This is a genomic window from Xanthomonas sp. XNM01, from assembly GCF_014851915.1.
GTDB lineage: Bacteria > Pseudomonadota > Gammaproteobacteria > Xanthomonadales > Xanthomonadaceae > Pseudoxanthomonas.
Genome location: NZ_JACVAP010000001.1, coordinates 683,218 through 796,455 on the forward strand (window position 1 = coordinate 683,218; position 113,238 = coordinate 796,455).

The following is a 113,238-nucleotide window of genomic DNA, read 5'->3' on the forward strand; positions in this document are numbered from 1 at the left end:
CCTTGTCGATGAACAGCGCCATGCCACGGCGTTCGTCCGCATCCAGCGTGTCCTCACCGGCGAGGAAGCGGTCGAAGCGCGAGTCGGGCGTGGTCAGCGTCGCCTCGAACGCCTCGATCGCGCGCGCCATGTTGTCGAAGCTCACCGGCTGTGCCTCGCCCGGGAACGCACGCGAAAAGGCCTCCACGTAGCCCGGCATGCTGCGCAGCGTCGCCTCGACGCGTTCGGGCGTGTTGTTCATTTCCACGCTGGCCTGCACCGGGCCTTTCGCCTGCTCCTTCAGGTCGGCGGCGCGACCATCCCAGAACTGCGCGACGTTGAACACCGCGTTGAGCACGGTCGGCGAGTTGCGCGGCCCCTTCTGCCAGCCATGGCCGATCGAGACCGGCACGTTGTCGGCGCCGCCGGTGCCGACGTTGTGGCAGGTGTTGCAGCTGATGATGTGGCTGCGCGACAGGCGCGGATCGAAGAACAGCCAGCGGCCCAGCTCCACCTGCTCGGCGGTGATGGCCTGGCCGCGCACTTCGCTCACTTGCGCGGGAACGGGTTTGAACAGCGCATTGCCCATCTCGCGCAGTTCCTGCGCGGACGGCGTGGCCTGCTGTGCGAGCGCGACGGGCGCTGCGAGTGCGGCGATGCAGGCAAGGGCGAGCGTGCTGCGGAACATGGCGGGCCTCCCGGCTGGCTGGAGAGCCTCTTATCCGCCGCGCCCACCCGCCCGGCATTGATCGGGATCAATTGCACTCTCGCGGTGCGCGCGGTGCGTGCTCTGCTCCGGTGTGGTGCGTGCGATGCGGGCGAGTCTGAAAATCGCGGGAAATCTACGAAAAAAATGCGGTTTGAAATGAAGATCGGGAATCAGCTTGATGCAGACTGGAATGAGTCCATGCCGGCGTACCGGCGACGGTGCGTGTCAGCATGAACGACTGCCGGAAGGGGTCCGGCACAAGGGGAGATCTCACGACCTATGGGGGTAACGATGGCTTTGAACGAAACATATGCGCTGCGGCGCAGTGTCCTGGCGATGGCGCTTGCTTCCGCGATGCTGGCCGGTGGTGCCGCTTCCGCGCAGGAACAGCAGGGCGGGGAGGGCGCGCAGGCCACCACGCTCGATTCGGTCCAGGTGACGGCGCGCAAGCGCGCCGAATCGATCATCGAAGTGCCGATGAACATCACCGCCGTGTCCGCCCAGGAGCTGGAGGACCGCAACATCAGCACGGTGTCGGATCTGTACCGCACCCTGGCCGGTGCGGCCAGCCCCACCGGAGGGTTGATCCTGCGCGGTCTCAGCGGCGGCAACTCGGCGTCGCCCGGCACCACAAGCCAGTTCGTGGACGGCATTCCCTTCGCCTTCGGCGAGGTCTTCGACGTCGAGCAGGTCGAAGTGCTGCGTGGTCCGCAGGGCACCCTGTGGGGATCGAACGCGATCGGCGGCACCGTCCAGGTGGTGACCCGCAAGCCGCAGACCGACAATTTCGAGGTCTTCGCCTCGCTCAGCGGCACGGTCGAGGAGAACAACCCGTCCACCGCCACCCGCACCCAGGCCGGCATCAACGTGCCGCTGCTGCAGGACGTGCTGGCGCTGCGCGTCGCCGCGAGCACGGCCAGGACGCCGGGCAAGATCGTCAACGTCAAGACCGGCAACTACGGCGACGAGCAGGACGATTTCATCCGGACCCAGCTGCAGTGGGAGGTCAGCCCGGATCTGCGCTTCAATCTGGGCCATGTCTACGTGCGCGGTAACGATACGGGGACCCGCTTGGCGGACGCTTCGGTCGCGGGCTTCTACTACGTTCCCGAATTGACCCCGAACCCGGCAACGCCCACCGGATTCGACATCGACTACAGCGTGGTCGACTGCCCCGAGGGCGCCAGCCGCGCGCAGTGCCGCGCGCCCAACAGCCGGGTCAAGGTCGAGGACGACCGCTTCGCGATCTACGAGGCCTTCGATGGCTGGAACCGTTCGGCGACCAACCTGTTCTCGATCAATGTCGAGCACGACGACCTGTTCGGCATCGCCTCGGTGTCCTACGTCGGTTCGTTCCGCAAGAACACCGGCAGCTCGCTCGAGAACTGGACGCGCCTGGACATGGAGGACATGACCGAGACCTGGATGATCAACCAGGATTCGTCGCGCCGCCTGACCCAGGAGCTGCGCTTCCAGAACCTGGAGAACGACAGCGGCCTGAACTGGACCGTCGGCTTCTTCCAGGACAAGACCTGGCTGGGCGGCGAGTTCAACGGCCAGAACCAGTTCCACAACACCGATCCGCAGAGCCTGACCATCTTCTCCGACATGTCCGGCCTGACCGGAAGCAGCTACTGGGGCAGCGCCGGCTGGACCCACATCGGGGAGCTGGGCCAGGCGCTGTACGGCAACCCCGGCATCAACTACAACCTGACCTACAACACCGACACCCAGCGCGAGAGCGCCGCGTTCGGCGAGACCAGCTATCGGTTCGATACCGGCGCGGGGGCGTTCGAGGTGACGGCCGGCATCCGCTTCTACGAGCTGGAGGACACGCTGGACTTCACCAGCACCGGTATCTGGGTCGGTCTGGATCCGCGCTCGGTGGCCGAGGGCGGCCGTGAGTCGGGCAACCGCAAGAAGTTCAGCCTGGCCTACCTGCCCAGCGACAACCTCAACATCTATGCGCTGTACGCGGAAGGCTATCGTCCGGGCGGCAACAACGCGCCGCTGGCCAACAGCTGCGCCGGCGACGAGTACGCCTCGCAGCACAAGAACCGCTACACGTCCGACACGATCGACAACTACGAGCTGGGCGTGAAGGGTGCGTTCTTCGACCGCAGGCTGCGCATCTCGTCGGCGGCGTACAGGATCGACTGGAGCGACGTGCGTGCCAGCGTCTACATGCCGACCTGCGGCTTCAGCTTCATCGCCAACGCGGCCGAGGCCCGCTCGCAGGGCCTGGAGCTGGAAAGCGCGCTGACCCTGGGCAGCAACACCGTGCTGACCTTCAACGCCTCGTACACCAACACCGAGATCCTGACCGACGTGGCGGCGCTGGGTGCGCAGAAGGGCGACGAGTTCCCGCAGGTGCCCAAGTACAACGCCTACCTGGCCGTCGACCATGGCTTCCGCCTGTTCGAGCGCGATGCCTTCGTGCGTGCGGACATCGCGGCCTATGGCGAGTACAAGACCCACTTCAACACCCGCGACGAGGACGTGTCGCCGTCGTACGAGACGTTGAACCTGTCGGGCCGGATCCGCCTGAATCCGGAGTCCACGCTCAGCCTGCACGTCAACAACGTGACCAACGAGCAGTACTACGCCTACCGCAATGCCCGCTCGCGGGGGACCGGGACGCGCAATGCGCTGTATGAACTGTGGGGTGCCGAGCGCAACATCACCCTGCGCTTCGACTACAGCTTCCGCTGATCCCGCGCCACTGCGGAGGCGAAGGGCGGCAGTCGTCGGCTGCTGCCCTCTTTTCCGGGCCGTCCACAGAGGGTGCCGGGAACCGCCGCGGCGCCGTCCCGGCTCAGGCCAGCGCCTTGATCCGGTAAAGCGCCTCCAGCGCCTGCTTCGGGGTCAGCTCGTCCGGATCCAGCGCCGCCAGCGCGTCGAGCGCGGCCGACGGCGGTGCGGCGAACAGGCCGAACTGCTGCGGCGCGTCCAGCGCCTGCGGGGCCATCTGCGCAGCATGGCTCTCGCCGCCGCGCTGTTCCAGTTCCGCCAGGCGCCGGCGCGCTTGCGCCAGCGTGGTCCGCGGCAGGCCGGCCAGGGCGGCGACCTGCAAGCCGAAGCTGCGGTTGGCCGCGCCGTCCTTGACCGCATGCATGAAGACCAGGCTGTCGCCGTGCTCGACCGCGTCCAGATGCACGTTGGCGATGCCGCTGCCACCGCCTTCGACCGACTCGTCGGCCAGCGTGGTCAGCTCGAAGTAATGCGTGGCGAACAGCGTGTAGCAGCGGTTGCTGTGGGCCAGGTGGCGGGCGACCGCATCGGCCAGCGCCAGGCCGTCGTAGGTGGACGTGCCGCGCCCGATCTCGTCCATCAGCACCAGCGACTGCGCGGTGGCGTGGTGCAGGATGTAGCTGGTCTCGGCCATCTCGACCATGAAGGTCGACTGGCCCCTGGCCAGGTCGTCGCCGGCACCGATGCGGGTCAGGATCCGGTCGATCGGGCCGAGCACCGCGCGGCTGGCCGGCACGAAGCTGCCGATGTGGGCCAGCAGCACGATCAGTGCGTTCTGGCGCATGTAGGTCGATTTACCGCCCATGTTCGGGCCGGTGATCACCAGCATGCGGCGCGCGGCGCCGTCGCGGTCGGCGTACAGGTCCAGGTCGTTGGGATGGAACGGTTCCTCGCGCACCGCCTCGACCACCGGGTGGCGGCCGCGTTCGATGCACAGGCAGGGCGTGTCGGTCAGTTCCGGGCGGGCCCAGTCCAGCGCCTGCGCGCGGTCGGCGAAGGCGGCCAGCACGTCCAGTTCGCTGAGCGCGCCGGCGCAGCGCTTGAGCGGTTCGAGCAGGCCGTTGAGCGTGTCCAGCAGCGCCTCGTACAGGAACTTTTCGCGCGACAGCGAGCGCTCGCGCGCGGACAGCACCTTGTCCTCGAAGGCTTTGAGTTCCTCGGTGATGTAGCGCTCGGCATTGGTCAGGGTCTGGCGGCGGGTGTAATGCACCGGCGCCTTGTCGGCCTGGCCCTTGCTGATCTCGATGTAGTAGCCGTGCACGCGGTTGTAACCGACCTTCAGCGTGCCGATGCCGCTGGCCTCGCGCTCGCGCAGTTCCAGGTCGACCAGGAACTGGTCGGCATTGGTCGACAGCCGGCGCAGCTCGTCCAGCTCGGCGTCGTAGCCATCGGCCAGTACGCCGCCGTCGACCAGCTTCAGCGGCGGCTGCGTGGCGATCGCCGAGGCGAGCAGGGCGGCGCAGTCGGTGTGTTCGCCCAGTTCGGCGGCCAGCGCAGCCAGGCGCGGCGAATCCAGCGGTGCCAGCACCTCGCGGATCGGCGGCAGCAGGGCCAGGCCGTCGCGCAGCGTCGACATGTCGCGCGGACGCGCCGAACGTAATGCGATGCGGGTCAGGATGCGTTCGATGTCGCCCAGGCCGCGGAAGCGTTCGCGCAGGTCCGCATCGGCACCGCGGTCGATCAGCGTGGCCACCGCATGGTGGCGCTGTTCGAGCACGCGGCGCTCGCGCAGCGGCCGGTGCAGCCAGCGCCGCAGCAGGCGCCCGCCCATCGGGGTGATCGTCGCGTCCAGCACGCCGAGCAGGGTGTGGCGGGTGTCGCCGTCGACGCGCGAGTCCAGCTCCAGATGCCGGCGCGTGGCGGCGTTCATCGCGATCGCATCGCCGGCGGTCTCCACCGCGATCGAGGTCAGGTGCGGCAGCTGCTGCTTCTGGGTTTCCTCGACGTAGCCGAGCAGGGCGCCGGCGGCGGCCACGGCCAGTGGCTTGTCCTCGATGCCGAAGCCGGTGAGGTCGTGCAGGCCGAAGAAGCGCAGCAGCTGGCGGCGGCCGCTGTCCGGGTCGAACAGCCACGGCGCGCGCCGGCGCACCGCGCCGCGCGCGAGGGTGATCGGCGGCAGGCCTTCCTCGTCGGGCAGCAGCAGCTCGGCCGGTTCCAGCCGGGCCAGTTCGGCTTCCAGCGCATCGTCGCCGTCGACCTGGTTGACCAGGAAGCGGCCACCGGCGAGGTCGGCCCAGGCCAGGCCGTAGCCGCTCTTTCCGCGCGCGACCGCCATCAGCAGGGTGTCGCGGCGCTCGTCCAGCAGGGCCTCGTCGGTGACGGTGCCCGGGGTGACCACGCGCACCACCTTGCGTTCGACCAGGCCCTTGGCCAGCGCCGGGTCGCCGATCTGTTCGCAGATCGCCACCGATTCGCCCAGCGCGACCAGCCGCGCCAGATAGCCTTCGTAGGCATGCACCGGCACGCCGGCCATCGGGATCGGTGCGCCGCCGGAGCTGCCGCGCTGGGTCAGGGTGATGTCCAGCAGCCGCGCGGCCTTGCGTGCGTCGTCGTAGAACAGCTCGTAGAAGTCGCCCATGCGGAAGAACAGCAGCAGGTCCGGGTAGTCGGCCTTGGCTGCGAAGAACTGCTTCATCAGCGGGGTGTGTTCGGCGGTGGCGCTGGTCTTGGACATCGGCATGCGGGCGGTACGGGACCGGCGATTGTAATAGTCTCCGAGCCGGCGCCGTCGGATAGTGCCGGCCACGCACCGGAGCCGGCATGAGCCACCAGCACGACCACGCCCACGATCACGGGCATCCGCACGATCACGCCCATGACCATCACGGGCATGGTCATGCCGGCCACCAGCACGGACTGGGCGGTCACAGCCACGTCCCCACCGACATCCGCTTCGAGCGTCCGCTGTGGTGGGCGTTGGGCCTGACCGCCGCGGTCCTGGTGGCCGAGCTGATCGGCGCGTGGTGGACCAACAGTCTGGCGCTGCTGTCCGACGCGGCGCACATGGCCACCGACACGCTGGCGCTGGCGATCGCGCTGATCGCAGTGCGCCTGGCCAAGCGCCCGGCCGATGCGCGGCGCACGTATGGCTACGTGCGTTTCGAGGCGTTCGGTGCGCTGGTCAACGGCGGCCTGCTGTTCGTGCTGGCGGGCTACATCCTGTGGGAAGCCTGGCACCGCTTCCGCACGCCGCTGCCGGTGGCGAGCACGGGAATGCTGGCGGTGGCCGTGCTCGGCCTGGCCTGCAACCTGGTGGCGATGAAGCTGCTGCATGCCGGAAGCGGCCAGAGCCTGAACATGAAGGGCGCCTACCTCGAGGTCTGGAGCGACATGCTCGGCTCGCTGGCGGTGATCATCGCGGCCATCGTGATCCGCTTCACCGGCTGGCTGTGGGTGGATCCGCTGCTGGCGGTGCTGATCGGCCTGTGGGTGCTGCCGCGCACCGTGCTGCTGTTGCGCGAGGCGATCAACGTGCTGATGGAAGGCGTGCCGCGCGGCATCGATGTCGCGGCGATCAACACCGCGCTGCTGGCGCACCCGCAGGTGACCGGCGTGCACGACCTGCACGTCTGGGCGCTGGCGTCGCGGACCCCGGCGATGACCGCGCATGTGGTGGTCGCCGGCGATGCGGACCCGATCGCGGTGCGGGTGGCGCTGGCGCAACGGCTCGCAGGGCACTTCGGTATCGATCACGTCACCCTGCAGATGGAAGCGGGCGAGGGCGACTGCGTCGCCGGTGGCTGCGGCTCCGCTCCGCACTGAGTCGCGCCTCCATCCCAAAACGCAATGTGACGTATCGCCGCAGTGCAGAATGCGGTGTGACCGCATGCGGTTTAACTTCCCGTTTACGGACCGGACCAGGTCCAGAGGATGCAGCACAGCACGAGATCGACATCGCAGCAGTCAGGACCGGCCAACATCGACACCCTGGGGAGGGAGCAATGGCACGAGGCAACCTGCATCACACCGGATTGGCGATCGCCGTGATCGCCGCACTGTCCACCATGACGGCCACCGCGCATGCGCAGGAACAGGCGGCGGAGGCGGGACGGGAGCAGCCGGTCACGCTGTCTGGACTGACGGTCACCGCACAGAAACGCGAGCAGGCGCTGCAGGAAGTGCCGATCGTGGTCAACGTGCTCGGCGAACAGCTGCTGCAGGACACCGGCGTACGCGACATCAAGGATCTGCAGGTGCTGGTGCCGGGCCTGACCGTGACCAGCACCCAGAGCGCGGCGCAGACCACCGCCCGCATTCGCGGCATCGGCACCGTCGGCGACAACGCCGGCCTGGAATCGTCGGTCGGCGTGGTCATCGACGGCGTGTACCGGCCGCGCAACAGCGTCGGTTTCACCGACCTGGGCGAACTGGAACGGATCGAGGTGCTGAAGGGGCCGCAGGGCACGGTGTTCGGCAAGAACACGTCGGCCGGCGTGATCAACGTGGTCACCCGCCGGCCCAGCTACACGCAGAGCGCCGAGGGCGAGATCACCATCGGCAACTACGGGGCGATGGGCGTGTCCGGCGCCTACAACGATGCGCTCGGTGAACACGCCGCGATCCGCATCTACGCGGCCAAGCGCAAGCGCGACGGCGTCGACGAGGTGCGCACCGGCGCAGGTCCGCGGACCGAAACCGACGACGGCGATCAGAACTTCCATACCCTGCGCGGCCAGCTGCTGTTCGAGCCGACCGAGAACCTGGACATCAACATCGCGGCCGACTTCACCAGCCGCGAGGAGAACTGCTGCGCCACCGTGACCACCCACCGCGGCCCCGCGGCGGCGATCATCAATGCGTTGACGCCGGGCGGCGAGGGCGTGATCCCCGTGCCCGACCCGGAGCGCCGCCTGGCCTACAGCAACCGCAGCACCGAGCAGGACATCAAGGACAAGGGCATCTCGGCCGAGGTCAACTGGAACACGCCCTGGGCCAACGAGGCCACCTTCACCTCGATCACGGCCGTCCGCGACTGGCAGGCGATCAACGGGCTGGACTTCGACTACAGCGCCGCCGACATCCTCTACCGCGCGGCCGACGAGGACGAGTCGCTGACCCGGTTCAAGACCTTCACCCAGGAGTTCCGCCTGACCGGGTCCAGCGAGCGCGTGGACTGGATGGTCGGCGTGTTCTATTCGGACGAGCAGCTGGACCGCAACGAAACCTACCGGTACGGCAGCGCCTACGAGCCGTACCTGTCGAGCCTGGTCGGCAGCCAGGTGCTGTCCGGTGTGGCCGCGCAGCTGGCCGGGTTCGGCCTGACCGTGAACCAGGCCAACCCGGCGACCTTCCTGTCGCAGGTCAGCGGGCGCCCGTTCGGCACCAACTTCACCGGCCTGGGCACGCTGGACCGGCACGAGCAGCAGGCGCGCAGCGCGGCGATCTTCACCAACAACACCTTCCGCGTCACCGATGCCTTCGACGTGACCCTGGGCCTGCGCTACACCCGCGAGAAGAAGGACCTGCATTCGGTCTACACCAACCCGAACGGTGGCGCGGCCTGCGCCGCCACCCTGGCCAACCCGGGCGCGCGCGTCGGTGGTGCGCTGGCGCAGCGGATCAACGGGTTCGGCAGCCTGCCGCCGGCGCTGCAACAGCAGCTGCTCGGTGCACTGGTGCCGGCGCTGGCACCGACCATCGCCGGCTACATGTGTCTGCCATGGGCCAACGTGGCGCACAACGGGCGCGACGTCTCGCAGAGCAGGACCGAGAAGGAGTGGTCCGGCACGCTGAAGCTGGCCTACAACTGGTCCGACGACGTGATGACCTATGCGTCGGCGGCGCGCGGCTACAAGGCCGGCGGCTTCAACCTCGATCGCGTGCAGTCGTCCAACGGGCTGTCCAGCGGCACCCAGGGCATCACCCCGGTGGACGACACCTCGTTCGGCGGCGAGTTCGTCGACAGCTACGAGCTGGGCACCAAGACCACGTGGGCCGACGGCAACCTGCTGCTCAACGCCTCGCTCTTCTACCAGAAGTACGAGGACTTCCAGCTCAACAGCTTCCTCGGCACCAGTTTCGTGGTGCGCTCGATCCCCGAAGTGGTGTCCAAGGGCATCGACGCCGAGATCATGTGGCAGACCGGCGTGACCGGGCTGATGCTGCAGGGCGGCTTCACCTACGCACGGACCGAGTATGGCGACGACCTGCTCCCCGATCCGGACCTGGCCCTGCTGCCGGGCAGCCAGATGAGCTTCGCCCCGGAGTGGTCGGGCAACCTGTCGGCGACCTACGAGTGGGACTTCGGCAACAGCCTGATGGGCCGGTTCAACGTCGGCGCCAAGTACATGTCCGACTACAACACCGGCTCGGACCTGGACCCGCAGAAGGCCCAGGACGCCTACACCCTGGTCAATGCCCGGATCGGGTTCGGGGCCCAGGACCAGCGGTGGATGGTCGAATTCTGGGGCCAGAACCTCACCGACGAGACCTACAAGCAGGTCGGCATCGATGCGCCGATCCAGCCGGGCTCGTGGAACGCGTTCCTGGGTGCGCCGCGGACCTACGGGATGACCCTGCGCCTGCGCTACTGAGTAAAACCGCAGCAGTCACGCGACAGGCCCGCCATCGACGGGCCTGTCGCGTTCGGGGCGGGGCGGGCGGCGTCGGGCACCGTACGCGAGACATCGGTCGGCGTTTTGGGCTACAACGCCGATACCCCTCGCAGTGGAAGTCCCGATGTCCGATCCCGAAGACCGCGCGCTGCGCGAGCTGGCCCAGTCGCTGGGCGAGCGCCTGCGCACCTCGCGCGACCGCGTGGTCACCGCCGAAAGCTGCAGTGGCGGATGGATCGCCAAATGCCTCACCGACATCGCCGGCTCCTCGGACTGGTTCGACTGCGGCATGGTCGCCTACAGCTACGAAGCCAAGCAGGCGCTGCTGGGCGTACGCCCGCAGACGCTGGAGCACTATGGCGCGGTCAGTCGCGAGACCGCGATCGAGATGGTGTCCGGTGCGCTGGTCAATTCCGGCGCCAGCGTGGCGGTCGCGGTGACCGGCATCGCCGGGCCGGGCGGCGGCAGTGCGGACAAGCCGGTCGGCACCGTCTGGATCGGCTGGAAGCGTCGCGGCGGGTATGCCCGCGCCGAGGTGTTCCACTTCGATGGCGACCGCGATGCCGTGCGCCGGCAGACCGTCGAACGCGCGCTGCGGGGACTGGAAAGCCTGCTCGCGGCATGATGTGCGGCGTCGCCGCGCGAATGGAGAACACCGATGTGGGAGACGCTGGGCACCGTCCGTGATCTGGGGCGGCTGCAGGAAATCGCCTCCGTCCTGATCCGCCACGGATTCGGCGACCTGGTCCGCCGGATCGGCCTGGCCGGTGCGCTGGAGCGCGCCGGCCGGTTGCTGCACTGGCATGACGGCGAAGGCACCGCGCGGATGGCGCCGGCCGCGCGCGTGCGGCGCGCGCTGGAGGAACTGGGCCCGACCTTCGTCAAGTTCGGCCAGGTGCTGGCCACCCGCGTCGACCTGTTTCCTCCGGAGTGGATCGCCGAGCTGAGCAAGCTGCAGAACGCGGTGCCGGCGCTGCCGTTCGAGTCGATCCGCGGACAGCTGACCGAGGATCTGGGCGCGCCGCCCGAAACCGTCTTTGCCCGCCTGGACGAGATCCCGCTCGCGGCCGCCTCGCTCGCGCAGACCCATCGGGCCTGGCTGGAAGACGGCACCGCGGTGGTGCTCAAGGTGCGCCGTCCGGGTATCCGCGAGGTGATCGAGGCCGACCTGCGGCTGCTGGCGCGGCTGGCCGAGATCGTCGAAGCGCAGGCGCCGGACCTGCGCCGCTACCGGCCGGCGGAGGTGGTGCACGAATTCACCCTGTCGTTGCGGCGCGAGCTGGATTTCGCCGCCGAGTGCCGCAATGCCGAGCGCATCGCGGCCAATTTCGCCGGGCGCGAGGACATCGTGATCCCGAAGGTCCACTGGCAGTGGACCTGCGAACGCCTGAACGTGCAGGCGTTCGTCGTGGGCATCCGCGGTAGCGACCTGCCGGCGGTCGATGCGGCCGGCCTCGATCGCCGCGCGCTGGCCCGGACCGGTGCCGGAATCGTGCTGAAGATGGTGCTGGAGGACGGTTTCTTCCATGCCGATCCGCACCCGGGCAACATCTTCTATCTCAGTGGCGAGCGCATCGGCGTCATCGATTTCGGCATGGTCGGCCGCATCTCCGAGCAGCGCCGCTTCCAGGTCGTGCAACTGCTGCACGGTCTGGTCGAGCAGGACGCCCCAGGCGTCACCGAGATCCTGCTGGAGTGGGGCGAGGGCAGGGGCGAGATCGAGGAGCCGCGGCTGCAGGCCGACATCGGCGCCTTCGTCGACCAGTACCGGGGCGTGCCGCTGAAGGATCTGCGGATGGGCACGATGCTGGGCGACGTGACCACGATCCTGCGCGACCACGGGCTGAGCCTGCCGTCGGATCTGGCGTTGATGATCAAGGCCTTCCTGACCCTGGAAGGCGTCGGCCGGCAGCTCGATCCCGACTTCGACATGGCCAGCGCTGCCCGCCCCTACGTGGAGCGCGCGATGCTGGCGCGCTACTCGCCGCGCGCGCTGCTGCGTCGCGTGCGCGGCAGCACCCTGGATGCACTGGAACTGGCCGGCGACATGCCGCGCGAACTGCGCCGGCTGCTGCGTGCGGCACGGCGCGGACGCCTGCACCTGCAGGTCGAGGTGACCACGCTGAAGGCCTTCGGCGAACAGGTCGACCGCGCTGCCAACCGGCTGACGATGGGCGTGGTGACCGCCGCGCTGGTCATCGGTTCGTCGATCGTGATGCACAGCGCCGGCGGTGGCGTGCCGAGCCGCTGGCTGCTGGTGCTGGGCGTGCTCGGCTTCGTCGGCGCGGCGCTGTGCGGCGTCTGGATCCTGTTCTCGATCTGGCGCAGCGGGCGCGGCTGAGGCAGCGGCGCGTGCGGCAGGTCGCCCGGTGGATCAGACGTCCCGCCGATACTCCAGCAGATCGCCCGGCTGGCACTCCAGCACCTGGCAGATCGCTTCCAGCGTGCCGAAGCGCACGCCCTTGACGTGGCCCTGCTTGAGCAGCGACAGGTTGGTCTCGCTGATGCCGATGCGTTCGGCCAGATCCTTCGACCGCATCTTGCGACGTGCCAGCATCACGTCCAGGTTGACCACGATCGGCATCAGACGATGCTCCGCGCGTCGTCCGCGGTTTCGGCTGCCAGCCGCATGAGGTGCGCCACGCTGTACAGGCACAGGCAGGCGATGAGGAAGAGGTAGGTATCGCCGACATCCACACTGAGGTGGTAGTCGTCGCCACCGACTCCCACTGCAGCGCCTGCAAGCGCGTTGGCGACCAGACGCAGCCCGGCCATCAACGGCAGCGAATGGGCCAGCCACCGGAACGCGTCGGCCACCGGCCTGCCGAGCGCGTCGCCGTCACGCAAGCGTTGCCCCAGCTGGCGGAGGGCCAGCAGCGGCAGCAGGAAGGCCAGCGCGACCAGCAGGCAGGCCGCGGAAAGCAACATCCGCGCATCGTCCGGCAAGGCGGCCGCCTCGTGCGCTGGCATGCCGAACACCGACCAGGCGCTCGTCCTCAACGCCCACATGTCGATCCAGGGACTGGCCGCAGCGAGGCCACCGAGCGCGGCCACACCCGCCACGCCGATGCATGCCAACGACTTCAGGTGCCGGCCATGACGTTGAATCCGGTATTCGATCTTCATTTCATCCAGTCCTTTGGGTGATTGATCATCGTAAAACATAAATTAATTTCGAAAGCAGTCAAGCTGCTTGCCTTGGTTCATTGTTAGCGGTATTACTACTAACCATGGAGATCACCGACACCCAGCAGGCCATCCTGGCCCTGATCGCCGAGCGCATCGACGCCGAAGGCATGCCGCCGTCCCAGGCGGAGATCGCCCGTGCCTTCGGCTTCAAGGGCGTACGCGCCGCGCAGTACCACCTGGAGGCGCTGGAGGCCGCCGGGGCGATCGAGCGTGTGCCTGGTCGTGCCCGCGGCATCCGCGTGCTGGCGCCGCCGCCCGCGGCGCAGGTCGAACTGCCGCTGGCGGCCAATGACGACGCCCTGCGCCTGCCGGTACTGGGGCGCGTGGCCGCCGGCCTGCCGATCGGCGCCGATGCGCCGGCCGACCTGGCCGAACGCTTCCTGGTGCTGGATCGGGTGCTGTTCTCGCCGTCGCCCGATTACCTGCTGAAGGTCGAGGGCGACTCGATGCGCGACGAGGGCATCTTCGATGGCGACTTGATCGGCGTGCACCGCACGCGCGACGCGCGCTCCGGCCAGATCGTGGTCGCCCGCGTGGACGAGGAGATCACCGTCAAGCTGCTGAAGATCGGCAAGGACCGGATCCGGCTGCTGCCGCGCAATCCCGATTACGCACCGATCGAAGTGCTGCCCGACCAGGAGTTCGCGATCGAAGGCCTGTACTGCGGGCTGGTGCGGCCGAATCGCTGATGCCGTCGATGGCGATTCTCCCGTCCCGCGCACGGTGTTTTCCGACAGCCGCGTGCCACGCAGGGCGATGAAACCCGCTTCGCAGACGCACTAGTTTCGCTTCAAGGGTCGGCCGTCGCAGCCTGTGCGACGCGGCCTGCCCACAATCACCCTCACACACTGACACCGAGGATTTCCAGATGGACGAGAACAAGAAGCGCGCCCTCGCGGCGGCCCTGAGCCAGATCGACAAGCAGTTCGGCAAGGGTTCGGTCATGCGCATGGGCGACCGCGTCATCGAGGCCACCGAGGTCGTGCCGACCGGCTCGCTGATGCTGGACATCGCGCTGGGCATCGGCGGTCTGCCGAAGGGCCGCGTGGTCGAGATCTACGGGCCGGAATCCTCCGGCAAGACCACCCTGACCCTGCAGGCCATCGCACAGTGCCAGAAGCTGGGCGGCACCGCCGCCTTCATCGACGCCGAGCATGCGCTGGACCCGGTCTATGCGGCCAAGCTGGGCGTGAACGTCGACGACCTGCTGCTGTCGCAGCCGGATACCGGCGAGCAGGCGCTGGAAATCGCCGACATGCTGGTGCGCTCGGGCTCGGTCGACATCGTCGTCATCGACTCGGTCGCCGCACTGACTCCGAAGGCCGAAATCGAAGGCGAGATGGGCGACCAGCTGCCTGGCCTGCAGGCCCGCCTGATGAGCCAGGCGCTGCGCAAGCTGACCGGCAACATCAAGCGCTCCAATACCCTGGTGATCTTCATCAACCAGCTGCGCATGAAGATCGGCGTGATGATGCCGGGCCAGAGTCCGGAAACCACCACCGGTGGCAACGCACTGAAGTTCTATGCCTCGGTGCGCCTGGACATCCGCCGCATCGGCGCGATCAAGAAGGGCGACGAGATCATCGGCAACCAGACCAAGGTCAAGGTGGTCAAGAACAAGATGGCGCCGCCGTTCAAGCAGATCGTCACCGAGATCCTGTACGGCGAAGGCATCAGCCGCGAAGGCGAACTGATCGACATGGGCGTGGACGCCAAGCTGGTCGACAAGGCTGGTGCCTGGTACAGCTACGGCACCGAGCGGATCGGCCAGGGCAAGGACAACGCCCGTACCTACCTGCGCGAGAATCCGGCGGTGGCCGCCAAGCTCGAGGCGGAGCTGCGCGAGAAGTTCCAGCCGGCCGACGGCGGGCGCGAGGAAGGCGCCGACGAAGGCGACGACGAGTAATCAGGGCCGGCTCCGCCGGAGGTGCTGTCAGTGGCGCGGAAAGCGGGGACGGACCTTGTGCCAGGGAGGCATTGCGCCAGGGAAGGCGCACATCTTTTCGGTAACAGGGCAGGGCGATGAGCACTGACCAGCAGGATCCGCCGGCAGCGGGCCGGCGGCGCAAGCCCGAACAGACCCCGGTGCAGCGAGCCCTGGGGTTGCTGGTGCGGCGCGAGCATTCGCGTCGCGAACTGACCCGCAAACTGACCGCGCGCGGGGTCGAGGCCGAGGCCGCGACGGCCGCGGTCGAGCGACTGGCCGGGGAAGGCTGGCAGGACGACACCCGCTTCGCGGAATCGCTGCTGCGCAGCCGGGCCGGCAGTGGCTATGGTCCGCTGTACATCCGGGCCGAACTGGGCACCCATGGACTGGCCGGGGAACTGGTGGCGGCGACGCTTCAGGGCTACGACGGCGACTGGACCGAGAACGCCCGCGAGCTGCTGCGCCGCCGCTTCGGCGAGGACGGACCGGTCGATCTGGCGCAGCGGCGCAAGGCCGCCGACCTGCTGGCCCGGCGCGGTTTCGACGGCGACAGCATCCGACGGGCGAGCCGCTTCGATCCTGACGACTGAGCAGCGCCGGCCTGATACCCTTTAGCGGTTGCCTTCCCCGCCTCCGGGGCCGCAGCCGCGCCCGATTCCCGGCCGGCCCGCGGCACCCCTGCTGCCAGCCAGAGCCAGATGACCGCTTCCACGTCGACCTACACCACCGCCCGCATCCGCAGCGATTTCCTCGATTTCTTCCGCGACAAGGGCCACACCATCGTGCCGTCGGCGCCGCTGGTGCCGGGCAACGACCCGACCCTGCTGTTCACAAACTCGGGCATGGTCCAGTTCAAGGACGTATTCCTGGGTGCGGAGAAGCGCAGCTACGTGCGCGCGGCCGACGTCCAGCGCTGCCTGCGCGCAGGCGGCAAGCACAACGACCTCGATTCGGTCGGCTACACCGCGCGCCACCACACCTTCTTCGAGATGCTGGGCAACTGGTCGTTCGGCGACTACTTCAAGAAGGATGCCATCGCCTGGGCCTGGGAGCTGCTGACTCAAGTCTGGAAGCTGCCGGCCGAGCGCCTGCTGGTCACCGTCTACCACACCGACGACGAGGCCTACGCGCTGTGGCGCGACATGGTCGGCATTCCGGAAGAGCGCATCGTCCGCATCGGCGACAACAAGGGTGCGCCGTACGCCTCGGACAACTTCTGGCAGATGGCCGACACCGGCCCCTGCGGCCCGTGCACCGAGATCTTCTACGACCACGGCGACCACATCGCCGGCGGCCCCCCGGGTTCGCCGGACGAGGATGGCGACCGCTTCATCGAGATCTGGAATCTCGTGTTCATGCAGTTCGACAAGCAGCCCGACGGTACCCTGGTTCCGCTGCCGGCGCCCTGCGTCGATACCGGCATGGGCCTGGAGCGGCTGGCCGCGATCCTGCAGCACGTGCACACCAACTACGAGATCGACCTGTTCCAGGCCCTGATCCGCAAGGCCAGCGAGCTGACCGGCATGGCCGACCTGGAGAACAAGTCGCTGCGGGTGATCGCCGACCACATCCGTGCCTGCTCGTTCCTGATCGTCGACGGCGTGCTGCCGTCGAACGAGGGCCGTGGCTACGTGCTGCGGCGGATCATCCGCCGCGCGCTGCGCCATGGCTGGATGCTGGGCGTGCGCCAGCCGTTCTTCAGCGCGCTGGTGCCGACCCTGGTCGAACAGATGGGCGAGGCCTACCCGGAACTGCCGGCCGCACAGGACACGGTGACCCGCGCGCTGCGCGCCGAGGAAGAACGCTTCGCCGAGACGCTCGATGCCGGCATGAAGATCTTCGAGGACATCGCCGCCAGGGCCGCCGACAAGGTGATCCCGGGCGTTGACGCGTTCCGCCTGTACGACACCTACGGCTTCCCGCTGGACCTGACCGCCGACATCGCCCGCGAGCGCGGCTTCACCGTCGACAACGCCGGCTTCGATGCGGCGATGGAGCAGCAGCGCGAAACCGCGCGTGCCGCCGGCAAGTTCGGTGGCGGCGTGCAGCTGCCGGCCGATCTGGTCGCCACGCTGTCGCCGACCGCGTTTCTCGGTTACGACGCGCTGCAGGCCGATGGCCTGAAAGTCGTCGCCCTGCTGCGCGATGGCCGTCCGGTGCAGTCGGCCGAGGTTGGCGACGAGCTGATCGTGCTGACCGACCGTACCCCGTTCTACGCCGAGTCCGGCGGCCAGGTCGGCGATACCGGCCAGCTGACCGGCGCCGGCGCGCAGCTGGACGTACGCGACACGCAGAAGTTCGCCGGCCAGTTCCATGGTCACGTCGGCCGCCTCGTGCAGGGCGCGCTGAAGATCGGCGACACCCTGGCCGGCACGGTCGATGCGGCCCGCCGCGGCACCATCGTGCTGAACCACTCGGCCACCCACCTGCTTCACGGCGCGCTGCGTGGCCTGCTCGGCACTCATGTCGCGCAGAAGGGCTCGCTGGTCGCGCCGGAGCGTCTGCGCTTCGACTTCTCGCACTTCCAGCCGATCGCCGCGGGCGAACTGGCCGAGATCGAGCGTCTGGTCAACGACGAGGTGCGTGCCAACCATGCGGTCGTGATCCAGCAGATGGACATGCAGGCCGCGATCGATTCCGGCGCAATGGCGCTGTTCGGCGAGAAGTACGGCGAGCGCGTGCGCGTAGTCACGATGGGCGAGTCCGTCGAACTGTGCGGCGGCACCCATGTGGGCCGCACCGGCGACATTGGCCTGTTCAAGATCGTCTCCGAAGGTGGCGTGTCGGCCGGCGTGCGCCGGATCGAGGCGGTGACCGGGCAGGGGGCGCTGGACCATGTCGCAGCCGAAGGCCGCAGCCTGGACGAGGCGGCCTCCATCCTGGGTGGCAGCCGTGGCGACGTGGTCGACAAGGCGCGTTCGCTGGCCGAGCGGATCCGCCGGCTGGAGCGCGAGGTCGAGTCGTTCAAGGCCAAGGCCGCCAGCAGCGCGGCCTCGGATCTGGCCGCCTCGGCGGTCGAGGTCGGCGGGATCAAGGTGCTGGCCGCCCGCCTGGAAGGCATCGACGCCAAGGGCCTGCGCGAGGCGGTGGACCGGCTCAAGCAGCAGCTGGGCGACACGGTCGTGCTGCTGGCTGGCGCCCAGGACGGCAAGGCGGCCCTGGTCGCCGGGGTGAATGGTTCCGCAACAGGGCGGGTCAAGGCTGGCGAACTTCTGGCCCATGTCGCCGGTCAGATCGGTGGCAAGGGCGGCGGCCGCCCGGACCTCGCCCAGGGTGGTGGCGAGGACGGGCCCGCCCTTGCTCTGGCTCTGCAGCAGGTGCCGGCCTGGGTTGGACAGCGCCTGCACTGAGCTGAACTGTGCGGATGGCGGCCCGGGAGAAGCCCTTGCCGCTGTCCAGTAGGACAAGTAGGATCGCGTTTTTCCCGCGAATCGCCGAGTTGGATGCGCGTTCCCTGTCAACCTCCGGTTGGCGGAACGCAGCCGGCGCAGGTGTGCCGGCTTCATGGAGATTGACCCCAATGTTGATTCTGACCCGTCGCGTAGGTGAGACCCTGATGATCGGAGACTCGGTGACCGTCACCGTGCTCGGCGTCAAGGGCAACCAGGTACGCATCGGCATCACCGCGCCGAAGGATGTGGCGGTGCACCGTGAGGAAATCTATCAGCGCATCCAGCGCGGTGAATCCCCGGGAACGGGTGCCGAGCAGGAAAGCGGCAACTGAGCATCGAAAATGTTTGCCGTATGACGGCCCAGACGGTATCCTTTCACGGCTTCGTCGCCATGTAGGGACGGGTCGAAAACGGAGTGATGCCCGAGAGGCCGAAGGGGCTCCCCTGCTAAGGGAGTATAGGGTCAAAAGCTCTATCGAGGGTTCGAATCCCTCTCACTCCGCCAGTTACGCAAAAGCCCGGCAATGCCGGGCTTTTTCGTATCCGGCATATGGAATCTCACTCGAACGCCCAACTTGGGCTCATCTTCCCTTGGTGTCTTATGGACTTCGAGCAGCAGTCGGCATGCGCGGCGCCGACCGAGGCTGGTGTCGGGGATCTTCGTGAGTGCATGGATCCAAGCTCGACCTGGATTGGTCATCACGAAGCCGCGACACGCCACTGATCGGAAGCAGTTTTTCGCGCGACTCTTTCATCCGATATCCGCGTCGTCGCCTTGATGCCGTGACTTGCTCAAAGCAAGAATGCTTGCCATCCAGTTGGGGCAATGGGTGTGTTGCTCTTTGGTTGGTGCCTAGAAGTGAGGCAGGTAGCGATCGTGCCGGACTGGGTAGTGACTGCATGGTGGGGCCAGCCCCGCAAGCGGCCGGCCCCGGTTCGATCAGCGGATCGTGCAGGCTTCTGCGCGGCAGTTCTCGTAATTCAGGAGGCACCGCTCTTGAGGAATTACACCGTTGGTGAGGCAACGATGAAGTTGTGCGTCGCAGAAGGAGCACTGGCTCTGTTGAGCGGACGCCGCGCCGCAGAGCGCAGCACAGAGGAAGAGCGCGGACTTCAAGGTCTTCTTGAGCATCTCATCATTCCTTTGGTAGCCCGTAATCGGGCCAACTGAGCCTATCAGACGAGCCCGTCAGTTCTGGCGCACGATGCGCGGCCCTTGCGAGCTTGCCGACGGATGCAGCTCTCTGCTGCATTTCGTCGTGTGAGGGGTGTGCTGGCGCCGACCTGCCCGGAGAGCGCGGACAAGAAAAAAGGCCGGCAGTCTGTGACTGCCGGCCTCCGTAAAATGGCGCGCCCGGAGAGATTCGAACTCCCGACCGCCTGGTTCGTAGCCAGGTACTCTATCCAGCTGAGCTACGGGCGCGCTGAAGCAAGGAGCGAGATTATGGGGAGATGGGAAGGCTTCGTCAACAGGTTTGTGAAAAAAAAATTCTTCGACTGCATGTCAGGGCTGCCGCATGCCATCCAGCAATGCGTCGGCAACGGTGGCGGGTGCGCGCATCCACGCGAAATGATCGGCACGTGTGCCCAGTGCATGTGCGTCCAGTCGGAGGATGCCGGGTGTGCCGGTCCCCAGTCGCGCGACCAACCGCTGCAGCGACGATGCCGGTGCCATCCAGTCGTCGGCCAGCACGATGCCCTGCACCGGGACGTTGCAGTGGGCCATGTCCGCGTCCAGATCCTGCGCCATCCCGGATGCGACGTAGCGGTCGGTGAGGCCGACCCGGGCCCAGTCCGCGATCAGGTGCGGCGCCTCGTTGCCACCGAAGCCGAGCCTGCGGCCCGGCAGGACGCCCAGCCGTCGCGCGAGCCATGGCAGGAAGCGGTACACCAGCGGCAGCGCATGGCGCAGTGGGTGAGGGAAGCTGCGCCAGTAGGGCGTGCCGCTGGCGACCAGCCACAGCGCGGCGAAGCGCTGCGGATGCTGGCCGGCCAGGCAGCATGCAAGCTGGCCGCCCAGGCTGTGCCCGCCCAGCACGAGCGGGGCGGCGCCGCCCAGCGCGGCAATCGCGGCCAGGCTGGCGGGCAGGTCCTCGCTCAGCAGGGCGCGATAGCCCCAGTCGGCGCCGCGTCCGGCGCGCAGCGTGCTGCTGCCGCTTCCACGCCATTCGTGCAGGTGGACGTCGACGCCGCGCGCCGCCAGGGCCTCTGCGAACGGCAGGTAATGACGCGCGGCCACGCCCAGTGCGGGCAGCCACAGCAGGCGCAGCCGCGGCGATGTGGCACGCACATGAAGCAGGGTGAAGGCATGGCCGTCGCCGGCCTGCACGGGGTGTGCGGCCGGCGGGGGTGTCATCGCGTGGCGAAGTGGTCGAGCACGACGATGTCGCTGCGCCCGGGCCGATAGCCGCCGAGGAGTGCGGCATGCACGTAGTCGGCCGCCTCCGAGCAGGCCCGGGGCAGGGCGTTGCCGAGGCAGAGGTTGGCGGCGACGGCCGAGGCCAGGGTGCAGCCGGTGCCGTGGGCTTCCCCGCCCAGGCGCGGATGCGCGCTGCGGTGCTCGCCCTGGGCATCGACGAGGATGTCGACCACCTCGCCGGTGCCGGTCAGGTGCCCGCCCTTGAGCAGGACCGCGGGAGCGCCGAGTGCGCGCAGCGCCTGCGCCGCCTCGCGCATGGCATCCAGGCTGTCGATCTTCCGGCCGAGCAGCAGTTCGGCTTCGGGCAGGTTGGGCGTGATCACCGTGGCCAGCGGCAGCAGGCGCGTGCGAAGCGCGTCGAGCGCCTCCTCCTGCAGCAGGCGCGCGCCGCTGGTGGCGACCATCACCGGGTCGACCACCACGTGCACCGGCCGGTGCCGTTGCAGCGCCCGCACCACGGTGTCGATGACCTCGGCGCTGGCGAGCATGCCGAGTTTGACCGCGCCGATCCGGAAATCGTCGAAGCAGGTGTCGATCTGCGCTTCGAGAAACGCGGTGTCGGGCACATGGACGGCGGTGACGCCGCGGGTGTGCTGGGCGGTCAGCGCGGCGAACGCGGACAGGCCGTGCACGCGGTGGGCCGCGAAGGTCTTGAGGTCGGCCTGGATGCCGGCGCCGCCGCCGGAGTCGGAGCCGGCGATGGTCAGGGCGCAGAGAGGGCGTTGATCGGACATGCGGCTATTCTGCCGCAAGCCTCGGTGCGGTGCGCCTGGCCACGCCGGGGTGACGCGGGTGGAAGGATGCCCGGGCCGGTCGCGCCAGCGTGCGGCATTCGGAGGGGGCGCATGCCGGATGTGCCTGGTGCGGACGATGGGTGGCTGTCGCGAGTGGACTGTCTGGTCGGGACTGCAGCGTGACTGCCTGCCATGGACGCGTTGTCTCCTTGCGTGGAAGGAGATTCCGGGTGGCGACGTCGTCCAGTCAGGTGAGACGTGCGGTGACGCAACCGGCATGCCGGGCACGATGCTGCCCTTGATCGGAGGGCGCTGAATCGCCCCGCGAAAGGGCGATCGATGATGAGCGGCCTGGACGCCGCGGTCGCTCCCGGATCGCGATTGCCAGCCGTTTCGGTGCCTCGGTGGATGCACCCGAGACCGCCGCGACAGGCACGTCTCAGGGCGGCGGATCGGAGGGCGGAACAGCGCCTGGTGGCCGCATGCGATGCAGCACGTACTGGCGGTAGGTCACGTATCCGAGGCCGGTGGTGCCGGTCAGCACGGCCGGCACCAGCAGTGCGTGATAGCCGATCGCCCGGAACAGCCACGCGCCTGCCACGCCGCCGGCGAGGAAGCCGCTGATGATCAATCCACTGAGGGTCAGTCGCCGCATCGGCAGCGGCAGGCCGCGCAGCAGGTGGCCCAGGCCGATGCCGAGGTCGGTGAACATGCCGCTCAGGTGCGTGGTGCGCACGATCGCGCCGCTGTAGGTGGTCACCATCGCGTTCTGCAGGCCGCAGGCCATCGCCGCCAGCAGTGCGCCATTGAGCTGCTGGCGCAGGAACAGCGGCACCGAGATCGCCAGCAGCAGCGCCTCCAGCGCCAGCACCACGCCGTAGCGGCGGCCGAGCCGCAGCGCGCCATCCTGGATGATGAAGCCGCTGAGCGTGGCGCCCGCGCAGAATGCGAGAAGAATCGCCCACAGATGGCGCACCGCGCGCCAGTCGCCATCCGCCAGGGCCGCGCCGAGCAGGCTGGTGGTACCGGTGAGGTGGCTGACCGCCAGGTGCTCGAAGCCGAGATAGCCGATCACGTTGACCATGCCCGCGATGCAGGCCAGCGTCACCGCGCCGATCCAGACCCAGCGTGGCAGCTGCATGCCCATGCTCAGTGGGGGAGGGCGTCCGCGAAGCGAGGCCGCAGACGCATCACGACGACGCCTTCAGGCGTACGCCTCGGCCATCGCCGTGGCTTGGGCGGCCCGGCCCGATCAGCTCGACGCCAGCGTGTTCCAGTGCATCGACCACCTTGACCAGCGTGCCGACGACCCCGCGCACGGTGCCATCGCTGGCCTCCATGCGCTGGATGGTCGGCAGCGAAACCCCGGCCATCGCCGCCAGCTGGCGCTGGTCGATGCCGAGCAGGGCGCGCGCGGCGCGGAGTTGGGCGGCCGACAGCATGGGAGTGATCGGAAATCGGAGAGCGCGATTGTCGGCCTGCAGGCGGCAATAGACAAGGTGAATGCGTTGATGGTGATGTCCAGGACATCAATTCAGGGATTGGCAGGCGCCATGCGGCAGTCGACGTGACAGGCGGCACTGCATGGGGCGCGTCCATGCCGATGCAGCGTTCGCGCGACCCGCTCTGCCGCTGGCAGGCGATGTGGCCAGCGCGCGACGAAGGCGCGATGGAGCGCCGGGCACGGATGCGACGCGCATCGGTGATCGACCAGCCAGGCTCGCCTGCAGGTGCGGGGTGTCTGGGCCGGCGTGCCTCGGCGTCCTGCCCTGTCGTCATGCCCGAGGATTGTGGACCTCATGGAGGCGGCCGCGACGCCTGGGAGCGGCGGCATGCGACCGCGACTTCGTTACGTGGCGGCAGATGGCACGACGCGCATGTGGCGGGTCGACGGCGCTCCACGCCGCTGATGTCGACGCCGGTCGCCGTCCAGGGCGTATCGCCCCCTTTGCCCATGCCGGCAATCCGCGCCTGATCGTCCCGACTGCCAGCAGCGCAACGTCGTGCGTGGTGCGTCCCGGCAGCTCGCGTCATTACATGACCGGAGGAGGCGCGCGGCGTTGCCGGCATCTCTGGCACCCCAGCGCGGCGATCGCGTCGCGCCCCCTGACCTGCTGCTGCCAGACACGGACCGCCGCCGCTGGATTGCAACCGCAGCTGCGTCCAGCGGGCGCGGTGCTGCGACGCGTGCGGCCACCGTCACCACGCCCATCTGAAGGCGCATCGGACTGGCGGTTTGAAGACGGAGGCGGAGAGCGTGTGCTCCATCGTGGAGCAGCCCGCCATCGTGCAGCGACCTGTCCGGTCGCTGCGAGGGGAACGGATCGCAGGGGCGCGACCACGCTGCCGAAGAGGCCGAAGCGTGGCCGGTGCACCGGCGCTTCCGGTCGACGGCACGGCGCCCTGGCTGGACGCTGTGCCGCCCACCGCGCGTCAGAGCACTTCGGACGCGAAATCGGCCAGGCGCGAGCGCTCGCCGCGACGCAGGGTGATGTGCGCGCTGTGCGGCCAGTTCTTGAACCGGTCGACCGCGTAGGTCAGGCCCGAGGTCGTTTCGGTCAGGTACGGGGTGTCGATCTGTTCGACGTTGCCCAGGCAGACGATCTTGGTGCCGGGGCCGGCACGGGTGATCAGGGTCTTCATCTGCTTGGGCGTCAGGTTCTGCGCCTCGTCCAGGATCAGGTAGCGGCTGAGGAAGGTGCGGCCGCGCATGAAGTTCATCGAGCGGATCTTGATCCGCGAGGCGAGCAGGTCGTTGGTCGCCTGGCGACCCCAGGCGCCGCCTTCCTGGGTGTGGGTCAGCACTTCCAGGTTGTCGGTCAGCGCGCCCATCCATGGCGTCATCTTTTCCTCCTCGGTGCCGGGCAGGAAGCCGATGTCCTCGCCGACGCTGACCGTGGCGCGGGTCATGATGATCTCGCGGTAGCGCTGCTGGTCCATCGTCTGCGCCAGGCCGGCGGCCAGCGCCAGCAGGGTCTTGCCGGTGCCGGCCGTGCCGAGCAGGGTGACGAAGTCGATGTCCGGGTCCATCAGCGCGTTGAGCGCGAAGTTCTGCTCGCGGTTGCGCGCGCTGATGCCCCAGACCGCGTGCTGGCCGCTGCGGAAGTCGTCGACCAGGGTCAGGGTGGCGCGGCCGTCCTCGACCTTGACCACGCGCAGCTCGACCTCGTCCTCGCCCGGCAGGTACAGGTACTGGTTCGGGTGCCAGTCCTCGTCGTCGCGCAGCTGCACCTCGTAGCTGGTGCGGCCCCGGTCGCTCCAGCTGCGCAGGTCGGCGCCATGCCGCTTCCAGAAGTCCTCGGGCAGCTCGGTCGCGCCGGTGTAGAGCAGGCTGAAATCGTCGAGCGCGCGATCGTTCTCGTAGTCCTCGGACACGATGCCGGCGATCGCCGCCTTGATCCGCAGGTTGATGTCCTTGGAGACGAACACCACCGGCACGTCCGGGGTCTGCTCCTTCAGCGCCAGGATCGCGCCGAGGATCGCGTTGTCCGGGATCACCGCGCCGAAGCTCTTGCCGGCGTCGAAATGGCTGGTCTGGAAGCGCAGCTTGCCGGCGCTGTGCTTTCCGCGCAGCTGCAGGCCCTGCGGGCGCAGCAGCGGGATGCCGTCGGCCATGTTGTCCAGGCCGGAGGCCTGCACCAGCTCGTTGAGGAAGCGGCTGACCTGGCGCGCGTTGCGGCTCGCCTCGGAGGTGCCCTTCTTGCCGTTGTCCAGCTCCTCGATCACCTGCATCGGCAGGTAGACGTCGTGTTCCTCGAACTTGAACAGCGCGGTGGGATCGTGCATCAGCACGTTGGTGTCCAGCACGTAGATGCGCTTGCCTCGGGTCATCGTGGCTTCCTGATGGGGGTGAGACGGACAGAGGGGGTGCAGGGTGCGGCGGAGCGGGCCGCGATCGGGCGGCCTGTGGCGGGGAGGAGCGAAGTGGCCGGCATCCGCGCACGGACGAACCGCCGCGGCCTGCGGGGCAGGGCGGCGGTCGGCGTGGTGGAGGCGGTCGTCACTGGGTGCGGGCGGCGTTCAATGCGTCGAGCACGGCCTGCGCGTGGCCGGGGACCTTCACCTTGCGCCAGCTCTGCGCGACGCGGCCGTGAGGATCGATCAGGAAGGTGCTGCGCTCGATGCCGAGCACCGTGCGCCCGTACATGTTCTTCTCGCGGATCACGTCGAAGGCGCGGCACAGGGCCTCGTCGCCATCGCTGACCAGCGCGAACGCGAACCCCTGCTTGGCGCAGAAGTTGTCGTGCGACTTCACCGAGTCGCGCGACACGCCGAAGACCTCGGCGCCGGCGGCTTGGAACTGCGGCAGCAGCGCGTTGAATTCCAGGCCCTCGGTGGTGCAGCCGGGCGTGGAATCCTTCGGGTAGAAGTACAGCACCAGCCAGTGGCCGGCATGGGCGCGCAGCGTGGTGGTCCGGCCGCCGGACAGCGCCAGCGGCAGGTCGAGCGGGGCAGCGGGCAGGGGAGCGGTCTCAGTCATCGGTCTCGTCGGTCTCGGGATCGGTCGCCGGGCCGACATCCATGCCGTCGTAGGCGGCGACCTCGAAGGTCCTGGCCAGCGCCTCGAAGCTGCGGTTGCGCAGCTCCAGCGACCAGGTGGTGTGGGCCTCGATCCGCTCCACGTGCAGGAAGTACATCGCCTCGTCGCCGGCGTCCAGGGTCACCGCGCTGCCGTCGGACTCGATGGTGAAGATGTCGACCTGGCGGTAGCCGTCCTGCACCAGATGGTCGCCCAGGCGCTTGAGCCTGTGCGGGTCGGGGTCGGCGAAGAAGTAGCCCCAGCGCATGGGGCCGTCGATGTTCCAGTCGGTCTGGTCGCGGATGTCGGCGAACATCTGGTCCACGGAGGACATGTCGATGGCCATCGGTACCTCCGTCTTCAGAACTTCATCGGATCCATGATCGCGTCGAGGTTCAGGTGGTCGCAGAACTCGAGGAAGTCGTCGCGCAGTGCGGCGATGTGCATGTTGGCCGGCACGCCGATGGTGACCTGGGCCGAGAACATCTCCGCACCGGTCTGCATCGCGCGGTAGCGCGTGCTCTGCAGGTTCTCGATGGTGATGCCCTGGCGGTCGAAGAAGTCGGCCAGCTGGAACAGGATGCCCGGCTTGTCGGCGGCGATGACCTCGACGATGTAGGGCAGCAGGTTGGACTGGCTCTGCTTGGCGCCGGTGCGGTACCAGTTCAGCTTCAGGCCGTCCTCGCGCTCAAGCCGGCCCAGCATCGCTTCCAGCTTGGCCACCGCGTCCCAGGACCCCATCGCCAGCGCCGTCATCGACACGTCGCGGCCGACCGTGGCCAGCCGCGAGTCGACCAGATTGCAGCCGCTGTCTGCGATGCGCCGCGTCACCGCCAGCAGCGGCGACTCCGGATGCGTCGTATAGGCGTTGATCAGGAGGTGGTTTTCGTTCGGCGAAGGCCGGGACTGGGCGTCGGTCAAGGGAGCTTCCGGCATTGCGAGAGACTGAATGGCAGGCGGGCAAAGCCCACCGCTGCCGCGCAGCATACTTGCCCGTGCTTTCGGGCCGCAAGTATGATCGGGCGTCCCAGAAACCGGTCCGCGCCAGCCGCGGAGACCGCATAACCAGAGCGATCCGCTTTGCATCCGTCCGGCCTGATCACCGCACTCGCCACGCCGTTCGACGAGGCCGGCGACATCGACCTGAGCGCCTGGCGCCAGCTGCTGGAACGGCAGCTGGCCGCGGGCGTGCAGGGCGTGGTGGTGGCCGGCTCGACCGGCGAGGCGGCGATGCTGGACGACGCCGAGTACGAGCGTCTGCTGCGTGCCGCGGTGGATCTGGTCGCCGGACGCATCCCGGTCTGGGCCGGTACCGGCCTGTCCGGGACCGCACGCACCATCGCCCAGACCCGGCGGGCGGCCGAGGCCGGCGCCGATGCGGCGCTGGTGGTCACCCCGCCTTATGTCCGTCCCACCCAGGACGGCCTGCTGGCCCATTACCGGGCCGTGGCCGACCAGGGCGGGCTGCCGGTCGTGCTGTACAACGTGACCGGCCGGACCAGCTGCGACCTGCTGCCTGCGACCGTGGCGTCCCTGGCCGCGCATCCGCGGATCGTCGGCATCAAGGAGGCCAGCACCGCGCCCGAGCGGATGGCCGCGCTGCTGGCCCTGCGTGGCGAAGGCTTCGCGGTGCTCGGCGGCGATGACGCGACCGCGGCCCGGGCGATGCTGGCCGGCGCCGACGGCCTGGTCTCGGTCGGTGCCAACGCCGCCCCGGCCGCCTATCGCCGCCTCTGCGACCTGGCCCGCGGCGGACAGGCCGAGGCGGTCGCGCACTGGGATGCCGCGCTGGCGCCGTTGCATGCATTCTGCGGCGTCGAGCCCAACCCGATCCCGGTCAAGGCGCTGCTGCAGCAGCAGGGCATCGGCCAGGGGCTGCGCCTGCCGCTGCTGCCGCTGTCGGCCCATCATCATGGCGAGAGCGTGCGCATGTGCGCGCTGGCCGTCGAACTCGAAGCACTCTGCGGCCACGAACGGCTCGCGGCCTGATCCACACACCTACCGAATCCGGAGATTTGCCGATGTCCCTGTCCTCCCGCGCACCCCGCGCCATCGCGACCCTCGTGCTCGCCACCACCGTGGTCGCCGCGCTCGGTGGCTGTTCGTGGTTCCGCAAGGGCCCGAAGGGCGATTACGCGCTCGAGCAGCAGGCGCGCCCGCTGGAAGTGCCGCCGGATCTGAACCTGCCCGACACCACCGGCGCGATGCCGCTGCCGCAGGCCGGCGCCCAGGCGCCGCAGGTCGGCGCGGCGCCGGCTGCATCGCCGAGCGGATTCACCGTGGCCGGCACCCGCGACGCGGTGTTCGCCCAGGTCGGCGAGGCGCTGGAAGCGGTCGACGGCGTGGAGATCGCCAGCCGCGCCCAGCTGCTGGGCAGCTACGACGTGGCCTACGAAGGCAGCAACTTCCTGGTCCGCGTGACCGCCGTCGAGAGTGGCGTCTATGTGGCCGCGGTCGACCCGCGCGGCCTGCCGGCCACCGGCGCCGCACCGGTCAAGCTGATCGCCGCGTTGCAGGCCGCGCTGGCCAGCCGCTGAGGTCGATCCATCGCATGTGTGCTTGAAGAAGGCGCCCGCAGGGGCGCCTTCTTCGTTCGTCCCGACGGACCAGGCGGTTCCGGCAACGCGGCGACACGGGCGGGGCTGGCGGCTGCCGTGCGGCTGGGGCCCCGGCTCCAGCCAGCCTGGACGACCTTCCGGACACGAAAAAGGCGCCGATCGGCGCCTTTCGTTCGTCGGTCGACGCGGGCCCGCGTCAGCGCTGCAGGAAGGGCAGCTTGTCCGGCTTGCCGTCCCACTCGGCGGCGTCCGGCAGCGGCTCCTGGCGCACGGTGATCACCGGCCAGTCCCGCGACAGCTCGGCATTCAACGCGACGAACTGTTCCTGTCCGGCCGGCACGTCGTCCTCGGGGAAGATCGCGTTGGCGGGGCACTCGGGTTCGCACAGGGTGCAGTCGATGCACTCGTCCGGGTCGATCACCAGGAAGTTCGGCCCTTCGTGGAAACAGTCGACCGGGCACACCTCGACACAGTCGGTGTACTTGCACTTGATGCAGTTCTCGGTGACGACGAAGGGCATGGATGGTTCCGTGGGACCGCGACAACAGGGCCGGTATTCTAATCCCTGCGACCGGCGCGCGTCGCTGTTGCGACGCATGCGCAGATTGTCCCAGGGCGACGACGCCGGCCGATGGGACGGCTCCGGTGGTGATGCGGCAAGGCGGCGCGCGGTATCGCCGACGCCATGCGCGTGCGGGCCGCCCGCGCCCGGTGATCGTTGGCATGCGCGGGTACCAGCCGCGGACCGCCGGGCTCAGCCCAGGCCGCGGGCCCGCGCGAGCGCCTGCAGGCCATGGGCGGCCAGGTCCTCGTGGTGCCGCCGGGTCTGGACCTGGCGCCAGGCCAGCGCGTGCGCGTAGCGCCCGAGCAGGGCGTCGCCGCCGAGCAGGTGGACCGTCCCGCGCGCGTCGGACAGCGCATGCGCCAGCTCATGGCCGATCAGCAGCCCGGACAGGTAGGACGGGAGTGCGTCGGCGGCGAAACGGTCGAACAGCGCTGCGGTGCGCACCCCGAACAGCTGATGCGCCAGCCCGTCCTGCGCGTGGCCGCGTTCCAGCCCCGCCTCGAACGCGCCGGCATCGACGCGGCCGTCGTGCGCGGGCATCGTGCGGCCCAGGATGCTGTGGCCGCGCAGCAGCGCATACAGTTCGCCGGTCATCGCGGTGGCGACCTCGACGATGCGGCCATCGCGGACCCGCACCCATTTGCTGTGCGTGCCGGGCAGACAGACCTGGTGTTCGCCACCGTCCAGGTGGGCGAGCAGGCCGGCGATCTGGGTTTCCTCGCCGCGCATGACGTCGCTGGCGGCGCGGCCATGGTCGGCCACGCCCGGTGCGCACCACAGACGGCGTCCGCCGAGCGCGGCATCGGCGGTGTCCACGTCCAGCGGCACCAGCGCGGCGGCCAGTGCGTCCAGGCCGGCCGGGCAGTCCGCGTAGGGAACTTCCTGCCAGCCACCGCGGGCGCCGACCATGCCGCACATCAGCACCAGCGGGTCGTCCCAGTCGTGCAGGTGCGCGGCCAGCACCGCGCCGAAGCGGCCGGCGCAGGCCAGTGCGCCCTCTGCACTGCGGCGCTGGTCGACGATGGTGCCGGCGGCGTCGAGCCGGTACAGGCGCAGGCTGCTGCCGCCCCAGTCGACCGCGATCACGTGAGCTGGACCCGGCTTTCCGGCAGCCCGGCCGGCCCGTCCAGCGGCGCGGCGAACAGGCTGCCGGACTCCGGCGCACGTTCCAGCGCGTCCTGGTCCAGGCCCAGACGCGAGCTGATCACGTACAGCGTGTCCAGCGCCGCTCCGCCGATCGCGCAGCACGACGGCTGCGGCACCGGCACCGGCACGATCCGGTCCACCTGGCCCTGGGGCGTGTAGCGGACCACGCGCGCCGCGCCCCATTGCGCGTTCCACAGGTTGCCGTGCGCATCGATGATCGAGCCGTCCGGTTCGGCGCCTGCAACCTCGGCGAACGGCCGCGGTGCGGACACGGCCGCGCTGCCGGCGTCGTAGTCGCAGCACTGGATCGTCGCCTGCAGCGAATCGCAGAAGTACAGCGTACCTCCATCGGGCGAGAAGCAGATCGAGTTGGGGATGGTCGCGCCCGGCAGCGCCAGCGCGCGCAGTCCATGCCGGGCCGAGTACTGGTAGAAGCGGCCATCCGGCGCCCGCGACGGATGCTCGTTCATGGTCCCGAACACGAAGTTGCCGCCGCGGTCGGCGCGGCCGTCGTTGCTGCGCGTATGCGGGTTTTCCGGTTCGATCCGGGCCAGGTGGCGCAAGGGCAGCGGGACCAGCGGGTCGGCCAGCGCCGCGTCCAGGTCGGCCAGGTGGATGTCCTTGGCCAGTACCACCAGCAGCGCGCCGGTGTCGGTCAGGCCGATGCAGCCGGGGCGGTCCGGCAGCGCCCAGTTGCGGGTGGTGCCGTTGGCCGGGACATGCATCCACAGGCGCAGGCCGGCGATGTCGATCCACAGCAGGGCGGCGCGGCGGTCGCACCAGAGCACGCCCTCGCCATGCGCGCAGCGCGAGGGAACGGAGAGGGCGGCGGTGGGCAGCAGCACGGGCATCGCCTGCGTTTCTACCATTCGGCGACGCTGCCGTCCGCATGCCGCCAGACCGGGTTGCGCCAGTCCGGCGGATTCTCGTTGGCCGCGCGCAGGCGTTCCTCGTCGATCTCCACGCCCAGGCCGGGGCCGGGCAGGGCCGCGATGTCGCCATCGACGCAGGTGAAATCGTCCTTGTTGAGCACGTAGTCGAGCAGGTCGGCGCCCTGGTTGTAGTGGATGCCGATGCTCTGCTCCTGCAACACCGCGTTGTGCGACACGAAGTCCACCTGCAGGCAGGCGGCCAGCGCCACCGGGCCCAGCGGGCAGTGCGGCGCCAGCGCCACGTCGTAGGCTTCGGCCATCGATGCGATCTTCAGGCACTCGGTGATGCCGCCGGCATGCGACAGGTCGGGCTGCAGCATCGACAGGCCGCCGGCGGCCAGCACGTGCTTGAACTCGAAGCGCGAATACATGCGTTCGCCGGCCGCCAGCGGGATCGGGCTGGCCGCGGCCAGGCGCGGGTAGTACTCGGCCTGTTCGGGCAGCACCGGTTCCTCGACGAACAGCGGTTTGAACGGCTCCAGCTCGCGCAGCAGCACCCGCGCCATCGGCGCGCCGACCCGGCCGTGGAAGTCGATGCCGAAGTCCACGCTGTCGCCCAGCGCTTCGCGGATCGCGGCGACCTTGGCCACCGCGGCGTCGACCGCGCGCGGGCTGTCGACCAGGCGCATCTCTTCGGTGCCGTTGAACTTGAAGGTATCGAAGCCCAGCGCCTGGTAGCCGCGGATCTGGGCGACGATCTCGGCCGGCCGGTCGCCGCCGACCCAGCGGTAGGTCTTCATCCGGTCGCGGACCAGGCCGCCGAGCAGCTGGTAGACCGGCACGCCCAGGTCCTTGCCCTTGATGTCCCACAGCGCCTGGTCGATGCCGGCGATGGCGCTCATCAGGATCGCGCCGCCGCGGTAGAAACCGGCGCGGTACAGGGTCTGCCACAGGTCGTTGATCCGGCGCGGATCGCGGCCGACCAGGTAGTCGGCCAGTTCGTGCACGGCCGCTTCGACCGAACGCGCGCGGCCTTCGATCACCGGCTCGCCCCAGCCGGCGATGCCGGCGTCGGTCTCGACCTTGAGGAAGAGCCAGCGCGGCGCGGCGTGGAAGGTGGTCAGGCGGGTGATCTTCATGCGGCGTGGTCCATGAGGGCCTGCCGGAACGCCAGCGCGGCTTCGCGCGTGCGTTCGACCGGCTGGCCGGGTCTGTAGAGTTCGCCGCCGATGCCGGCGCCTGCGGCGCCGCTGGAGAGGTAGTCGGCGAGCGTGACCGGAGTGATGCCACCGACGACGAACACGGGCACCTCCGCCGGCAGGACCGCGCGCAGCGCGCGCAGGTGTCCCGGGCCGTAGCTGGAGGCGGGGAAGAGCTTGAGCATCTGCGCACCGGCATCGAGCGCGTCGAAGGCCTCGCTGGCGGTGGCGAAGCCGGCCACCACCTGCAGGCCGGCCGCGACCGCATGCCGGATCAGCGCCGGGCGTGTGTTCGGGGTGACGATGAAGCGCGCGCCCAGGCCGTGCAGTGCATCGACGTCCTGTTCGCGCAGCACGGTGCCGCCGCCGATCCAGGCGCTGGCGCCGTGGTCGCGGGTGAGCGCGCCGATGCTGGCCTGCCAGTCGGGCGAGTTCAGCGGCACCTCGACCGCGTCGTAACCGGTCTCCAGCAGCGCACGCACGTGGGCGTCGGCATCCGCCGGACCGATGCCGCGCAGGATCGCGATCAGGGGCAGGCGGAAGGGAGGGTGCGGGGCGTCAGTCATGGTAGACCTGCGAGCGGCCGCCATCGATCAGGATGTCGGTCGCGTTGATGAAGCGCGCTTCGTCGCTGGCGAGGAACAGCGCGGTGTGGGCGACCTCGTCGGGCTCGCCGAGGCGGCGGCAGGGCAGCAGCTGCTCCTGCGTGCGGCGGGTGGCGGCCGGGTCGGGCGTGGCATCGAACCAGGCCTGGATCCGCGGCACCATGATCAGCCCCGGCGAAATCGAGTTCACCCGGATGCCCTGCGCCGCGTACTGGATGCCCAGCGAGCGGGTCATGCCGATCAGCGCGTGCTTGGCGACCGGGTAAGGAAAGCTGTCGCGGATGATGCGATGCCCGTGCACCGACGCGATGTTGACGATCGACCCGGCCTGGCGTTCCAGCATCGACGGCAGCACCGCGCGGATCAGGTGCCACGCGCCCTTGAGGTTCAGCGACAGGCAGCGCTCCCAGTCGGCGTCCGACAGCTGCAGCGGGTCGGAGAACACATCGGCACCGGCGTTGTTGACCAGCACGTCGATGCGGCCGTGGCGGTCCAGCACCGCGGCGATCGCATCGGCCACGGCATCGGCGTCGGTGATGTCGACCTGGCGATGGGCGACCCCGTCGGCATCCGTGGCTGCGGCGCGATCCAGACCCACGACCTGCGCACCGTGGGTGGCGAACAGCCGCGCGGTCGCCGCGCCGATGCCGGATGCGGCGCCGGTGACGACGGCGGTCTTGCCTGCCAGCCGCCCGCTCATGGGCGCGCCTGCCTGCCGGTTGCTGTCATGAACTCCTCCCGGAACGCGAAACCATCCGCAGCGCCCCTTCCGGCGGCGCTGCGATGGCGTTGTCGTGGTCCGTCCCCGTCGGAACCGGTGCCGTGCGACAGGGCCAAGCGTGGCCGCTGGAGATATGTTGGACAAATGAAATTTTCGCCATAATCTATTCCGGCAGTGAATGGGTGGAGGGCCCATGAGCAAGCCGATCGGCAGTACGCACTGGATGAATCCGTCGCGTCTGAAAACGCGGCATCTGTTGTTGCTGATGCATCTCGACGAACAGGGCTCGGTGCTGCGCGCCGCCGAAGCCGCGCGCATGACCCAGCCGGCGGCGTCCAAGCTGCTGGCCGAGATGGAAGCGGTGCTGGGCGTGAGCCTGTTCGAGCGTCACGCCCGCGGCGTGCAGCCGACCTGGTACGGGCAGGCGCTGATCCGGCGCGCGCGCTCGGCCCTGCTGGAGATCGGGCGTGCGCAGGAGGAGATCGCGGCGATGCGCGACGGGCGCATGGGCCAGGCCTCGATCGGCACCGTGGTCAATCCGGGCACCAACCTGGTCCCGCAGGCGGTGGCCGCGGTCAAGCGCGAGTTCCCCGACATCCTGGTCCGGATCGAGATGGACTACAGCCGCCCGCTGGTGGCCAAGCTGCTGGACGGCCAGCTCGACCTGGTGGTCGGGCGGATCATGGGGCCGGAGGGCGGCGACGACCTCTCGTTCGAACCGCTCGCCGACGAGCCGCATGCGGTGATCGTGCGCGAAGGCCATCCGCTGAGCCGGCGCGGCCGCGTCTCGCACGAGGATCTGGCCCACTACGGCTGGGTCCTGCCGCCGGGCGAGAGCGTGCTGCGCTCGCGGCTGGAGGCGATGTTCCTCGAGCGCGGCATGGCCCGGCCATTGAACGTGATCGAGACCGCCGCGCTGCCGGTGGTCACCAACCTGCTGCGCAACAGCGACCTGCTGACCGCGCTGCCGGAGGATGCGGTCTCGCCCTACATCCAGGCCCGGCTGCTGACCGTGCTGCCGATCGACCTGGGAGTGCGCATGTCGTCGTTCGGCATCATCGTGCGCCGGCACCAGCGGCTGTCGCCGGGCGCCGAGCGGGTGCTGGCGGCGCTGCGCAGCACTGCGCGACGGCTGTACGGGGCGTCCGCGGCGGGGATCGTGGACGGATACGACTGATTCGCATGGTCTATTTCGCCAGGGAATAGACGAAGACGAAAATATTATTGGTAGGGAATGGGTCGGGCTCCTATGCTCCGGCACATCCACCGGAGCGTCTCGTGTCCGGTCGATGTCCGAGACGGGGCCACACGAAGACCCGCCGGACAAGTGCCTGACCGCGGGCCCGCCCGCACGACAACTCGAACGCACGTACATCTGTCCTGGGAGGGAACAGTCATGTCCAAGCAGCATCGCCAGGCCCCGGCAGGCCGGGGCGTGAGCGCGGCCGATCGCCAGCGCTTCCGCCGCTCCGCCATCGCCGTCAGCATCGCCGCCCTGCTCAGCGCGCCGGCCTTCGCCCAGGACACCGCGTCCGGCAGCGCGGCCAGCGCGGTCGACCTGGACCGCGTCCAGGTCACCGGCACCCGCGGCAGCCTGACCAAGGCGCAGATCATCAAGGAAACCAGCGACCAGATCGTCGATTCGATCGTGGCCGAGGACATCGGCAAGCTGCCGGACAACAACGTCGCCGAAGCGCTGCAGCGCATCACCGGCGTGCAGATCACCCGCAACAAGGGCGAAGGCAGCGACATCATGGTGCGCGGCCTGACCCAGGTCCGCAGCGAACTCAACGGGCGCGACATCTTCACCGCCAACGCCGGCCGTGCGCTGAGCTGGGAAGACGTGCCGGCCGAGCTGCTCGGCGGCGTCGACGTCTACAAGAACCCGAACGCCGAGCTGATCGAAGGCGGCCTGGGCGGCCTGGTCAACCTGCGCACGCGGATGCCGTTCGACCAGGCCGGGCAGAAGATCACCGGCAGCTTCACCGTCAACCGCTGGGACCTGCGCGGCTCCGAGCAGCCCTCGGCCTCGTTCCTGTTCAGCGACCGCTGGCAGACCGGCGCCGGCGAGTTCGGCCTGCTGTTCAACATCGCCCACCAGGAAACCCAGTACCGCGAGGACCGGATCAACTTCGGCTCCTACCTGGCGTTCGACGACGTGCCCGGCTACGAGGGGCGGAACGTGGTCGTGCCGAGCGAGGTCGGCATGTACAGCCACTTCGGCGACCGCGAGCGCGACGGCCAGTACGTGGCCCTGCAGTGGAAGCCCAACGACGACGTCGAGGTCTACGCCACCGCGCTGCGTTCGGACTACAAGTTCCGCAACCGCGAATACAGCGTGCGCACCGGCAACCTCAACAACAACGCCGACGACCTGGTGAACTGGTCGGGCAACGGCTGGGGATTCGTCTCGCCGTCGATCCCGGGCTATGCGGCCTTCACCGATCCGTTCGGTTTCGATGCCAATGGCGAGTTCCAGTACGGCACCTTCAACAACGCGCTGGTCACCACGACCTCGCGCATGGACTGGCGCAACTCGGTCACCAGCGACTACGCCATCGGCCTGAAGTGGCAGGTCAACGAGCGCCTGCACGTATCGACCGACCTGCAGTACATCGACGCGACCACCGAAGGCGTCAACTACTGGGTCGACCTGCTGGCCGGCCAGGTGGATCCGGACGACTGGCGCGGCTGGAACGGCCTGTTCGGCGTGCCGCCGGTGCGCGTGGACACCCGCGGAGGCTATCCGTCGGTGACCGTGCTCGACCCGAGTACCGGGCAGCCCATCCCCGGCTACATGAGCGATATCGCCAACTATTCCGGCTGGTACTCGCACCTGGACAAGCGCGACAACAACGACGGCGACCAGTTCGCCTGGCGTGCCGACCTGCGCCTGGACTTCACCGACAGCGACATCCTGCGCGACCTGCGCGTGGGCGTGCGCATGACCGACCGCGAGGCGATCACGCGCAGCTCGGGCTGGAACTGGCAGAAGATCGCGCCGGCCGGCAGCGACAACGCCTGGGGCAGTTTCGCCGCCGCGCCGTTCGCCGGTTACCCGGATGCCTGCTACCGGCTGTTCCCGTTCTCCGACCACTTCCGCGGCAAGAGCGGTCTGCCGACCGGCTACGTGGCCTGCGACGAGATGGTCGCCGACTACGAGAACACCGTGCGCATGTTCGGCCACGACCCGATCGACTACCGCGCTTCGAGCGACATCCGCCGCTACACCGAGGACACCTACGCGGCGTACGCGATGCTGCGCTTCGGTTCGGATGCGGGCCGCTTCCCGTGGGACGCCAACGCCGGCGTGCGCGTGGTGCGCACCGAGACCACGGTCAACGGCTGGGAGCGGAACGCGGACGTGCCGAGCCTGTCGTTGAGCGAGGTCAGCGTCAAGCACGCCTACACCGACGTGCTGCCGAGCGTGAACTTCCGCATGTTCCTGACCCCGCAGCTGCAGTGGCGCTTCGCGGCCTCGCGCGCGATGTCGCGTCCGGACTTCGACTACCTGGACCCGTACATCCACCTCAACAACACGTTCTTCGACTTCAACACCGGCGGCAAGTCGTACGCGATGCGCGGCAATCCCGAACTGGAGCCGATGTACGCGGATCAGTTCGACACCTCGCTGGAGTGGTACTTCGGCCAGGGCTCGATGCTGTACGGCACCGCGTTCTACAAGAAGGTCGACGGGTTCTACTACTACGACACGGTGTCCAACCAGCAGTACTGGGATCCCGATTACGTGGTCCGCGACGACCAGGGCAACCAGATCGCGCAGGGCGCCCTGCGTCCGTTCGAGCTGCAGACCCGTACCAACGGCGACGACGGCAAGATCAAGGGACTGGAAGTGGGCTACCGCCAGTTCTTCAGCTTCCTGCCTGCGCCGTTCGACGGCCTGGGCTTCGAGGCCAACTACACCTACGTCGACAGCAGCGCGCCGGCGCCGGATGCGATGAGCACCGACGGCATCGAGATCCGCCAGCTGCCGCTGGAAGGCCTGTCCAAGAACAGCTACAACGCCGTGGTGTTCTACGAAAAGGGCCGCGTGTCCTTCCGTGCGGCCTACAACTGGCGCGACACCTGGCTGGTCACCACCCGTCCGCCGAATGCCGGCCACGTGCCGCAGTACCACGACGAGACCGGCCAGCTGGACGCCTCGATCCGCTTCAACCTCAGCGACGTGTGGTCGATCTCGCTGGACGGCACCAACCTGCTGGACGAGACCCGGTTCGACTACTACGGCACCACCAGCCGCCCCAACGGCTGGTACATGAACGATCGCCGCTACGGTCTGTCCATCCGCGCCAATCTCGATCGGTAACGGCGTGCACGCACCCCGCCCGGGACGCACCGCGCGTCCCCGGACGGGCCACCCGGCAAGGGAGGGAAGCTGGTGTCGAAGCTGTACTGGAGGTCCGTCGGCGACGCGGTCGTCGCGGGCCGCACCATCGCGCGTGGCCTGGCCGCATCGCTGCTGATCGCGACCGCCGCGCTGGCGCCGTCCACCGTGCAGGCCGCGCCTGCGGCCGCGGCGGAGGCCTACACCTGGCGCAACGTCGCCATCGGCGGCGGCGGTTTCGTCACCGGCCTGGCCTTCCATCCGCGCGAACGCGGGCTGCTGTATGCACGCACCGACATCGGTGGCGCCTATCGCTGGCAGGCCGACGGACAGCGCTGGATCCCGCTGCTGGACTGGATGGGCCATGAGGACAGTGGCCGCTTCGGCGTCGAGAGCCTGGCCCTGGATCCGTCCGATCCCGATCGCCTCTACATGGCGGTCGGCACCTATCTGCACGCACGCGGCAGCACAGGCTCGATCCTGCGCTCGTCCGACCGCGGGGCCACGTTCCAGCGCAGCGAGCTGCCGTTCAAGCTCGGCGGCAACGCGCTGGGCCGCGCGAACGGCGAGCGCCTGGCGGTGGATCCCAACGACGGCCGCGTGCTGTTCTTCGGCACCCGTGCCGATGGCCTGTGGCGCAGCGACGACGCCGGCGCGCGCTGGTCGGCAGTGCCGGGTTTCCCGGCCGCCGCGCGTGGCGACGCGGCGACCGCGCCGGGCTGGAACGGCGCGCAGGCGATCGGCGTGGTGTTCGTGGTGTTCGACCCGGCCAGCGGCCGCGCCGGCGCCGGCTCGCGCACGCTCTACGCCGGCGTCTCGACCCGCGACACCAGCCTGTACCGCTCCGACGACGGCGGCGCGACCTGGCAGGCCGTGCCGGGGCAGCCGACCGGACTGCGACCGAACCACATGGTCCGCGATGCGCGCGGACATTACCTGATCAGCTACGGCGACGAGCCCGGCCCGAACCACATGGGCGACGGTGCGGTCTGGCGCTACGAACCGGCGGCCGGCCGCTGGACCGACATCACCCCGGCGCCGCAGTCGACCGACCTGCAGGGCGATGGCTTCGGCTGGGGCGCGGTGGCGGTGGACGCGCAGGATCCGGACCGGATCGTGGCGACCACGTTCAACCGCTTTGCCCCGCACGACGAGCTGTTCCGCAGCACCGACGGCGGCCGCAGCTGGACCGCGACCTTCCCGCGCTCGCGCTTCGACCACGGCAATGCGCCGTGGACAGAGGATGCGAAGCCGCACTGGATGGGCGTGGTCGAGATCGACCCGCACGATCCGGACCGTGTGCTGTTCGTCACCGGCTACGGGATCTGGGCCTCGCGCAACCTGCGCGGTTTCGACGGCGGCGCGACGCTGGAGTGGGAGTTTCCGATGCGCGGCTTCGAGGAGACCGTGCCGTTGGCGCTGGTCAGCCCGCCGCAGGGCGCGCACCTGGTCAGCGGCCTGGGCGACATCGACGGCTTCGTCCATGACGATCTCGACATCCCGCAGCAGCGCTTCTCCGGCCCGCGCTTCTCCAACACCGAAAGCCTGGCCTTCGCCGGGCAGGCGCCGCAGATCATGGTGCGCACCGCGCATTTCCATCGCCGGCCCGACGGGGCGATGCGCGCCGCGCAGTCGGCCGACGGCGGCCGCAGCTGGACCGCATTCGCCAGCGAGCCGCCGGACGGCGAGGGCGCCGGCCACATCACCATCGCCGCCGATGGCAGGCGCGTGATCTGGCGCACGAAGAACGGCGGCCACTGGCTCACCGCCGATTTCGGCGGGCGCTGGCAGCAGGTGCGCGGACTGCCGGCCAGCGCCGTGGTCGAGGCCGACCGGGTCGAGGCGGCGGTGTACTACGGGTTCGATCCGGTCGGTGGAAAGCTCTACGTCAGCGGCGATGGCGGGGTCGCGTTCAAGGCCGTCGACGGCGCCGCCGATGCCGGCGTCGGCGACTGGTACCGGGCCGAGATCCGGCCGCACCCGGCGCGGGCGGGCGAGGCCTGGGTGGCCGCATCGTGGCGTGGCCTGCTGCACTGGTCGCCCGGCCGCCTGCAGCGCGTGCCCGGCGTCGACAACGTGTATTCGGTCGGCCTGGGCCGCCCGGCCCGCGACGGCGGCCCGCCGGTGCTGTTCGTGTTCGGCGAGGTCGCCGGCACCCGCGGACTGTATCGTTCGGACGACAACGGCGGCCACTGGCGCAGGATCGACAACGACGCGCAGCGCTTCGGTGGCGTGATCCGCCATGTCACCGGCGATCCACGCATCGTCGGCCGGGTCTACGTCGGCACCGAAGGCCGCGGCATCTGGTACGGAGAATCGGAATGAGAGCACTGCTGCTCCCGCTGCTGCTGGCCTGCGCCGCCGGTGCCGAGGCGGTCGAACTGCCGCGCGTGTTCGGCGAGGGCATGGTCCTTCAGCGCGACCAGCCGCTGCCGGTCTGGGGCCGCGCCGACGCGGGCGTACAGGTGCGGGTCGAGATCGCAGGGCAGGCGGCGACGGCGCGTGCGGACGCGGAGGGGGCCTGGCGGGTCGTGCTGGCACCGCTGCCCGCGGGCGGTCCGCATGTGCTGCGGGTGGATGACGGACGCGCGCCGGTGGCGCTCGGCGACGTACTGGTCGGCGATGTCTGGCTGGCGTCGGGCCAGTCGAACATGGAATGGCCGATCGGGCAGTCCGCCGATGCGGATGCGCAGATCGCCAGCGCCACGGACCCGCGGATCCGTCATTTCAAGATTCCCAAATCCTGGTCCGGCGCGCCGCAGTGGCAGCTGGCGGGTGGCGTGTGGGAGAAGGCCTCGCCGCAGGTGGCCGGGCACTTCTCGGCGGTCGCGCACCAGTTCGCGCGCGAGCTGCGGCGCAGCACCGGCGTGCCGATCGGCATCGTCGACAGCACCTGGGGCGGCAGCAGCATCGAAGCCTGGACCGACGCCGCCACCCAGGGGCTGGACCCGGCCGCGCAGGCCGCACGCGCCGAAGCCCTGCAGCGCAGCGACGCGCAGGCGCTGGCGCAGACCCGGGGCAACCTGGCGCGCTGGCCGGAGCTGCCGGCCGACGACAGCGGCTGGCAGGCGGCGACGCTCGATGAAAGCGACTGGGTACCGATCCAGGTACCGGCGCTGTGGGAGACGGTCGGCTGGAACGGCATGGACGGCGTGGCCTGGTATCGCACCACGTTCACCCTGAGCGCCGCCGAGGCCAAGGCCGGCGTGCTGCTCGGCGTCGGCCGGATCGACGATTCCGATGTCACCTGGGTCAACGGCGTCGAGGTCGGGCAGACCCGGATGGCCTACGACACGCCGCGCCGCTACCCGGTGCCGGCCACAGCGCTGCGCGCCGGCCTGAACCATGTCGCGGTGCGGGTGACCGACACCGGTGGCGGCGGTGGCATCGATGGCAAGGCTGGCGAACTGTTCGTGCAGCCACTCGGTGCGGCGCCGCGGCCACTGGACGGTACGTGGAGGTTCCGGGTGGCGCAGGCGGCGACGGTGGCGCTGGTGGACGACAAGAACCAGCATCCGGCGTTGCTGTACAACGCGATGATCCACCCGCTGCAGGCCTACGGGATCCGCGGCGTGATCTGGTACCAGGGCGAGGCGAACGCCGGCACGGTGGCGCAGGCCACCGCGTATCGCAGTCAGTTCCCTGCGTTGATCCGGCAGTGGCGTGCGCAGTGGCACGCACCGGCGCTGCCGTTCCTGTGGGTGCAGCTGGCCAGTTTCTCCTCGGGCAGCGATGCCGGCGACACCAGCCCGTGGTCGCTGCTGCGGGAGGCGCAGACCGCGACCCTGGCGCTGCCGGCGACGGCGCAGGCGGTCACCCTCGACATCGGCGAGGCGCACGACATCCATCCGCGCAACAAGCGCGAGGTGGGACGCCGGCTGGCGCTGGGTGCGCGCGCGGTCGCCTACGGCGACCCGGTGGACTGGCGCGGGCCGGTCGTCCAGGAGGTTTCCTTCGCCGATCATGCCGCGCAGGTCAGATTCGACAGTGATGATGGGCTGGCGGTGCGCGGTGGCGGCCGCGAGGTGCACGGTTTCGCTGTCGCCGGTGCCGACCGGGTGTTCCATCCGGCGCAGGCGACCCTGGTCGGCGACACCGTCGTGGCCCGCAGCACGGCGGTGCCTGCGCCTGTTGCGGTGCGTTATGCGTGGCGCGACGAGGCAGGTGCCGCCGACCTGGTCGACGAGGCCGGCCTGCCGGCCGGGCCGTTCCGGAGCGATACGTGGTGATCGTCGCGCATCCGCACGACGTGCAGTGCAACGCTGTTGCTCCGGCTCCGGCTCCGGCTCCGGCTCCGGCTCCGGCTCCGGCTCCGGCTCCGGCTGTTGCTGTTGCTCCTACGCATTTGACCCACCCGAGCCTTAAAGCGGGCCGAGCATCGCAGGATGGCAGGGGCGCAGAGCCGCCCTTGTCTGAGCGCAGCGAGTTTGGGCGGCGTCCCCTGTCATCCGAGAAGCGCAGGGAACCGGCGCGCAGCGGCGGCCTGCGTTCTACGACCCCTTTTTCGGGGCAGGCGACGGCGGTTTTGCTTACCTTTGACCAGACAAAAGTAAGCCGCGCAGCAGCGCGGAAGCCGTTGCACTGGAATTTGATTTTGGCTTCTGCTGTTGCTGAAGCAGCTAAGCAAAAGCAACTGCACGAGCTTTCGCTCTCCCGCTGCGCGGGGGGGAGCGAGTCACTTTTCTTTGCTTGTGCAAAGAAAAGTAACCAAAAGAAAGCACAGCCGGACGCGAGCCGGCCGGCTGCGCCGACCGGTTCCCTGCGCTTCTCGCCTGCTGCGGCACGGCGCCCAAACTCGCTTCACTCAGACAAGGGCGCCTCTCCGGCCGCATCAGACTGCGATGCTCGGCTCGCTTTACGGCCGGGCAGGTCAACAGCGGAGCATCGACAGCAACAGCAACAGCAACAGCAACAGCAACAGCAACGGCAACGGCAACGGCAACGGCAACGGCAGGCGGGATGTGACTGCCGGACGAGGGAGGGCATGAGGGAATGGACGTGACGCGAATCGCACGGCTGGCGGTGCTGGCGGGATTGATGGCGCTGGCCGCATGCGGGCCTGCCACGGAGCCTGCATCGACGCCCGCCGCGAACGGGGCGGACCCGACAGCCTCGGCGCCAAAGCCGGCCTCGACGCTGGACAGCCAACCCGGTGAAGAGCGCCCGATCCCGCAGTTCGTCAGCCGCGACGGTCGGCATGCGCTGCTGGTCGATGGGGCCCCGTTCCTGATCCTCGGCGGCCAGGTCCACAACTCCAGCAATTACCCGGAGCCGCTGAAGCAGGTCTGGCCGGCGATCGAGGCGCTGGGCGCCAATACCGTGTCGGTGTCGGTGGCCTGGGAGCAGGTGGAGCCGGAGGAGGGCAGGTTCGACTTCTCCTTCGTCGACACCCTGCTGCAGCAGGCGCGCGACCACGACAAGCGCATCGTGCTGCTGTGGTTCGCGACCTGGAAGAACAACGGGCCGAACTACGCGCCGCGCTGGGTCAAGCTGGACAACACACGCTTCCCACGCGTGGTCACCCGCGACGGGCAGCTGCTGAACTCGCTGTCGCCGCATGCGCCGGCCACCCTGGACGCCGACCGCACCGCCTTCGCCGCGCTGATGCGTCACCTGAAGCAGGCCGATCCGCAGCGCACGGTGATCCTGGTGCAGCCGCAGAACGAGCCGGGCACCTATGGCAGCGTGCGCGATTTCTCGCCGCTCGCCCAGCAGGTGTTCGACGGGCAGGTGCCCGAGGCCCTGCTGAAGCATCTGGGCCGACAGCCCGGCAGCTGGGCGCAGGTGTTCGGCGCCGACGCCGACGAGACCTTCCACGCCTGGCACATCGCGCACTACATCGACCAGGTCGCGGCGGCCGGCAAGGCCGAGTATCCGCTGCCGATGTACGTCAACGCCGCGCTGCGCGGGCCGTTCAATCCGGGCCAGCCGGGCCAGTACGCCAGCGGCGGGCCGACCGACAACATGCTCGATGTGTACAAGGCCGCCGCGCCGCACATCGACCTCCTCGCGCCGGACATCTACATGCCCGAGTACCGCACCTACACCACGGTGCTGGAGCGCTACGCGCGGCCGGACAACGCGCTGTTCGTGGCCGAGACCGGCAACGCGCCCGAGTACGCGCGCTACCTGTTCGCGGCGCTCGGCCACGACGGCATCGGCTGGGTGCCGTTCGGCATGGACTACACGCCCTACGGCAACTATCCGCTGGGGGTGAAGCGGACCACGGCGGAGACCATCGCGCCGTTCGCGCTGGGTTTCGCGCTGGTCAACCAGGGCATGCGCGAGTTCGCGAAGGCGGCCTCCGAGGGGAAACTGCACGGCACCGCCGAACAGCCCGGGCAGGGCACCCAGCTGTTGAAGATCAACGACCGCTGGAACGCCACCATCACCTATGGCGTGCCGCAGTTCTGGTTCCAGGGCCAACCGCCGGGCAATGCCGAGCCGATCGGCGGCGCGCTGATCGCCGAGCTGGGCCCCGATGAGTTCCTGGTCACCGCGCACCACGCGCGGGTGACCCTGCACCCGGCTCATGAGGGTGTCGGCCGGATGATCTACGACCGGGTCGAGGAAGGCCGTTACGTCGATGGGCAGTGGGAGTTCCAGCGCAACTGGAACGGCGACCAGACCGACTACGGACTCAATTTCTCCGACGCCATCCAGCTGCTGCGGGTGACGCTGGCCACGTACTGACGAACGATCCACGGGCCGGCGCTGCCGGCCCCACAGACCGGGGCGCCGCCATCGGTGTCCGCAAGAAGGGAGAGGGCAATGGGGTATCTGAAGAGAGTGACGGTGCCGCTGCTGGTACTGGCCGCGGCCGGTGCGCAGGCGGCAGCGCCGGCAGTGGAGAAGACCGCGCACGGCGTGGTCGTGCGTCCGTCCGACGCGCAGGCCGCCGACGTCCGCGTCGAGGCGGTCGCACCGGGCATCCTGCGCGTCAGCGCCGATCCGGACGGCGATTTCGCACGCACGCCCAGCCTGATGCGTGCCGCGGCCGGCACGCCGCCGGCGGTGAAGGTCGAACAGGGCAGCGGCCAGGTCACGGTCTCCACCCAGGGCATCTCGGCGACCGTCGATGCACGCAGTGGCCGGGTCAGCTTCTTCGATGCCGCCGGCAAGCCGCTGCTCGAGGAGCACGCGCGCAGCTTTGCGCCGGTGACCTTCGAGGGGAAGGACTACTACGGCATCCGCCAGCGCTTCGCCTCGCCCGACGATGAGGCCTTCTACGGCACCGGCCTGCACCAGCAGGGCTGGATGAACCTGAAGGGCCGCGATGTCGAACTGCTCCAGCACAACATCGACAATGCGATTCCGTTCCTGCTGTCCAGCCGCAACTACGGCATCCTCTGGGACAACAACGCGATCACCCGCTACGGCGATCCGCGCGGCCTGCAGCAGCTCGATGCCTCGCTGGACCTGTACGACGCCGACGGCCGCCCCGGCGCGCTGACCGCGCGCTACACGGTGAACGGCAGGCAGACGGTCGAGCGCCGCGAGAGCCAGGTCGACTACCAGTTCATCAGCGGCCTGAAGAAGTTTCCCGAGGCCGGCAAGAACCTGGCCGAGCGCGGCCGCAGCGAGGTGGTGTGGGAAGGTCAGATCGCCGCGCGCAGCGATGGCCGCCATACCTTCTCGCTGTACAACAGCGAGTACGCCAGGCTCTACATCGACGGCAAGCTGGTGCTGGACCGCTGGCGCCAGAACTGGAACCCGTGGCACCACGAGTTCGCGCTGGAGATGAAGGCCGGCCAGCGGCACACGGTGAAGCTGGAGTGGGACCGGATCGAGCCGGCCTACATCGCCCTGCTGCACCGCGATCCGCTGCCCGCCGACGAGGCCCGCGACCTGTCGATCTGGTCCGAGGCCGCGCAGACCATCGACTACTACGTGGTCGCCGGCGACGATGCCGACGCGGTGCTGGCCGGCTACCGCACGCTCACCGGCAAGGCGGTGCTGCTGCCGAAGTGGTCGTACGGCTTCTGGCAGAGCCGCGAGCGCTACAAGACCCAGGCCGAGCTGACCGGCGCGCTGGACGAGTACCGTCGCCGCAAGCTGCCGATCGATGCGATCGTGCTCGACTGGTCGTACTGGCCCGAGGACGCCTGGGGCTCGCACGACTTCGACCCGGTCAACTTCCCCGATCCGGACGGCATGGTGAAGCACGTCCACGACCAGCACGCGCAGATCATGATTTCGGTCTGGCCGAAGTTCTATCCGACCACCGCCAACTACAAGGAGCTGGACGCGGCCGGCTACATGTACCGCCGCAACGTCGAGGTCGGCGAGCTGGACTGGATCGGCAAGGGCTACCTGAACTCCTTCTACGACCCGTACGCGAAGCAGGCCCAGGACATCTTCTGGCGCCAGGTCAACGAGAAGCTCAACAGCAAGGGCTTCGACGCCTGGTGGCTGGACGCGTCCGAGCCGGACCTGCACAGCAACATCGACATCGGTGAGCGCAAGGCGCGGACCACGCCGACCGCGCTGGGCCCGTCGGTGGAGTTCTTCAACTCCTATCCTCTGGTGCATTCGGAAGGCGTCTACCGCGGCTCGCGCGAGGTCGATCCGGACAAGCGCGTGTTCATCCTGTCGCGCGCCTACTTCGCGGGCCAGCAGCGGGCCGGCGCCGCGTTCTGGAGCGGCGACATCGTGCCGCGCTGGGACGACCTGCGCGAGCAGATCTCCGGCTTGGTCAACGCCTCGATGGCCGGCGCGCCGAACGTCAGCTTCGACATCGGCGGCTTCTCGCCGGAGCGGCGCTACGAGGAGAAGGATCCGGCGCACCTGGCCGAATGGCGCGAGCTGAGCCTGCGCTGGTTCCAGTACGGTGCGTTCGTGCCGGTGTTCCGCCTGCACGGCCAGTTTCCGTACCGCGAGATCTGGGAAATCGCGCCGGAAGGCACGCCGCACTACGACAGCTTCGTCCACTACCTGAAGCTGCGCTACGCGCTGCTGCCCTACATCTACACGCTGGCCGGCGACACCTGGCACCGCGACGGCACCATCCTGCGCGCGCTGGCGATGGACTTCCCGGCCGACGAGAAGGTGCGCGACATCGCCGACCAGTACCTGTTCGGCCCGGCCTTCCTGGTCAACCCGATCACCGAGTTCAAGGCCACCAGCCGCCAGGTCTACCTGCCGGCCGGCACCTCGTGGATCGACTTCGACAGCGGCCGCCGCTTCGAGGGCGGGCAGACCATCACCGCCCAGGCGCCGTTGTCGCGCACGCCCGTGTTCGTCCGCGCCGGCGCGATCGTGCCGCGTACCGTGGTCCAGCAGTACGTGGACGAGCAGCGCGATGCGCCGGTCACCCTCGAGGTCTACACCGGCGCCGACGGCAGCTTCGCCCTGTACGAGGACGACGGCCGCAGCTACGGCTACGAGCGTGGCCAGTCCAGCCGGATTCCGCTGCAGTGGAACGAGGCGAAGGGCGAGCTGACCATCGGCGCCCGCGAGGGCAGCTGGCCGGGCATGCAGTCCACCCGCAGCTTCCGCGTGCGCTGGGTCGACGGCCCGCGCGACGACGCCGGTGCGCTGGAACCCGCCTTCGACCAGACCGTCCAGTACAGCGGCCGCGCGCTGACCGTGCGCCGATCCCGCAGTGCACAATGACAGCGCCGGACTTCGGCCTGCACCATGACTGTCTATCGGTAGACAGTCGTGGGGTTGCAGGCGGGATGGCGAGGATGGCGCACAGCGGTCGCTGGGCCGGGCCGGGACGGCGGTGAGCGCCGGTTTCGATCCACGCCGCCGCGATGCGCTCAAGGCCGCCGCCAGCCTGGCGGTGGCTGGCGGCGCCGGTGCCGCCGGGCTCGGGATGGCGGCCGTACCGGTGCAGCCGGCGGCGGGCCGTACGGACCCCGCCGGTACCGCGCCCCCTGCCGGTCCGGCGCCGTCCGCGCCGGAGATGGCGTCGCGGCTGTGGTATCCGCGCCCGGCCACGCACTGGGTCGAGGCGCTGCCGCTGGGCAATGGCCGGCTTGGCGCGATGGTCTGGGGCGGCGGCAAGCACGAGCGCCTGCAGCTCAACGAGGACACCCTGTATGCGGGCGGCCCCTACCGGGCCGACTCGCCAGACGCGCTGGCCGCGCTGCCCGAGGTCCGCCGGCTGATCTTCGCCGGGCGTTACGCCGAGGCCGAGGCGCTGGCCGACCGCAGGATGATGGCGCGGCCGATCAAGCAGATGCCCTACCAGCCGCTGGCCGATCTGGTGCTGGACGTGCGCAACGTGGCCGAGCTGGACGACTACCGGCGCGAACTCGACCTGGACGGCGCGCTGGCCACCAGCCGCTTCCGCAGCCGCGGCGTGCCGCACGAACGTGACGCCTTCGTTTCGGCGGTCGACCAGTGCCTGGCCGTGCGCCTGCGCACCGGGCAGGCCGGCTTCCTCGGCCTGCGCGTCGGGCTGGACAGCGAACAGCGCGTCGAGGTCGACGCCCGCATGACCGGGCAGGGCGCCGAACTGCTGCTGCGCGGGCGCAACGCCGCCCGCCATGGCACCGACGGCGCGCTGCGCTTCGCCGCGCGCCTGCGGGTGCTGCCCGTCGGCGGCCGGGTTTCGCTGTCGGGCGACCGCATCGATGTGGATGGTGCCGACGAGGTCGTGCTGCTGCTGGTCGCGGCGACCAGCTTCATCCGCCACGACGACGTCTCCGGCGATCCGGAGGCGATCACCCGGCGCCAGCTCGATGCCGCGGCCGGCAAGGCCTGGCAGGCGCTGCTGGACGCGCACCAGGCCGAACACCGTTCGCTGCATCGCCGGGTGACGCTCGACCTGGGCAGCACCCCGGCCGCCGCGCGCCCGACCGACGAACGCGTGGCCCGCTTCGGCGAGGGCCGGGATCCGGCGCTGGCCGCGCTCTACCACCAGTACGGACGCTATCTGCTGATCGCCAGCTCCCGTCCCGGCACCCAGCCGGCCAACCTGCAGGGGATCTGGAACGATCTGATGGATCCCCCGTGGGAGAGCAAGTACACGATCAACATCAACACCGAGATGAACTACTGGCCCAGCGAGGCCAACGCGCTGCCGGAGTGCGTCGAGCCGCTGGAGCGGATGCTGTTCGAACTGGCCGAGACCGGCGCGCACACGGCGAAGACCATGTACGGCGCGCCGGGCTGGGTCACCCACAACAACACCGACCTGTGGCGGCAGAGTTCGCCGCCGGATGGCGCGAAGTGGGCGCTGTGGCCGCTCGGCGGCGTCTGGCTGCTGCAGCAGCTCTGGGACCGCTGGGACTACGGCCGCGACCTGGCCGACCTGCGCCGCGTGTATCCGCTGTTCAAGGGCGCGGCCGAGTTCTTCGTCGCGACCCTGGTCGAGGATCCGGGCACTGGCGCGCTGGTCACCGTGCCGTCGATCTCGCCGGAGAACGAACATCCGCACGGTGCCGCCGTCTGTGCCGGGCCGTCGATGGATGCGCAGCTGCTGCGCGACCTGTTCGGCCAGTGCATCGAGGCCGCCGCGCTGCTGGATGTCGATGCTGAATTTGCGGCACGCCTGCGTGGCCTGCGCGACCGCCTGCCGCCGCATCGCATCGGCGCGGCCGGGCAACTGCAGGAATGGCAGCAGGACTGGGACATGCAGGCACCGGAGATCCACCACCGGCACGTGTCGCACCTGTATGCGCTGCACCCGTCCAGCCAGATCAACGTACGCGATACGCCCGGGCTGGCCGCCGCCGCACGACGCTCGCTGGAGATCCGCGGCGACGAGGCCACCGGCTGGGGCATCGGCTGGCGGCTGAACCTGTGGGCGCGGATGCGCGCCCCGGCGCGGGCGTACAGCGTGCTGGAGAAGCTGCTGAGCCCGTCGCGCAGCTATCCCAACCTGTTCGACGCGCATCCGCCGTTCCAGATCGATGGCAATTTCGGCGGCACCGCCGGCATCACCGAGATGCTGCTGCAGAGCTGGGGCGGCACGATCTTCCTGCTGCCGGCCCTGCCGGCGGCCTGGCCGCAGGGCCGGGTGGCCGGCCTGCGCGTGCGCGGCGCGGCCACGCTGGAGGACATGCACTGGAAGGACGGCCTGCTGGTGCGGGCCACGCTGCGCAGCGTGCGCGGCGGACACTATCGGATCGACTATCGGGAGCAACAGGTGGAGCTGGAACTGGAAGCAGGGCAGATGGCGGCACTGGCATGGCGCGGCGGCAGGCTGGTGCGCGCATGAGCCTGGTGATCGGACTCGACGTCGGCACGCAGAGCGTCAAGCTGGTCGCCTACGACCCGCAGGCGCGCCAGGTGCTGGCCACCATCGGCCAGCCGCTGGAACTGATCAGCGGCGACGACGGCAGCCGCGAACAACACGCATCCTGGTGGACCGACGCGATCGCCAGCTGCTTCGCGCGGCTGGAGCCGACGCTGAAGGCGCGGGTGGGCGCGATCGGCGTGTCCGGGCAGCAGCACGGTTTCGTGCCGCTGGATGCCGACGGCAACGTGCTGGCGCCGGCCAAGCTGTGGTGCGACACCAGCTCCAGCGCGCAGTGCGGGCAGATCATGCAGGCGCTCGGCGGCGCGGAGGCGACGATCGCCGCGGCCGGCAATCCGATCCTGGCCGGCTACACCGCCTCCAAGCTGCCGTGGACCCGCGAGCACCGGCCCGAGGTCTACGCGAAGCTGGCGACGATCGCGCTGCCGCACGACTACATCAACTACTGGCTGACCGGCCAGCTGTGGATGGAACACGGCGACGCCTCGGGCACGGGCTGGCTGGACCTGCGCACCCGCACGTGGTCGCCGGCGCTGCTGCAGGCCACCGATGACGCACGCGACCTCGGCGGCTGTCTGCCGCCGCTGGTCGCCGCCGATGCGCTGTTCCCGCTGTCGTCCGCGCGTGCGGCCGAACTCGGCCTGCCGGCCGGTGTGCAGGTCTCGGCAGGCGGCGGCGACAACATGATGGCCGCCATCGGCACCGGCAATGTCGCGCCGGGCATACTCAGCATGAGCCTGGGCACCTCGGGCACGCTGTTCGCGTATGCCGATCATCCGGTGGTGGACGCTGCCGGTCGCTGGGCGGCGTTCTGCGATTCCACCGGCGGCTGGCTGCCGCTGATCTGCACGATGAACTGCACGGTCGCCACCGAGGCGGTGGCGAAGATGTTCGGCTTCAGCACCCGCGATGGCGATGCGCGCATCGCCGCGACCGCGCCCGGTGCCGACGGCCTGCTGATGCTGCCGTTCCTCAACGGCGAGCGCACCCCGGACCTGCCGCTGGGCAAGGGCGTGCTGGCCGGCATCGAGCCGCGCAACATGAGCGAGGCGCACGTCTACCGCGCGGCGATGGAAGGCGCGACCTACAGCCTGAAGTACGGTTTCGATGCGCTGGTCGATGCCGGCCTGCGCTTCGATGCGATCCGCCTGACCGGCGGCGGCAGCCACAGCGCGCAGTGGCGGCAGATGGTCGCCGACATCTTCGAACTGCCGGTCGGCGTGCCTGAGCAGGCCGAGGGTGCCGCCTTCGGTGCGGCGCTGCAGGCGTTGTGGGCGACCGTGCGTGCCGCCGATCCGTCCGTCGAACTGGCCACGCTGGCCGCCGAGCACGTGCGGCTGGATCCTGCCACCACCGTGCAGCCGGATCCGGCGACCTCGTCCGCCTATCGCGCGCAGTACGCGCGTTTCCTGAGCCATCTGGACGCGGTCCGGCCGCTGTACGCCTGACCGCGGTCCACCCGCGTTCCCCCTCACGTCACCAGAGAGACAGACAGCATGAGCAACGTATTGATTGGCGCCAAAGAGTATTACCCCGGCATCGGCCGGATCGCGTACGAAGGCCTCGGGTCGGACAACCCGCTGGCGTTCAAGCATTACGACGCCAAGAAGATCATCGGCGGCAAGACCATGGCCGAGCACCTGCGCTTCGCGGTGTGCTACTGGCACAGCTTCTGCGGCAACGGCGCCGACCCGTTCGGCCCGGGCACCCGCGCCTATGGCTGGGACGCCGGCACCGGCAGCGCGCTGGAGCGGGCCGAGGCCAAGCTCGATGCGGCCTTCGAGTTCTTCACCAAGCTCGGCGTGCCGTACTGGTGCTTCCACGACGTGGACCTGTCGCCGGACGCCGACGACATCGGCACCTACGAGAAGAACCTCAAGCACATGGTCGCGCTGGCCAAGCAGAAGCAGCAGGCTTCGGGCATGCAGCTGCTGTGGGGCACGGCCAACCTGTTCAGCCACCCGCGCTACATGAACGGCGCCTCGACCAACCCGGACTTCGCGGTGGTCGCGCGCGCCGCGGTGCAGGTCAAGGCGGCGATCGACGCGACGGTGGAGCTGGGCGGCGGCAACTACGTGTTCTGGGGCGGCCGCGAAGGCTACGCGACCCTGCACAACACCCAGATGAAGCGCGAGCAGGACAACATGGCGCGCTTCCTGACCGCCGCGCGCGACTACGCCCGCAGTATCGGCTTCACCGGCAACTTCCTGATCGAGCCCAAGCCGATGGAGCCGATGAAGCACCAGTACGACTTCGACAGCGCCACCTGCGTGGGCTTCCTGCGGTCGCACGGCCTGGACAAGGACTTCAAGCTCAACATCGAGGCCAACCACGCCACGCTGTCGGGCCACACCTTCGAGCACGACCTGCAGGTGGCCTCGGACGCGGGCATGCTGGGCAGCATCGACGCCAACCGCGGCAACGCGCAGAACGGCTGGGACACCGACCAGTTCCCGTCGGACCTGTACGACACGGTGGGCGCGATGCTGGTGGTGCTGCGTCAGGGCGGCCTGCAGCCGGGCGGCCTGAACTTCGACGCCAAGGTGCGTCGCGAGTCCTCGGACCCGCAGGACCTGTTCCTGGCCCACATCGGCGGCATGGACGCGTTCGCGCGCGGCCTGGAAGTGGCGCATGCGCTGCTGGAAAAGTCGCCGTGGGAGCGGTGGCGCGCCGAGCGCTACGCCAGCTTCGACGCCGGCGACGGCAAGGCCTTCGCCGACGGCAAGCTGGGCCTGGCCGACCTGCATGCGATCGCCAGCAAGTCCGGCGAACCGAAGCAGACCTCGGGCCGCCAGGAGCAGTACGAGAACCTGCTCAACCAGTACCTGCTGCGTTGAGGCTGTTCGTCCGGGACATTGTCCCGGACAATGCAGGAAAGCGCGTGCCGGTCCTGCGGGGCCGGCACTGGGGAAGCACGACACCAACCTAAGGTCCCGACATGAGCAGTCCATCCATCGCCGGCGGCAGTGCGGCGCAAGGCGCCGAGAACACCGGCTTCATCATCCTGATCAGCTGCGTCGCCACCATCGGCGGCTTCCTGTTCGGCTTCGACAGTGGCGTCATCAACGGCACCGTCGACGGCCTGCAGCAGGCGTTCAATTCGAGCAAGGCCGCGCTGGGCTTCGAGGTCGCCTCGATGCTGCTGGGCTGCGCGATCGGCGCGTTCTTCGCCGGCCGCCTGGCCGACCGCTGGGGTCGGCGCAGCGTGCTGATCATCTCGGCGGTGATGTTCCTGCTGTCGGCGATCGGCTCGGGTGCGGCGACCAGTTCGCTGGTCTTCATCGCCGCGCGCGTGCTCGGTGGTTTCGCGGTGGGCGCGGCCAGCGTGATGTCGCCGGCCTACATCGCCGAGGTCGCGCCGGCCCGCTACCGCGGCCGCCTGGCCACGGTGCAGCAGATCGCGATCATCTCCGGCCTGTTCGCCGCCTTCCTCAGCAACTACCTGCTGGCCAGGACCGCAGGCGCCTCGACCGAGGAACTGTGGATGGGCGCGCCGGCCTGGCGCTGGATGTTCTGGATGATGGCCTTCCCGTCGGTGCTGTTCCTGGTGCTGCTGCTGGTGATCCCGGAAAGCCCTCGCTACCTGGTGGTCAAGCGTCGCAAGGACGAGGCCCTGGCGGTGCTGAGCCGGCTGTACGGTCCGGCGCAGGCGCAGGTCACGCTGGGCGAGATCGAGGCCTCGCTGTCGGCCGACCAGCACCGTCCGCGTCTGTCCGACCTGATCAACAAGGCCACCGGCAAGATCCGTCCGATCGTCTGGGTCGGCGTCGGCCTGGCCGCGTTCCAGCAGCTGGTCGGCATCAACGTGGTGTTCTACTACGGCGCGGTGCTGTGGCAGGCGGTCGGCTTCTCCGAGAACGACGCGCTGCTGATCAACGTGCTGTCGGGCGGCCTGAGCATCGGCGCCTGCCTGATCACCGTGGTCCTGATCGACAAGGTCGGCCGCAAGCCGCTGCTGTGGGTCGGCTCGGTCGGCATGGCGATCTCGCTGGCGCTGGTGACCTGGGCGTTCGCCAGCGGCTCGCTGGTCGACGGCCACCTGCAGCTGGCCGATGGCATGGGCACCCTGGCGCTGGTCGCGGCCAACGTCTACGTGGTGTTCTTCAACATGTCCTGGGGGCCGGTGATGTGGGTGATGCTGGGCGAGATGTTCCCGAACCAGATCCGCGGCTCCGGCCTGGCGGTGGCCGGTGCGGTGCAGTGGACGTCCAACTTCGCCATCACCATGAGCTTCCCGGTGCTGCTGGCCGGCATCGGCCTGGCCGGCGCCTACAGCATCTACATGGTGGCGGCCTTCATCTCGGTGTTCTTCGTGCTGAAGTTCGTGCACGAGACCAAGGGCAAGGCCCTGGAGCAGATGGAAGGCTGAGCGTGATGCGCCGGGCCGCCCGCCGGGGCGGGCCGGTGGTTCCTGCGGGACCGGCCCGGTGCCGGTCCTGACAGGAGGGCGGGGAGCCCCCGTAGCGATGATTGCAGGCAACAAAAAACCCCGCTTGCGCGGGGTTTTTCTGTTCTCACCGCACCGGATGGCGCTCCCTAGGGGACTCGAACCCCTGTTTTAGCCTTGAGAGGGCCACGTCCTAACCACTAGACGAAGGGAGCGTTGATGGTGGTGCCGGTGTGAGCGCGCTAGTATAGTCGCGGTTTTCCCGGACCGCAATCGGTCCGATGCATTCGTTCACGGAAGTACGCCTATCAATCCGCTCAGCTCCCCGCAGCCCGTCCTTCGCGCCATCCCGCGAGAAGACCATGTCATCTCGCGCAAGGACATCAGCCCGAACGCCCTGCGCGTGCTCTACCGCCTGCGCGAGGCCGGTTTCGGTGCCTACCTGGTCGGAGGCGCGGTCCGCGACCTGCTGCTCGGCAAGCACCCCAAGGACTTCGACGTGGCCACCGACGCCACGCCCGAGCAGGTCAAGCAGCTGTTCCGCAACTGCCGCCTGATCGGCCGCCGCTTCCGGCTGGCGCACGTGGTGTTCGGCCGCGAGATCATCGAGGTCGCCACCTTCCGCGCCAACAGCGACGACGGCAGCGGCGACCGCGAGCTCGAGGATGGCCGCCTGGTCCGCGACAACGTCTACGGCACGATCGAGGACGACGCGGTCCGCCGCGACTTCACCGCCAATGCGCTGTACTACGCGATCGAGGACTTCTCGGTGCGCGACTACACCGGCGGCTACGAGGACGTGCAGGCGCGGGTGATGCGCCTGATCGGCGATCCCGAGACCCGCTACCGCGAGGACCCGGTGCGCATGCTGCGCGCGGTGCGCCTGGCGGCCAAGCTGGACTTCACCATCGAACCGGCCACCGCCGCGCCGATCGGCCCGCTGGCATCGCTGCTGGGCGAGGCCGCCCCGGCACGGCTGTTCGAGGAGATGCTCAAGCTGTTCCTGTCCGGGCATGCGGTCGCCAGCTTCGAAGGCCTGGAGCGGCACGGCCTGCTCGGTGCGCTGCTGCCGGAAACGGCCGCGGCGCTGCGCAGCAACCGCACCGGCGCGCTGCGGCGGATGCTGGTCGCCGGGCTGGCCAGCACCGATGCGCGCGTGGCCAACGACGAGCCGGTGTCGCCGGCGTTCCTGTTCGCGCTGCTGCTGTGGCCGGCCTATTGCCGGGCCCTGGCCGGGCTGCAGGCGCAGGGCATGCAGCCGGAGGAGGCGCAGCGTCGCGCGGCCGACCGGGTGACCATGCACCAGGTGCAGACGATCGCGCTGCCCAAGCGCTTCTCGCTGCCGATGCAGGAGATCTGGCTGCTGCAGGGGCGCTTCGCCTCGCGCCAGCGCAAGCGCGTGTTCCGCCTGCTGGCCCATCCGCGCTTCCGCGCTGCGTTCGATTTCCTGGTGCTGCGGCACACCGCCACCGACGGCCATGGCGCCGACGTCGCTTTCTGGCAGGAGGCCCAGCAGCAGTCCGGCGATGAACTGTCGGCCACGCTGCAGGGTGGGGGCGATGCCGCAGAGGCCGGTGCCGATCCGCTGGATCCGGGCCGCAAGCGTCGCCGTCGCCGCCGTCGCGCCCCTGGCGCCGCCGCCGGCGAATGACCGGCCCCGCAACGGGCGGCGCAGTGCGCGCCTGCGTCGGCCTGGGCGCGAACCTGGGCGATGCGGCTGACAGCGTGCGTGCCGCCGCCGCAGCGCTGGACGCGCTGCCGCGGACGCGGCTGCTGGCGCTCTCGCGGCTGTACCGCACCCCGGCCTGGGGCCGCGAGGACCAGCCCGACTTCATCAACGCCGCCGCCTGCGTGGAAACCACGCTGGCGCCGTCGGCCCTGCTGCAGGCCCTGCTGGAGATCGAACTGGCCTTCGGCCGGCAGCGCGATCCCGGCGACCGCTGGGGGCCGCGCACCCTCGACCTCGACCTGCTGCTGTACGGCGACCAGGTGCTGGACCTGCCGGGGCTCGAGGTCCCGCATCCGCGCCTGCACGAGCGCGCCTTCGCGCTGGTGCCGCTGGCGGAGATCGCCGCCGATGCGGTCGTTCCGGGGCATGGAACGGTGCATGACGTACTCGGGCGCATCGAAACCGGCGCGATCGTGCCGTTAGGGTAGATAATGGCCGGCTTATCGCCCCGGGTAATCAGCTGATGAGCGTGCATGCCGAACAGAAACCGTTGACCGTGCCGGCGCTGGCGCAGGCCAAGCGCGAGGGCCGGCGGCTGGTGATGCTCACCGCGTACGACGCCGGCTTCGCCCGCACCCTGGACCGCAACGGCGTCGACCTGATCCTGGTCGGCGACTCGCTGGGCATGGTGGTGCAGGGCCATGGCTCGACCCTGCCGGTGACCGTGGCCGACATGGCCTACCACACCGCCTGCGTGGCCCGTCCGCTGCAGACCGCGCTGCTGGTCAGCGACCTGCCGTTCCAGGCCGATGCCACGCCCGAGCGCGCGCTGGAAGCCTCGGTCGCGCTGCTGCAGGCCGGCGCGCAGATGGTCAAGATCGAAGGCGCCGGATCCAAGCTCGAGGTGATCCGCTTCTTGACCGGGCGCGACATCCCGGTCTGTTCGCACCTGGGCCTGACCCCGCAGTCGGTGCTCGCCCTGGGCGGTTACCGCGTGCAGGGCCGCGAGGACGCGGCTGCCGAAAAGCTGATCGCCGACGCGAAGGCCGTGGCCGAGGCCGGGGCGACCCTGATCGTGCTCGAGTGCATGCCGAGTGGCCTGGCCCAGCGGATCACCGCCGCGGTGCCGGTGCCGACCATCGGCATCGGTGCCGGCCCGCACTGCGACGGCCAGGTGCTGGTGCTGCACGACCTGCTGGGCCTGGACAGCGGCCATCGCCGTCCCCGCTTCGTCAAGGATTTCCTGGCCGAAGGCGGCTCGGTCGCGGGCGCCGTGCGCGCCTACGCCGACGCCGTGCGCGACGGCAGCTTCCCCGACGCCGACCACGCCTACGCCTGAGCCATCGCCAGGAGCGAGCGCACATGATCGAAACCATCACCGAACTCGATGCCCTGCGCGAACGCGTGCGCGGCTGGAAGCGCGACGGGCTGCGGGTCGGCTTCGTTCCGACCATGGGCAACCTGCACGCCGGCCATTACTCGCTGGTGATGCTGGCCCGCCAGTACGCCGACCGGGTGGTCTCCAGCGTGTTCGTCAACCCGACCCAGTTCGGGCCGAACGAGGACTTCACCCGCTATCCGCGCACGCCCGACGCCGACACCACCGGGCTGGAAGGCGCCGGCTGCGATGTACTGTGGCTGCCGACGGTCGAATCGATGTACCCGTTCGGCATCGAGCTGGCCGCCAACGTGCACGTGCCCGGCGTCAGCAGCGTGCTGGAGGGCGAGTGCCGCCCGGGCCACTTCGACGGCGTGTGCACCGTGGTCAGCCGCCTGTTCAACCAGGTGGTCCCGGATGTCGCCGCGTTCGGCAAGAAGGACTACCAGCAGCTGGCGGTGATCCGGCAGATGGTCCGCGATCTGCATTTCCCGGTGGAGATCCTCGGCGGCGGCATCGTCCGCGAGACCGACGGCCTGGCGATGAGCTCGCGCAACCAGTACCTCGGTGCCGAGGATCGGCCGCGCGCGGCCACCATCCATCGCGTGCTGCGCGCCATGCGCCAGGACCACCAGGACGGCGCCCCGCGTGCGCAGGTCGAATCCGCCGCGGCCGACGCGCTGGCCACGGCCGGCTTCGTCGTCGATTACGCCGCGCTGAGACGGCCGGACCTGAGCGAGCCGGTGGACGGCGAGGCCGGTCCGCGCGTGGCCCTGATCGCCGCACGCCTGGGCACGACCCGGCTGATCGACAACATCGAGTTCTGATCCGTCACGGCGCCACGCCGGCGGACCGCCGGTGCGCCGCGCCATGGACCGGCGCACCCTGCGGCCAGTCGCCGCAGCCCGAACCCGCACGCGCCCGCGCGCGTTGCTACCATCCGCTGCAAGAGTTGAACGCACCATGCACCTGACCCTGCTCAAGACCAAGATCCACCGCGCCACCGTCACCCATTCGGAACTGAACTACGAAGGGTCGGTCGCGATCGACGGGCTGCTGCTCGATGCCACCGGCATCCGCGAGTTCGAGCAGGTGCACGTGTGGGACGTCACCAACGGTGCGCGCTTCACCACCTATGCACTGCGCGCCGACGAGGGCAGCGGCATCATCTCGCTCAACGGCGGCGCCGCGCGCCACGTGCAGGTCGGCGACTTGGTGATCATCGCCGCGTTCGCCTCGATGGACGAGGCCGCCGCCGACGCCTTCCAGCCGACCCTGGTGTACGTGGACGGCGACAACCGCATCACCCATACCAACCACTCGATCCCCAAGCAGGCAGCCTGATGACACAGACCGGTTTCGACACGCTGACGTCCCACGCCGCGCGGTTGCGCGAAACCGGTATTCCCCATCTGCTCGCCAGCGAGCCGGGCCGCGTCGACGCGCACGCGTTGCGGGTCGGCCCGCTGTACGCCAACTTCGCCCGCCAGCGCTATGACGCGCAGGCCTGGCAGGCGCTGCTGGCGCTGGGCGCGCAGCGCGATCTGGCCGGCGCGTTCGCACGGCTGGCCGGCGGCGAGACGGTCAACGTGACCGAGGGCCGCGCCGCGCTGCACACCGCGCTGCGCGGCGAGCTGTCGCAGACCGCGGCCGCACGCGAGGCCTACGCCACCGCCGCACCGGTGCGTGAGCGCATGGCGGCACTGGTCGCCGCGCTGGAAGCCAGCGACGTCACCGACATCGTCAGCGTCGGCATCGGCGGTTCCGACCTGGGCCCGCGCCTGGTCGCCGACGCACTGCGCGGGCCGCTGCCGGGCCGCTTCCGCGTGCACTTCATCTCCAACGTCGATGGCGCCGCCGCGCAGCGCACGCTGGCGCCGCTGGACCCGAAGCGCACCGCGGCGATCTTCATCTCCAAGACCTTCGGCACCCAGGAAACCCTGCTCAACGGCACGATCGTGCGCGACTGGCTGGGTGGCAGCGAACGCATCTATGCGGTCAGCGCCAATCCCGAGCGCGCTGCGGCCAGCTTCGACATCGCCGCCGAGCGCGTGCTGCCGATGTGGGACTGGGTCGGCGGCCGCTATTCGCTGTGGTCGGCGGTCGGCTTTCCGATCGCGCTGGCGATCGGTGTCGAGCGCTTCGAACAGCTGCTGGCCGGTGCCGCGCAGTTCGACCGGCACGCGCTGGAGGCGCCGCTGGAGGCGAACCTGGCGGTGCGCCATGGCCTGACCGCGATCTGGAACCGCAACGCGCTGGGCCTGGCCTCGCATGCGGTGATGACCTACGACCAGCGCCTGGCGCTGCTGCCGGCCTACCTGCAGCAGCTGGTGATGGAGAGCCTGGGCAAGCGCGTGCGCCTGGACGGCAGCGACGTCGGCGTCGATACCGTGCCGGTGTGGTGGGGCGGAGCGGGCACCGACGTGCAGCACAGCTTCTTCCAGGCCCTGCATCAGGGCACCGGCATCGTGCCGGCCGACTTCATCGGCACCGTGCGCAACGACGATCCGTACGCGGACAACCACCAGGCGCTGATGGCCAACCTGCTGGCGCAGACCGAAGCGCTGGCCAACGGCCAGGCCAGCGACGATCCGCACCGTGCGTATCCGGGGGGCCGTCCGAGCACGACGATCCTGCTCGACGCGCTGACCCCGCAGTCGCTGGGTGCGCTGCTGGCGATGTACGAGCACAGCGTCTACGTGCAGTCGGTGGTCTGGGGCATCAACGCCTTCGACCAGTTCGGCGTCGAGCTGGGCAAGCAGGTCGCCAGCCAGCTGCTGCCGGCGCTGCGCGGCGAGTCGCCGGCCAGCGACCCGGTCACCGCCGCGCTGATCGCGCAGCTGCGCACCGGCTGAGCCGCGGCGCGCGGGATGTCGCGCACGCCAGCAGATGGCGCGCGCGGAGCGTCCCGGTGATGTCCGGGCATGCCGGATGGCGCACGTAGTGGCGGGCACACGCGGCGGTACATCGGGCGGATTTCCGTGACGCCCCCGCTCGCTTTTGAAACACCGAACGCCGGGCTTGCCCGGCGTTTTTCGTTGGTGACGATACCGATTCCCCTGGAAACGTGACCGGGCGTAGCGCGCCTGTTTCCGGGGCAAAACGTCACGTGTTGCCGCATGCGCTGGCGCAGGCAGCAGCCACGGCGGTGTCGCGCCAGCAGTCCGGACGCTGCCACGCGGCAGGCGCATCGCGCGAGGCAGGTCAGCCGTGGGGCAGTATTCCGTCGCGACGCCTGTCCGTCCGGGACGCGGCGCCATCGGCGCCACTCAGATCGGTGCGGCGAAGCGCGCGCCCGCCAGGCGAATGCTCCACAGCAGTTCGATCATCGCCAGGTTGTTGAGCAGCGGCTCGCCGGCCAGGATCAGCCAGTAGCCGCTGCCGTCCACCCAGAACGGCACGAACGACCAGTCCGGCAGCAGCAGGTTGGAATCGCCGAAGAACGAGACATGGCGTGCACCCTCCCAGCCGCGCGCACGCTGGCGCTCGGCGAAGCTGGCGTAGTCGGCCGCGGCCGCGCTGAGCGTCTCGGCCAGTTCCTGCGACAGCCCCGACTGGCCCAGGCAGAACCCGCTGTCGGAGGCGAGCACCGCACGGCGTTCGCCGGACAGCGGTGCGATCACGTGCTGGGCGAAATCGTCGAGCCGCACATCCGGTGCAGGCACCTCGCGGCGCAGGGTCTGGATCCACTGCCGCTCGCGCAGCTGTTCGAGCATCCGCCCGGAATGGTCGTGGCGCTGGCGCCAGTCGGCGACCGGCAGCGCGTGCGGGCCGGACAGCAGCGCCTGCATCGCCCGCTGCATCGGCGTCGGCTCGCTGGAGGAGAACGCGTGCAGCGCGCCTTCCGGCGTCGGCAGCAGCCAGGTCTGGTCGTGCGGGGTGTCGCTCATGGATTCCATCCGGCGGTCGCGGAAGCGGGGGCGGCATCGGTCTTCTGGCGGCTGCCGTGCATGCTGTGTCCCTCCAGCCAGGCCGCGACGCGCGCCCAGCGGTCGCCCAATGCGATCTCGTGCCGGCGCAGGTCGCGCGTGGCCAGCATGAAGGCCAGCTTGTCCTGGCAGGAAATGCAGTGGTCGAGGAAGTCGCCCTCGATCTTCGGCGCCAGCATCGGATCGCCGTCGAGCAGCGCGGCGACCACCGTCGCCGCCATGCGCCGGGAATGGTCGGGGCTTGCGCGGCGCATGCGGGCGGGGACATCGGAGGAGGGGTGCGCGAACACGCTCCAGCGGGTGGCCAGCGGCGTGATCGCCGGCAGGCCATGGCCCTGCGCGTTGCGCGCGAACGCATCGGCCATGTACGGATGCAGGCGCGCACCGGCCAGCTGCAGCGCGGCCTGGCGCATCGCGGTTTCCGCGCGTGGCAGGGCGACGAACAGGTCGGCCAGGGCTCCCTGGACCGGCTCCACGTCGCCCAGCTGCAGCGCCGCATGGATCCTGGCCAGATGCGCGCCCGGATCCTGTGGTGCGCGCAGCACCGCACCGGTGCGGGCGCGGAACGCGCGGCGCGCGTTCAACGGGTCCTGTGTGGTCGGCATGGTCAGTCCAGCAGGGTGTCCATCAGGTCGATCATGAAGTCGGCATCCTCCTGCGACATCGCCTCGAAGCCCTGCGGCAGGCCCAGCGCTTCCAGCACGTCAAGGTCGTTGCCGCTGCCCGGCCGGATGCCGAGCAGCGCGGCCTCGAGCGCGGGCAGGTCGCCGGCCACGCGCGGGTGCGCGAGCAGCACGTGGCTGATGTCGCGCAGCTGGCTTTCGACCAGCACCTTCATCCGCTCGCGGGTGATCCGCGCCAGCGCATGGAAGGCGGTGGCGAGGAAGAACCCGGCCTCGACCTGCCCATTGAGGGTCAGCCTGGCCGTGCTCTGGTAGCTGGTGGTCGGCATCCAGCGGATGTCGGCCTCGGCCAGGTCGGCCGGTTCCAGCAGGCGCAGGCCGATCAGCTTGACGTCGCGGTTGTCGGTCAGCGCGATGCGGCAGCCCGGCGCGAGGTCCTCGACGCAGCCCAGCGACGAGCCGGCGGCGGTGGCGATGACCATCTCGTTGGAATGCCCGCGTGGCCGGGCGAACGGCAGATAGCCGCGGTCGCGGATCAGCGCGCTGGCATCGAACGGGTTGGCGTAGATCAGGTCGACGCTGCCGGCCTCGAGCATCGCGGCCTGTTCGTCGGCGCTTGCCGGCATCAGCAGGTGCAGGCGCAGCCCCGAGCGCTGCTGCAGCGCGGTGCTGAGCATGTACCAGCCGGGAAAGTGTTCGGGGGCGAAGTCGGGGGCGACCAGGATGTTCAGGGTCATGCGCCGGCCTCGGCTTCGGCGTCCAGCCATTGCCGGTACAGCGGCAGCAGCGCCTCGATGCGCCGGCGCGAGGGCTTGCGCCGCACCGAGCTGTAGCCGACGACCTTGCCGTCGCGCACGTTCGGCAGCGCGGTCGCGTAGACCCAGTAGCAGGCGCCGTCCCTGCGCAGGTTCTTGACGTAGCCGTTCCACTTGCGCCCGGCCTGCAGCGTCTCCCACAGGTCCTTGAACGCGGCCCTGGGCATGTCCGGATGCCGGAGGATGCTGTGCGGCGCGCCGATCAGCTCTTCGCGGGAGTAGCCGCTGAGCTCGACGAAGGCATCGTTGGCATGGGTGATCACGCCGGCGAGGTCGGTGCGCGACACGATCAGGCGCCCGTCCGGATACGGTACCTCGCGGTCGCACCAGTACACGGTGCGCTGGCGGCCGTCGTGCAGGGCCAGCGTGGCGCTGCGGTGCGCCTCGGCTGGCGGCGTCATGTCGGTGAGTGCGGACATCGGCGCGTTCAGACGATGCGGCTCAGCGCCTGGGAGGCGCGCTTGATGTCCAGGAAGGCCAGGCCGAGTTTCACCTCGGCCTTGGTCAGCACGGTCAGCACCGCCTCGTCGCCGGCGGCGGTCATGATGACGTAACCGTGTTCGCCTTGAATGAGCACGCGCTCCAGCCGGCCGCGCCCGAGTTCGCGCGCGGTGCGCTCGCCCAGCGAGAGCAGGGCGGCGGACATCGCGCCGATCCTGTCCTCGTCCATGCCGGACGGCATCTCCGCGTCGATCAACAGGCCGTCGATCGAGATCAGTGCGGAAGCCTCGATGTCCGCGCTCGAGGCGTTGAGTCCCTGGAGTGCCTGGCGGATCTGCTGGGCGCGTTGTGAGATGGCGATCGGGATGGCGTTCATGGCGCGATTGCAGCACGCCCGATCCGCGCATTGTTTGATCTGGATCAATCGCATCCGGCGCCCGCCGTGCCTGTCCAGCGACGCGCGCCGCGGCCGTCACGCGGCGGCGCGGCGACGGCGTCGGTCTCAGCCGTGGCGCCCCGGAGCGCGGGGCTGGCACAGCCAGGCCAGCAGCGTGCCGGCGACGAACGCCGGTGCGCTCTGACCGGCGATGCCGAGGGTGCTGGCATCCGCTGGCAGCGTGCCGAGCGCCCGCAGCAGGGCGGCGTTGGCGAACATCGCCAGCAGGCCGATCGCCGGCCAGCTCTGCCAGCGCCACAGCGCGGGACGCCACCAGCCCGCGCAGGCGCCGGCGAGAAAGGCTGCCGGCGCGGTGGCGGGCAGGGCGTGGCCGATGATCGCGCCGGGCATCGCGGCCAGTGCCGCGCTGAGCGTCACGAACCATGGGCCGTCGCCGGTCAGCAGCAGGCTGGCCGATTCCAGCAGCCACAGGATCAGGCCGGCGACAGGCGGCATGCCCAGTGCGAACGCGCCGCCGAACAGCAGCGCGGAGCGCCAGCGTGGCGTCGCGCCGGGCAGCGGCGGTGGCACCGGGCGGCCAGGCATCAGGGCTGCAGGTCGACCCAGACCAGGCGGTGGTCGCTGCCTTCGGTGATCGCCGCGTGCGCGGTGTCGGCGGCGGGCCAGAACACGCCGCTGCCGGCCAGGGCGAAGCCGGTGGACGGCAGCACGTAGTCCAGGCGCATCGCGCCGGTGCGCGGTCCGAAGTCGCCGGTCACGTGCGCAGGCGCGCCGCGGCGTTCCATTCCCTTGGCCGCATAGGCGCGCGCGACCTGCTCGCCGCCCACCGAGGTCGGCGTCGGCATCCGCATCACCCGCGGGTGTTCGAGCAGCTCGACGATGGCCTCGTGCCGTCCATCGCCGTCGACCGGGTCGTTGTTGAGGTCGCCGGCGATGACGAAGCGCGCATCGGCCGCCAGGCCGCCGCAGCGTCCGGCGTCGTCGCACAGCCACGGCCTGGCCCCCGGCGAGAGGTACTCGCTCCACAGCCGGATCTCGTCGGCGTTGCGTGCGCCGTTGCGATCCTCCGGGCCGTCGAACACCGGCGGGGTCGGGTGCGAGACCAGGAAATGCAGGGTGCCGTGCGGCGTGGTCACCGGCACGTCCCAGTGCGATTTGGAGGACAGCCGCAGCTGCGCCCAGATCGCGTCCTCGTGCCAGAACCGGCCGGTGGCCGGATCGACCGGGCGCCGCGCGTCGGGCATCGCCGACCAGCGCAGCAGCTGGAAACTGCGCACCGTGGCCGTGTCGATCGGCCAGCGCGAGAGCACCAGCATGCCGTACTGGCCCGGGTGCAGGCCGTAGCCCCAGGCGTCGTTGCCGCGGTCGCGACCTTCGCCGCCGACCGTGCCGTTGCGGTCCAGGTCCAGGCCGCTGGGCACGCCGGTGTTGACCGGTGCGAGATAGCGGTACGGGTAATGCAGAGGCGCGCCGCCGGCCTGCGTGCGTTCCAGGTAGTCGCGCTGGAACAGGTCGGCGGCACGTCCGTCGGCGTCGTAATCGAACTCGTTGAGCAGGACCAGGTCCGGCCGCACCTGCTGCAGCACCGCGGCGATGTTGCGTGCGCCGGCGTCGCCGGCCTGCAGACGCTGGATCAACCCGCCGGCAGCGTCGTCGTACAGCGAGGTGTTGTAGGTGGCGACGCGGATCGTGGTCCGGTCAGAAGCAGCGGCCGACGCCGTCGGGGGCGTGCTGCAGGCGGTGGTCATGGCGGCGATGGCCGCGGCGAACAGGGAAACGAGCAGGCGGATAGGCATCGCATCATTCTGCCATGGCGTCGATGACCGGCCGGCTGCAACGCGCCGCGCTCAGTCGAAACGGCGCCAGTGGCGGCCGTTGAACGCCTCCAGCGGATGGAAGCGGCGCTTGTAGTCCATCTTGCCGTGACCATCGATCCAGTACCCCAGGTACAGGTGCGGCAGGCCCTCGCGCCTGGCCCATTCGATCTGCTGCAGGATGCCCAGCGTGCCCAGCCCGCGCGCGGCCTGGTCCGGATCGAAGAAGGTGTAGACCGCCGACAACCCATGCGGCACACGGTCGGTGACGGCCACGCCCAGCAGCGCGCCGGGCGCGCCATCGGCGGCGGTGGTGCGCATTTCCATGAAGCGCGTGTCCGACCAGCTGCCGACCAGGAACTGGTCGAACTCGGCCGGGCCATGGTCGTCCATGCCGCCGTCGCGGTGGCGCGCCTGCAGGTAGCGGCGATACAGCGCGAAGTGCTCGGCGCTGCGATGCGCCCTCACGATCCGCACCTGCACGTCGGTGTTGCGTGCGGCGCAGCGCCGCTGGCTGCGGTCGGGCCTGAAGTCCTGCACGGGGATGCGCACCGCCACGCAGGCGCGGCACTGCGCGCAGTGCGGCCGGTAGACCAGATCGCCGGAGCGGCGGAAGCCCCAGTCCAGCGCCTGCGCGTACATGGTGGCCAGGCGCGGATCGCGCGGATCGAGCACCAGGTCGCGTGCCTCGCGTTCGGGCCAGTAGCCACACGGATGGCTGCCGGTCTGGAACAGGCGCAGTTCGTCGTTGCCGGAGGTGGAGGAGTCGGTGCCCATCGTCGTGTCGTGACCGCAGGCGCCAGCATAGAACGAGCGCGGTGGTGACGGCGCACCGGCTGCCGCGTTGCCCGGCTGCCCGCTGAACCGGCGCGGCGCGGCGTCAACGGTGTCGACGGGCCGGCGTTTGTCTCCTGCAAGTGGCCGCACCGCGCCACAGCCCATGGAGATGCACCGATGAAGTCACCGACCCTGATCGTCCTGGCCGTGCTGGCCATCGCCTCTGCCGGCACCGTGCTGGCCGCCCCGCAGGACGGGGCCACGCCGGAACGCAGGACCCTCGATGCCAACGGCGATGGCGTCGTCGACCGCGCCGAGGCCGCCGCATCGCCGCGCCTGGCCGCGCGCTTCGACAGCCTCGACCGCAACGGCGACGGCCGCCTGGACAAGGATGAACTGCGGCAGGGACGCGACCGTGGTCACCGCGGCCGCGAGGGCCACGCGCGCCTGCAGGCCCTGGATGCCGACAAGGATGGCCGGATCAGCCGCGCCGAAGCCGCGGCCGATCCCGCATTCGCCGCGCGTTTCGAGCGGATGGACCTGAACGGCGATGGCTTCATCGACCGCGCCGACCGCGAACTGGCAGCGGCCCAGCGTCGCGATGCCTGGTTCAAGGCCGCCGATACCAATGGCGATGGCATGCTGAGCCGGGCCGAGTTCGACGCCGCCGACCGGATGCACGCGGGACGCCATGGACACCGGCATGGCCCGCACGCGACGCGCGGCGACCGGATGGCCACGCTGGACAAGGATGGCGATGGCCGCATCAGCCGCGCCGAGGCGGCCGACAGCCCGCTGGCCGCACGCTTCGACAGCCTGGATGCGAACAAGGACGGCTTCCTGGACCGCGACGAGCTGAAAGCCGCGCGCCCGCAGCGCCGCTGATCGACGCCGGGACTGGAGAGTGGCGGCTGCACCCGCTCCGGTGCAGTCGCCGCCTGCGTTCAACCAGAACCTGTCTGGGTCGCCTGCATGACGCGCATCGCCGCAGGCGCCAGCTCGGTATGCCGCGGATCCTGCGGCGCCGGCCGGGCGCGCGGTTCAGGGCGACGGTGCGGGCGGCGGTGTCGGGATCCGCACGCGGATCTCCTCTTCGCCCTGGTCCTGTTCCTGCACCGGGGGCGTGGCAGGCTGGGCCTGCTGCGGCACCTGTGGCGCAGGCTGCGGATGACGGCCCAGCCAGATGTAGACGGCCACACCGGCGATCACCACCAGCAGGCCGATCCGCAGCCGCCAGGCCCAGCGGTTGCCGCTGGATTCGTACGGCGAGACCAGCGTCTCGGTCGCGGCCGGGCGCTGCCCGGAATAGCTGCGCGTGGTCGCCAGCAGCCCGGCCTCGCGCAGCAGTTCGCGCGCGCGCATCTGGTCTTCGGGATCGCGGATCCACACCGCCGGCTGCTGCTTGGTCGAGACCGGCTCGGCATAGCTGAACTGGCCGCGGCGGCGGCTGTGGTACGAGCGCGGCTGGCTGATGTGGACGCCGATGCCGGCCTCCTCGAGCAGGCGGGCCACGCCCTCGACGGTTTCCAGGCGCTGGCTGGAGAAGATCTGGCGCATCGGTCAGCTCCGGGGGACACGGGCCGGCGCGCGCATCGGCAGATGCGGGCCGGTGATCGGGAACAGGGTGCTCATTCCTTCGCCGGCACCGCGCGTGCGCTGTCGGCGTCGGGCACCACACGGATCAGGCCTTCCTGCGCGGTGCTGGCCACCAGCCGGCCCTGGCGGTCGAAGATCTGGCCGCGGGCCAGGCCGCGTGCGCCCTGGCTGCTGGGGCTGTCGAGCGAGTACAGCAGCCAGTCGTCGGCACGGAACGGGCGGTGGAACCACAGCGCATGGTCGAGCGAGGCCATCTGCACGTTCGGCGTGTAGTAGCTCACCCCGTGCGGGAAGGTGGCGGTGCCCAGCAGGTGGAAATCCGAGGCATAGGCCAGCAGGGCCTGGTGCTGCGCCTGCGGGATCTCGCCGACCGGCTCGCGCAGCCGGAACCAGACCTGCTGGTAGGGCGGGCGCTTGGGCGGGTTGAGCTCGTCGCGCGGATACACGTGGCGGAACTCGAACGGGCCGCCGCGGGCCAGCCAGCGCTGCACCTTGGTCGGCAGCGTGGCCATCACGTCGGCCGGTACCGGCGGCGCCGGCGCGATGTCCTCGGGTCGCGGCACCTCGGGCATCGTCAACTGGTGCTCGGCGGCGGTCTCGTCCTGCTGGAACGAGGCGGCGCAGAAGAAGATCACCTTGCCATGCTGGATCGCGGTGACCCGGCGCACGGAAAAGCTGCCGCCGTCGCGGGTGCGGTCCACGTCGTAGACGATCGGATGCTCGATGTCGCCGGCGCGCAGGAAGTAGGCGTGCAGCGAATGCGCATGGCGGCCGTTCTCGATCGTCGCCTGCGCCGCCGCCAGGGCCTGGCCCAGCACCTGTCCGCCGAACACGTAGCGGGTGCCGATGTCGCGGCTTTCGCCGCGGAACAGGTTGTCCTCCAGCCGCTCCAGCGCCAGCAGGTCGATCAACTCAGAAACAACGGGGCCGAGGGCGGGGGACACGGGCGGACCGGAAGGCTGGGGAAGGGCGCGATTATAGCGGCCTGGCCCGGTGCTCCCCGCGGCATGGTGACGGCCTTCAGTCCGGGATCAGCCGCTGCAGCGGCACACGCTCCAGCACCGCGGGCCAGGGAAAGCGCGGACCGGGATCGCGCTTGCGCGGCACCTGCATGCCGGGGTCGTCGCTGGCCGGCACCTGCTCGCGGTCCAGGTCCTCGTGCCCGGCGATCCAGCGCAGCGCGGGCAGGCGTGCGCACAGCGCCTGCAGCAGCCCGACCAGTGCGTCGATCTGCGCATCCGGATAGGCCTCGTCCATCGCCTGGCAGCGCGAATCCAGCCAGTCCGGCCAGCGTCCGGTGTTGACCAGTTCGATCCCCAGCGAACGGGGGTTCCAGCCGCGCACGTGGTGGGCGACCCGCTCCAGTGGCGCATAGGCTTCGATCCGGCCGTCGCGGTCGACGTAGTAGTGGCCGCTATTGCCGGTGCCGCCTGGATACAGCACACGCTCGCCGTACGCGCGCGCGGTGGCCAGGTCGGGCAGCTCGGTGCAGTGGATCACGACCAGATCGATCTGTGCCGTCGCCCGTGCGTCGAGCAGCGACGCATACGGCAACGGTGCGTCGATGACGGGGGGAAAGGCAGGCAGGACGGACATCCGCGGATGCTAGCATCCGTGCCCATGCACCCACGCCCCGACAGCCCGCTTGGCCAGCTGATGGCCGCGCTTCCCCGTTCCGGCAAGGTCGAATGGATCGGCCTGCGTCCGGCCCGCGACACGCCGATGGTCGAGGTCGATGCGGTCGAGGCCGTCACCGGCGCGGGCCTGGTCGGCGACCGCTACCGCGGCAGCAACGGCAAGCGCGGCGTGACCCTGATCCAGGCCGAGCACCTGCCGGTGATCGCCGCGCTCGCCGGCCATGCGCAGGTCGCGCCGGCGGCGCTGCGGCGCAACCTGGTGGTGTCGGGAATTCCGCTGGTCGCGCTGAAAGGGCGCCGTTTCCGGATCGGCGGGGTGGTGCTGGAAGGCATCGCGCCCTGCGATCCGTGCTCGCGCATGGAGGAGGTGCTGGGCGAGGGCGGCTACAACGCGATGCGCGGCCACGGCGGCCTGTGCGCCCGCATCGTCGCCGGCGGCATGCTGCGCGTGGGCGACGGGGTGGAGGCGGAACGGGCATGACCGCGCGCGGACACTGCATCCTGTCGCACGGATTCGAAAGCGGCCCCGACGCGACCAAGGTCACCGCGCTGGCCGAGGTGGCGCAGCGCCTGGGCTGGACCCACGAGCGCCCGGATTACACCGACCTCGATGCGCGCCACACGGTCAGCCGGGTCGGCGACGTGCCGGCGCGGCTGCAGCGCCTGGTCGACATTGCCACCGCCGCGGCCGCACGCGGGCCGGTGGTGCTGGCCGGCTCCAGCCTGGGCTCGTACATCTCGGCCATCGCCTCGCTGCAGGTGCCGGTCCGTGGCCTGTTCCTGATGGTGCCGCCGATCACGATGGGGCCGATGCCGGCACTGGATGCCGCCGCCGTGCCGACCACGGTCATGCACGCCTGGCACGACGAGATCATCCCGGCCGCCCAGGTCGTCGCCTGGGCGCAGGCGCGTTCGGCCCGGCTGCTGATGGTGGACGACACGCATCGGCTGAACCGCCACGTCGCCGCCAGCGCACAGGCCTTCGCGCAGCTGCTGGAAGCGCTGTAGCGCCATCACCCGCGCCGCAGCCGCGGCAGTGGCGCTGCGCGCGTGCTGTCCACAGGTGACTGCCCGCGTTCAGTCACCGCCGCGCGCGCTGGCGTAGCATGCGCGCCTGACCTTCCGGGAGCATGCGTCCGATGCGCCAGTAATGCCGCCGTCACCGACGGCTCTTGATCTCCGCCGCCGCGATGGCAGGCCGGAGCCCATGGCATTGCACTGGAGCGCAGATGACGCAGCCGCTGCTGACGCTGGAAGGCGTCACCCGGATCCTGCCGGATGGCCGGATCCTGTTTTCCGATCTCGATGAACGCTTCGACCGGCGCGCTACCGGGCTGGTCGGGCGCAACGGCGTGGGCAAGAGCGTGCTCGCGCGGATCCTGGCGGGGCACGAGGCGCCCACGTCCGGACGCTGCCGGCGCGCAGGCACGATCCACTATCTGCCGCAGCAGGTCGCGCCGGCGCCGGGCGACACCGTGGCCGACCTGGCCGGCATCGCACCGGCGCTTGAGGCGCTGGCGCGGATCGAGGCCGGCAGCAGCGATCCGTCCGATTTCGAACGGGTCGGCGAGCGCTGGACGCTTCGTGCCGAACTCGACGCCGCGCTGCAAGCGCAGGGGCTGCCGGCATTCGATCCGGCGACGCCGGCCGACCGCCTCAGTGGCGGGCAGGCGATGCGGGTGGCGCTGGCCGGCGCCTGGTTGTCCGATGCGGACCTGCTGATCCTGGACGAACCGGGCAACCATCTCGATCTGCCGGCGCGGCAGCGGCTGCTCGCACGCCTGCGCGACTGGCCGCGCGGCCTGCTGCTGGTCAGCCACGACCGCGCGCTGCTGCGTGCGATGCAGCGCATCGTCGAACTCACGCCCGAGGGGCTGCGCAGCCATGGTGATGGCTACGATGCGTGGCTGGCCAGCCGCGAACAGGACGCGGCCGCGGCCGGACGCGCGCTGGAGCAGGCGCGTGCGGCCCGCGACCGCGAGCGCCGCGCGCTGGTGGAGCAGCACGAGCGCGAGCAGCGGCGCCAGGCCCGCGGCCGGCGCGAACGCGGCGATGCCAACCAGGCCCCGATCCTGCTCGACCGTCAGCAGCAGCGCAGCGAGCGTTCCGCCGGACGCCGCAGCCTGCTGCGCGAGCGTGTCGGTGCGTCGGCCGAGCAGCGCGTGCGCGAGGCGGCGGCGCGGGTCGACGACGACACGGCGATCGCGATGTTCGCGCCGCTGCCGCCCGCGGCGGCACAGCGCTGCGTGGCCGAACTCGACCAGGTGCGCCTGCCGCATGCGCCGCCCGCGCAGGCGCCGCTGTCGCTGCGGATCGGCGGCACCCGCCGGATCGGTGTGACCGGCGGCAACGGGCTCGGCAAGTCGACCCTGCTGCGGGTGCTGGCCGGGCAATGGCCGCCGGCAAGGGGCGGTTGCCGCAGGCATGGGCCGGTGGCCCTGCTCGACCAGGCGCTGTCGCTGCTGCGGCCTGACGCGACCGTACTGGACCAGCTGATCGAGGCCGCGCCCGATGCCGATGTGGCCGGGCTGCGCACGCGGCTGGCGCTGCTCGGCCTGGATGCGGCGCGGGTCGCGGTGCCGGTCGCGGCGCTCAGCGGCGGCGAACGGCTCAAGGCCGCGCTGGCCTGCGTGCTGTACGCGGCACTGCCGCCGTCGCTGCTGCTGCTGGACGAGCCGGACAATCATCTGGACCTGGCATCGCGCGAGGCGCTGGAGCGGATGCTGTCCGGCTATCCCGGGGCGCTGGTCGTGGTGTCGCATGACCGGGAGTTCCTCGACCGCCTGCGGCTGGACACGCGCCTGGACGTCGCGCCGGAGGGCTGGCAGGTCTCGTCCTGGTAGGGAGCGCCAGCCCGGCGGTGGGATCGCCGTCGTGTCCGCGGGCTGGCAATGCCCGCCGCGATGGCCGACCATGTCCGCCCTTTCCCGCGCCCGTGCCGGTGGCCTTCACGCCGCCGCACGCCGTGCCGTCCCGGTCGCCCCGGGCCACCATCTGCGAGTGCCGCCGCCGTGAAGTTCTTCGTCTCCTGCGCCAAGGGCCTGGAATACCTGCTTGCCGACGAGCTGCAGGCGCTGGGCGTGGCCCGCGCCACCGCCGCCGTGTCCGGCGTCAACGCCGAGGGCGAGCTGGTCGACGCGCAGCGGGCGGTGCTGTGGTCGCGCCTGGCCAGCCGGGTGCTGTGGCCGCTGGGCAGCTTCGACTGTCCTGACGAAACCGCCCTGTATGAAGGCGTGCTGGCGCTGCCGTGGACCGACCACCTCGCGCCCGGCCACACCGTCGCGGTGGACGCGCATGTGTCCGGCGACACCATCACCCATGCGCGTTATGCCGCGCAGCGGATCAAGGACGCGGTGGTCGACCACGTGCGCGCGCAGGGCCAGGAACGGCCGTCGGTTGATGTCGAGGCGCCGGACCTGCGCCTGAACCTGTCGCTGCGCAAGGGCAGGGCGACGATCTCGGTCGATCTGGGCGGCGGCTCGCTGCACCGGCGCGGCTGGCGCGGTGCGCAGCACGATGCGCCGCTGAAGGAACCGCTGGCCGCGGCGGTGCTGCTGCGCGGCCAGTGGCCGACGCTGTACGCCGAGGGCGGTGGCCTGCTCGACCCGATGTGCGGCAGCGGCACGCTGCTGATCGAAGGCGCGCTGATGGCGGCCGACGTCGCGCCCGGCCTCGGCCGGCTCGACATCGCGATCGACGACGAAGGCGGTGCGGCGACGGCCTCCACCGCCGCCAATCCGTGGGGACGCCCGGTCGTGGCGACCCCGTCGCGCTGGCGCGGTTTCGATGTCGCCGCCTGGCAGGACATGGTCACCGACGCGCAGCGGCGCGGCCGCAGCGGCCTGAACGCGCTCAGGCCGGTGTTCTTCGGCAGCGACCTGGACCCGCAGGCGGTCCGCGCGGCCCAGGCCAACGCGGCGGCCGCCGGCGTGGTCACCGCGATCCGCTTCGAGGCCGCCGATATCGCCACGCTGTCCGCACCCGGCCCGGCGCGTGGCCTGGCGGTCTGCAACCCGCCGTACGACCAGCGCCTGGCTGCCGACCCGGCGCTGTACCGGCGCATGGGCGATGCACTGCGGAAGGCGGTGCCGGAATGGCGCGCCAGCCTGCTGTGCGGCGATGCCGAACTGGCCTATGCCACCGGCCTGCGTGCGGCGAAGAAGTACCAGCTGTTCAACGGTGCGCTGGAGTGCGCGTTGATCGTCTGCGATCCGGTCGCGCCGCCGCAGCGGGCGCAGGACAGCACCGCACCGGTGCTGACCGAAGGCGCACAGATGGTCGCCAACCGCCTGCGCAAGAACCTGCAGAAGCTGAAGAAGTGGCGCGCCCGCGAGCAGATCGAGTGCTTCCGCGCCTACGACGCCGACCTGCCCGAATACGCCGCGGCGATCGACGTCTACCAGGAAGCCGAAGGCGCGCGTCGCGTGTTCCTGCACGTGCAGGAGTACGCCGCGCCTGCCGCGATCCCCGAGGCCGACGTGCGCCGCCGCCGCAACGAACTGCTGGCCGCGGCGCGCGAGGTGTTCGCGGTGCCGACCGCACAGATCGCACTGAAGACCCGCGAGCGCGGCAAGGGCGGCAGCAAGTACGGCCGCTTCGACCGCCACGGCGAGGTCTTCCACGTGCGCGAGCACGGCGCGCTGCTCGGCGTGAACCTGTTCGACTATCTCGACACCGGCCTGTTCCTCGACCACCGCCCGCTGCGTGGCCGGATGGCGCGCGAGGCCGCCGGCAAGCGCTTCCTCAACCTGTTCTGCTACACCGGCGTGGCCAGCGTGCAGGCCGCGGTGGCCGGCGCCGCACAGACCACCAGCGTCGATCTGTCTGCGACCTACCTGCAATGGTGCGCCGACAACCTGTCCGCGAACGGTCTGGGCGGCGACCGGCATCGTCTGGTCCAGGCCGATGCGCTGGCCTGGCTGGAAGCCGAGCGCTCGCGCTTCGAGGTGATCTTCTGCGACCCGCCGACGTTCTCGAACTCGGCCCGTGCCGATGATTTCGACGTGCAGCGCGAACACGTGCGCCTGCTGCAGGCCGCGGTGAACCGGCTCACGCCCGACGGCGTGCTGTATTTCTCGAACAACTTCCGCCGCTTCCGCCTGGACGAGGAGGCGATCGCCGCGTTCGCGACCTGCGAGGAGATCAGCCCGGCGACGATCGACCCGGATTTCGAGCGCAACGCACGCATCCATCGTGCCTGGCGGCTGCAGCGCAGGTAACGGCACGCCCTGGTGCCGCGATCGGCGCCTGATCGTGGCGGCCACCCGGCGGGGCATGGCCGACGCCGCGTCTTGCGGTGGGTGCCCCGGTCGGGGCGTACGTTAGCGGGAGCGCGATTGCACGGCTGGCGCCGCACCACGGCGACGGCAGGACGACCAGGTGTCGCAGCGACGGTCCGGCCTTCCGGCATGGGAGCGGATGCGACGCCAAGGGTGCGGCGAGAGACGAACATCTGCGCGCGAGCCGTTCGGCCATCGCCCCCGCGGAGGGACCTCGCGGTGGCGCCCGACCAGCGCGCCACGTCACCGATCAGGCGGCGGGTCCTGCAGGCGCATGCCGAGGCAGGCGCCATGCAGGTGGCCTTCCGCCGTGGCTCAGCGACCGACCAGCAGAGCGAACGCGCCCAGCGGCGAGTTCATCGCGATGGCCAGCGCGTTCGCGCGATCGGCGACCAGGGTGGCGGCCGGCACCGCGGTCTCCGGCGGCTGGGCCTGGTAGCGCAGGTCGTCGGGCAGTACGTTGCGCACCACGTATCCCATCAGCACGTTGACGATCTCGCCCAGGCCGTCCAGCGCCAGCGCGGGATCGCAACGCTCCGGCGGAATGCTCAGGAAGGCGCAGGTCAGCCGGTGCATGGTCGGCTCGTCGCAGGCCAGGCCGATGAACATCGGCTGGTCGCCTTCGATGCGGACGTGCGCGGTGGCATCGAGTCCGGCGAAGCCGGCGTCGCTGTCGATCAGGCCGGCCGCCTGGCAATGGCTGCCGAGCATGCGCGGGAACAACCGCGTGCACAGCCCGATCGCGCCTTCGGCCAGTTCGCCGAGCGCGTGGTCGCCGACCCCGACACTGAGTGCGTGCTGCGCCGCCTCCTGGTCCGCGCGGTGCGCGGCCAGCTCGGCTTCCAGCCGTGCCGCGTCCACATAGCCCAGCTCCAGCAGGACTTCGCCGAACAGCTTGCGGCCGGCTTTCTGCAGGGCCAGCAGGGTGCCGACCTGCTGCTCGTCCAGCAGGCCCTGTTCCAGCGCGATGTCGCCGAAGCGGCGATCGTCGATGCGCTGGCGTTCGTTGATGTGCCGGGCCTGGGTCTCGGTGAGCAGGCCCTGCTGCACCGCCAGTTCGCCGAGCAGGGGATTGGACGCACGCTGGGTTTCGATCGCGGTCAGCAGCTGCGCCGGGGTGATCACGTCACGTTCGAGCAGGAACTGGCCGAGGAATTTGACTGCCATCGATGTGCTGCCTCTTGCTGTTGCTGTGGGCGCGATCAGGCGATCGCGGCGCGCAGGACCCGGTCCATGGTGGCAGGATCGATCGGCTTCTGCAGATAGGAGCGCGCACCGGCGCGCAGGCATTCCTCGATGTCGTTCTGCGCACCGAGCGAGCTGAGGATCACGATCCGCGCCTGCGGGTCCTGCTCCAGGATCAGCGCAAGCGCGCGCTTGCCGTCGCACTCGGGCATCACCAGGTCCAGCAGCACCAGATCAGGCTCCAGCGCCTGGTAGCGCTCGACGGCCTCCAGGCCGTTGCCGGCCTCGCCGACGACGGAGAAGCCGGCTTCTTCGAGCTGACGGGTGGTCAGCATGCGCAGGGCGCGCGAATCATCGCAGAGCAGAACGGTGGGACGTGCGGACATCGACGCTCCTCGCTGGCAATCGGGCACGGAGTGGCCCTTCGATCGGTAGCGGCCGGGTGGCACGCGACTTGAGCGGCGTCCGGGTGCCGTCGCCGTTCAGGCATCGCCGTGGATGCAGCGGCTGCAGCCGGCGGCCGTGGACCCTGGCGTCCTGCGCGGGAAACGCGATGCCGGCTGCATGCGTGCTGGGCCTGGCACGCGCGAGTGCCCGCGTGCGTGCCCTGCTGGTGGCGGCAGCCGTCCCCGTGGTTGGTCGCGTCGGCAGGTCGACGGGAAGCGGCACGGTGTGACCAGCGCCACGCGTGCAGGCTCACCCGCGGAGCACCTGGGCGCCTGTGGCGCGTCGGGTGCCGCCGCCCCGGCGCGGCACCACGCCAGCCGGTCCGGCGCCGCGGGGGCGCATCCTGCATCCGCGTCCGCCGTGCGGGCGTGTCGCAGCAGCGCCGGCCTGCGCCGGTCGCGACGTGGTCGGCCTCAGCCGCCCAGCAGCACGATCACGCCGTGCAGGATCAGGCCGATCAGGCCGCCGACCAGGGTGCCGTTGAAGCGGATGTACTGCAGGTCGCGGCCGACGCTCAGTTCCAGCTGGTCGACCAGATGGCGTTCGTCCCAGCCCTTGACCGTGTTGGCGATGTGCTCGGTGACGCCACCGCGCAGGCGCGTGGACAGCTTCTCCGCGCCGGCCAGCACGTGCTGGTTGATCGCCTCGCGCAGCTCCGGATCCTCTCCCAGCGCCTGGCCCAGCCGTCCCAGCGAACGTTCCAGATGCACGGCCAGGGCGCCGTCCTCGCGCTCCAGGTCGGCACGCAGCGCGGCGTGGATCTGGTCCCACACGCCCTGCACGTAGTCCTGCACGCTGGGATGGTCGATCAGGCGCTGCTTGAGCGCCTCGACCTGGTCGGCCAGGGCCGGGTCCTCGCGCAGGCGGCGGATGTAGCCGCGCAGCCAGCGTTCGTAGTCGCGGCGCAGGGCGTGGTCGGGCTGCGACAGCACCTCGTCGAGTTCGTCCAGCAGGGCGCGGGCGATGCGCTCGGCCAGGCTGTCGGCGATGCCTTCGACCGGTTTGACCAGACCCAGCGTGCCGACCAGGCGCGGCCATTCGCGCCGCGCATGCTTGACCAGCATCACCGAGGCGCGGCGCTTGACGGTCTCGTTGTCCAGGTAGCGCGCCAGCCGCTGCAGGGCTTCGTCCAGCAGGCGCTGGTGGCGGCCGTCCCTGGTCAGCAGGCCCAGCACCTCGCCGGCGGTGCCGGCGGCGTCCCAGCCGCGCAGGCGGGCGACGACGAAGCCCTGGATCGCCTTGCGCACGGCGGCTTCGTCCAGCAGATCCAGCGCCTGCAGCGCCCAGCCACGCGCCATCTGCGCCAGCCGCTTCGACTGCGCCGGCTCGGCCAGCCACTGGCCCATGCGCGCGGCCGGATCGAACACCTCCAGCTTGGACAGCAGCGCCTTGGGCTCCAGGAACTGGTCGCGCACGAAGGCGGCCAGGCTGTCGGCGATGCGGTCCTTGCTGCGCGGGATGATCGCCGTATGCGGGAACGGCAGGCCCAGCGGATGCCGGAACAGGGCGACCACCGCGAACCAGTCGGCCAAGGCGCCGACGGTGGCCGCCTCGCAGAACGCCGACACCCAGGCCCACACACCCTGGTTGCCCATCGCGTGGCTGAGCAGGAAGCCCGCCAGCATCGCCAGCAGCATCGCCAGCGCGATGGCTTTCATGCGGCGCAGCTGGGCGGCGCGCGGATCGGGGCTCACGGACATCGAGGGCGGCACCGGCGGAACAGGACGGGCGGGGAGTGTAGTGGTGCGGTGCTTACGCCGGCGTGGTGCCGTGCCGGCTCACTGCATGGTCGGCATCGTGAACTCGGCGCCGCGCGCGCCCTCCGGCCAGCGGGCGGTGACCGTGCGCATGCGGGTGTAGAAGCGCACGCCGTCCGGGCCATGCATGTGCAGCGGGCCGAACAGCGAGCGCTTCCAGCCGCCGAAGCAGTGGAAGGCCATCGGCACCGGAATCGGCACGTTGATGCCGACCATGCCGGCCTGCACGCGGTGCGCGAACTCGCGCGCGGCGCCGCCGCTGCGGGTGAAGATCGCGGTGCCGTTGCCGTACTCGTGGCTGTCGACCAGGGACAGCGCTGCGTCGAAGTCCGGCACCCGCACCACGCACAGCACCGGGCCGAAGATCTCCTCGCGGTAGATGCGCATCGCCGGCGTGACCCGGTCGAACAGGCTGCCGCCGAGGAAGAAGCCGGGTCCGGCCGCGGCCGGATGCGCGCGGCCATCGACCACCAGCTGCGCACCTTCGGCGACGCCGGCGTCGATGTAGCCGCGCACGCGCTCGCGGTGCGCGGCGCTGACCAGCGGGCCCATGTCGAGGTCGTCGCTGCCGGGGCCGATCCGCAGGGCTTCGACCTGCGCCGCAAGTGCGGCGACCAGTGCATCGGCGGTGGCATCGCCGACGCAGACCGCGACCGAGATCGCCATGCAGCGCTCGCCGGCCGAGCCGTAGCCGGCGCCGAGCAGGGCCGATGCGGCCGCGCCGATGTCGGCGTCGGGCATCACCACCGCGTGGTTCTTCGCCCCGCCCAGCGCCTGCACACGCTTGCCGGCGGCGCTGCCGCGCGCATGCAGCGCCTCGGCGATCGGGGTAGAGCCGATGAAGCTGACCGCCTGCACGCGCGGATCGTCGACCAGCGCCTCGACCGCGACGCGGTCGCCATGGACCACGTTGAACACGCCGTCGGGCAGGCCGGCCTCCTGCAGCAGGCAGGCCAGCTGCAGCGCGGCGCCCGGTACGCGTTCGGACGGCTTGAGCACGAAGCTGTTGCCGCAGGCCAGCGCCACCGGCGCCATCCATAGCGGGACCATCACCGGGAAATTGAACGGGGTGATGCCGGCGACCACGCCCAGTGGCGCGTGCTGGCTCCAGCTGTCGACGCCACGCCCGACCTCGGTCGAATGCTCGCCCTTGAGCAGGTGCGGAATGCCGCAGGCGAACTCGACCACCTCCAGCCCCCGGGTGACCTCGCCGCGTGCGTCGGACAGGGTCTTGCCGTGTTCGGCGCTGATCGTTGCGGCCAGTGCGTCGGCGTCGCGTTCGATCAGCCCGCGCAGCCTGAACAGCACGCGTGCGCGCTGCAGCGGCGGTGTCGCCGCCCACGCCGGGAAGGCCGCCGCGGCCGCGTCCACCGCGAGATCCACGTCGCCGGCGTCGGCGAGCGGTACCCGCGCACTGACGGCGCCGGTGGCCGGGTCGGTGACCTCGCCGTGGCGGCCGCTGCTGCCGGCGCTGGTCTGGCCGCCGATGTGGTGATGGAGCTGGGTGGTCATGGTGTGTCCCTGGCGTTGGATCCAGCGGGAGTGCGTCCGTGGGGGGGGCGAAGGCGCTGCACGTTCAAAGGCGGGATGAACGCATCACCGGACGCACGCGTGCGAAGGTGGGCACGACGCATGCCGGCGCCGCGCGTCGGCTGCACCATCTTCTGTCGATGCTGCATGTGGCTGCACGTTGCGGTCACGGCGCTCCGTTGTTCAAGGTGCAGTCCGTGCAGGAGCAGGTTCGGAAAGCTCGCCACCGGGGCGATCCGTGCCAGCCGTGGATGCTGGTCCTGCCCGATGGCGGCCGCTGCTTCCGTCGCAGACCCTCGTCTGCAGGCGACTGCGGGCGCTCCGTCTTCAGCAGTGAGACACCGGGCATGGCGATCGCGGCTGCGGCCGCTCCTACAGCGACAGCTGCAGCGCCTCGTTGGCCGGCGTGTAGGGCAGCCCCAGCGCATCGGCGACCGCCCGGTAGGTGACCTTGCCGGCATGGACGTTGAGCCCGTTGCGCAGGTGCACGTCGTCCAGCAGCGCCTGCACCGCGCCCTTGTCTGCCAGCGCCAGCGCGTGAGGCAGGGTGGCGTTGGCCAGGGCGAAGGTGGAGGTGCGGGCGACACCGCCGGGCATGTTGGCCACGCAGTAATGGATGATGCCGTCGACCTCGTAGGTCGGCTCCTGGTGCGTGGTCGGGCGGCTGGTCTCGAAGCAGCCGCCCTGGTCGATCGCCACGTCGACCAGCACCGAGCCGGGACGCAGCAGCGCCAGCTGCGCGCGGGTGACCAGCTTGGGCGCGGCGGCGCCGGGGATCAGCACCGCGCCGATCACCAGATCGGTATAGGGCAGGCGCTCCTCGATCGCGTCGCGGGTGGAATAGATCGTGGTCAGGCGGTCGCCGTAGAGCGCGTCGACCTGGCGCAGCCGCTCCAGCGAGCGGTCCAGCACGGTCACGTGCGCGCCCAGGCCCATCGCCATCCGCGCCGCGTTCAGGCCGACGCTGCCGGCGCCGATCACCATCACCTCGGCCGGCTTCACCCCGGGCACGCCGCCGAGCAGGATGCCCGAACCGCCCTGGGCCTTCTCCAGCGCATGCGCGCCGGCCTGGATCGCCATGCGCCCGGCGACCTCGCTCATCGGCGCCAGCAGCGGCAGGGTGCCGTGGTCGTCGGTCACCGTTTCGAACGCGATCGCGGTGCAGCCGGACGTCACCAGCGCCGCGGCCTGGTCCGGATCGGGCGCCAGATGCAGGTAGGCGTACAGCACCTGGCCCGGGCGCAGCATGGCGCACTCGGCCGGCTGCGGCTCCTTGACCTTGATGATCAGCTCGGCCCGCGCGTAGACCTCGGCCGCGTCGTCGACGATCTGCGCGCCGGCCGATTCGTAGATGTCGTCGCCGATGCCGATGCCGGCGGCGGCACCGCGCTGCAACAGCACCTGGTGGCCGCGCGCGGACAGTTCACGCACGCCCGCGGGCGTCAGGCCGACGCGGTACTCGTGGTTCTTGATCTCTTTCGGAACGCCGATCAGCATGGGGTTCTCCCGTTCGATGCGATGTCGCTGTCTGGATGTGGCTGGGGGGCGCATGCAGCAGGCGCGACCGCGGCCGCCATCGATGCGTCATCGGGCATGGTGGTCGCGGCTGGGGCCGCTCCTACAGACGCTCCAGCACCTCGCGCAGCATGGCGAAGATGCTGTCGATGTGCTGTCGTTCCACGATCAGCGGCGGCGACAGCGCCACCGTGTCGCCGGTCACCCGCACCAGCAGGCCGCGCTGGAACGCGCGTTCCAGCACCTGGTAGCCGCGCGCGCCGGGTGCGCCGTCCTGCGGCGCCAGCTCGACCGCGCCGATCAGGCCGTAGTTGCGGATGTCGACCACATGCGGCAGGCCGCGCAGCGCGTGGATGCCGTCCTGCCAGTACGTCTCCAGTTCCAGCGCCTTGTCGAACAGGCCTTCTTCCTCATAGGTGTCCAGCGTCGCCAGCGCGGCGGCGCAGGCCAGCGGGTGGCCGGTGTAGGTGTAGCCATGGAACAGGTCGATTGCGCCGGCGGGGCCGGTCGTGAAGGCGTCGTGGATCGTGTCGGACACGAACACCGCGCCCATCGGTACGCAGCCGTTGGTCAGGCCCTTGGCCGTGGTCATCATGTCCGGTGTCACCCCGAAGCGCTGCGCGGCGAAGGCGTTGCCGACGCGGCCGAAGCCGGTGATCACCTCGTCGAAGATCAGCAGGATGCCGTGCCGGTCGCAGATCTCGCGGATCCGCTGCAGGTAGCCCGGCGGCGGCAGGATCACGCCGGCCGAACCGGAGATCGGCTCGATGATCACCGCGGCGATGGTGGAGGCATCGTGCAGCTGCACCAGCCGTTCCAGATCCTCGGCCAGTTCGATGCCGTGCTCCGGCAACCCGGTGCTGAAGGCGTTGCGCTGCAGATCCAGCGTGTGGCGCAGGTGGTCCACCGCCGGCAGGCCGGGGCCGAACCACTTGCGGTTGTTGGGCAGGCCACCGACCGAGATGCCGCCGAAGCCGACGCCGTGATAGCCCTTCTCGCGGCCGATCAGGCGCACGCGCTGGCCCTCGCCGCGGGCACGGTGGTAGGCCAGCGCGATCTTCAGCGCGGTGTCGACCGATTCCGATCCGGAGTTGGTGAAGCACACGTGGTCCAGCGGCCGCGGCGCGATCGCCTTCAGCCGCTCGGCCAGGATGAAGGGCAGGGGCGAGCCCATCTGGAAGTTCGGCGCGAAATCGAGCGTGGCGACCTGCTTGGCGATGGCCTCGACGATGCGCGGCCGCGCATGGCCGGCGTTGCAGCACCACAGGCCGGCGGTGGCGTCGAGGATCTGCCGCCCATCCACGTCGCGGTAATGCATGCCTTCGGCGCTGGCCAGCAGGCGCGGCGCCGCCTTGAACTGCCGGTTGGCGGTGAACGGCATCCAGAACGCATCCAGCGAGGCCGGCGCCTCCAGGTTGCGGGCGGCGTCGTAACGGGCCAGGGCGCTGCCCAGGGACGTGTCCTCGTGCATCGTGATCCTCCGCGGACTGTTCGAAAAAATGGACAGCTGCCCGAGTCTACGGCGAAAAAATTGACCGTTCCATGCCCCTGTGTAAAGTATCCGCAACACCCCGGCCCCGGAGCGGCACCCGGCATGGACATCGGCGCACGCCTGCAGCGCGTCCGCACCGCGCATGGCCTGAGCCAGCGCGAACTGGCCCGGCGCGTGGGCGTCACCAACAGCACGGTGTCGCTGATCGAGCAGAACAAGGTCAGCCCGTCGGTCAGCTCGCTGAAGAAGGTGCTGGACGGCATCCCGATCTCGCTGGCCGAGTTCTTCACCCTGGACCTGGACCCCGGCCCGCCGGAGGCGCCGTTCTACGCGCCCGACGAACAGCCGGACGTCGGCAACGACGGCATCCACTATTTCCTGGTCGGCCAGCACCGGCCGCAGCGGCAGATGTGCATCCTGCGCGAGGTGATGCCGCCCGGCAGCGACACCGGCGAGGCGATGCTGGTGCACGAAGGCGAGGAGGGCGGGGTGATCGTCGCCGGCCGGGTCGAGGTCACCGTCGGCGGGCAGGCGCGCGTGCTCGGCCCGGGCGAGGCCTACTATTTCGACAGCAGCGTGCCGCACCGCTTCCGCAACGTCGGCGAGGATGACGCGGTGATCGTCAGCGCGAACACACCGGCGACGTTCTGATGCCCATCACCGCCGCTGGCATCCGCACGCGTCATGGCGCTCATTCACGCCACGCCGCCGGGCGCACCGTCGGTTTTCCCTCAGCGCCGGATGTCTGTGTGAGTCGAGAGCAGCCGACCGCACATGACCCCGAGCGGCATCCGCACCCGGGGTCGACGCGGCTGGGCACGCAGCTCTTTCTTCCCTGCATGGAGAGCGGGACCGAAGGACGGAGGTTGGCGCTCCCGGCGTTTGCAGATCCGTTCGCCGCACCACGATCCTGATGTCCTCATCGAAGATGAATCCCGGAGACCACCGCATGTCCACACCCCGCACCCGCGCCGACTGGCAGGCCATGGCCGACGGCCTCGACATCCGCACCCGCGCCTTCATCGACGGTCGTCACGTCGATGCCGCCGATGGCGCGACCTTCGACTGCATCAGCCCGATCGACGGCCGCGTGCTCGGCCAGGTGTCCGCCTGTGGCAGCGTCGACATCGACCGCGCGGTCGCCGCGGCGCGGCGCAGCTTCGAGGCCGGCGGCTGGTCGCGGGCCAAGCCGGTCAAGCGCAAGAAGACGCTGCAGACGTTGGTCGCATTGATCGAGCGGCACGCCGATGAACTGGCGCTGCTGGAAACGCTGGACATGGGCAAGCCGATCGACGATGCGGTCAATGTCGACCTGGCCGCGACGATCCGCTGCTTCGCGTGGACCGCCGAGGCGCTGGACAAGGTCTATGGCGAGGTTGCGCCGACCGGCAACGACGAACTCGGCCTGATCACCCGCGAGCCGCTGGGCGTGGTCGGTGCGATCGTGCCGTGGAACTTTCCGCTGCTGATGGCGGCGTGGAAGCTGGCCCCGGCGCTGGCGGCCGGCAATTCGGTGGTGCTCAAGCCGTCGGAGAAATCGCCGCTCAGCGTGCTCCGCCTGGCCGAACTGGTCGCCGAGGCCGGCATTCCCGACGGTGTGTTCAACGTGGTGCCCGGGCATGGCCGCGATGCCGGCGAGCCGCTGGCGCTGCACATGGATGTCGACGGGCTGGTGTTCACCGGCTCGACCGCGGTCGGCAAGCGTCTGCTGCAGTACGCCGGGCAGTCGAACATGAAGCGGGTCTACCTGGAATGCGGCGGCAAGAGCCCGAACCTGGTGTTCGCCGACGCGCCCGACCTGGACAAGGCGGCCGAGGCCGCCGCGTCCGGCATCTTCTACAACCAGGGCGAGGTCTGCACCGCCGCGTCGCGGCTGCTGGTCGAGCGCGGCATCAAGGACGCCTTCGTCGCGCGCGTGGTCGAGGCCGGACGGAAGATGCAGCCGCGGCATCCGCTGGAACCCGGCGCGGCGATGGGCGCGCTGGTCGACGAAGGCCAGGCGCAGCGCGTGCTCGACTACATCGGCAAGGGCCGCGACGAAGGCGCGCGGCTGGCGCTGGGCGGCAACCGCGCCGAGCCGGTGGCCGGCGGCTGCTACATCGAACCGACCGTGTTCGACGACGTACGCCCCGACCACACCATCGCCCGCGAGGAGATCTTCGGCCCGGTGCTGGCGGTGATCCCGTTCGACGACGAGGCCCAGGCCCTGCGCATCGCCAACGACACCGAGTACGGTCTGGCCGCCGGCGTGTGGACGGCCAACCTGTCGCGCGCGCATCGCGTCGCCCGCGGCCTGCGTGCCGGCAGCGTCTGGGTCAACTACTGGGACGGCGGCGACATGACCGCGCCGTTCGGCGGCTACAAGCAGTCCGGCAACGGCCGCGACAAATCGCTGCATGCCTTCGACAAGTACACCGAGCTGAAGGCGACGTGGATCAACCTGGGCGATTGACGACGGCGCATCGCGTCGTACACCCGCATGACGCCCGCGGCGTGCGCCGGTGTGCGCGCGGCAGGCGTTGCTGCCGGATCAGGAGGCGGCGGCCTCCGCCTGCCACAGTCGGTACAGCGCTTCGATGTCCGACGCGCACAGCAGCGGCATCGCCTGTTCGATCCGCTCCAGCGGCCAGTCCCACCACGCCATCTGCAGCAGCATCGCGATCTGGTCGTCCTGGAAGCGGGTGCGGATCGGCCGCGCCGGGTTGCCGGCCACGATGGTGTAGGGCGCCACGTCGCGGGTGACCACCGCTCGGCTGGCGATGACCGCGCCGTGGCCGATCCGGATGCCCGGCATGACCATCGCTTCCGCGCCGATCCACACGTCGCTGCCGACCACCGTGTCGCCCGCGGGCTGGAAGGCGTCGATGGCGCCGCCGAAGGCAGGCTCCTCCTGCATGTAGAAGAACGGGAACGTGCTCGCCCAGTCGTGGCGATGGCCTTGGTTGCCGGCCATGATGAAGCTGGCGCCGGTGCCGATCGAACAGAAGCTGCCGATGACCAGCCTGTCGACATCGTCGCGGTCCGGCAGCAGGTAACGGGCGCAGTCGTCGAAACCGTGGCCGTGGTAGTAGCCGGAGTAGTAGCTGTAGCGGCCGACGTGGATGTTGGGATTGGTGACCTGCTCGCTGAGCAGCCGGCCCTTGAACGGGCTCTCGAAATGCTGGTGCATCGGGTGGATCCAGTGCGATGTGCTGGCAGTGTCCCACGCACCGGCACCGCTTGGCTGCAGCGCTGCGGCGTGCCGATGAAGAATACCGCTGCGGAACAGGAAATCCTCTTGTCGCCCGAAGGACGGCACCCAGGCAGAGATCGCGGATCACCGCTGTCGGCCTGCTGCTGGCGTCCGGTGCCGCATGCGCCGACGGTGGCGCCGCCTCGCTGGTGCCCGATGCGCTCGAGCCGGGCACGATGGCCAACCGGACGCTGCAGAACGACGCGATGGTCGGCACGGTGTCCGCGCTCGGGCTGCGCGGCTGCGACGAGCGCCGCGGGCTGGATGCGTTCATGACCCGCCGGCCGACGGCGAACCGGGAGCGCGCGGATGGCAGGAGGTCCGGGGCGTGCGGTGCGACAACGGCCGCTATCCGATCCGCATCGACTTCCGCGAGGAGGTGCCGGCGGCGCACAGTGGAGCATCAGGGACGAGCGCGACGCGGCATCGGCGCCGCCGGCCGCAGGGCGATGATCGGGTCTTGAAGCCAGCAGCGGCCCGCTCGCGCGGCTATATGTGGCCGTGACCGGACGTGGCGCATGCGGGTGCGGCCAGCGCGTCGTTCCGGGGCATCGCGGGGATGACCTGCGTCGGACCGGAAACCTGCCGGCGTCCGTCGGTATCAATCACGTCGACCTCGGGCCGTTGGCGGTACGCCTGCGCTGCAGACGGCGCCGGAGCGACACGCGCGCCGCGATGCCCAGCGCGCCGAACAGCAGCCACAGCAGGGGAAGGGCGACCAGTACCGCGACATAGCCGCAGCTGCCTTCGAAGCAACTGCCGAGCGCGCCTGCCTGCGCGAGCAGCCCGGCGCCGATGCAGGCTGCGACGAAGGCGGCGACCAGGATCGCGAGCGTGATCACGACGTCCCGGAACACGGTCATGGTCGACGCCTGCGGGTGGGTGGCGTGCTGGTGCGGTGTCGCGTGAGACGCAGGTGCAGGCTCGTGCCGGCCCGTCGGCCATTGAGGTGGCGGACGTCCGCGTCCAGCGTTTCACCGGCCATGGTCGGGTCAGCCGCCGCGCTCGCCCTGCTCGCCGGTGCGGAAACGCAGGGTCAGGCCCTTGAGGAAGTTGCGCAGGATCTGGTCGCCGCAGGGGCGGTAGTGCTTGTGGCCCGGCAGCCGGAACAGCGCGGTCATCTCCGGCTTGCTCAGCGGGAAGCCCGCCGCCTCGAAGGTGTCGTGCATGTCCACGTCCTTGAGCTGGAACGCCACGCGCAGCTTCTTCAACACCAGGTTGTTGGTGACGCGCGTCTCCAGCGGTCGCGGCGGCTGGCTGTCGTCGCGGCCGCGGTAGTGGACGATCAGGCCGTCGAGGAAGCGTGCCAGCAGCGCGTCGCTGCAGACCACCGCCCCGTCCTCGCCGTCCTTCTTCAGCAGGGCCGGGATGTCGGCCTTGTCGAGCGGGAACGCCGGATCGGCCAGATGGACGATCTCGACCACCCTGCCATCGCTGAAATCCAGCATGTAGCGGATGCTGCGGAGTACGTCGTTGGTGATCATCGGGCGGTTCCTCGTTCATCGCCCGGGTGTTCAGGCGCGCGCAGTCTAGCGCCTGCGGGCGCACGCCGGCCATGCGCAGGCTGACTGGACCGCCGTGCCGCATCCGGACAGCGGCGCGTCGGCGGGCGCGATGCATGGCACGGGAGTGACGGGCGTTCAGCCTCCCTACGGGGTCGCTCCGTGCATGCCTTCCCGCGGTCATGTCCGAACCGCAAGCAGCGGTCGATGATGCGATGGTGTCCGCGTTCCATGGCCGACGCCACGCATGCCCTGGCGCGTGGCCCGGCCGGTGCCGATCGCCGGCGACCCTGCCCGGTCGAGCGCAGCCGCGCGCGCGTCGCCTTTCCGTCGCCCACGTGGCTGCCGGTCGCAGCCGATGTCGAAGCGCGGCATTCCCATCCGTCGTCAGGGCATACCGTCCATCAGCGAGGTCCAGCATGGCAGCAGCAGAAAGGATCACAGGCCCGGCGTCGTACTTTCCCTCGATCGAGAAGACCTACGGCCAGCCGGTCGAACACTGGTTCGGCATCCTGCGTGCGGCCGGCGAAGGCCGGCACATGGCGCTGGTAGACCTGCTCAAGCGCGAGCACGGGCTGGGCCACGGGCATGCGAATGCGCTGGTGGCCTGGCATCTCGCCGGGAAGTGAGGAGGATCCATGCCGATTCCCTTCAGCATCGAGCGCATCGACGATCTGGTGTTCCGCGTCGTCGATCTCGAGCGCAGCGTGGCGTTCTACCGGCAGGTACTGGGCTGCGAGGTCGTGCGCAGGCGCGATCACCTCGGCCTGGTCCATCTGCGCGCCGGCGTCTCGATGATCGACCTGGTGGCGGTCGATGGGCGCCTCGGCCGGCAGGGCGGCGCAGCACCGGGGCCGCAGGCACGCAACGTCGACCATCTCTGCCTGCGCATCGCGCCGTTCGACGAGGCCGGGCTGGCGGCGCATCTGCACACGCACGGCTGTCCGCCTTCCGGTCCGGCGCAGTGCAATTTCGGTGCGGAAGGCGAGGGGCCGTCGCTCTGCATCCACGATCCGGACGGCAACGTGATCGAGTTGAAGGGGCCGTCCGTGGTGACGGTGGCGATGGACGCACCGGCACCCGGGTGAGTGCCCGGCGCGGCTGGAAGCGCGTGTGCCGCAGCATTGCGGCGCGTCGGTGACCGCCAGCCTGTCAGTCCTGGCGGTCGTCGCGTGGCTGGTCGTCGTCCGGCCGCGCCGGCTCAGGGCCGAAGTGGATCAGGCCCAGCCGGGCGAGATCGTCGGGATACGCATACCAGGCGTCTTCGAAGGCACCCAGCGCCTGCTGCTCGGCCGTGGTCAACGCCGCATGCAGATCGTGCAGCCCGGTGATTTCCGGCGCGTCCTCGAACCGGTCCATCAGTCCACGCATGCCGGCCAGCGCCGCATGGGTCCGGGTGGCACCGATCGCGCCCAGCGCCGACAGCGCCAGCTGGCAGGTCTGGTCGCCCCAGTTGCACAGGAACTGCATGAAGCCGCCGTTGTTGATGTCCGCTTCCATCCGCCACAGCGCGACCAGTTGCTGGTCCTGGGGCGACAGCGCGTCGAGATTCCAGCCGCGCGCCTGCAGGCGCTTGAGGGCGTTGTCGTAGCGTGCATCCCAGACCAGGTCCGGCACGCTCACCCGTGCCAGCGAGGGCCAGCTGATGCACAGGCCATCCGCGCTCGGTTCCCAGCCTGCGCGTCGTGCCGCATCGGCCCCCTGCAGGCGCGGGTTGCGCGACAGGAACTCGCTGAGCCGCTGGCCGTCCGCCAGATGCAGGTGGACGTGGGTGTCGTCGAACTGGACGGAGCGGATGTGCAGCCGGGACACGGGCATGGTGATCGATCGGAGGCACAGGAGCGGCGCGGAGCGCGGTCGATCCTGCCACAGCGATGCGGAGGCAGGGTCCCGCGGGCAACGCGCACGACATCCCATGCATGGGGCGGCGCAGCCGGCCAGGCATGCAACGATGCGGTCGAGTGGCGGCCTCGGCCGCCGCAGGCGTGGCGTCAGGGCAGAGGATCGGGCTCGCTGCAGCGTTGCGGGACGTCCGTTCCGGCGACGAACGCCGATGCCGCAGCCACGAAGCACTGCGGTGCGACGAAGCTGAGCAGGTGCGCACCGCCCTCGACGGTGCTGAACTGCACCGGTCCGGCGCCGGCCAGGGTCCTCGCATGCACCTGCGCACCGGCGTAGGGCGTGTTGGGGTCCAGGGTGCCGTGGAGTACCAGCGTGCGTGGCACCGCCGACGGCGTGCCGCCGAACCAGCGATCGCGCGGATACGCCGGGACAGGCGCATCGACCAGGAAGCCGGGGATCGCGCTGGTGAACAGCGCATCCCGGGCCTCGTCGTCGACGGTGGCCCGGGTCAGGTCCGGGCGTGCGTTGTTTTCCGACGCCGCGATCAGCATCACCAGTGGCAGGGCCGGCGATGACAGCGGATGCCGCGTCATCGGCGCGGTGATGGCGCGCAGGTCGGCGACGGTGGCGCGCAGCAGCGCGTCGTCGCCGTGGCCCAGTGCCTCGACGATGGCCGGGATGCGGGCACGCAGCGACGGGAAGTTCAGCAGGGTGCCGAAGAAGCGGCGCAGATCGCCACCGGGGATCTGCGCGCGCCAGGCGGGCTCCGTGCCGGCGGTGTCCAGCAGGCGCTGGTAGGCGGCCGAGCCGGCATCGCCGAGGAAGGCGCGGCCGACCGCGTCGACCACCGCGGTGCGATGGCTCAGGTCCCACTGCGGTGCGGTTTCCGGCGGCACCAGGCCGTCCAGGATCAGGCCATCCAGCGGCTGTGGCGCCACCTGCAGCATGCGCAGTGCCAGCTGCGTGCCGTAGGACACGGCATACACCAGCACCTCGCCATCGCCGCGCTGCCGGGCGATCAGGGACGACAGGTCCTGCGCAGCCTCGGTGATGGTGAAGGCCGAGGTCCGTGCCTGGTCGGCATGCAGCGCGCCGATGCACGGACCCCATTCATTGCCGGCCAGGGCCACGCCGTCCGCGCTGCCGGGCGATTCCTGCAGCGGGCACAGCCGCTCGGATCCGCCGGTGCCGCGATGGTCGGCGATCACCAGGTCGTGTTGCGGAAACGCGCGCCGCAGGGTCGGCAGCAGCGGGTGGAACGAGGCGCCTGCTTCGCCCGGCCCGCCGGCGACCAGCCAGATCTGGCCGCGACGGCGATCGGGCGTCGCCGCGGGAAAACGGCGGACGAAGACGCTGATCGATACCGCATCCGGGGCCGCGTGACGCAGCGGAAGGGTGGTGGTCAGGCATTGGCTGCCGGCCAGTTCGGGGAACCCGGCCGTGTCGTCGCAGGCGGTGAAACGGTCCGCGGTCGCAGCGCACGCGGCAGCGGGCAGGCAGCACAGCAGGAGCGCAAGACGGATCGCGGATCGGCGCATGGCAGGGACGGTCGTGGAGGGTGGCCGAGCATGCGGCCTGGCGCCGCTGGCCGGCACTCCCGGAAGTCATGCCGGGAGTGCCGGTGCGAAGCAGGCACGCGGGCTCGAGCGGCGGCGATCACTGCAGGACTTCCAGGGCATCGACGATCTCCACCCCCGACATCCGGCCGAGCCAGCTGTCGTACCAGGCCTTGTGCGAATTGCCGACGATGTTCAGCACGCGCACGCCCGGCCGCTCGCGGACGGCGTCGAGGACGTTGCCGACCATGCGCAGGTTGCGCAGCTCCCAGCCGCCGACCCACATCCGTGCATGGTGCGGCGGCGGCGACGCCGCCCGCAGGGTCCGGCCCACGTTCGCGTCGGCCAGGATCCGCTGGGTGTCGGGATGGTTGAGCGCGCGGTACAGCGGCAGCAGGTCATCGCCCCGGGCGAGCATTTCCTCGCGTGCGATGAGGGCGTCGAGCCCGGCGCGGTCGGTGTCCCAGGCGGCCGAGAGCGCCGTGCCGAACGCCTGCCGGTCGGGCCGGCGATAACGGTCGCCGGTGTGGTCGTCCACCGCATGCACCCGTTCCAGACCCAGCCGCGCGGCCAGGCGCGCGCCGATCCGGTAGTTCTCGTTGTTGCGCGACGCGGTCTGCTCCAACAGCTCCACCAGTGCCGTGTCCAGCCCGTCGCCTGGCCGCCGCTCGAGCGGGTCCAGACGCAGCCACTGCACGTAGGCCGAGGCACGGTCGTTGGCCGCCAGGAACAGCGAGGCCAGACGACGGCGATCGGTGGCGCCCGGCGTCTGCGGCCAGTGCGCCAGGGTCGTCTCGATCCGCGCCAGTGCGGTCGGGATGTCCAGCCCGGTCGCCTGCATCGCCGCCTCGTTGCTGGCGCAGTAGTCGGCCTCGTAGAGGGTGGGATGGCGCGACGCGAAGTCGCATTCGGCGCCGGCATGCGCCTCGATCGTGATGACCTGCGGCGCGAACGCGGCCAGCCGGTCGAGCAGCGGTTCCAGCGCGGCCGGGTCGAACTCCTCGAGCTGGCCGAGATGGACCGAACCGAGCGTGAGCATGCGCGTAGGCGGGCTGGTCATGTCCTGGTCGAAGCCGCTCAGGTCCAGCGCCTCGGCGCGGGCCAGGCAGGGTGCGGCGATCGCCAGGCAGGCGGCGAGCACCCGCGAGGTCCAGCGGTGGACGCGTCGGGGAGCGGGTAAGACCAGGGGGGCGGGCATCGGCTGTCCTCGTGTGGGAAGGGCGGGTGCATCGGCGGTCGGTGTCGTCGGTGAGCCGTGCATCGGCTTGGATGCACACGGGGCGCGCATGGTTTGAGCCTGTGCCGGCATGCAGCGATGCGCACGCCGCGTCGCGACCCGCGGAGTCCGCTGCAGGCGCATTCGCCGGACAGGCGCCGCTGGCAGGAACCCCGGGCCATCCGTCGCGCGCGCAGGGTGCTGCGTGGATGCGCAGGCCGGCACGGCTCGCGATGCCGGACGACCGGCAGGCGACGACGCGGTCTGCAACCGCATGGGCGCGCGTCGCATGATGGATGCGAGGCTGGCCGCCGCCTGCGGCCCCGGCGAAGACGGCCTGCGGTGCGCGGTCGGGATCCGTCGTCCGATGGTTTCCGCGGCAACCGCGAAACGTTGCGCCATCGTCCGTTCATCGCGGTGCCATCGCGATTAGAATCGCTGCGTTGTCCTTCCCCGCATTCCGGTATCGCCATGACTTCTGCAGATGTCCTCCACCGCGGCAGCATCGTCGCGCTCGTCACGCCCATGCATGAGGACGGCAGCGTCGACTACGCCACGCTGCGTCGCCTGGTGGACTGGCACGTGGCCGAGGGCACGGACTGCATCGGCGTGGTCGGCACCACCGGCGAGTCGCCGACGGTCGATGTCGAAGAACACTGCGAGATCATCCGCGTCGCGGTCGACCAGGCCGCCGGCCGGGTGCCGGTGATGGCAGGCTGCGGCGGCAATTCCACCGCCGAGGCGATCGCGCTGGCCCGGTTCGCGCGCACGGTCGGTGCCAGCAGCCAGCTGCAGGTGGTGCCTTACTACAACAAGCCCGGTCAGGAAGGGCAGTATCGCCACTTCAAGGCGATCGCCGAGGCCACCGGCGACCTGCCGATCGTGCTCTACAACGTGCCCGGCCGCACCGTCGCCGACATGCAGCACGCCACCGTGCTGCGCCTGGCCCAGGTGCCGGGCATCGCCGGCATCAAGGAGGCCACCGGCAACCTCGAGCGCGCGCAGTGGCTGATCCGCGAGGCGCCGGCAGGGTTTGCGGTGTATTCCGGCGACGACGCCACTGCGGTGGCGTTGATGCTGTGCGGCGGCCACGGCAATGTCAGCGTCACCGCCAATGTCGCGCCGCGGCTGATGCATGCGCTGTGCGTGGCCGCGTTGGCCGGCGACGTGGCGGCCGCGATGCGGATCCAGCTGCAGCTGCTGCCGCTGCACCGTCAGCTGTTCGCCGAGGCCAATCCGATTCCGGTGAAGTGGGCGATGCAGCGCCTCGGCCTGTGCGGCGGCACCCTGCGCCTGCCGATGACCGAACTGGAATCCGGCAACCAGGCGCCGCTGGAGCAGGCGCTGCGCGACGCCGGCCTGCTGACGGCCTGACGTCCGCCGGCGCTGTTGGCCCGCGCCGGCCCCGGCGGGTCAGGTGCGGGCCGGTGCCCACGCCTCGCCGAACAGGCGGGCGAAGTTGCCGCCGAGGATCCTGTCCACGCGCGAGGCCGGATGGCCGCGTCCGCGCAGCAGCTCGCCCAGGCGTTCGAAGCGGTCGGCCCGGTTGAGGTCGGGAATGATGGTGTAGACGTCCGGGCGTTCGTTGGTGGCGCCGATGCCCAGGCGCTTCCGCTCGTTGACCAGGGCGGCGAAGCTGCTGCGGAATGCGTCGTCGAGCACGACCGGCGAGATCGCGCCGTCGGTGCCGATGCCCACGTGCTCCTCGCCGCAGACGTCCAGCGCGTGCTCGATATGGGCGATCACGTCGGCCGCCATCGGCTGGCCGTCCATCCGCAGGAACGGCATCAGGTAGATGCCGGCCACCCCGCCGCGCTCGGCCAGCAGCCGCAGCTCGGCATCGGTCTTGTTGCGTGGCAGGTCGGCAAGCGCGGCGCAGCCGGTGTGGGTGATCGCCACCGGCCCGTTCGCCGCGGCGATCGCCTCCAGCGCGGTGCGCCGGCCACTGTGGGACAGGTCGATCAGCATGCGGCGCCGTTCCAGGCGCTCGATCAGCTCACGACCGAAGCGGCTGAGCCCGGCATCGGCCGGCTCCATGCAGCCATCGCCCACCAGGTTGCGGCGGTTGTAGGTGAGCTGGAACACGCGCACGCCCAGCCGGTGCAGCAGGTCGACGCGGTCCAGGTCCTCGCCCAGGGCGGTCGCGTCCTGGGTGCCGTAGATCAGGCCGAGCCGGCCGCTGCGCGCGGCCGTGTCCAGATCCTGCGGGCTGCGCACCAGCATCAGCAGGTCCGGATGCTGCGCGATGCGCTCGTTCCAGCGGGCGATGGCGGCGATGGTCGCCTCGTAGTCCTTTGCATAGCTGCCCACGCCGCTGATGGTGACGTTGGTGGCGGTCAGGCCGGAGGCGCGGATGTCGGCGAGCATCTGCGCATCCAGTCCTGCATCCGGACCGGCGCCGTAGCGCCCCGGTCCGCCGAGCGCATCGATGCGCAGGCGCGATGGGCGGTCGGCAGCACGCGCGTGCGGTGGCAGCATCTGCAGCAGCGGAGCCGCCCCCAGCAGCCCCAGCGACGCGATGACTCCGCGCCGCGTCCTGTCGATCGTGGTCATGCCATCTCCCCCTGGATGATCGCCGTCGATCATAGGGGACCAGGCGCGGCCGGGCACAGGCCCCCGCGTCATCGCCCGCAGCGCGTGACTCGCATCCGGCCGGCGGTGCCGGAGCGCGCCGCGGAGGCGCGCGTCAACCGCTGGCCGGCATCCGCGAGAAGACCCACAGCAGCACGCTGCCCAGCAGCGCGATGCCGATGATCAGCGACCACATGATGCGCAGCGGGATGCGCTTGTTCTCGCGCCTCTCGCGGGCCGGCTGCGGCCGTTCGGAGGTTGGTGTGGAACTGCCACGTTGCGGTTGCTGGTTCATGCGGGGTCCTGGTCGGAAGCGGTAACGGGAGGCGTCAGCGTGGACCCTGCGGACAGGGCTCGCCTTCGGGTTCGCCGGGCACCAGGCCGGCCGCGGCGAGCATGCAGTCGATGCGGCGGCTGATGTAGGCGGCGTGCTCGGCCGGAGGGTCGGCATTCAATGGCGCGGCTTCCTCGGCGAAACGCGCCAGTACCCGGGCGTGGTCCTGATCGCCGAGCAGCGTCTGGAGGCGCTGTTCCAGCCGGTCCAGCTCGGCATCGATGTCGGATTTGTGCATCTGGTCCATGCACTGGAGACTGCACGCGGAGCCGTCACGGCCACGTGCAGTGGTGACGGACCCCGACGTGGAAGGGCGATGGCCGCGCGCAGACGGATGGCGTGCGCGGGTGAACGGTTCAGAGGCTGCCGCGGGCCGCGGCGCTCGCCTGCCTGCATCCGCTGTCGGAATGCGCGCCGTTTCGGCAGGCGCCGTCGCTGCGGCGGCCGCCGGGCGTTGTGGGTATCGGGAACCAGGGGACGTCGTTCGATGCCGAATCAGGGAAAGGGCCGGAAGGGCGTCAATGCGATCCATCGTGGCCAGCACGTGCTGGTCACCGCCAGCGTGCGGTTCGATGGCTGGTCGGAAGTCACCGAAGTGGTGATCGTCGGCACCGGTCGCTGGCGTCGTCCGCTGGCGGCGACCTGCGAAACGCTGGATGCGGCGATCGAAGCGGGCATGGCGTACACGCTCGCCCGCTTCGACGGCGTGCCGTCTGCGCCGCCAGCGGGTACCGTCGGCTGAGGCGGATGCCGGATCAGGCGATCAGCGGGCGGGTGTCCGCGCGTCGTCGGCCTGGCTCGCGTGGCAGCGCCGCCCAGGCGCGCGCCATCTGCTGCACCGCCTCGACCAGCTGCGCGGCAGGCTTCGCATAGGGGATCCGCAGCCACGTATCGAGTCCGCCTTCCACGCCGAACACCGGCCCGGGCGCGAGGTGGACGCCGCTGCGTTCGAGCATCCGGCACAGCCGGGTCGCGCTGCCGTGCGGCAGCTGCACCCACAGGGTCAGGCCGCCGTCGGGAAGCCGGAAGCGCCACGCCGGCAGGTGGTCCCGCAGCGCCTGCGCCAGCGCATCGCGTTGCGCACGGACCTGGTCGCGGCGGGTGGCGAACACCTCATCGGCGGCCAGCAGTTCGTTCACCACCAGCTGGTCGAACAGCGAGCTGCCCAGGTCCAGCTGCACCCGTGCTGCGACGATGCGCTCGACCAGCGCCATCGGCGCGCGGATCCAGCCCACGCGCAGGCCGCCCCAGCACAGCTTGGAGGCGCTGCCGACGCTGACCGCATCGGGCGCATGCCGGGCGAATGGCGCCGGCATCGGCGCATCGGACAGCGCGGTGGCCTGCAGCGATTCGTCGACGATGGCGAGGGTGCCCGCCGCATGCAGCGCCGCGGCATGGTGCGCACGCGTCGCGTCGTCCATCAGGAAGCCGGTCGGATTCTGGAAGTCGGGAATCAGGTACGCCAGCCGTGGCCGGGTCTGGCGCAGCGTGGCCTCGAAGCCGGCGGTGTCCCAGCCGGTCTCGCCGAGCGGGTCGGCCAGCGGCGTACCGACCAGGCGCGCGCCGCCCAGCCTGAGCGCCTCCATCGCATTGGGATAGCCCGGGGTTTCCACCGCGATCCGGTCGCCCGGCTGCGACAGCGCACGGGCCACGACGGCGATCGCCGACAGCGCGCCGGAGGTGACCACGATCTGGTCGGAGCGGGTGGGCAGGCCGCGGCGGACGTACAGCGCCGCGATGCTGGCCTGCAGCGCCGGCAGGCCGGCCGGCAGATAGCCGTCGCCGGCCAGATAGGCGGGCAGGGCGGCCAGTGCGCGCGCATATGCGGCCGCGGTGCCGGGCGTGGCCGCGCCGGCGGCGCAGGTCAGGTCGATCGCGCCCTCGCCGGACTTCGTCGCGCCCAGGGTGTGGTCGTGCGCGCGCCTGCGTTCCAGCGGCACCATCGCGAAGGTGCCCGCACCCTGGCGCGCACTGGCGAAGCCGGCGGCGACCAGGTCGGCATAGCTGCGGGTCACCGTGTTGCGCGACACGCCGAGCGCGGTACTGACCGCACGTTCGCTCGGCAGGCGCGTGCCATCGGGAATGCGGCCGTCGCCGATCAGCTCCTGCAGCGCCAGGCACAGGCCGCGATAGGCCGGGATGCGGTCGAAGCGGCCGACCAGCGCGGCCAGGCGTTCGGGAGCGATCGAGCGGTTCATGGGGCCACTATCCCACGATTGGCTCTATCGGGAAGGGCCAATCTGCCGCATCGTGGCCGCCATGAACGCCAATGCCCCCGCGCCCGCACTCAGCAACCTCGGCCCGCTCGCGCAGCTGCGTGCCGGCCGCCTGCCCGAACGCCTGCTGCGGCTGCTCGCCGGCCTGTGGATCTACGGGCTGGCGATCGCGCTGATGATCGAGGCGATGGTCGGCGCATCGCCGTGGGACGTGTTCCACCTGGGGGCGACGCGGCACCTGCCGGTGTCGTTCGGCATGGTGATGGTGCTCACCGCGGCCGCGGTGCTGCTGGCCTGGATTCCGCTGCGGCAGATGCCGGGCGTGGGCACGCTGGCCAACACGCTGCTGCTCGGGCCGTTCGCCGATCTGCACATGGCCTGGCTGGCCGCACCGGAGGCGCTGTGGCTGCGCTGGGCGTACATGCTGGCCGGTGTGGCGCTGTGCGCATTCGCCACCGCGCTGTACGTCGGTGCCCAGCTCGGGCCGGGCCCGCGCGACGGCGTGATGACCGGCGTCGCGCGGCGCACCGGCTGGTCGATCCGCCGCGTGCGCACCTGCATCGAAGTGTCGGTGCTGGCGGTCGGCATGCTGCTGGGCGGCAAGGCCGGTCTGGGCACGCTGGTGTTCGCGTTCGGCGTGGGCCCGCTGACCCAGCTGTTCCTGCGCCATCTGGTGGTGCGGCTGCAACCGGCCCGCGACGTCGATGGCGTGCCGCCTCAGTCCAGTGCGCGGTAGCGGAAATCGCGGAAACGCACCCGCCCGCGCCCGGCGCTGTACAGGCCCAGCCGCAGGCTGAGGAAACCGCCGAACACGTTGTGGTGCAGGCCGGAGACCTCCATCCGCGTGTCGTAACGGGTCCAGCTGCGGCCCTCGTCGTGCGAGTAGTGGAAGCCGACCACATGGCGCTCGTTGCGCAGGCGGATCCGCACGCTCGTGGTGCGCATCGGGACACGCATCCACGGGTGCTCGGCCGCGTACTGGAAGGCCTTGAGCGTGTCCGGCGCGAAGCCGAGGCCGACGAAGGCCTTGTGGTCGTAGAACAGCAGCAGCCCGCCCTCGCTGCCGTCGATCAGGTCCAGCGACACCTCGGCCTCGTAGCTGCGATCGCCGACCAGGCAGGTCAGCGGCGAACTGTCGGCCGGCGTGGCGCCGGCAGCGGCCAGTACCAGTCCGGTGCCGTCGAGCGCCGCACGTGCGCGGTCTTGCGGGCCCGGTGCGTGGAAGCTCCACTGGATGCCGAAGCGGTCGCGGGAAAAGTCGTCCGAGAGCGCCTGGCCGGCGGGGCCGGCCTTGCCGCCGCGGGGTTTGCGCAGCGGACGCGAGAGGTCGCCGCCGACCGGGCGGAACCAGCCGTCGTCGGTCCATTCGATCGGCTCGAGCAGGGTCTGCCGGCCGAGCGTGCGGTAGCCGTTCTCGTAGCCGTGATAGACCATCCACCAGTCGCCGCCAGGTCCTTCGACCAGGGTGGCGTGGCCACGCGACCACCACGGCTCGGCCTCGTCCAGGGTGCGCACCAGCGGGTTGTGCGGGCAGTGCTCCCACGGGCCATGGATCGAACGCGCGCGCGCCGCGATCACCATGTGGCCGGTGACCGGCCCCGCGGTGCCGCCGACCGCGGTGACCAGATAGAACCAGTCGCCACGGCGCAGCAGCTTGGGGCCTTCCGGAGCGAAGTTCTCGGTGACCCAGTCGTCCGGGTAGCGCCACGGGGCATACGCCGGCTCCAGCGCGCCATCGGTGGCCAGACCGTCGTCGCTCAGGCGTACGCGGCGGATGCCGTTGACGAACAGGTAGCGCCTGCCGTCCTCGCCGACGATGTGGCCCGGATCGATGCAGCCGCGCAGGCCGAGGTCGACCGGGTCGCTCCAGGGGCCGCGGATGTCGTCGGCCCATATCACGAAGATCGACCAGCCGTCGCCGCCCGGCGGCTCGGCCGGGATGTAGATGTAGTAGCGGTCGCCGTGCCGGCACAGGTCCAGCGCCCACACCGTGCCCAGTGGCGCGTGCAGCGCCGTGGCGATCGGCGCCCAGTTGACCAGGTCGGTCGAATGCCAGATCACGATGCCGGGGTAGGACAGGAACGACGAGAACGTCATGTAGTAGTCGTCGCCGTCCTTGAGGATGGTCGGGTCCGGGCGGTCGCCGGCGACGATCGGATTGAGATAGGTGCCGTCGCCGAGATCGGCGCCGCGCTGGCCTTCGACGCCGCGGCTCCAGCGCGGGGCGGGCGTGGGCGGGCAGGGCGCGCCCAGGGCGGGCGTGGCGAAGGGAGCTGCGGCGGTCGCCGCGACCAACCCCTTGAACAACCTGCGTCGCGACGGTTCGTGCATGGACATGGCTCGGATGGGATGTCGCCGAGGGTAGCCGGACCATCCGCTGCCGGTGTGGCCTATGTGCAATCGCCATAGCTCGATGGCCTGGGCGCATAGCTCTGCCCGCTGCCGTCGGTGCCGCTGCGGCGGGTGATCGCTCCGCGCTGTGCGTGCGGATCGCGCGCGCTGCGGACGCGCCGACAGGGCGGCCCGACGCCGCGCGGCGGTGGATCAGCGCGCGACGTGCGCCGGCAAGGCCCGCCTGTCGTCTGCGGCCGCTTCGGCGACCAGGTGCGGAAAGCTGGTGCCGGTGTACAGGTCGCAGAAGCGCAGGTCGTCGAAGCGGATGTGGTGCAGGTCGCCCCCGGGCCGTGGGACGGTGAAGCGCGCATCCAGTGCGGCCCGGATGTCGCTGCGGATCACCAGGGGATGTCCGCCTTCGGCCAGACGCGCGAGCGGTGGCGGATCGGCCAGCGGCGGACGGCGTTGCGCGTCGATGCGGGCCAGCGATGCGGCCGCACGCTGCATCGCCTCGTGCACGAATGGCTGCCGGCGGTCGGGCAACGTGCCGGGATCCGGCAGCTGCCCGGCGATGTCGGCCAGCGACACGCGTCCGATCACGTTCACCGCCAGCCACGCGTCATGACCGTGCCGTGGCGTGCGCAGTGTCACCGGAATGGTCTGCAGTGCGTCCGCGCCCAGCGCCTGCAGGGCCAGGACGATGTCGCGATGGAACAGCGGCATCCGGGCGCATTGCATCAGCAGGGGCGGGTGCTCGGTGCCGCAGCGGGCCTCGATCCGCTGCGGCGGCGCGGCCAGGGCGAGGCCGTCGCCGCCGCGTGCGCCCCAGTCACCAAGGTCCAGCGTGCGGACGACCTTGGGCAGCAGCAGGTCGTACATGGAGCCTCCGGGGCGTGCGGTGGAAAACGGCGGGGCGATGGTAGCGCGCTTGTTGCCGTGCGGGCTCGCAAGCGCATGCGGCCGTCACTGCACATGCTCCATCGGTCATGGCATCGCCAGCGGGATGGCGATGCCATGACCCAGGTCAAGCCGATGGCGGATGCGGCGCTTAAGCGGGAATCGAAAAGGGTCGATAGATCAGGCGGTGCCGTGGCCGCCTCAGGATCGATGCGGCGGCACTCCCCCTCCCCATGATGTGAGTCCCCATGAACATGCTTCAGCGCCTCGGAGTCGGCCGACGGCTCGCTCTCGGCTTCGGTCTGCTTCTCCTGCTGCTCGGCGCCTCCACCGGCCTGGCGCTGCACCAGCTCGACGGCATCGACGAGCAGATCCAGGAGATGACCGAGGTCCAGAACCGGAAGCTCTACCTGATGGCGCTGATGCGGCGCGACAACTTCCGGGTCGAGGGCGCGGTGCGCGACCTGATCCTGGCGCCCGCCGACGAGCGCAGCCAGGTGCTCGAACGGGTCGACGGCATCCGCCAGAGCTACGCGTCCTCGGCCCAGGCGCTGGCCGCGCTGTCCGCCGATGCGGAAGAAGCCGGTGCGCGTCAGCAGATCGCCGCGACCGAGCAGGCCGCGCGCGAGCAGATCGACGCGGTCATCGGCCTGATCGATGCCGGCCAGGGCGAGGAAGCCGCGCGCATCCTGCTGGGCCCGGGCCGGGCGCTGTTCGAGCAGCGTGCGGCTACGCTGCAGGCCGCGATCGACATCCAGAACGCCCGCCAGGCGGATTCCACCAGCGCGATCAACGCGGCGGTGCGGCTGGCCAACGGCAGCCTGCTCGGGTTCGGGCTGCTCGCGCTGCTGGCCGGCATCGGTGCCGGCTGGGCCATCGCCCGCAGCCTGACCGTGCCGTTGCGACGTGCCACCGAGGTGGCCGATGCGATCGCGCATGGTCGCCTGGACAACCCGATCGGCGCGCAGCCCGGCGACGAGACCGGCCAGCTGCTGACCAGCATGCGCCATATGCAGGAGCAGCTGCAGGCGGTGATCGGCGCGCTGTCGGACATGGCCCACCACCACGACGCCGGCCGGATCAGCTTCCGCATGGACAACGCGCGTTTCCCCGGCGACTACGGCCGCATGGTGCGCGAGAGCAATGCGCTGGTCGCCTCGCATGTCGAGCTGGAGACGCGGCTGGTGGCGCTGATGCAGCGCTACGCGATGGGCGACCTGAGCCAGGACATGGAACGCCTGCCCGGCGAGAAGGCGACGATGACCGAGGCGATGGAGGCCACCAAGCGCAACCTGTCGGCGATCAACGACGAGATCCGGCGCCTGGCGTCGGCCGCGGCCGCCGGCGACTTCTCCCAGCGTGGCGATGCGCAGCGCTACCAGCACGACTTCCGCGCGATGATCGAAGGCCTCAACGGCCTGATGGACACCACCGACGGCAACCTCGGCCAGGTGTCGGCACTGCTGCAGGCCATCGCCCGCGGCGACCTGACCGCACGCATGGAGGGCGATTTCCACGGCGTGTTCGCCCGCATGCGCGACGACGCCAACGCGACCGTCGGCCAGCTGACCGACATCGTCGGCCGCATCCAGCAGGCGTCCACGTCGATCAACGGCGCTGCCGGCGAGATCGCGGCCGGCAACAGCGATCTGTCGCGCCGCACCGAGCAGCAGGCGGCCAATCTGGAGGAAACCGCCGCATCGATGGAGGAACTGACCTCCACCGTGCGCCAGAACGCCGACCACGCCCGCCAGGCCAACCAGCTGGCGATCGGCGCCGCCGACGTGGCCGCCCACGGTGGTCAGGTCGTCGGGCAGGTGGTGGCGACCATGAGCGGGATCGAGCAGGCCTCGCGCAGGATCGCCGAGATCATCTCGGTGATCGACGGGATCTCGTTCCAGACCAACATCCTGGCGCTCAATGCCGCGGTCGAGGCCGCGCGTGCAGGCGAGCAGGGCCGTGGCTTCGCGGTGGTGGCCTCGGAGGTGCGGACGCTGGCCCAGCGCAGCACCGGCGCGGCCAAGGAGATCAAAGCGCTGATCGAGGACTCGGTGGAGAAGGTGGCCGGTGGATCGGCGCTGGTCGCCCAGGCCGGCGCGACGATGGACGAGATCGTCGCCAGCGTGAAGCGGGTGAACGACATCATGGGCGAGATCGCCGCGGCCTCGCAGGAGCAGAGCGCCGGCATCGAACAGGTCAACCAGGCCATCACCCAGATGGACGAGACCACCCAGCAGAACGCGGCCCTGGTCGAGGAGGCGTCGGCCGCCGCCGGCAGCATGGAACAGCAGGCCGCGGGGCTGATCGAGGCGGTGTCGGTGTTCCGGATCGGAGCGGCATCGGCCGGTGCCGCCGCCGGACACGGCCTGCAGCCGCTGCACGCCAGCGCGGCCTGAGGCCGCCGGAGCCGGTGCGCGCGCCGGCTGCCAGCCCTGCTGGATCGGGCGTCCCGATGTCCGGCCCTGCGGCCGGGTGCCGGGACCGCGTCCGCGTCCGGAGATGGGCGTTCGCAATGCGATCTGATCCGCCGGTCTCCGGCGGATCGGCATTACGCGTGCGCGGGCGATCGTGTCTGCAGGCGCGGACGACGGCCTGCCGTTGAGTCCGGCCCTGAGCAGCGGCTTACACGTAGTGCAGCGTCACCAGCACCAGCACCAGGTAGCGCCCGGTCTTGGCGATGGCCACCAGCGGCAGGAACACCCGCAGCGGCTCGCGCATGATGCCGGCGGCCAGGGTCAGCGGATCGCCGATCACAGGCGCCCAGCTCAGCAGCAGCGACCAGCGGCCATACCGCGCGTACCAGCCGCGCGCGCGCTCCAGTGCCGCGGGTTTGACCGGAAACCAGCGGCGGTCGCGGTAATGGACCACGCCGCGGCCCAGGTACCAGTTGACCAGCGATCCGAGCACGTTGCCGACGCTGGCCACCAGCAGCAGCCAGCCCCACGGATGGCCGGCCAGCAACAGCCCCACCAGGACCGCTTCGGATTGCGCCGGAAGCAGAGTCGCGGCCAGGAATGCCGCCATGAACAGGCCGAGGTAGAGCATGGCGGACGTGCGGCAGTTGCAGATGGACCGGCAAGGGTAGCGCGCCGCCCTGCCTGCACGGTCGTGCGTGGCAGTCCGCGCATCCCATGTCGGAGGCGGGCAGCAGACAGAAACCGGCAGGCGCGGGGGCGCGGGGGCCGTCCACGGTGGAGCTGGCGCCGGGCATACGTATGCATGATGATGCACGTTTGTGCATGAAGGTGTAGGATTGCGTTCTTCGCGACCGGCACAGGTGTCCCGATGTCCTCTGCTCCTCACGCCATCCCGCATGCGCCCAGCGTGGTCGTCTTCGACCTCGGCGGGGTGTTGATCGACTGGAATCCCCGCTATCTGTACCGCGATGTCTTCGGCGACGCGGCCGAGATGGAGCATTTCCTGGCCGAAATCTGCAGTCCCGCCTGGAACGCACGGCAGGATGCGGGACGGCCGTGGGACGAGGCCGTCGCCGAACTCAGTGCCAGGCATCCTTCGCACGCGGCGCAGATCGCGATGTACCGCGACCGCTGGGAGCAGACGCTGGGCGATGCGATCGCGCCGACGGTCGAGGTCCTGCATGCGCTGCACGCGCAGGGCGTCGGCCTGTATGCGCTGACCAACTGGTCGCAGGAGACCTTCCCGGTCGCGTTGAAGCGGTTTCCGTTCCTGGCCTGGTTCGACGGCATCCTGGTGTCCGGCGAGGAGGGGCTGATCAAGCCCGATCCGGCGATCTACAGGCGGCTGCTGGAGCGCTTCGCCATCGACCCGCAGGCGGCGGTGTTCATCGACGACTCCCTGCCCAATGTCGAGGCCGCACGGCAGCTGGGCCTGCATGGCATCCACTTCCACGATGCGTCCGCGCTGCGGCGCGCGCTGGTCGCGCTGGGGATGCGGATCGACGTGGAGCCGCAGGCATGAGCACCGCGCCCATCGAGGCGCTGCCGCAGGAGCGGCAGCAGGCGATCCTGGCGCTGCTGCGCGAGCACGGCCGGGTCGTGGCCGCCGATCTGGCCGAGCGCTTCGGTGTGTCGGAGGACTCGATCCGCCGCGACCTGCGCGAACTCGCCGCCCGGGGGCTGTGCCAGCGGGTCTATGGCGGCGCGCTGAAGCCCTCGGCATCGCCGCGGGCGCTGGCGGCACGGCGCGAGCTGGACAGCGACGCCAAGCGCGCCCTGGCCGCTGCGGCGGCCGGCCTGGTCCAGCCGGGGCAGGTGCTGCTGATCGACGCCGGTTCCACCAATGCCTGCATCGCCGCGGCGCTTCCCGAGGGGCGCTCGCTGACCGTGCTGACCAACGCGCCGGACATCGCCGGCCTCCTGCTGGTGCGCGAGGGCATCGAGGTGGTGCTGATCGGCGGCCGGCTCGACCCGCAGACCGGTGCGACGGTCGGCGCGCAGGCGCTCGAGCAGGTGCAGCGCGTGCGTGCCGACCTGTGCTTCCCCGGCGCCTGCGCGATCGATACCGACGGTACGCTTTGGGCCAACAACGCCGAAGAGGCCGTGTTCAAGCGCGCGATGGTCCAGGCCAGCACCGAGACGGTGGTGGTGGCGACCGCCGACAAGCTGGCCGCGCATGCCACCCATCAGGTCGCGGCGGCCGCGGCGGTGAGCCGCCTGGTCACCGGTGCGGACGCGCCGACCGCGTTGCTGCGCCGCCTGCGCGCCTCCGGCATCGAGATCCTCAAGGTGCCGATCGGCCGCTGAGCCGCCCGCGTCATGCCGATGCCCACGCGCTGTCCGCGGTCGCGCGGCATCGCCTTCCTGCCGTCCGTTCCGGACGCCCTCTTCATCCCATCCGGTCGAACCATGTCACGTCCCCACGATGCAGTCCTGCAGCAGCACGCCACGCGTGCGGCCTTCTTCATGCCCGGTTTCGCGATGGCGGCCTGGGCGCCGATCGTGCCGTTCGCCAAGGCGCGGGCCGGGCTCGACGACGGCAGTCTCGGGCTGGTCCTGCTGTGCCTCGGCGCCGGCTCGCTGCTGGCGATGCCGCTGGCCGGCGCGCTGACCGCGCGGCAGGGGTGCCGGCGCGTGCTCATGGTGGCCGCGTTGCTGATCTGCGCGGTGCTGCCGATGCTGGCGGTGGTCTCCAGCCCCATCGCGCTGGGCGTGGCGCTGTTCGTGTTCGGTGCGGGTGTGGGCACGATGGACTGCACGATGAACATGCAGGCCGTGGTGGTCGAGCGCGAGAGCGGGCGCGCGCTGATGTCCGGTTTCCACGCGTTCTACAGCATCGGCGGCTTCGTCGGTGCGGCCGCGCTGACTGCGCTGCTCAGCGTCGGCGCGGCGCCGTGGGTGGCCTGCGCGATCGCGGTGGCGGTGCTGGTCGCGCTGCTGCTCGGTTCGATGCGCTACTGGCGCACCGAGCGGATCGCGCAGGACGCGCCGGCCTTCGCCTGGCCGCGCGGGATCGTGCTGCTGATCGGCGCGATGTGCTTCGTGGTGTTCCTGGCCGAAGGCGCGATGCTGGACTGGGGTGCGGTGTTCCTGGCCGACGCCAAGGGCATGGACGAGGCGCGCGCCGGCATCGGCTACGTGGTGTTCTCGCTGGCGATGACGGTCACCCGTCTGGTCGGCGATGGCATGGTGCAGCGGCTGGGCCGCCTGCCGACCATCATCGCCGGTGCGCTGGTCGCGTTCGGTGGGTTCGTGCTGGCGACCACGTTGGATGCACCGTCGCACGCGCTGGCCGGTTTCGCCCTGATCGGCATCGGCTGCGCCAACATCGTGCCGGCGATGTTCTCGCTGGCCGGCCAGCAGAAGACCATGCCCGAGAGCCTCGCCATCCCCGCGATCACCACGCTCGGCTACGCCGGCGTGCTGGCGGGCCCGGCACTGATCGGCTTCATCGCGCAGGGGACCACGCTGGTCTTCGCGTTCCTGTGCGTGGCCAGTGCGCTGCTGGCGGTGGCGGTGGCCACGCGCTGGCTGCGGGCCGTGTCCGGGGCGGGATCGGCGTAGAGAGCCGCGCGCCGAGGACGCCGGCGCCTTTGGAGACGGCCCTCGGTCGGCAGCGTGTCGCCACCCGCCATGCCCGGCTGGAAGAAGCCGGGAAGCCGGGCCGTTGGCGGCTCACGTCGTGCGCAGTTCGAGCGGCTTCACTTCCACCTTCGGCAGCAGCCGCTTGGTGAAGTAGCTGTCCTTGTAGTAACGGATCTTGCGGCACAGGACCGGGTGCGGCAGGCCTTCGTACAGGACGATCTCCTTCTCCGGTCCCATCGCCTTCAGCTCCTGCGGCAGCATCAGGGCGCGCTTCTCCAGCACCTCGTTGTCCGACACGCTGCGCCCCTGTCCGTGCGAGCGGGTGCGCGCGCGGCGGCGGATGGTGGTGTAGCCGAGCATTTCCGAGTAGTCGTTGGCGTCCTGCTGCTCGCGCGGCGCATAGATGATCTGCAGCGCGTGGTTGGTGATGATGGTGCGCGAGAGTTCCTTGCCGTAGACCGCATCGAGCTGCGCCATCGACTGGATGATCGGCAGCAGACGCAGGTTGTAGCCGGCCATGTAGGCCACCGCCTTGGCGATGATGTCGACCCGGCCGATCGAGGTGAACTCGTCCATCAGCAGCAGGCACTGGTGCTTGAGGCTCTTGTCGTTCTGCGGCAGCGCCTTGGTGTTGACGTTGATCAGCTGGCTGAAGAACAGGTTCACGATCATCCGGCTCTCGGCCAGCTTGTTCGGCTGTATGCCGACGTAGATCGTCATGCGCCGGCGGCGGACATCGTCCAGGCGGAAGTCGTCGGCGCTGGTGACCGCATCGAGGACCGGGTTGAGCCATGGATTGAGCGGCTCGCGGAACGAGCCGATGATCGAGGCGAAGGTCACGTCGGCCTGCGACAGCAGGCCGGTGAACGCGGTACGTGTCTGCGCGCCAAGGAACGGCTGCTCGCACAGTTTCTGCAGGTAGGGCTTGAGTTCGGTGCCGTCGCCCGAGGACACGCGCAGGATCGCACCGAGCGTGGGCTTCTCGGCGGCGGGGTCGGCCTCGTGACGTTCGAACACGTACAGGGCGAACGCCAGGAAGGCGTTGCGTGCCTGGCTGATCCAGAACTTGTCCTTGTCGTCGCCATCCGGATACAGCATGGCGGCGATGCTCTGCAGGTCGGAGATGCGGAACGCCGGATCGGCCGACACGTAGGTCAGCGGATTCCAGCGATGGCTGCGGCGGTCCTCGGCGAAAGGATTGAACAGGTAGATCTCGTGGCCGATCGAGCGGCGCCAGCCGGAGGTCAGGTCGTAATTCTCCTGCTTGATGTCCAGCACCACCGCCGACTCGCGGTAATCAAGCAGGTTCGGGATGACCACGCCGACGCCCTTGCCCGAGCGGGTGGGGGCGGCCAGGATCACGAACTGCTGTCCGGCCAGGCGCAGCAGCTTGCCGTTCATCTGCCCGACGACGATGCCGTCCTCCTTCTGCTTGAGAAAGCCGTTGCCGGCCAGGTCCATCATCCCGGCGAAGCGGGCGCGGCCATGCAGGTTGCCGTAGCTGCGCAGCTTGAACAGCATCACCATCAGCGAGGCCCAGACCAGGAACGCCACGCCGGCGCCGACCGCGCCGGCCGCCTTGATCCGCCCGCCGTACTGCGCGACCTGCGGATGATCCAGATGCCTGAGGTAATCGAGGTAGGTGCCCAGCCCGGCCTGTCCGGTATCCAGCCCGAGAAACATCAGGGCGAGATGGCCGGACAGATAGAGCGCGGCGATGCAGGCCAGCACGGTGATGACGGACGCGATGAGCAGGCGTGTGTTGGTCACGGAACAATCCTTGCGGGTCTACGGTGGAGGCGCCTGCGGCGTGCAGGCATGTCGGCCGACCACTCCGGCCGCCGACGGAGTCGGGCGGTCACTCGGCGGGCGCGGACGACCCGGTGCGTTCGACCAGCACGTACTCCTCGTTCCTGCTCCAGCGCTGCAGTCCGGGTTCGAGCTTGATGCAGGGCTGACCGTCACACGACGTGATGGAGACCTGTTCGAGTGCATCCAGGACCGCGGCGTCCACGCGTGCACGGTCGGCGCGTTCCAGGTTGTGTCTGGCGACATACGCGGTGCCGATCACCACGAGCGCTGCGGCCGCACCGAGGACGACGATCGACTTCCACCCCATGAAGCGCAGGCGCGCCTCGGTCGCGATGCGCTGCTGCTGCAGCTGGTCGGCCATCTGCTGCAGACGCGCCGCGGTATCGGCCAGCGCAGCGGAGGCGGCCGGAATCTCCTGGGCCAATGCATCCCGCACCGCGGCGCTGGTCTGTCGGCTCAGTGCGGCCTGTCCATCGGCGACGTTCGTGCCGACGTCGGCCGCGCTTCGACGAAGCGCATCGACGGCATCGCGCTGGTCGGCGATCGCCTGCTCGCATTGCCGTGTGAGGTGGCCGGCCAGCAATGCCGCGCTGGCCACGAACTCTTCCATTTCCTTTCTTTCCATCGTTCACCTTGATCAATGGTGGAGTCACTTGGCGCGGCAATCTTGCCAGTCCTGCGCGCTGCTGCGCACCCGGATGAACGCGTACATGGTGAATGGATGTGCGTGATCGCGCGCTTCATGCGTGACGCAGCGTGTGATGGCCGGTCCGTGTTGCGCAAACATTCATCTCGCGGGTGACCGTGGTCGCGTTTCTGCACTTTCACCCTGAACGCGCGGTCACGCTTGTGATGCCTGCGTGATGTGACGTCGGTGTGGAGGTCGCAGGCGAGAGACGTCGATGATGGCGGTGAAATGTTTCCATTGACGACACTCATGAATCTTGTACGCATCGCGCATGAAACGTACGGAGCGCGCGGTGTCCGCCACTTCACTTCGATCAGCTGCGCGTGCCGCGTATGGTCGGCGATGAAAATTCAGGAAGCGCATCACGTTTGCGGATGCATCGTGTCGCGAAATCGATCCATTTCCAGAACCCCCGCATTTCATGATGATTTCTTCACCTTCTTGAACTGCTCACGGTGAATGTGAGTGATGTGTGAAGTATCGAATCCGTGAATGCCGCGTGTGTTTTCCGGGACGCTTCGGATGTAACAGTTTTGATGTTGACGCTCTTCTCGAGCGCTGCATATATTCGCTCGCCATGCGGTCATCCACCTTTTGCTGGTCGGTTGGATCCGCGGTCGCAGTTCCTGGTTGGGTGAGTCAGGCGGCACGGGAAAGGACGTAACGCGTATCGGCTCGAAAGCGGTGCGCGCAAGCTCGATCGGATGGGGATCCCATCCTTGCAGTGAAGATGAAATCGGTTGGCGGTGCTGCCTGGACTCAGGCGGTGTGGAGCCTTGTTGTCGATCATTTTCGATGGAGAGCACGTGAGACGTACTGCATTGATCAACAGTCTGCTTCGCCTGGGCGTCGTGGCGCTGGCTGCGGCCGGTGTCGGATGCGCGACGCCCGATGCGCCCGACGTACAGGGCCGCTGGCGTCCGCTGAGTCAGTACGCGGAGGTGCCGCAGGCCATTCCGCTGCAGCAGGCATACGTCTACCAGGTGTCTCCAGCCGACGGCACGCTGAAGACGCTGCTCGCGCGCTGGGCGAAGGATGCCAAGGTCACGCTGGCCTACCAGCATCCGAACGACTACACGCTGCATGCGCCGGTCGCCCAGATCCGTACGACCAGCCTGCAGCAGGCGGCCGCCGCGCTCACGTCCGCCTACGCCCAGCAGGGCGTCCGCGTCGACGCGATGCAGTCACGGATCGTCGTCAGCCAGGCACAGTCCGAGGCCCCGCAGGCATCCACCGTCGAGACCGGTACCGCACCGGCCGGCGGCTGAGACGGAGTCCTGCATGTTCGGAAAGAAGACCGCGTCCCCCGACATCGAGCGCGCCGTCGCCCAGGGCGTGAGCTACGAGCTCACGCTTGCCGACCGCTCGCGCCGCAGCGAACGGCGGGCCTGGACCGTCGCCTGGTGCTCGGTCGCGATGTCGCTGATCCTCGCTGGTGGCTACTTCATCTTCCTGCCGCTGAAGGAGAAGGTGCCCTACCTGGTGATGGCCGACCCGTACACGGGTACGGCCACCGTGGCGCGCCTGACCGGCGATTTCCACGAGCGCGACGTGACCACCGAGGAGGCGATCAACAAGAGCAACGTCGCCCAGTTCGTGCTGTCTCGCGAAGCCTATGATTCGGGGCTGATCGGCCAGCGCAACTGGCAGACCACGCTGTCCATGGCCGGCCCCGGAGTGGCGCCGGCGTACATGGCGCTGCATGCCGAATCCAATCCGGAACGGCCGTTCCGGCTTTACGGCGCGACCCGCGCGGTGCGCGTGCGCATCCTGAGCATCGTCCTGGTGGGCGGTGGGGAAGGGCGCCGCCCGACCGGTGCGACGGTGCGCTTCCAGCGCGCCCTCTACGACAAGGGGCGCGGCGCCTCCGAGCCGCTGGACAGCAAGATCGCCACGCTCGAGTTCACCTACAACCCGGACATCGAGATGAGCGAGGAACTGCGGTTGCTCAATCCGCTCGGTTTCCGCGTCGTGAATTACCGGGTCGACAACGATTACGCGACCGCGCCGAGCCCGGAACGCGAGTTCCCGGCCCCGACGACACCGGCGCCTGCTGCACCCGCGCCGTCGGCTCCCGGCCCGGCCGCGCTGCCGCCCGGCACGGTCCCTGCCGCACCTGCTCCGGTCGATCCGGCCGCGGCAGGCGCGATGCCCGCGGACGTGGTGCCGAGCATGCCCCAGCCGGCCGAACAGTCCGAAACCAATTGACGAACAATGGAGCGCACCCGTCCATGAGTCGCCGCACACGCTCGTTCCTGCCGTTCCGGCTCGCCATCCTGGCGCTGGCCTGGTGCGTGGCAGCACCCGCCGTCGCCCAGGTGGTCGAGGAGTACGAGTACAAGCCCGATGCGATCTACCAGGTCCGTACCGGGCTGGGCATCACCACCCAGATCGAGCTGAGTCCGCATGAAGAGGTGCTCGACTACGGCACCGGCTTCAGCGGGGGCTGGGAAATCAGCCGGCGCGAGAACGTGTTCTACGTCAAGCCGCGCAACGTCGACGTCGACACCAACCTCATGGTGCGTACCGCAGCGCATTCCTACATTTTCGAACTTAGGGTCGTCGCCACCGACTGGCGTGCGCTGGACCAGGCCAAGGCGGCCGGCGTGCAGTACAAGGTGCGCTTCACCTATCCCAGCGATACCCGGTTCGCCGGTGCGGTCGAGCAGGAGCCGGCGGCCGAGCTGAGCACCGAGATCCAGCCGGACCGCAGCTACCACTTCGGCTACGACTATTCGCGGCACAAGCGGCAGCCGGAGTGGCTGGTGCCGTCGATGGTGTACGACGACCGGCGCTTCACCTACATCAGGATGGGCGACAGGACGCGCTTCCCCAGCGGCAACTTCCCCGCCGTGTTCGCCCGCGAGAGCGAGAACGGAGACGAGTTCGTCGTCAATTCGACCGTGGAGGGCGACACCATCGTGGTCCACGGCACCTATCCCTATCTGGTGATCCGTCACGGAAAGAACGTGATCGGCCTGCGCAGGAGTCCGGAACTGTGAGCACGACACCTCCCGACCACCGTGACGAACATGGCGTCGAGCGCCCGCACCAGCCGGCCGCCAATCCCTACCAGGGGCGGCAGGCGCCCGATCTGGATGCCGATGCGCCCTACCTGAACTCCGCCGACGTGCAGCGGCTGAACCGCAAGGCGCTGGTCTTCCTCGGCGGCATCGTGGTGCTGCTGGTGGCCATCGTCGCGTGGATCGCCGGTGGCGGGCTGTCCAGCGAGGACGAGCGCCCACGCCAGCAGGCCAGTGAGCAGGTGGTCATTCCCGCCGCGCCGCGCGACCTGCCCGAGCTGCCGCCTGCGCAGCCGGTGCCGCCGCCGATGCCCGAGCTTCCGCCGCTTCCGGTGATCGAGGATCCGGACCCGACCGGCTCGATGATGGGCATGTCCGGCACTGATTTCATGCAGCAGCGGCCGCCGACGCTGCTCGAGCGCCGGCTGGCCGACGTGGGCGGCGGTGGCGGCGACCTGATGGAGAGCATGATGCCCGGCAGCGGTGCCGGCGCCGGTGCCGGCGAGGACATGCAGCGTTCGGTCATGGAGGCGCCGGCCACCGGCGCGACCAGCGCGCAGCCGCTGTACAAGCCCGATACCCTGCTGCTGCGTGGCACCTACATCCGCTGCGTGCTGCAGTCGCGGGTCATCACCGATTTCCCCGGCTACACCTCCTGCGTGGTGACCGAGCCGGTGTACTCGGTGAACGGCCGCCGCCTGCTGCTGCCGCGCGGCTCGCGGGTGCAGGGCACGTATGGCTCGGATTCCATCGTGGGCGACCGCGCGGCGATCGTCTGGGACCGCATCACCACGCCCACCGGCCTGGACATCAACATGCGCAGCCCGGGCGTCGATGCGCTCGGCTCGGCCGGCAACGAGGGCCACTACACCGCGCACTGGGGCCAGCGGATCAGCTCGGCGCTGCTGCTGAGCATGCTCAGCGATGCGTTCAAGTACGCCGGCGCCAAG

Annotated in this window: 99 protein-coding genes, 3 tRNA genes and 2 pseudogenes (2 of these 104 cut by a window edge); 51 read left to right on the forward strand and 53 right to left on the reverse strand. The window is 70.1% G+C overall.

The window, feature by feature from the left end; translation table 11 throughout:
* On the reverse strand, positions 1-667 hold the 5' portion of the coding sequence (locus IB242_RS03000) for a cytochrome-c peroxidase (RefSeq protein ID WP_192275758.1). 383 nt of this gene lie to the left of the window's left edge; only the first 667 of its 1,050 coding nucleotides appear in the window; it begins with the start codon at positions 665-667; the stop codon falls past the left edge of the window.
* A 312-nt stretch (positions 668-979) separates the two neighbouring features.
* Here IB242_RS03000 and IB242_RS03005 point away from each other — a divergent pair, with 312 nt between their 5' ends.
* Positions 980-3,400, forward strand: coding sequence for a TonB-dependent receptor (locus tag IB242_RS03005; protein ID WP_192275760.1), 2,421 nt, complete (start codon positions 980-982; stop codon positions 3,398-3,400).
* A 103-nt stretch (positions 3,401-3,503) separates the two neighbouring features.
* Here IB242_RS03005 and mutS read toward each other — a convergent pair whose 3' ends face one another.
* Positions 3,504-6,113, reverse strand: coding sequence for a DNA mismatch repair protein MutS (gene mutS, locus IB242_RS03010; RefSeq protein WP_192275762.1), 2,610 nt, complete (start codon positions 6,111-6,113; stop codon positions 3,504-3,506).
* Positions 6,114-6,199: 86 nt separating this feature from the next.
* Here mutS and IB242_RS03015 point away from each other — a divergent pair, with 86 nt between their 5' ends.
* The 4 genes from IB242_RS03015 (at position 6,200) to ubiB (ending at position 12,334) form a co-directional block, all read left to right on the forward strand.
* Entirely contained in the window at positions 6,200-7,201 is a 1,002-nt protein-coding gene (locus IB242_RS03015; RefSeq protein WP_192275764.1) for a cation diffusion facilitator family transporter, read from the forward strand.
* Positions 7,202-7,380: 179 nt separating this feature from the next.
* Positions 7,381-9,972, forward strand: a complete 2,592-nt coding sequence (locus tag IB242_RS03020; RefSeq protein ID WP_192275766.1) for a TonB-dependent receptor — start codon at positions 7,381-7,383, stop codon at positions 9,970-9,972.
* 145 nt (positions 9,973-10,117) lie between these two features.
* The gene (locus IB242_RS03025; protein ID WP_192275768.1) at positions 10,118-10,618 is read left to right on the forward strand and encodes a CinA family protein; all 501 of its coding nucleotides are present in this window, start codon (positions 10,118-10,120) and stop codon (positions 10,616-10,618) included.
* A gap of 33 nt (positions 10,619-10,651) precedes the next feature.
* Positions 10,652-12,334, forward strand: a complete 1,683-nt coding sequence (gene ubiB / locus IB242_RS03030) for a 2-polyprenylphenol 6-hydroxylase (protein ID WP_192275770.1) — start codon at positions 10,652-10,654, stop codon at positions 12,332-12,334.
* A gap of 33 nt (positions 12,335-12,367) precedes the next feature.
* Here ubiB and IB242_RS03035 read toward each other — a convergent pair whose 3' ends face one another.
* Both IB242_RS03035 and IB242_RS03040 read right to left on the reverse strand, forming a co-directional pair.
* Entirely contained in the window at positions 12,368-12,577 is a 210-nt protein-coding gene (locus tag IB242_RS03035) for a helix-turn-helix transcriptional regulator (RefSeq protein ID WP_192275772.1), read from the reverse strand.
* Entirely contained in the window at positions 12,577-13,119 is a 543-nt protein-coding gene (locus IB242_RS03040; protein WP_192275773.1) for a hypothetical protein, read from the reverse strand. Before IB242_RS03040 ends, IB242_RS03035 begins: the two co-directional genes overlap by 1 nt.
* A gap of 104 nt (positions 13,120-13,223) precedes the next feature.
* Here IB242_RS03040 and lexA point away from each other — a divergent pair, with 104 nt between their 5' ends.
* The 6 genes from lexA (at position 13,224) to IB242_RS03070 (ending at position 19,006) form a co-directional block, all read left to right on the forward strand.
* Positions 13,224-13,871 carry a transcriptional repressor LexA gene (gene lexA, locus IB242_RS03045; protein WP_192275774.1) on the forward strand — a complete coding sequence of 216 codons (648 nt, stop codon included), beginning with the start codon at positions 13,224-13,226 and terminating at the stop codon, positions 13,869-13,871.
* Positions 13,872-14,050: 179 nt separating this feature from the next.
* On the forward strand, positions 14,051-15,088 hold the full coding sequence (gene recA, locus IB242_RS03050) for a recombinase RecA (RefSeq protein WP_192275775.1): 1,038 nt from the start codon (positions 14,051-14,053) through the stop codon (positions 15,086-15,088).
* Positions 15,089-15,204: 116 nt separating this feature from the next.
* Positions 15,205-15,699, forward strand: a complete 495-nt coding sequence (gene recX, locus IB242_RS03055) for a recombination regulator RecX (protein ID WP_192275776.1) — start codon at positions 15,205-15,207, stop codon at positions 15,697-15,699.
* Positions 15,700-15,807: 108 nt separating this feature from the next.
* On the forward strand, positions 15,808-18,459 hold the full coding sequence (gene alaS, locus IB242_RS03060) for an alanine--tRNA ligase (protein ID WP_192275777.1): 2,652 nt from the start codon (positions 15,808-15,810) through the stop codon (positions 18,457-18,459).
* 170 nt (positions 18,460-18,629) lie between these two features.
* Positions 18,630-18,833, forward strand: coding sequence for a carbon storage regulator CsrA (csrA, locus tag IB242_RS03065; protein ID WP_192275779.1), 204 nt, complete (start codon positions 18,630-18,632; stop codon positions 18,831-18,833).
* Between the two features lie 80 nt (positions 18,834-18,913).
* Positions 18,914-19,006: transfer RNA gene (locus IB242_RS03070), tRNA-Ser, on the forward strand.
* A gap of 435 nt (positions 19,007-19,441) precedes the next feature.
* Here IB242_RS03070 and IB242_RS03075 read toward each other — a convergent pair.
* From IB242_RS03075 to IB242_RS03120, 10 genes are all read right to left on the reverse strand, one after another.
* Positions 19,442-19,633 carry a hypothetical protein gene (locus IB242_RS03075; RefSeq protein WP_192275781.1) on the reverse strand — a complete coding sequence of 64 codons (192 nt, stop codon included), beginning with the start codon at positions 19,631-19,633 and terminating at the stop codon, positions 19,442-19,444.
* A 214-nt stretch (positions 19,634-19,847) separates the two neighbouring features.
* Positions 19,848-19,924, reverse strand: a tRNA-Arg gene (locus tag IB242_RS03080).
* Between the two features lie 81 nt (positions 19,925-20,005).
* Positions 20,006-20,857, reverse strand: a complete 852-nt coding sequence (locus IB242_RS03085; RefSeq protein ID WP_192275784.1) for an alpha/beta fold hydrolase — start codon at positions 20,855-20,857, stop codon at positions 20,006-20,008.
* Positions 20,854-21,654: a bifunctional hydroxymethylpyrimidine kinase/phosphomethylpyrimidine kinase gene (thiD, locus tag IB242_RS03090; RefSeq protein ID WP_192275786.1), complete on the reverse strand. Its 801-nt coding sequence runs from the start codon at positions 21,652-21,654 to the stop codon at positions 20,854-20,856. Before thiD ends, IB242_RS03085 begins: the two co-directional genes overlap by 4 nt.
* Before the next feature lie 439 nt (positions 21,655-22,093).
* Positions 22,094-22,801: a YoaK family protein gene (locus IB242_RS03095; protein WP_192275788.1), complete on the reverse strand. Its 708-nt coding sequence runs from the start codon at positions 22,799-22,801 to the stop codon at positions 22,094-22,096.
* A 43-nt stretch (positions 22,802-22,844) separates the two neighbouring features.
* Positions 22,845-23,096, reverse strand: a complete 252-nt coding sequence (locus IB242_RS03100; RefSeq protein WP_192275790.1) for a helix-turn-helix transcriptional regulator — start codon at positions 23,094-23,096, stop codon at positions 22,845-22,847.
* Between the two features lie 991 nt (positions 23,097-24,087).
* A complete protein-coding gene (locus tag IB242_RS03105) occupies positions 24,088-25,485 on the reverse strand; it encodes a PhoH family protein (RefSeq protein WP_192275792.1) in 1,398 nt (465 codons plus the stop codon).
* A gap of 169 nt (positions 25,486-25,654) precedes the next feature.
* Positions 25,655-26,134, reverse strand: a complete 480-nt coding sequence (locus tag IB242_RS03110; protein WP_192275795.1) for a peroxiredoxin — start codon at positions 26,132-26,134, stop codon at positions 25,655-25,657.
* A complete protein-coding gene (locus IB242_RS03115) occupies positions 26,127-26,519 on the reverse strand; it encodes a ribonuclease E inhibitor RraB (protein WP_192275797.1) in 393 nt (130 codons plus the stop codon). Before IB242_RS03115 ends, IB242_RS03110 begins: the two co-directional genes overlap by 8 nt.
* 14 nt (positions 26,520-26,533) lie before the next feature.
* Positions 26,534-27,109 carry a glycine cleavage system protein R gene (locus tag IB242_RS03120; RefSeq protein WP_192275799.1) on the reverse strand — a complete coding sequence of 192 codons (576 nt, stop codon included), beginning with the start codon at positions 27,107-27,109 and terminating at the stop codon, positions 26,534-26,536.
* A gap of 144 nt (positions 27,110-27,253) precedes the next feature.
* On the opposite strand from IB242_RS03120, the gene dapA (IB242_RS03125) reads away from it, so the two are divergent.
* The gene (dapA, locus tag IB242_RS03125; RefSeq protein WP_192275800.1) at positions 27,254-28,162 is read left to right on the forward strand and encodes a 4-hydroxy-tetrahydrodipicolinate synthase; all 909 of its coding nucleotides are present in this window, start codon (positions 27,254-27,256) and stop codon (positions 28,160-28,162) included.
* Between the two features lie 32 nt (positions 28,163-28,194).
* On the forward strand, positions 28,195-28,710 hold the full coding sequence (locus IB242_RS03130) for a hypothetical protein (RefSeq protein WP_192275801.1): 516 nt from the start codon (positions 28,195-28,197) through the stop codon (positions 28,708-28,710).
* A gap of 217 nt (positions 28,711-28,927) precedes the next feature.
* On the opposite strand, the gene fdxA is transcribed toward IB242_RS03130, so the two are convergent.
* From fdxA to IB242_RS03160, 6 genes are all read right to left on the reverse strand, one after another.
* Positions 28,928-29,251, reverse strand: a complete 324-nt coding sequence (gene fdxA / locus IB242_RS03135; protein WP_192275802.1) for a ferredoxin FdxA — start codon at positions 29,249-29,251, stop codon at positions 28,928-28,930.
* Positions 29,252-29,485: 234 nt separating this feature from the next.
* The gene (locus tag IB242_RS03140; protein WP_192275803.1) at positions 29,486-30,382 is read right to left on the reverse strand and encodes a 2-dehydro-3-deoxygalactonokinase; all 897 of its coding nucleotides are present in this window, start codon (positions 30,380-30,382) and stop codon (positions 29,486-29,488) included.
* Positions 30,379-31,293, reverse strand: coding sequence for an SMP-30/gluconolactonase/LRE family protein (locus tag IB242_RS03145; protein ID WP_192275804.1), 915 nt, complete (start codon positions 31,291-31,293; stop codon positions 30,379-30,381). The genes IB242_RS03140 and IB242_RS03145 overlap by 4 nt, the downstream gene beginning before the upstream one ends.
* Positions 31,294-31,304: 11 nt before the next feature.
* Positions 31,305-32,453, reverse strand: coding sequence for a galactonate dehydratase (dgoD, locus tag IB242_RS03150; RefSeq protein ID WP_192275805.1), 1,149 nt, complete (start codon positions 32,451-32,453; stop codon positions 31,305-31,307).
* Positions 32,450-33,079, reverse strand: coding sequence for a 2-dehydro-3-deoxy-6-phosphogalactonate aldolase (locus tag IB242_RS03155; RefSeq protein ID WP_192275806.1), 630 nt, complete (start codon positions 33,077-33,079; stop codon positions 32,450-32,452). Before IB242_RS03155 ends, dgoD begins: the two co-directional genes overlap by 4 nt.
* Positions 33,072-33,818: an SDR family oxidoreductase gene (locus IB242_RS03160; protein WP_192275808.1), complete on the reverse strand. Its 747-nt coding sequence runs from the start codon at positions 33,816-33,818 to the stop codon at positions 33,072-33,074. The genes IB242_RS03155 and IB242_RS03160 overlap by 8 nt, the downstream gene beginning before the upstream one ends.
* 214 nt (positions 33,819-34,032) lie before the next feature.
* On the opposite strand from IB242_RS03160, the gene IB242_RS03165 reads away from it, so the two are divergent.
* From IB242_RS03165 to IB242_RS03215, 11 genes are all read left to right on the forward strand, one after another.
* Complete coding sequence (locus IB242_RS03165) at positions 34,033-35,016, forward strand: LysR substrate-binding domain-containing protein (RefSeq protein ID WP_192275810.1); 984 nt, start codon at positions 34,033-34,035, stop codon at positions 35,014-35,016.
* Between the two features lie 219 nt (positions 35,017-35,235).
* A complete protein-coding gene (locus IB242_RS03170; protein ID WP_192275812.1) occupies positions 35,236-38,166 on the forward strand; it encodes a TonB-dependent receptor in 2,931 nt (976 codons plus the stop codon).
* 72 nt (positions 38,167-38,238) lie between these two features.
* Complete coding sequence (locus IB242_RS03175) at positions 38,239-40,509, forward strand: cellulase (RefSeq protein ID WP_343237077.1); 2,271 nt, start codon at positions 38,239-38,241, stop codon at positions 40,507-40,509.
* Positions 40,506-42,413 carry a sialate O-acetylesterase gene (locus IB242_RS03180; protein ID WP_192275813.1) on the forward strand — a complete coding sequence of 636 codons (1,908 nt, stop codon included), beginning with the start codon at positions 40,506-40,508 and terminating at the stop codon, positions 42,411-42,413. The genes IB242_RS03175 and IB242_RS03180 overlap by 4 nt, the downstream gene beginning before the upstream one ends.
* A 612-nt stretch (positions 42,414-43,025) precedes the next feature.
* The gene (locus IB242_RS03185; protein WP_192275814.1) at positions 43,026-43,172 is read left to right on the forward strand and encodes a hypothetical protein; all 147 of its coding nucleotides are present in this window, start codon (positions 43,026-43,028) and stop codon (positions 43,170-43,172) included.
* Between the two features lie 49 nt (positions 43,173-43,221).
* Positions 43,222-44,877, forward strand: a complete 1,656-nt coding sequence (locus tag IB242_RS03190) for a DUF5597 domain-containing protein (protein WP_343237099.1) — start codon at positions 43,222-43,224, stop codon at positions 44,875-44,877.
* A 78-nt stretch (positions 44,878-44,955) separates the two neighbouring features.
* Positions 44,956-47,799: a TIM-barrel domain-containing protein gene (locus IB242_RS03195; protein ID WP_192275816.1), complete on the forward strand. Its 2,844-nt coding sequence runs from the start codon at positions 44,956-44,958 to the stop codon at positions 47,797-47,799.
* 205 nt (positions 47,800-48,004) lie between these two features.
* Positions 48,005-50,356: a glycoside hydrolase family 95 protein gene (locus IB242_RS03200; RefSeq protein ID WP_192277667.1), complete on the forward strand. Its 2,352-nt coding sequence runs from the start codon at positions 48,005-48,007 to the stop codon at positions 50,354-50,356.
* Positions 50,353-51,843: a xylulokinase gene (gene xylB / locus IB242_RS03205; RefSeq protein ID WP_192275817.1), complete on the forward strand. Its 1,491-nt coding sequence runs from the start codon at positions 50,353-50,355 to the stop codon at positions 51,841-51,843. The genes IB242_RS03200 and xylB overlap by 4 nt, the downstream gene beginning before the upstream one ends.
* Positions 51,844-51,891: 48 nt before the next feature.
* Positions 51,892-53,232, forward strand: coding sequence for a xylose isomerase (gene xylA, locus IB242_RS03210; protein ID WP_192275818.1), 1,341 nt, complete (start codon positions 51,892-51,894; stop codon positions 53,230-53,232).
* Between the two features lie 101 nt (positions 53,233-53,333).
* On the forward strand, positions 53,334-54,764 hold the full coding sequence (locus IB242_RS03215; RefSeq protein ID WP_192275820.1) for a sugar porter family MFS transporter: 1,431 nt from the start codon (positions 53,334-53,336) through the stop codon (positions 54,762-54,764).
* A gap of 158 nt (positions 54,765-54,922) precedes the next feature.
* On the opposite strand, the gene IB242_RS03220 is transcribed toward IB242_RS03215, so the two are convergent.
* Positions 54,923-54,997 (reverse strand) — tRNA-Glu (locus tag IB242_RS03220).
* Between the two features lie 92 nt (positions 54,998-55,089).
* On the opposite strand from IB242_RS03220, the gene pcnB reads away from it, so the two are divergent.
* From pcnB to pgi, 6 genes are all read left to right on the forward strand, one after another.
* Complete coding sequence (pcnB, locus tag IB242_RS03225; protein ID WP_192277669.1) at positions 55,090-56,433, forward strand: polynucleotide adenylyltransferase PcnB; 1,344 nt, start codon at positions 55,090-55,092, stop codon at positions 56,431-56,433.
* The gene (folK, locus tag IB242_RS03230; RefSeq protein ID WP_192275822.1) at positions 56,430-56,939 is read left to right on the forward strand and encodes a 2-amino-4-hydroxy-6-hydroxymethyldihydropteridine diphosphokinase; all 510 of its coding nucleotides are present in this window, start codon (positions 56,430-56,432) and stop codon (positions 56,937-56,939) included. Before pcnB ends, folK begins: the two co-directional genes overlap by 4 nt.
* Before the next feature lie 35 nt (positions 56,940-56,974).
* A complete protein-coding gene (gene panB / locus IB242_RS03235; protein ID WP_192275824.1) occupies positions 56,975-57,790 on the forward strand; it encodes a 3-methyl-2-oxobutanoate hydroxymethyltransferase in 816 nt (271 codons plus the stop codon).
* A gap of 23 nt (positions 57,791-57,813) precedes the next feature.
* A complete protein-coding gene (panC, locus tag IB242_RS03240; RefSeq protein ID WP_192275826.1) occupies positions 57,814-58,656 on the forward strand; it encodes a pantoate--beta-alanine ligase in 843 nt (280 codons plus the stop codon).
* Between the two features lie 136 nt (positions 58,657-58,792).
* Entirely contained in the window at positions 58,793-59,173 is a 381-nt protein-coding gene (panD, locus tag IB242_RS03245; RefSeq protein ID WP_192275828.1) for an aspartate 1-decarboxylase, read from the forward strand.
* A complete protein-coding gene (pgi, locus tag IB242_RS03250) occupies positions 59,173-60,684 on the forward strand; it encodes a glucose-6-phosphate isomerase (protein ID WP_192275830.1) in 1,512 nt (503 codons plus the stop codon). Before panD ends, pgi begins: the two co-directional genes overlap by 1 nt.
* A gap of 414 nt (positions 60,685-61,098) precedes the next feature.
* Here the strand turns inward: pgi and IB242_RS03255 are convergent, their stop codons facing one another.
* The 8 genes from IB242_RS03255 to IB242_RS03290 all read right to left on the reverse strand — a co-directional run bounded on the left by IB242_RS03255 (position 61,099) and on the right by IB242_RS03290 (position 66,625).
* Entirely contained in the window at positions 61,099-61,719 is a 621-nt protein-coding gene (locus IB242_RS03255) for a hypothetical protein (protein ID WP_192275832.1), read from the reverse strand.
* Entirely contained in the window at positions 61,716-62,363 is a 648-nt protein-coding gene (locus IB242_RS03260; RefSeq protein ID WP_225539978.1) for a hypothetical protein, read from the reverse strand. The genes IB242_RS03255 and IB242_RS03260 overlap by 4 nt, the downstream gene beginning before the upstream one ends.
* A gap of 2 nt (positions 62,364-62,365) precedes the next feature.
* Positions 62,366-63,118: a PhnD/SsuA/transferrin family substrate-binding protein gene (locus IB242_RS03265; protein WP_192275834.1), complete on the reverse strand. Its 753-nt coding sequence runs from the start codon at positions 63,116-63,118 to the stop codon at positions 62,366-62,368.
* Positions 63,115-63,615: a PAS domain-containing protein gene (locus IB242_RS03270; protein WP_192275836.1), complete on the reverse strand. Its 501-nt coding sequence runs from the start codon at positions 63,613-63,615 to the stop codon at positions 63,115-63,117. Before IB242_RS03270 ends, IB242_RS03265 begins: the two co-directional genes overlap by 4 nt.
* Before the next feature lie 8 nt (positions 63,616-63,623).
* Positions 63,624-64,067 carry a roadblock/LC7 domain-containing protein gene (locus tag IB242_RS03275; protein ID WP_225539980.1) on the reverse strand — a complete coding sequence of 148 codons (444 nt, stop codon included), beginning with the start codon at positions 64,065-64,067 and terminating at the stop codon, positions 63,624-63,626.
* Between the two features lie 72 nt (positions 64,068-64,139).
* Positions 64,140-64,619 carry a hypothetical protein gene (locus IB242_RS03280; protein ID WP_192275838.1) on the reverse strand — a complete coding sequence of 160 codons (480 nt, stop codon included), beginning with the start codon at positions 64,617-64,619 and terminating at the stop codon, positions 64,140-64,142.
* Complete coding sequence (locus IB242_RS03285; RefSeq protein WP_225540170.1) at positions 64,619-65,782, reverse strand: endonuclease/exonuclease/phosphatase family protein; 1,164 nt, start codon at positions 65,780-65,782, stop codon at positions 64,619-64,621. Before IB242_RS03285 ends, IB242_RS03280 begins: the two co-directional genes overlap by 1 nt.
* A 99-nt stretch (positions 65,783-65,881) precedes the next feature.
* Complete coding sequence (locus IB242_RS03290) at positions 65,882-66,625, reverse strand: arginyltransferase (protein ID WP_192275842.1); 744 nt, start codon at positions 66,623-66,625, stop codon at positions 65,882-65,884.
* A gap of 177 nt (positions 66,626-66,802) precedes the next feature.
* Here IB242_RS03290 and IB242_RS03295 point away from each other — a divergent pair.
* Positions 66,803-67,300, forward strand: a pseudogene (locus tag IB242_RS03295) (calcium-binding protein); the annotation flags it as partial.
* Between the two features lie 128 nt (positions 67,301-67,428).
* Positions 67,429-67,510, forward strand: a pseudogene (locus IB242_RS20790) (hypothetical protein); the annotation flags it as partial.
* A 156-nt stretch (positions 67,511-67,666) separates the two neighbouring features.
* On the opposite strand, the gene IB242_RS03300 reads toward IB242_RS20790, so the two are convergent.
* From IB242_RS03300 to IB242_RS03310, 3 genes are all read right to left on the reverse strand, one after another.
* Positions 67,667-68,182 carry a hypothetical protein gene (locus IB242_RS03300; protein ID WP_192275844.1) on the reverse strand — a complete coding sequence of 172 codons (516 nt, stop codon included), beginning with the start codon at positions 68,180-68,182 and terminating at the stop codon, positions 67,667-67,669.
* Between the two features lie 71 nt (positions 68,183-68,253).
* On the reverse strand, positions 68,254-69,165 hold the full coding sequence (gene tesB / locus IB242_RS03305) for an acyl-CoA thioesterase II (protein WP_192275846.1): 912 nt from the start codon (positions 69,163-69,165) through the stop codon (positions 68,254-68,256).
* Between the two features lie 76 nt (positions 69,166-69,241).
* On the reverse strand, positions 69,242-69,817 hold the full coding sequence (locus tag IB242_RS03310) for an N-acetylmuramoyl-L-alanine amidase (RefSeq protein WP_192275848.1): 576 nt from the start codon (positions 69,815-69,817) through the stop codon (positions 69,242-69,244).
* Positions 69,818-69,841: 24 nt separating this feature from the next.
* Here IB242_RS03310 and IB242_RS03315 point away from each other — a divergent pair, with 24 nt between their 5' ends.
* The 4 genes from IB242_RS03315 (at position 69,842) to rlmKL (ending at position 75,077) form a co-directional block, all read left to right on the forward strand.
* Entirely contained in the window at positions 69,842-70,339 is a 498-nt protein-coding gene (locus IB242_RS03315) for an MOSC domain-containing protein (RefSeq protein WP_192275850.1), read from the forward strand.
* On the forward strand, positions 70,336-70,866 hold the full coding sequence (locus tag IB242_RS03320; RefSeq protein ID WP_192275853.1) for a hypothetical protein: 531 nt from the start codon (positions 70,336-70,338) through the stop codon (positions 70,864-70,866). Before IB242_RS03315 ends, IB242_RS03320 begins: the two co-directional genes overlap by 4 nt.
* A gap of 221 nt (positions 70,867-71,087) precedes the next feature.
* Positions 71,088-72,701 (forward strand): ATP-binding cassette domain-containing protein, encoded by a 1,614-nt coding sequence (locus IB242_RS03325; protein ID WP_192275855.1) that lies wholly within the window; start codon positions 71,088-71,090, stop codon positions 72,699-72,701.
* 168 nt (positions 72,702-72,869) lie between these two features.
* Complete coding sequence (gene rlmKL, locus IB242_RS03330) at positions 72,870-75,077, forward strand: bifunctional 23S rRNA (guanine(2069)-N(7))-methyltransferase RlmK/23S rRNA (guanine(2445)-N(2))-methyltransferase RlmL (protein ID WP_192275857.1); 2,208 nt, start codon at positions 72,870-72,872, stop codon at positions 75,075-75,077.
* Between the two features lie 375 nt (positions 75,078-75,452).
* On the opposite strand, the gene IB242_RS03335 is transcribed toward rlmKL, so the two are convergent.
* From IB242_RS03335 to IB242_RS03360, 6 genes are all read right to left on the reverse strand, one after another.
* Complete coding sequence (locus tag IB242_RS03335) at positions 75,453-76,304, reverse strand: chemotaxis protein CheX (RefSeq protein WP_192275859.1); 852 nt, start codon at positions 76,302-76,304, stop codon at positions 75,453-75,455.
* Between the two features lie 35 nt (positions 76,305-76,339).
* Positions 76,340-76,708: a response regulator gene (locus IB242_RS03340; RefSeq protein WP_192275861.1), complete on the reverse strand. Its 369-nt coding sequence runs from the start codon at positions 76,706-76,708 to the stop codon at positions 76,340-76,342.
* Between the two features lie 474 nt (positions 76,709-77,182).
* Positions 77,183-78,469, reverse strand: coding sequence for a DUF445 family protein (locus IB242_RS03345; RefSeq protein ID WP_225539985.1), 1,287 nt, complete (start codon positions 78,467-78,469; stop codon positions 77,183-77,185).
* Between the two features lie 78 nt (positions 78,470-78,547).
* The gene (locus tag IB242_RS03350; protein ID WP_192275863.1) at positions 78,548-80,038 is read right to left on the reverse strand and encodes a CoA-acylating methylmalonate-semialdehyde dehydrogenase; all 1,491 of its coding nucleotides are present in this window, start codon (positions 80,036-80,038) and stop codon (positions 78,548-78,550) included.
* A gap of 390 nt (positions 80,039-80,428) precedes the next feature.
* A complete protein-coding gene (gene ald / locus IB242_RS03355; RefSeq protein WP_192275865.1) occupies positions 80,429-81,553 on the reverse strand; it encodes an alanine dehydrogenase in 1,125 nt (374 codons plus the stop codon).
* Between the two features lie 121 nt (positions 81,554-81,674).
* Entirely contained in the window at positions 81,675-83,042 is a 1,368-nt protein-coding gene (locus IB242_RS03360; protein ID WP_192275867.1) for an aspartate aminotransferase family protein, read from the reverse strand.
* A 123-nt stretch (positions 83,043-83,165) separates the two neighbouring features.
* Between IB242_RS03360 and IB242_RS03365 the strand changes: the two genes are divergently transcribed.
* Both IB242_RS03365 and IB242_RS03370 read left to right on the forward strand, forming a co-directional pair.
* Positions 83,166-83,714, forward strand: coding sequence for a cupin domain-containing protein (locus IB242_RS03365; protein ID WP_192275869.1), 549 nt, complete (start codon positions 83,166-83,168; stop codon positions 83,712-83,714).
* 298 nt (positions 83,715-84,012) lie between these two features.
* Positions 84,013-85,515 carry an aldehyde dehydrogenase gene (locus tag IB242_RS03370; RefSeq protein WP_192275871.1) on the forward strand — a complete coding sequence of 501 codons (1,503 nt, stop codon included), beginning with the start codon at positions 84,013-84,015 and terminating at the stop codon, positions 85,513-85,515.
* Between the two features lie 78 nt (positions 85,516-85,593).
* Here the strand turns inward: IB242_RS03370 and catB are convergent, their stop codons facing one another.
* The 3 genes from catB to IB242_RS03385 all read right to left on the reverse strand — a co-directional run bounded on the left by catB (position 85,594) and on the right by IB242_RS03385 (position 87,779).
* Positions 85,594-86,232, reverse strand: coding sequence for a type B chloramphenicol O-acetyltransferase (catB, locus tag IB242_RS03375; protein ID WP_192275873.1), 639 nt, complete (start codon positions 86,230-86,232; stop codon positions 85,594-85,596).
* Positions 86,233-86,900: 668 nt separating this feature from the next.
* Positions 86,901-87,158: a hypothetical protein gene (locus tag IB242_RS03380; protein ID WP_192275875.1), complete on the reverse strand. Its 258-nt coding sequence runs from the start codon at positions 87,156-87,158 to the stop codon at positions 86,901-86,903.
* A 129-nt stretch (positions 87,159-87,287) separates the two neighbouring features.
* Positions 87,288-87,779: a DUF1456 family protein gene (locus IB242_RS03385; RefSeq protein WP_192275877.1), complete on the reverse strand. Its 492-nt coding sequence runs from the start codon at positions 87,777-87,779 to the stop codon at positions 87,288-87,290.
* A gap of 437 nt (positions 87,780-88,216) precedes the next feature.
* Here IB242_RS03385 and IB242_RS03390 point away from each other — a divergent pair, with 437 nt between their 5' ends.
* Complete coding sequence (locus tag IB242_RS03390; RefSeq protein WP_192275879.1) at positions 88,217-88,426, forward strand: DUF4287 domain-containing protein; 210 nt, start codon at positions 88,217-88,219, stop codon at positions 88,424-88,426.
* A 9-nt stretch (positions 88,427-88,435) separates the two neighbouring features.
* The gene (locus IB242_RS03395; RefSeq protein WP_192275881.1) at positions 88,436-88,885 is read left to right on the forward strand and encodes a VOC family protein; all 450 of its coding nucleotides are present in this window, start codon (positions 88,436-88,438) and stop codon (positions 88,883-88,885) included.
* Between the two features lie 64 nt (positions 88,886-88,949).
* Here the strand turns inward: IB242_RS03395 and IB242_RS03400 are convergent, their stop codons facing one another.
* From IB242_RS03400 to IB242_RS03410, 3 genes are all read right to left on the reverse strand, one after another.
* A complete protein-coding gene (locus IB242_RS03400) occupies positions 88,950-89,615 on the reverse strand; it encodes a DUF4375 domain-containing protein (protein WP_192275884.1) in 666 nt (221 codons plus the stop codon).
* 173 nt (positions 89,616-89,788) lie between these two features.
* On the reverse strand, positions 89,789-91,177 hold the full coding sequence (locus IB242_RS03405) for an alpha/beta hydrolase (RefSeq protein ID WP_192275886.1): 1,389 nt from the start codon (positions 91,175-91,177) through the stop codon (positions 89,789-89,791).
* Positions 91,178-91,295: 118 nt separating this feature from the next.
* Positions 91,296-92,393, reverse strand: coding sequence for a DUF5694 domain-containing protein (locus IB242_RS03410; RefSeq protein WP_225539987.1), 1,098 nt, complete (start codon positions 92,391-92,393; stop codon positions 91,296-91,298).
* 489 nt (positions 92,394-92,882) lie between these two features.
* Here IB242_RS03410 and dapA (IB242_RS03415) point away from each other — a divergent pair, with 489 nt between their 5' ends.
* Complete coding sequence (gene dapA / locus IB242_RS03415; RefSeq protein WP_192275888.1) at positions 92,883-93,785, forward strand: 4-hydroxy-tetrahydrodipicolinate synthase; 903 nt, start codon at positions 92,883-92,885, stop codon at positions 93,783-93,785.
* A 39-nt stretch (positions 93,786-93,824) separates the two neighbouring features.
* On the opposite strand, the gene IB242_RS03420 is transcribed toward dapA (IB242_RS03415), so the two are convergent.
* The 3 genes from IB242_RS03420 to IB242_RS03430 all read right to left on the reverse strand — a co-directional run bounded on the left by IB242_RS03420 (position 93,825) and on the right by IB242_RS03430 (position 95,554).
* Positions 93,825-94,964 carry a membrane dipeptidase gene (locus IB242_RS03420; RefSeq protein WP_192275890.1) on the reverse strand — a complete coding sequence of 380 codons (1,140 nt, stop codon included), beginning with the start codon at positions 94,962-94,964 and terminating at the stop codon, positions 93,825-93,827.
* 133 nt (positions 94,965-95,097) lie between these two features.
* A complete protein-coding gene (locus tag IB242_RS03425) occupies positions 95,098-95,277 on the reverse strand; it encodes a hypothetical protein (protein ID WP_192275892.1) in 180 nt (59 codons plus the stop codon).
* A gap of 34 nt (positions 95,278-95,311) precedes the next feature.
* The gene (locus IB242_RS03430) at positions 95,312-95,554 is read right to left on the reverse strand and encodes a hypothetical protein (RefSeq protein ID WP_225539989.1); all 243 of its coding nucleotides are present in this window, start codon (positions 95,552-95,554) and stop codon (positions 95,312-95,314) included.
* A 249-nt stretch (positions 95,555-95,803) separates the two neighbouring features.
* Between IB242_RS03430 and IB242_RS03435 the strand changes: the two genes are divergently transcribed.
* A complete protein-coding gene (locus IB242_RS03435) occupies positions 95,804-96,058 on the forward strand; it encodes a hypothetical protein (protein WP_192275896.1) in 255 nt (84 codons plus the stop codon).
* A gap of 13 nt (positions 96,059-96,071) precedes the next feature.
* Here the strand turns inward: IB242_RS03435 and IB242_RS03440 are convergent, their stop codons facing one another.
* A complete protein-coding gene (locus IB242_RS03440; RefSeq protein WP_192275898.1) occupies positions 96,072-97,514 on the reverse strand; it encodes a PLP-dependent aminotransferase family protein in 1,443 nt (480 codons plus the stop codon).
* A gap of 61 nt (positions 97,515-97,575) precedes the next feature.
* On the opposite strand from IB242_RS03440, the gene IB242_RS03445 reads away from it, so the two are divergent.
* Positions 97,576-98,268, forward strand: coding sequence for a hypothetical protein (locus IB242_RS03445; protein WP_192275900.1), 693 nt, complete (start codon positions 97,576-97,578; stop codon positions 98,266-98,268).
* Here IB242_RS03445 and IB242_RS03450 read toward each other — a convergent pair.
* Positions 98,250-99,863 (reverse strand): family 43 glycosylhydrolase, encoded by a 1,614-nt coding sequence (locus tag IB242_RS03450; RefSeq protein WP_192277677.1) that lies wholly within the window; start codon positions 99,861-99,863, stop codon positions 98,250-98,252. The genes IB242_RS03445 and IB242_RS03450 overlap by 19 nt on opposite strands.
* A gap of 213 nt (positions 99,864-100,076) precedes the next feature.
* Complete coding sequence (locus IB242_RS03455; protein ID WP_192275902.1) at positions 100,077-100,745, reverse strand: hypothetical protein; 669 nt, start codon at positions 100,743-100,745, stop codon at positions 100,077-100,079.
* 266 nt (positions 100,746-101,011) lie between these two features.
* Here IB242_RS03455 and IB242_RS03460 point away from each other — a divergent pair, with 266 nt between their 5' ends.
* The gene (locus IB242_RS03460) at positions 101,012-103,159 is read left to right on the forward strand and encodes a methyl-accepting chemotaxis protein (RefSeq protein WP_192275904.1); all 2,148 of its coding nucleotides are present in this window, start codon (positions 101,012-101,014) and stop codon (positions 103,157-103,159) included.
* Positions 103,160-103,385: 226 nt separating this feature from the next.
* Here IB242_RS03460 and IB242_RS03465 read toward each other — a convergent pair whose 3' ends face one another.
* Positions 103,386-103,808, reverse strand: a complete 423-nt coding sequence (locus IB242_RS03465; RefSeq protein ID WP_192275906.1) for a YqaA family protein — start codon at positions 103,806-103,808, stop codon at positions 103,386-103,388.
* 240 nt (positions 103,809-104,048) lie between these two features.
* Between IB242_RS03465 and IB242_RS03470 the strand changes: the two genes are divergently transcribed.
* The 3 genes from IB242_RS03470 to IB242_RS03480 all read left to right on the forward strand — a co-directional run bounded on the left by IB242_RS03470 (position 104,049) and on the right by IB242_RS03480 (position 106,744).
* Positions 104,049-104,702, forward strand: a complete 654-nt coding sequence (locus IB242_RS03470; RefSeq protein ID WP_192275908.1) for an HAD family phosphatase — start codon at positions 104,049-104,051, stop codon at positions 104,700-104,702.
* Complete coding sequence (locus IB242_RS03475; RefSeq protein ID WP_192275909.1) at positions 104,699-105,487, forward strand: DeoR/GlpR family DNA-binding transcription regulator; 789 nt, start codon at positions 104,699-104,701, stop codon at positions 105,485-105,487. Before IB242_RS03470 ends, IB242_RS03475 begins: the two co-directional genes overlap by 4 nt.
* A gap of 102 nt (positions 105,488-105,589) precedes the next feature.
* Positions 105,590-106,744 (forward strand): MFS transporter, encoded by a 1,155-nt coding sequence (locus IB242_RS03480; RefSeq protein ID WP_192275910.1) that lies wholly within the window; start codon positions 105,590-105,592, stop codon positions 106,742-106,744.
* A 111-nt stretch (positions 106,745-106,855) separates the two neighbouring features.
* Here IB242_RS03480 and IB242_RS03485 read toward each other — a convergent pair whose 3' ends face one another.
* A complete protein-coding gene (locus IB242_RS03485) occupies positions 106,856-108,535 on the reverse strand; it encodes a type IV secretory system conjugative DNA transfer family protein (protein ID WP_343237078.1) in 1,680 nt (559 codons plus the stop codon).
* Positions 108,536-108,623: 88 nt separating this feature from the next.
* Positions 108,624-109,202, reverse strand: coding sequence for a hypothetical protein (locus IB242_RS03490; protein ID WP_192275911.1), 579 nt, complete (start codon positions 109,200-109,202; stop codon positions 108,624-108,626).
* Positions 109,203-110,071: 869 nt separating this feature from the next.
* Here IB242_RS03490 and IB242_RS03495 point away from each other — a divergent pair.
* The 4 genes in view from IB242_RS03495 to IB242_RS20795 are tightly spaced (at most 23 nt apart) and all read left to right on the forward strand, a layout consistent with a single transcriptional unit that may run on beyond the window.
* On the forward strand, positions 110,072-110,533 hold the full coding sequence (locus IB242_RS03495; RefSeq protein ID WP_343237079.1) for a TcpQ domain-containing protein: 462 nt from the start codon (positions 110,072-110,074) through the stop codon (positions 110,531-110,533).
* Between the two features lie 13 nt (positions 110,534-110,546).
* A complete protein-coding gene (locus IB242_RS03500; protein WP_192275912.1) occupies positions 110,547-111,473 on the forward strand; it encodes a type IV secretion system protein in 927 nt (308 codons plus the stop codon).
* Positions 111,474-111,496: 23 nt separating this feature from the next.
* A complete protein-coding gene (locus tag IB242_RS03505) occupies positions 111,497-112,267 on the forward strand; it encodes a TrbG/VirB9 family P-type conjugative transfer protein (protein WP_192275913.1) in 771 nt (256 codons plus the stop codon).
* Positions 112,264-113,238, forward strand: the 5' portion of a protein-coding gene (locus IB242_RS20795) for a TrbI/VirB10 family protein (RefSeq protein ID WP_192275914.1). Its footprint extends 204 nt past the window's final position; only the first 975 of its 1,179 coding nucleotides appear in the window; its start codon is at positions 112,264-112,266; its stop codon lies beyond the right edge, outside the window. Before IB242_RS03505 ends, IB242_RS20795 begins: the two co-directional genes overlap by 4 nt.

Excerpts from the sequence above, each read along its gene's own strand:
- IB242_RS03300 (WP_192275844.1), bottom strand. The coding sequence starts at position 68,182 with ATGCGCCAGATCTTCTCCAGCCAGCGCCTGGAAACCGTCGAGGGCGTG.
- IB242_RS03365 (WP_192275869.1), top strand. The coding sequence starts at position 83,166 with ATGGACATCGGCGCACGCCTGCAGCGCGTCCGCACCGCGCATGGCCTG.
- IB242_RS03200 (WP_192277667.1), top strand. The coding sequence starts at position 48,005 with ATGGCGGCCGTACCGGTGCAGCCGGCGGCGGGCCGTACGGACCCCGCC.
- IB242_RS03120 (WP_192275799.1), bottom strand. The coding sequence starts at position 27,109 with ATGCCGGAAGCTCCCTTGACCGACGCCCAGTCCCGGCCTTCGCCGAAC.
- thiD (WP_192275786.1), bottom strand. The coding sequence starts at position 21,654 with ATGTCCGATCAACGCCCTCTCTGCGCCCTGACCATCGCCGGCTCCGAC.
- recA (WP_192275775.1), top strand. The coding sequence starts at position 14,051 with ATGGACGAGAACAAGAAGCGCGCCCTCGCGGCGGCCCTGAGCCAGATC.
- IB242_RS03105 (WP_192275792.1), bottom strand. The coding sequence starts at position 25,485 with ATGACCCGAGGCAAGCGCATCTACGTGCTGGACACCAACGTGCTGATG.
- IB242_RS03380 (WP_192275875.1), bottom strand. The coding sequence starts at position 87,158 with ATGACCGTGTTCCGGGACGTCGTGATCACGCTCGCGATCCTGGTCGCC.
- IB242_RS03325 (WP_192275855.1), top strand. The coding sequence starts at position 71,088 with ATGACGCAGCCGCTGCTGACGCTGGAAGGCGTCACCCGGATCCTGCCG.
- IB242_RS03500 (WP_192275912.1), top strand. The coding sequence starts at position 110,547 with ATGTTCGGAAAGAAGACCGCGTCCCCCGACATCGAGCGCGCCGTCGCC.
- IB242_RS03165 (WP_192275810.1), top strand. The coding sequence starts at position 34,033 with ATGAGCAAGCCGATCGGCAGTACGCACTGGATGAATCCGTCGCGTCTG.
- IB242_RS03075 (WP_192275781.1), bottom strand. The coding sequence starts at position 19,633 with ATGCTCAAGAAGACCTTGAAGTCCGCGCTCTTCCTCTGTGCTGCGCTC.
- fdxA (WP_192275802.1), bottom strand. The coding sequence starts at position 29,251 with ATGCCCTTCGTCGTCACCGAGAACTGCATCAAGTGCAAGTACACCGAC.
- IB242_RS03275 (WP_225539980.1), bottom strand. The coding sequence starts at position 64,067 with ATGCGATTGATCCAGATCAAACAATGCGCGGATCGGGCGTGCTGCAAT.
- IB242_RS03280 (WP_192275838.1), bottom strand. The coding sequence starts at position 64,619 with ATGCCTGGCCGCCCGGTGCCACCGCCGCTGCCCGGCGCGACGCCACGC.
- xylB (WP_192275817.1), top strand. The coding sequence starts at position 50,353 with ATGAGCCTGGTGATCGGACTCGACGTCGGCACGCAGAGCGTCAAGCTG.
- IB242_RS03260 (WP_225539978.1), bottom strand. The coding sequence starts at position 62,363 with ATGCCGACCACACAGGACCCGTTGAACGCGCGCCGCGCGTTCCGCGCC.
- IB242_RS03405 (WP_192275886.1), bottom strand. The coding sequence starts at position 91,177 with ATGCGCCGATCCGCGATCCGTCTTGCGCTCCTGCTGTGCTGCCTGCCC.
- IB242_RS03035 (WP_192275772.1), bottom strand. The coding sequence starts at position 12,577 with ATGCCGATCGTGGTCAACCTGGACGTGATGCTGGCACGTCGCAAGATG.
- IB242_RS03100 (WP_192275790.1), bottom strand. The coding sequence starts at position 23,096 with ATGCTGTCGGCCGCCCAACTCCGCGCCGCGCGCGCCCTGCTCGGCATC.
- IB242_RS03460 (WP_192275904.1), top strand. The coding sequence starts at position 101,012 with ATGAACATGCTTCAGCGCCTCGGAGTCGGCCGACGGCTCGCTCTCGGC.
- xylA (WP_192275818.1), top strand. The coding sequence starts at position 51,892 with ATGAGCAACGTATTGATTGGCGCCAAAGAGTATTACCCCGGCATCGGC.
- IB242_RS03350 (WP_192275863.1), bottom strand. The coding sequence starts at position 80,038 with ATGACCACCCAGCTCCATCACCACATCGGCGGCCAGACCAGCGCCGGC.
- IB242_RS03110 (WP_192275795.1), bottom strand. The coding sequence starts at position 26,134 with ATGACTGAGACCGCTCCCCTGCCCGCTGCCCCGCTCGACCTGCCGCTG.
- IB242_RS03420 (WP_192275890.1), bottom strand. The coding sequence starts at position 94,964 with ATGACCACGATCGACAGGACGCGGCGCGGAGTCATCGCGTCGCTGGGG.
- dapA (WP_192275888.1), top strand. The coding sequence starts at position 92,883 with ATGACTTCTGCAGATGTCCTCCACCGCGGCAGCATCGTCGCGCTCGTC.
- panD (WP_192275828.1), top strand. The coding sequence starts at position 58,793 with ATGCACCTGACCCTGCTCAAGACCAAGATCCACCGCGCCACCGTCACC.
- IB242_RS03255 (WP_192275832.1), bottom strand. The coding sequence starts at position 61,719 with ATGAGCGACACCCCGCACGACCAGACCTGGCTGCTGCCGACGCCGGAA.
- IB242_RS03445 (WP_192275900.1), top strand. The coding sequence starts at position 97,576 with ATGAACGCCAATGCCCCCGCGCCCGCACTCAGCAACCTCGGCCCGCTC.
- IB242_RS03490 (WP_192275911.1), bottom strand. The coding sequence starts at position 109,202 with ATGGAAAGAAAGGAAATGGAAGAGTTCGTGGCCAGCGCGGCATTGCTG.
- recX (WP_192275776.1), top strand. The coding sequence starts at position 15,205 with ATGAGCACTGACCAGCAGGATCCGCCGGCAGCGGGCCGGCGGCGCAAG.
- IB242_RS03085 (WP_192275784.1), bottom strand. The coding sequence starts at position 20,857 with ATGACACCCCCGCCGGCCGCACACCCCGTGCAGGCCGGCGACGGCCAT.
- IB242_RS03455 (WP_192275902.1), bottom strand. The coding sequence starts at position 100,745 with ATGTACGACCTGCTGCTGCCCAAGGTCGTCCGCACGCTGGACCTTGGT.
- IB242_RS03470 (WP_192275908.1), top strand. The coding sequence starts at position 104,049 with ATGTCCTCTGCTCCTCACGCCATCCCGCATGCGCCCAGCGTGGTCGTC.
- ald (WP_192275865.1), bottom strand. The coding sequence starts at position 81,553 with ATGCTGATCGGCGTTCCGAAAGAGATCAAGAACCACGAGTACCGCGTC.
- IB242_RS03480 (WP_192275910.1), top strand. The coding sequence starts at position 105,590 with ATGTCACGTCCCCACGATGCAGTCCTGCAGCAGCACGCCACGCGTGCG.
- IB242_RS03440 (WP_192275898.1), bottom strand. The coding sequence starts at position 97,514 with ATGAACCGCTCGATCGCTCCCGAACGCCTGGCCGCGCTGGTCGGCCGC.
- pgi (WP_192275830.1), top strand. The coding sequence starts at position 59,173 with ATGACACAGACCGGTTTCGACACGCTGACGTCCCACGCCGCGCGGTTG.
- IB242_RS03385 (WP_192275877.1), bottom strand. The coding sequence starts at position 87,779 with ATGATCACCAACGACGTACTCCGCAGCATCCGCTACATGCTGGATTTC.
- dgoD (WP_192275805.1), bottom strand. The coding sequence starts at position 32,453 with ATGAAGATCACCCGCCTGACCACCTTCCACGCCGCGCCGCGCTGGCTC.
- IB242_RS03285 (WP_225540170.1), bottom strand. The coding sequence starts at position 65,782 with ATGACCACCGCCTGCAGCACGCCCCCGACGGCGTCGGCCGCTGCTTCT.
- IB242_RS03170 (WP_192275812.1), top strand. The coding sequence starts at position 35,236 with ATGTCCAAGCAGCATCGCCAGGCCCCGGCAGGCCGGGGCGTGAGCGCG.
- IB242_RS03395 (WP_192275881.1), top strand. The coding sequence starts at position 88,436 with ATGCCGATTCCCTTCAGCATCGAGCGCATCGACGATCTGGTGTTCCGC.
- IB242_RS03145 (WP_192275804.1), bottom strand. The coding sequence starts at position 31,293 with ATGCCCGTGCTGCTGCCCACCGCCGCCCTCTCCGTTCCCTCGCGCTGC.
- IB242_RS03160 (WP_192275808.1), bottom strand. The coding sequence starts at position 33,818 with ATGAGCGGGCGGCTGGCAGGCAAGACCGCCGTCGTCACCGGCGCCGCA.
- panB (WP_192275824.1), top strand. The coding sequence starts at position 56,975 with ATGAGCGTGCATGCCGAACAGAAACCGTTGACCGTGCCGGCGCTGGCG.
- IB242_RS03475 (WP_192275909.1), top strand. The coding sequence starts at position 104,699 with ATGAGCACCGCGCCCATCGAGGCGCTGCCGCAGGAGCGGCAGCAGGCG.
- mutS (WP_192275762.1), bottom strand. The coding sequence starts at position 6,113 with ATGTCCAAGACCAGCGCCACCGCCGAACACACCCCGCTGATGAAGCAG.
- IB242_RS03155 (WP_192275806.1), bottom strand. The coding sequence starts at position 33,079 with ATGACTGACGCCCCGCACCCTCCCTTCCGCCTGCCCCTGATCGCGATC.
- IB242_RS03400 (WP_192275884.1), bottom strand. The coding sequence starts at position 89,615 with ATGCCCGTGTCCCGGCTGCACATCCGCTCCGTCCAGTTCGACGACACC.
- IB242_RS03270 (WP_192275836.1), bottom strand. The coding sequence starts at position 63,615 with ATGTCCGCACTCACCGACATGACGCCGCCAGCCGAGGCGCACCGCAGC.
- IB242_RS03095 (WP_192275788.1), bottom strand. The coding sequence starts at position 22,801 with ATGGGCATGCAGCTGCCACGCTGGGTCTGGATCGGCGCGGTGACGCTG.
- IB242_RS03265 (WP_192275834.1), bottom strand. The coding sequence starts at position 63,118 with ATGACCCTGAACATCCTGGTCGCCCCCGACTTCGCCCCCGAACACTTT.
- IB242_RS03005 (WP_192275760.1), top strand. The coding sequence starts at position 980 with ATGGCTTTGAACGAAACATATGCGCTGCGGCGCAGTGTCCTGGCGATG.
- IB242_RS03465 (WP_192275906.1), bottom strand. The coding sequence starts at position 103,808 with ATGCTCTACCTCGGCCTGTTCATGGCGGCATTCCTGGCCGCGACTCTG.
- IB242_RS03430 (WP_225539989.1), bottom strand. The coding sequence starts at position 95,554 with ATGCACAAATCCGACATCGATGCCGAGCTGGACCGGCTGGAACAGCGC.
- IB242_RS03195 (WP_192275816.1), top strand. The coding sequence starts at position 44,956 with ATGGGGTATCTGAAGAGAGTGACGGTGCCGCTGCTGGTACTGGCCGCG.
- IB242_RS03360 (WP_192275867.1), bottom strand. The coding sequence starts at position 83,042 with ATGCACGAGGACACGTCCCTGGGCAGCGCCCTGGCCCGTTACGACGCC.
- catB (WP_192275873.1), bottom strand. The coding sequence starts at position 86,232 with ATGCACCAGCATTTCGAGAGCCCGTTCAAGGGCCGGCTGCTCAGCGAG.
- IB242_RS03435 (WP_192275896.1), top strand. The coding sequence starts at position 95,804 with ATGCCGAATCAGGGAAAGGGCCGGAAGGGCGTCAATGCGATCCATCGT.
- IB242_RS03040 (WP_192275773.1), bottom strand. The coding sequence starts at position 13,119 with ATGAAGATCGAATACCGGATTCAACGTCATGGCCGGCACCTGAAGTCG.
- IB242_RS03015 (WP_192275764.1), top strand. The coding sequence starts at position 6,200 with ATGAGCCACCAGCACGACCACGCCCACGATCACGGGCATCCGCACGAT.
- IB242_RS03450 (WP_192277677.1), bottom strand. The coding sequence starts at position 99,863 with ATGCACGAACCGTCGCGACGCAGGTTGTTCAAGGGGTTGGTCGCGGCG.
- IB242_RS03215 (WP_192275820.1), top strand. The coding sequence starts at position 53,334 with ATGAGCAGTCCATCCATCGCCGGCGGCAGTGCGGCGCAAGGCGCCGAG.
- IB242_RS03115 (WP_192275797.1), bottom strand. The coding sequence starts at position 26,519 with ATGGCCATCGACATGTCCTCCGTGGACCAGATGTTCGCCGACATCCGC.
- IB242_RS03340 (WP_192275861.1), bottom strand. The coding sequence starts at position 76,708 with ATGTCCGCACGTCCCACCGTTCTGCTCTGCGATGATTCGCGCGCCCTG.
- IB242_RS03345 (WP_225539985.1), bottom strand. The coding sequence starts at position 78,469 with ATGTCCGTGAGCCCCGATCCGCGCGCCGCCCAGCTGCGCCGCATGAAA.
- IB242_RS03425 (WP_192275892.1), bottom strand. The coding sequence starts at position 95,277 with ATGAACCAGCAACCGCAACGTGGCAGTTCCACACCAACCTCCGAACGG.
- alaS (WP_192275777.1), top strand. The coding sequence starts at position 15,808 with ATGACCGCTTCCACGTCGACCTACACCACCGCCCGCATCCGCAGCGAT.
- panC (WP_192275826.1), top strand. The coding sequence starts at position 57,814 with ATGATCGAAACCATCACCGAACTCGATGCCCTGCGCGAACGCGTGCGC.
- IB242_RS03320 (WP_192275853.1), top strand. The coding sequence starts at position 70,336 with ATGACCGCGCGCGGACACTGCATCCTGTCGCACGGATTCGAAAGCGGC.
- IB242_RS03390 (WP_192275879.1), top strand. The coding sequence starts at position 88,217 with ATGGCAGCAGCAGAAAGGATCACAGGCCCGGCGTCGTACTTTCCCTCG.
- IB242_RS03505 (WP_192275913.1), top strand. The coding sequence starts at position 111,497 with ATGAGTCGCCGCACACGCTCGTTCCTGCCGTTCCGGCTCGCCATCCTG.
- ubiB (WP_192275770.1), top strand. The coding sequence starts at position 10,652 with ATGTGGGAGACGCTGGGCACCGTCCGTGATCTGGGGCGGCTGCAGGAA.
- IB242_RS03130 (WP_192275801.1), top strand. The coding sequence starts at position 28,195 with ATGTCCCTGTCCTCCCGCGCACCCCGCGCCATCGCGACCCTCGTGCTC.
- IB242_RS03185 (WP_192275814.1), top strand. The coding sequence starts at position 43,026 with ATGCTCGGCTCGCTTTACGGCCGGGCAGGTCAACAGCGGAGCATCGAC.
- IB242_RS03315 (WP_192275850.1), top strand. The coding sequence starts at position 69,842 with ATGCACCCACGCCCCGACAGCCCGCTTGGCCAGCTGATGGCCGCGCTT.
- IB242_RS03025 (WP_192275768.1), top strand. The coding sequence starts at position 10,118 with ATGTCCGATCCCGAAGACCGCGCGCTGCGCGAGCTGGCCCAGTCGCTG.
- csrA (WP_192275779.1), top strand. The coding sequence starts at position 18,630 with ATGTTGATTCTGACCCGTCGCGTAGGTGAGACCCTGATGATCGGAGAC.
- IB242_RS03290 (WP_192275842.1), bottom strand. The coding sequence starts at position 66,625 with ATGGGCACCGACTCCTCCACCTCCGGCAACGACGAACTGCGCCTGTTC.
- IB242_RS03310 (WP_192275848.1), bottom strand. The coding sequence starts at position 69,817 with ATGTCCGTCCTGCCTGCCTTTCCCCCCGTCATCGACGCACCGTTGCCG.
- lexA (WP_192275774.1), top strand. The coding sequence starts at position 13,224 with ATGGAGATCACCGACACCCAGCAGGCCATCCTGGCCCTGATCGCCGAG.
- IB242_RS03180 (WP_192275813.1), top strand. The coding sequence starts at position 40,506 with ATGAGAGCACTGCTGCTCCCGCTGCTGCTGGCCTGCGCCGCCGGTGCC.
- IB242_RS03190 (WP_343237099.1), top strand. The coding sequence starts at position 43,222 with ATGGCGCTGGCCGCATGCGGGCCTGCCACGGAGCCTGCATCGACGCCC.
- IB242_RS03410 (WP_225539987.1), bottom strand. The coding sequence starts at position 92,393 with ATGCCCGCCCCCCTGGTCTTACCCGCTCCCCGACGCGTCCACCGCTGG.
- folK (WP_192275822.1), top strand. The coding sequence starts at position 56,430 with ATGACCGGCCCCGCAACGGGCGGCGCAGTGCGCGCCTGCGTCGGCCTG.
- IB242_RS03335 (WP_192275859.1), bottom strand. The coding sequence starts at position 76,304 with ATGGCAGTCAAATTCCTCGGCCAGTTCCTGCTCGAACGTGACGTGATC.
- IB242_RS03370 (WP_192275871.1), top strand. The coding sequence starts at position 84,013 with ATGTCCACACCCCGCACCCGCGCCGACTGGCAGGCCATGGCCGACGGC.
- IB242_RS03020 (WP_192275766.1), top strand. The coding sequence starts at position 7,381 with ATGGCACGAGGCAACCTGCATCACACCGGATTGGCGATCGCCGTGATC.